Origin of the sequence: Pseudomonas sp. Fl5BN2, from assembly GCF_009908205.1 — a bacterium.
Lineage (GTDB): Bacteria > Pseudomonadota > Gammaproteobacteria > Pseudomonadales > Pseudomonadaceae > Aquipseudomonas.
On the sequence record NZ_JAAARL010000007.1, the window covers coordinates 171,771 to 287,113 of the forward strand.

General features: G+C 63.8%; 84 protein-coding genes and 1 pseudogene (2 of these 85 cut by a window edge). 54 read left to right on the forward strand and 31 right to left on the reverse strand.

Going from position 1 to position 115,343, the window contains the following annotated elements; all coding sequences use genetic code 11:
* The 4 genes from GV819_RS12220 to GV819_RS12235 all read left to right on the forward strand — a co-directional run.
* A protein-coding gene (locus GV819_RS12220) for an aldehyde dehydrogenase family protein (protein WP_161756340.1) crosses the window boundary here: on the forward strand, positions 1-319 show its end. It extends 1,190 nt beyond the left edge of the window; only the last 319 of its 1,509 coding nucleotides appear in the window; its start codon lies beyond the left edge, outside the window; the stop codon is at positions 317-319.
* 93 nt (positions 320-412) lie between these two features.
* Positions 413-1,981: a purine-cytosine permease family protein gene (locus GV819_RS12225; protein WP_161756341.1), complete on the forward strand. Its 1,569-nt coding sequence runs from the start codon at positions 413-415 to the stop codon at positions 1,979-1,981.
* Positions 1,982-1,983: 2 nt separating this feature from the next.
* Positions 1,984-3,672, forward strand: a complete 1,689-nt coding sequence (gene betA, locus GV819_RS12230) for a choline dehydrogenase (protein ID WP_161756342.1) — start codon at positions 1,984-1,986, stop codon at positions 3,670-3,672.
* Between the two features lie 247 nt (positions 3,673-3,919).
* A complete protein-coding gene (locus tag GV819_RS12235) occupies positions 3,920-5,824 on the forward strand; it encodes an acetate--CoA ligase (protein ID WP_161756343.1) in 1,905 nt (634 codons plus the stop codon).
* Between the two features lie 56 nt (positions 5,825-5,880).
* On the opposite strand, the gene GV819_RS12240 is transcribed toward GV819_RS12235, so the two are convergent.
* From GV819_RS12240 to fabG, 3 genes are read right to left on the reverse strand one after another with little or no spacing between them, the layout of a single operon-like run.
* Entirely contained in the window at positions 5,881-7,194 is a 1,314-nt protein-coding gene (locus GV819_RS12240; RefSeq protein ID WP_178125049.1) for an aspartate aminotransferase family protein, read from the reverse strand.
* 11 nt (positions 7,195-7,205) lie between these two features.
* On the reverse strand, positions 7,206-8,756 hold the full coding sequence (locus GV819_RS12245) for an APC family permease (RefSeq protein ID WP_161756344.1): 1,551 nt from the start codon (positions 8,754-8,756) through the stop codon (positions 7,206-7,208).
* Positions 8,757-8,787: 31 nt separating this feature from the next.
* The gene (fabG, locus tag GV819_RS12250) at positions 8,788-9,561 is read right to left on the reverse strand and encodes a 3-oxoacyl-ACP reductase FabG (RefSeq protein ID WP_161756345.1); all 774 of its coding nucleotides are present in this window, start codon (positions 9,559-9,561) and stop codon (positions 8,788-8,790) included.
* Between the two features lie 215 nt (positions 9,562-9,776).
* Here fabG and GV819_RS12255 point away from each other — a divergent pair, with 215 nt between their 5' ends.
* Both GV819_RS12255 and qhpR read left to right on the forward strand, forming a co-directional pair.
* On the forward strand, positions 9,777-10,793 hold the full coding sequence (locus tag GV819_RS12255; protein WP_161756346.1) for a phosphotransferase enzyme family protein: 1,017 nt from the start codon (positions 9,777-9,779) through the stop codon (positions 10,791-10,793).
* A gap of 185 nt (positions 10,794-10,978) precedes the next feature.
* Positions 10,979-12,058, forward strand: coding sequence for an AraC-like transcriptional regulator QhpR (gene qhpR / locus GV819_RS12260; RefSeq protein WP_368668892.1), 1,080 nt, complete (start codon positions 10,979-10,981; stop codon positions 12,056-12,058).
* Between the two features lie 55 nt (positions 12,059-12,113).
* Here qhpR and GV819_RS12265 read toward each other — a convergent pair whose 3' ends face one another.
* Positions 12,114-13,028, reverse strand: a complete 915-nt coding sequence (locus GV819_RS12265) for a LysR substrate-binding domain-containing protein (RefSeq protein ID WP_161756347.1) — start codon at positions 13,026-13,028, stop codon at positions 12,114-12,116.
* A 269-nt stretch (positions 13,029-13,297) separates the two neighbouring features.
* Here GV819_RS12265 and GV819_RS12270 point away from each other — a divergent pair, with 269 nt between their 5' ends.
* Together GV819_RS12270 and pgm are read left to right on the forward strand one after the other, a co-directional pair.
* Positions 13,298-14,320 carry a zinc-dependent alcohol dehydrogenase family protein gene (locus GV819_RS12270; RefSeq protein WP_161756348.1) on the forward strand — a complete coding sequence of 341 codons (1,023 nt, stop codon included), beginning with the start codon at positions 13,298-13,300 and terminating at the stop codon, positions 14,318-14,320.
* A 235-nt stretch (positions 14,321-14,555) separates the two neighbouring features.
* A complete protein-coding gene (gene pgm, locus GV819_RS12275; protein WP_161756349.1) occupies positions 14,556-16,202 on the forward strand; it encodes a phosphoglucomutase (alpha-D-glucose-1,6-bisphosphate-dependent) in 1,647 nt (548 codons plus the stop codon).
* A gap of 102 nt (positions 16,203-16,304) precedes the next feature.
* Here pgm and GV819_RS12280 read toward each other — a convergent pair whose 3' ends face one another.
* Positions 16,305-17,000, reverse strand: coding sequence for a pirin family protein (locus tag GV819_RS12280; RefSeq protein WP_161756350.1), 696 nt, complete (start codon positions 16,998-17,000; stop codon positions 16,305-16,307).
* Positions 17,001-17,274: 274 nt separating this feature from the next.
* On the opposite strand from GV819_RS12280, the gene GV819_RS12285 reads away from it, so the two are divergent.
* A complete protein-coding gene (locus GV819_RS12285) occupies positions 17,275-19,740 on the forward strand; it encodes a UvrD-helicase domain-containing protein (protein ID WP_161756351.1) in 2,466 nt (821 codons plus the stop codon).
* A 62-nt stretch (positions 19,741-19,802) separates the two neighbouring features.
* Here GV819_RS12285 and GV819_RS12290 read toward each other — a convergent pair whose 3' ends face one another.
* Positions 19,803-20,072, reverse strand: a complete 270-nt coding sequence (locus tag GV819_RS12290; RefSeq protein WP_161756352.1) for a DUF1652 domain-containing protein — start codon at positions 20,070-20,072, stop codon at positions 19,803-19,805.
* Positions 20,073-20,338: 266 nt separating this feature from the next.
* Between GV819_RS12290 and GV819_RS12295 the strand changes: the two genes are divergently transcribed.
* The 11 genes from GV819_RS12295 (at position 20,339) to GV819_RS12345 (ending at position 32,615) form a co-directional block, all read left to right on the forward strand.
* A complete protein-coding gene (locus GV819_RS12295; protein ID WP_161756353.1) occupies positions 20,339-21,154 on the forward strand; it encodes a helix-turn-helix domain-containing protein in 816 nt (271 codons plus the stop codon).
* 51 nt (positions 21,155-21,205) lie between these two features.
* A complete protein-coding gene (locus tag GV819_RS12300) occupies positions 21,206-22,612 on the forward strand; it encodes an NAD(P)/FAD-dependent oxidoreductase (RefSeq protein WP_161756354.1) in 1,407 nt (468 codons plus the stop codon).
* Positions 22,613-22,669: 57 nt separating this feature from the next.
* A complete protein-coding gene (locus GV819_RS12305; RefSeq protein WP_161756355.1) occupies positions 22,670-23,011 on the forward strand; it encodes a cupin domain-containing protein in 342 nt (113 codons plus the stop codon).
* Positions 23,012-23,058: 47 nt separating this feature from the next.
* Positions 23,059-24,153: a polyamine ABC transporter substrate-binding protein gene (locus GV819_RS12310; protein ID WP_161756356.1), complete on the forward strand. Its 1,095-nt coding sequence runs from the start codon at positions 23,059-23,061 to the stop codon at positions 24,151-24,153.
* A 549-nt stretch (positions 24,154-24,702) separates the two neighbouring features.
* Positions 24,703-25,842: a transporter substrate-binding protein gene (locus GV819_RS12315; protein ID WP_161756357.1), complete on the forward strand. Its 1,140-nt coding sequence runs from the start codon at positions 24,703-24,705 to the stop codon at positions 25,840-25,842.
* The gene (locus GV819_RS12320) at positions 25,839-26,432 is read left to right on the forward strand and encodes an ANTAR domain-containing response regulator (RefSeq protein WP_161756358.1); all 594 of its coding nucleotides are present in this window, start codon (positions 25,839-25,841) and stop codon (positions 26,430-26,432) included. The genes GV819_RS12315 and GV819_RS12320 overlap by 4 nt, the downstream gene beginning before the upstream one ends.
* Entirely contained in the window at positions 26,429-27,277 is an 849-nt protein-coding gene (locus tag GV819_RS12325) for an ABC transporter permease (RefSeq protein ID WP_161756359.1), read from the forward strand. The genes GV819_RS12320 and GV819_RS12325 overlap by 4 nt, the downstream gene beginning before the upstream one ends.
* Positions 27,278-28,204 carry an ABC transporter permease gene (locus tag GV819_RS12330; RefSeq protein ID WP_161756360.1) on the forward strand — a complete coding sequence of 309 codons (927 nt, stop codon included), beginning with the start codon at positions 27,278-27,280 and terminating at the stop codon, positions 28,202-28,204.
* Between the two features lie 35 nt (positions 28,205-28,239).
* The gene (locus tag GV819_RS12335; RefSeq protein WP_161756361.1) at positions 28,240-29,862 is read left to right on the forward strand and encodes an ABC transporter substrate-binding protein; all 1,623 of its coding nucleotides are present in this window, start codon (positions 28,240-28,242) and stop codon (positions 29,860-29,862) included.
* Between the two features lie 57 nt (positions 29,863-29,919).
* A complete protein-coding gene (locus tag GV819_RS12340; RefSeq protein ID WP_161756362.1) occupies positions 29,920-30,867 on the forward strand; it encodes an acetamidase/formamidase family protein in 948 nt (315 codons plus the stop codon).
* On the forward strand, positions 30,867-32,615 hold the full coding sequence (locus tag GV819_RS12345) for an ABC transporter ATP-binding protein (RefSeq protein ID WP_161756363.1): 1,749 nt from the start codon (positions 30,867-30,869) through the stop codon (positions 32,613-32,615). The genes GV819_RS12340 and GV819_RS12345 overlap by 1 nt, the downstream gene beginning before the upstream one ends.
* A 109-nt stretch (positions 32,616-32,724) precedes the next feature.
* Here GV819_RS12345 and GV819_RS12350 read toward each other — a convergent pair whose 3' ends face one another.
* The 5 genes from GV819_RS12350 to GV819_RS12370 form a co-directional block, all read right to left on the reverse strand.
* Positions 32,725-33,489, reverse strand: coding sequence for an SDR family oxidoreductase (locus GV819_RS12350; RefSeq protein ID WP_161756364.1), 765 nt, complete (start codon positions 33,487-33,489; stop codon positions 32,725-32,727).
* Complete coding sequence (locus GV819_RS12355) at positions 33,486-34,868, reverse strand: aspartate aminotransferase family protein (RefSeq protein WP_161756365.1); 1,383 nt, start codon at positions 34,866-34,868, stop codon at positions 33,486-33,488. Before GV819_RS12355 ends, GV819_RS12350 begins: the two co-directional genes overlap by 4 nt.
* 62 nt (positions 34,869-34,930) lie before the next feature.
* Positions 34,931-35,746, reverse strand: a complete 816-nt coding sequence (locus GV819_RS12360) for a molybdenum cofactor biosynthesis F family protein (RefSeq protein WP_161756366.1) — start codon at positions 35,744-35,746, stop codon at positions 34,931-34,933.
* A gap of 124 nt (positions 35,747-35,870) precedes the next feature.
* On the reverse strand, positions 35,871-36,545 hold the full coding sequence (locus GV819_RS12365; RefSeq protein WP_161756367.1) for a helix-turn-helix transcriptional regulator: 675 nt from the start codon (positions 36,543-36,545) through the stop codon (positions 35,871-35,873).
* A 188-nt stretch (positions 36,546-36,733) separates the two neighbouring features.
* Complete coding sequence (locus GV819_RS12370; RefSeq protein WP_161756368.1) at positions 36,734-38,068, reverse strand: aspartate aminotransferase family protein; 1,335 nt, start codon at positions 38,066-38,068, stop codon at positions 36,734-36,736.
* Between the two features lie 312 nt (positions 38,069-38,380).
* On the opposite strand from GV819_RS12370, the gene GV819_RS12375 reads away from it, so the two are divergent.
* The 4 genes from GV819_RS12375 (at position 38,381) to feaR (ending at position 43,306) form a co-directional block, all read left to right on the forward strand.
* Positions 38,381-39,868 carry an aldehyde dehydrogenase family protein gene (locus tag GV819_RS12375; RefSeq protein ID WP_161756369.1) on the forward strand — a complete coding sequence of 496 codons (1,488 nt, stop codon included), beginning with the start codon at positions 38,381-38,383 and terminating at the stop codon, positions 39,866-39,868.
* A gap of 270 nt (positions 39,869-40,138) precedes the next feature.
* A complete protein-coding gene (locus GV819_RS12380; protein ID WP_161756370.1) occupies positions 40,139-41,659 on the forward strand; it encodes an APC family permease in 1,521 nt (506 codons plus the stop codon).
* Entirely contained in the window at positions 41,625-42,218 is a 594-nt protein-coding gene (locus GV819_RS12385) for a DUF3156 family protein (RefSeq protein WP_161756371.1), read from the forward strand. Before GV819_RS12380 ends, GV819_RS12385 begins: the two co-directional genes overlap by 35 nt.
* A 149-nt stretch (positions 42,219-42,367) precedes the next feature.
* Positions 42,368-43,306, forward strand: a complete 939-nt coding sequence (gene feaR / locus GV819_RS12390) for a transcriptional regulator FeaR (RefSeq protein WP_161756372.1) — start codon at positions 42,368-42,370, stop codon at positions 43,304-43,306.
* A gap of 128 nt (positions 43,307-43,434) precedes the next feature.
* Here the strand turns inward: feaR and GV819_RS12395 are convergent, their stop codons facing one another.
* Positions 43,435-44,238 (reverse strand): helix-turn-helix transcriptional regulator, encoded by an 804-nt coding sequence (locus GV819_RS12395; RefSeq protein WP_161756373.1) that lies wholly within the window; start codon positions 44,236-44,238, stop codon positions 43,435-43,437.
* Positions 44,239-44,443: 205 nt separating this feature from the next.
* On the opposite strand from GV819_RS12395, the gene GV819_RS12400 reads away from it, so the two are divergent.
* From GV819_RS12400 to GV819_RS12455, 12 genes are all read left to right on the forward strand, one after another.
* Positions 44,444-45,808: an APC family permease gene (locus GV819_RS12400; RefSeq protein WP_161756374.1), complete on the forward strand. Its 1,365-nt coding sequence runs from the start codon at positions 44,444-44,446 to the stop codon at positions 45,806-45,808.
* Positions 45,809-45,817: 9 nt separating this feature from the next.
* On the forward strand, positions 45,818-46,918 hold the full coding sequence (locus tag GV819_RS12405; protein ID WP_161756375.1) for a P1 family peptidase: 1,101 nt from the start codon (positions 45,818-45,820) through the stop codon (positions 46,916-46,918).
* A 300-nt stretch (positions 46,919-47,218) separates the two neighbouring features.
* Positions 47,219-48,667, forward strand: a complete 1,449-nt coding sequence (locus GV819_RS12410; RefSeq protein WP_161756376.1) for a serralysin family metalloprotease — start codon at positions 47,219-47,221, stop codon at positions 48,665-48,667.
* Between the two features lie 93 nt (positions 48,668-48,760).
* A complete protein-coding gene (locus GV819_RS12415; protein WP_161756377.1) occupies positions 48,761-49,144 on the forward strand; it encodes an AprI/Inh family metalloprotease inhibitor in 384 nt (127 codons plus the stop codon).
* Positions 49,145-49,354: 210 nt separating this feature from the next.
* Positions 49,355-51,142, forward strand: coding sequence for a type I secretion system permease/ATPase (locus tag GV819_RS12420; RefSeq protein WP_161756378.1), 1,788 nt, complete (start codon positions 49,355-49,357; stop codon positions 51,140-51,142).
* A gap of 14 nt (positions 51,143-51,156) precedes the next feature.
* Entirely contained in the window at positions 51,157-52,473 is a 1,317-nt protein-coding gene (locus tag GV819_RS12425) for an HlyD family type I secretion periplasmic adaptor subunit (protein WP_372242112.1), read from the forward strand.
* A 14-nt stretch (positions 52,474-52,487) separates the two neighbouring features.
* Positions 52,488-53,837 (forward strand): TolC family outer membrane protein, encoded by a 1,350-nt coding sequence (locus tag GV819_RS12430; RefSeq protein ID WP_372242111.1) that lies wholly within the window; start codon positions 52,488-52,490, stop codon positions 53,835-53,837.
* Between the two features lie 48 nt (positions 53,838-53,885).
* Complete coding sequence (locus tag GV819_RS12435) at positions 53,886-55,571, forward strand: polyurethane esterase (RefSeq protein WP_161756381.1); 1,686 nt, start codon at positions 53,886-53,888, stop codon at positions 55,569-55,571.
* Positions 55,572-55,770: 199 nt separating this feature from the next.
* On the forward strand, positions 55,771-58,758 hold the full coding sequence (locus tag GV819_RS12440) for an autotransporter serine protease (protein ID WP_161756382.1): 2,988 nt from the start codon (positions 55,771-55,773) through the stop codon (positions 58,756-58,758).
* A 183-nt stretch (positions 58,759-58,941) separates the two neighbouring features.
* Positions 58,942-61,941 carry an autotransporter domain-containing protein gene (locus tag GV819_RS12445; protein ID WP_161756427.1) on the forward strand — a complete coding sequence of 1,000 codons (3,000 nt, stop codon included), beginning with the start codon at positions 58,942-58,944 and terminating at the stop codon, positions 61,939-61,941.
* 108 nt (positions 61,942-62,049) lie between these two features.
* Positions 62,050-63,903 (forward strand): polyurethane esterase, encoded by a 1,854-nt coding sequence (locus GV819_RS12450; RefSeq protein ID WP_161756383.1) that lies wholly within the window; start codon positions 62,050-62,052, stop codon positions 63,901-63,903.
* 212 nt (positions 63,904-64,115) lie between these two features.
* Complete coding sequence (locus tag GV819_RS12455) at positions 64,116-64,496, forward strand: hypothetical protein (RefSeq protein WP_161756384.1); 381 nt, start codon at positions 64,116-64,118, stop codon at positions 64,494-64,496.
* Between the two features lie 14 nt (positions 64,497-64,510).
* Here GV819_RS12455 and GV819_RS12460 read toward each other — a convergent pair whose 3' ends face one another.
* On the reverse strand, positions 64,511-64,735 hold the full coding sequence (locus GV819_RS12460) for a YgdI/YgdR family lipoprotein (protein WP_161756385.1): 225 nt from the start codon (positions 64,733-64,735) through the stop codon (positions 64,511-64,513).
* A 202-nt stretch (positions 64,736-64,937) separates the two neighbouring features.
* Between GV819_RS12460 and GV819_RS12465 the strand changes: the two genes are divergently transcribed.
* Positions 64,938-66,590 carry a VRR-NUC domain-containing protein gene (locus GV819_RS12465; protein ID WP_161756386.1) on the forward strand — a complete coding sequence of 551 codons (1,653 nt, stop codon included), beginning with the start codon at positions 64,938-64,940 and terminating at the stop codon, positions 66,588-66,590.
* Positions 66,587-68,872, forward strand: a pseudogene (locus GV819_RS12470) (ATP-dependent DNA helicase). Before GV819_RS12465 ends, GV819_RS12470 begins: the two are co-directional and overlap by 4 nt.
* 73 nt (positions 68,873-68,945) lie before the next feature.
* On the opposite strand, the gene GV819_RS12475 reads toward GV819_RS12470, so the two are convergent.
* From GV819_RS12475 to GV819_RS12500, 6 genes are all read right to left on the reverse strand, one after another.
* Entirely contained in the window at positions 68,946-69,359 is a 414-nt protein-coding gene (locus GV819_RS12475; protein WP_161756387.1) for a TIGR03067 domain-containing protein, read from the reverse strand.
* A gap of 26 nt (positions 69,360-69,385) precedes the next feature.
* Positions 69,386-70,033, reverse strand: coding sequence for a response regulator (locus GV819_RS12480; protein WP_161756388.1), 648 nt, complete (start codon positions 70,031-70,033; stop codon positions 69,386-69,388).
* Between the two features lie 75 nt (positions 70,034-70,108).
* Positions 70,109-73,363, reverse strand: coding sequence for a hybrid sensor histidine kinase/response regulator (locus GV819_RS12485; protein WP_161756389.1), 3,255 nt, complete (start codon positions 73,361-73,363; stop codon positions 70,109-70,111).
* Between the two features lie 109 nt (positions 73,364-73,472).
* Entirely contained in the window at positions 73,473-74,663 is a 1,191-nt protein-coding gene (locus GV819_RS12490) for an EAL domain-containing response regulator (RefSeq protein WP_161756390.1), read from the reverse strand.
* On the reverse strand, positions 74,650-77,496 hold the full coding sequence (locus tag GV819_RS12495) for an ATP-binding protein (RefSeq protein WP_161756391.1): 2,847 nt from the start codon (positions 77,494-77,496) through the stop codon (positions 74,650-74,652). Before GV819_RS12495 ends, GV819_RS12490 begins: the two co-directional genes overlap by 14 nt.
* 213 nt (positions 77,497-77,709) lie before the next feature.
* Positions 77,710-78,531 (reverse strand): aldo/keto reductase, encoded by an 822-nt coding sequence (locus GV819_RS12500; RefSeq protein WP_161756392.1) that lies wholly within the window; start codon positions 78,529-78,531, stop codon positions 77,710-77,712.
* Between the two features lie 244 nt (positions 78,532-78,775).
* Between GV819_RS12500 and GV819_RS12505 the strand changes: the two genes are divergently transcribed.
* The 5 genes from GV819_RS12505 to GV819_RS12525 are packed head-to-tail and all read left to right on the forward strand — an operon-like array spanning position 78,776 to position 82,551.
* Entirely contained in the window at positions 78,776-78,991 is a 216-nt protein-coding gene (locus tag GV819_RS12505; protein WP_009049200.1) for a TOBE domain-containing protein, read from the forward strand.
* A gap of 42 nt (positions 78,992-79,033) precedes the next feature.
* Positions 79,034-80,071 carry an isopenicillin N synthase family dioxygenase gene (locus GV819_RS12510; RefSeq protein ID WP_161756393.1) on the forward strand — a complete coding sequence of 346 codons (1,038 nt, stop codon included), beginning with the start codon at positions 79,034-79,036 and terminating at the stop codon, positions 80,069-80,071.
* A 28-nt stretch (positions 80,072-80,099) separates the two neighbouring features.
* The gene (locus tag GV819_RS12515) at positions 80,100-80,909 is read left to right on the forward strand and encodes a MetQ/NlpA family ABC transporter substrate-binding protein (RefSeq protein ID WP_161756394.1); all 810 of its coding nucleotides are present in this window, start codon (positions 80,100-80,102) and stop codon (positions 80,907-80,909) included.
* A complete protein-coding gene (locus tag GV819_RS12520; RefSeq protein WP_161756395.1) occupies positions 80,906-81,883 on the forward strand; it encodes a methionine ABC transporter ATP-binding protein in 978 nt (325 codons plus the stop codon). The genes GV819_RS12515 and GV819_RS12520 overlap by 4 nt, the downstream gene beginning before the upstream one ends.
* A complete protein-coding gene (locus GV819_RS12525; RefSeq protein ID WP_161756396.1) occupies positions 81,880-82,551 on the forward strand; it encodes a methionine ABC transporter permease in 672 nt (223 codons plus the stop codon). Before GV819_RS12520 ends, GV819_RS12525 begins: the two co-directional genes overlap by 4 nt.
* Positions 82,552-82,569: 18 nt before the next feature.
* Here GV819_RS12525 and GV819_RS12530 read toward each other — a convergent pair whose 3' ends face one another.
* Positions 82,570-83,481, reverse strand: coding sequence for an AraC family transcriptional regulator (locus GV819_RS12530; protein WP_161756397.1), 912 nt, complete (start codon positions 83,479-83,481; stop codon positions 82,570-82,572).
* A gap of 104 nt (positions 83,482-83,585) precedes the next feature.
* Here GV819_RS12530 and GV819_RS12535 point away from each other — a divergent pair, with 104 nt between their 5' ends.
* Genes GV819_RS12535 through GV819_RS12555 form a run of 5 tightly spaced genes read left to right on the forward strand, consistent with a single transcriptional unit; the run spans position 83,586 to position 88,017 of the window.
* Positions 83,586-84,146, forward strand: a complete 561-nt coding sequence (locus tag GV819_RS12535) for a carboxymuconolactone decarboxylase family protein (RefSeq protein ID WP_161756398.1) — start codon at positions 83,586-83,588, stop codon at positions 84,144-84,146.
* Positions 84,147-84,181: 35 nt separating this feature from the next.
* The gene (locus tag GV819_RS12540) at positions 84,182-85,252 is read left to right on the forward strand and encodes an acyl-CoA dehydrogenase family protein (protein WP_161756399.1); all 1,071 of its coding nucleotides are present in this window, start codon (positions 84,182-84,184) and stop codon (positions 85,250-85,252) included.
* Complete coding sequence (locus tag GV819_RS12545) at positions 85,249-86,088, forward strand: ABC transporter ATP-binding protein (RefSeq protein ID WP_161756400.1); 840 nt, start codon at positions 85,249-85,251, stop codon at positions 86,086-86,088. The genes GV819_RS12540 and GV819_RS12545 overlap by 4 nt, the downstream gene beginning before the upstream one ends.
* Entirely contained in the window at positions 86,054-87,253 is a 1,200-nt protein-coding gene (locus GV819_RS12550; RefSeq protein ID WP_161756401.1) for an ABC transporter substrate-binding protein, read from the forward strand. The genes GV819_RS12545 and GV819_RS12550 overlap by 35 nt, the downstream gene beginning before the upstream one ends.
* Complete coding sequence (locus tag GV819_RS12555) at positions 87,253-88,017, forward strand: ABC transporter permease (protein WP_161756402.1); 765 nt, start codon at positions 87,253-87,255, stop codon at positions 88,015-88,017. The genes GV819_RS12550 and GV819_RS12555 overlap by 1 nt, the downstream gene beginning before the upstream one ends.
* A 483-nt stretch (positions 88,018-88,500) precedes the next feature.
* Here GV819_RS12555 and GV819_RS12560 read toward each other — a convergent pair whose 3' ends face one another.
* From GV819_RS12560 to GV819_RS12610, 11 genes are all read right to left on the reverse strand, one after another.
* Positions 88,501-89,298 carry an ABC transporter ATP-binding protein gene (locus tag GV819_RS12560; protein WP_161756403.1) on the reverse strand — a complete coding sequence of 266 codons (798 nt, stop codon included), beginning with the start codon at positions 89,296-89,298 and terminating at the stop codon, positions 88,501-88,503.
* A 10-nt stretch (positions 89,299-89,308) separates the two neighbouring features.
* The gene (locus GV819_RS12565) at positions 89,309-90,070 is read right to left on the reverse strand and encodes an ABC transporter permease (RefSeq protein ID WP_161756404.1); all 762 of its coding nucleotides are present in this window, start codon (positions 90,068-90,070) and stop codon (positions 89,309-89,311) included.
* 11 nt (positions 90,071-90,081) lie between these two features.
* Positions 90,082-90,849: an ABC transporter permease gene (locus tag GV819_RS12570; protein WP_161756405.1), complete on the reverse strand. Its 768-nt coding sequence runs from the start codon at positions 90,847-90,849 to the stop codon at positions 90,082-90,084.
* Positions 90,850-91,428: 579 nt separating this feature from the next.
* Positions 91,429-93,900, reverse strand: a complete 2,472-nt coding sequence (locus GV819_RS12575; protein ID WP_161756406.1) for a TonB-dependent receptor plug domain-containing protein — start codon at positions 93,898-93,900, stop codon at positions 91,429-91,431.
* A 763-nt stretch (positions 93,901-94,663) separates the two neighbouring features.
* Positions 94,664-96,934, reverse strand: coding sequence for a TonB-dependent receptor (locus GV819_RS12580; RefSeq protein ID WP_161756407.1), 2,271 nt, complete (start codon positions 96,932-96,934; stop codon positions 94,664-94,666).
* 964 nt (positions 96,935-97,898) lie between these two features.
* Positions 97,899-98,957, reverse strand: a complete 1,059-nt coding sequence (locus tag GV819_RS12585) for an ABC transporter substrate-binding protein (RefSeq protein ID WP_161756408.1) — start codon at positions 98,955-98,957, stop codon at positions 97,899-97,901.
* A gap of 37 nt (positions 98,958-98,994) precedes the next feature.
* Positions 98,995-100,047: an ABC transporter substrate-binding protein gene (locus GV819_RS12590; protein ID WP_161756409.1), complete on the reverse strand. Its 1,053-nt coding sequence runs from the start codon at positions 100,045-100,047 to the stop codon at positions 98,995-98,997.
* 19 nt (positions 100,048-100,066) lie between these two features.
* Positions 100,067-101,224 (reverse strand): LLM class flavin-dependent oxidoreductase, encoded by a 1,158-nt coding sequence (locus GV819_RS12595; RefSeq protein ID WP_161756410.1) that lies wholly within the window; start codon positions 101,222-101,224, stop codon positions 100,067-100,069.
* A 780-nt stretch (positions 101,225-102,004) separates the two neighbouring features.
* On the reverse strand, positions 102,005-103,843 hold the full coding sequence (locus GV819_RS12600) for an ABC transporter ATP-binding protein (RefSeq protein WP_161756411.1): 1,839 nt from the start codon (positions 103,841-103,843) through the stop codon (positions 102,005-102,007).
* On the reverse strand, positions 103,836-105,617 hold the full coding sequence (locus tag GV819_RS12605; RefSeq protein ID WP_161756412.1) for an ABC transporter ATP-binding protein: 1,782 nt from the start codon (positions 105,615-105,617) through the stop codon (positions 103,836-103,838). The genes GV819_RS12600 and GV819_RS12605 overlap by 8 nt, the downstream gene beginning before the upstream one ends.
* 676 nt (positions 105,618-106,293) lie before the next feature.
* Positions 106,294-107,541: an acyl-CoA dehydrogenase family protein gene (locus GV819_RS12610; RefSeq protein ID WP_161756413.1), complete on the reverse strand. Its 1,248-nt coding sequence runs from the start codon at positions 107,539-107,541 to the stop codon at positions 106,294-106,296.
* 970 nt (positions 107,542-108,511) lie between these two features.
* Between GV819_RS12610 and GV819_RS12615 the strand changes: the two genes are divergently transcribed.
* From GV819_RS12615 to GV819_RS12640, 6 genes are all read left to right on the forward strand, one after another.
* On the forward strand, positions 108,512-109,567 hold the full coding sequence (locus tag GV819_RS12615) for an ABC transporter substrate-binding protein (protein ID WP_161756414.1): 1,056 nt from the start codon (positions 108,512-108,514) through the stop codon (positions 109,565-109,567).
* A gap of 15 nt (positions 109,568-109,582) precedes the next feature.
* Entirely contained in the window at positions 109,583-110,314 is a 732-nt protein-coding gene (locus GV819_RS12620; protein ID WP_161756415.1) for a class II aldolase/adducin family protein, read from the forward strand.
* 369 nt (positions 110,315-110,683) lie between these two features.
* Positions 110,684-111,883, forward strand: a complete 1,200-nt coding sequence (locus GV819_RS12625; RefSeq protein WP_161756416.1) for an LLM class flavin-dependent oxidoreductase — start codon at positions 110,684-110,686, stop codon at positions 111,881-111,883.
* A gap of 10 nt (positions 111,884-111,893) precedes the next feature.
* Positions 111,894-113,465 (forward strand): ABC transporter substrate-binding protein, encoded by a 1,572-nt coding sequence (locus tag GV819_RS12630; RefSeq protein ID WP_161756417.1) that lies wholly within the window; start codon positions 111,894-111,896, stop codon positions 113,463-113,465.
* Positions 113,458-114,519, forward strand: coding sequence for an ABC transporter permease (locus GV819_RS12635; protein WP_161756418.1), 1,062 nt, complete (start codon positions 113,458-113,460; stop codon positions 114,517-114,519). The genes GV819_RS12630 and GV819_RS12635 overlap by 8 nt, the downstream gene beginning before the upstream one ends.
* Before the next feature lie 23 nt (positions 114,520-114,542).
* On the forward strand, positions 114,543-115,343 hold the 5' portion of the coding sequence (locus tag GV819_RS12640; protein WP_178125991.1) for an ABC transporter permease. It continues 45 nt past the right edge of the window; 801 of the gene's 846 nt are visible here — the first part of the coding sequence; the start codon lies at positions 114,543-114,545; the stop codon falls past the right edge of the window.

The window sequence follows — 115,343 nt, forward strand, 5'->3', positions numbered from 1 at the left end:
CGACATGCGCATCGTCCAGGAGGAGATCTTCGGCCCGGTGCTGGTCACCGCACCTTTCGACGAGGATGAAGAAGCCCTGGCCCTGGCCAACGACTCGCCGTTCGGGCTTGCCGCCGCGCTCTATTCCAACGACCTGGGGCGTGTCCACAGCCTGATACCGCGGCTGCAGGCCGGTGCGGTGTATGTCAACGCCCACGGCACCATCGACCCGTCGATGCCCTTCGGCGGCTACAAGCAATCCGGGTTCGGCAAGGACCTGGGAGCGGAACAACTGGAGTTTCTGCTGGAGACCAAGGCGGTCTGGATCACGCTGCCCTGAGCCAGGGCCGGGCTTGCGCCCGGTCCCCTCGCGTGCAGCGGCGCTCGGGTGATTATCACTCGCATGGTTTTTACAATAACAAGAGACCTCATCATGCAGACCCAATCCAAAGCCGCCAACAGTGCGAGTGCCCACGGCAGCCATTCGGCCGTCGAAGGGCATTCGATCGACTTCATTCCTGAAAGCGAGCGCACTGACAAACTCCGCAGCCAGGGCCCGTTCTGGTTCCTGGGCAATTTCACGTTCTTCACCATGACCATCGGTTTCGTCGGTCCCAGTGTCGGCCTGACGTCACTCTGGACCACCCTGGCCGGCACCCTGGGCATCATGTTCGGCACCTTGTTCATGGCCTTCCACGGTTCCCAGGGGCCCCACCTGGGGTTGCCGCAGATGATCCAGTCGCGTGCGCAGTTCGGTTATCGCGGGGTGATCCTGGTGCTGCTGGCGACGCTGTTCGTGTTCGCCGGGTTCAACATCGTCAACCTGGTCCTGATGATGCAGGGATTGCACTCGCTGTTCGGTTTCAGTCCCATCGCCATCGCCTTGGCGGTTACGGTACCGGCGGCGGTGCTGGCGATCCTCGGGCATGACTGGATGCACCGCAGCTTCAAGTGGGCGCTGTACCTGTCGCTGCCGCTGTATGGCTTGGTGACCCTGGCCGTGATGATGCGCTGGGTGCCCGATGCGCCGCTGCCGGTACTGGCTGCTGGTGAAGTCGCGCCATTGCCGTTGGGCTTCAACTGGACCGGTTTCATTACCCAGTTCGCGGCGGCGGCCAGCTACAACATTGCCTATGCGCCTTATGTTTCCGACTACTCACGCTACCTGCCGAAGAACACGCCGGGCGGCAAGCTGATCGCCGTGGTGTTCCTCGGCGCTTCGCTGTCCGGTGCCTGGATGATCGCCGTGGGCGGCTGGCTGGCCGAGCACTTGCACACCGCCGACGTCCTGGTGGCCCTCGGGCAGGTGGGGAATACCGTGTCGCCCCTGGTCGGCACGGCGGTCGTGGTGGTGACTATCCTGGCGTTCCTGCCGGTGATCGCGATGAACATCTACAGCGCCAAGCTGACCACCCTGACCTGTGTCGACTCGATCTTTCACATCGAGCCGACTCGCAAGGCGCGGGTCCTGGCGATCATCTTCGTGATCCTGCTGCAATTGGCGGTGTCGCTGAGCATCCAGAGTTCCGGTTCCGGCCTGTCGGTACTGGGGATCTACCTGGTGGTGATGCTGTACTTCCTGGTGCCCTGGACCGCAGTCAACCTCACGGACTACTTCTTCGTGCGCAAGGGGCGCTACGCCATCCCGCACTTCTTCCAACCCCACGGCAGCATCTACGGCAACTGGGGCCTGCGCGGAATCGCGGCGTACGCCATCGGCTTCATCGCGATGATTCCGTTCTTCTACATCTTCGACGGTGTCGAGCAGCGCGAAGTCTATGTTGGCCCATTGGCCAAGGCACTGGGCAACATCGACGTGGCCTGGCTGGTCGGGCTGATCGTTTCGGCCCTGGCGTACTACTGGTTGAGCCGTTCGCTTGATCTCAAGCGCGAAGAAACCGTGATCCAGCAGATCGAGGCCAGCAATCCGCATTACACCACCGGGGACCGGCATGCCCAGCCCTCGCTGCCGCCACTTGGCAACACGACTTTCGGGAGATAACCATGGCGACTCAACAATACGACTACATCATCATCGGCGCGGGCTCCGCCGGGTGTGTACTGGCCAACCGCTTGAGCGAAGACCCGACCACCTCGGTGCTGGTCCTGGAGTTCGGCGGCAGTGATCGCAGTGTGGTGATCCAGATGCCCAGCGCCTTTTCGATCCCGATGAACACCACCAAGTACAACTGGCGCTATGAAACCGACCCCGAGCCCTACCTTGACGGGCGCCAGATCCACTGCCCGCGCGGCAAGGTGCTGGGCGGCTCGTCGTCGATCAACGGCCTGGTGTACATCCGTGGCCACGCCTACGACTTCGATGAATGGGAAGAGCAGGGGGCCAATGGCTGGGGCTACCGTCATTGCCTGCCGTACTTCAAGCGTGCCGAACACTACGAAGCCGGCGGCGATGACTACCGAGGCGCGACCGGCCCGCTGCACACCACCAACGGCAACCACATGCAGAACCCGCTGTACGGGGCGTGGGTGGAAGCGGGTGCCCAGGCGGGCTACATCAAGACCGACGACTGCAACGGGTTCATGCAGGAAGGCTTCGGCGCCATGCACATGACCGTCAAGGACGGCGTGCGCTGCTCGACGGCCAATGCCTACCTGCGCCCAGCCATGGAGCGCCCGAACCTGACGGTGGTGACCAAGGCCATGACCCGCAACATCATCCTCGAGGGCAAGCGTGCGGTGGGCGTGCTCTACGACTGCAAAGGGGTCACCCATGAGGTGCGCTGCAAGCGCGAAGTCCTGGTTTCGGCGGGGCCAATCGGTTCGCCGCACCTGCTGCAGCGCTCGGGCATCGGTCCGGCCGCGGTGCTGGACCAGGCCGGGGTCGAGGTTCGCCACGAACTGCCGGGGGTCGGCGAGAACCTGCAGGATCATGCGGAGATCTACATCCAGTTCGGCTGCAAGGAACCGGTGACGCTGAACAACAAGATGGACCCGCTGAGCAAACTGTTGATCGGCTTGCGCTGGTTGCTGTTCAAGGACGGGCTGGGCGCGACCAACCATTTCGAGGCCGGCGGTTTCATCCGCTCCGAGCAGGGGCTGCGCTGGCCCGACATCCAGTTCCACTTCCTGCCCGCGGCGATGCGCTATGACGGCAACAAGCCGATCAAGGGGCACGGCTTCATGGTCCTCACCGGGCCCAACAAGCCCAAGAGCCGTGGTCATGTACGGATTCGTTCGGCCGACCCCTATACCCACCCGCAGATTCAGTTCAACTACCTGCAGCGCGAAGAGGACCGCGAGGGCTTTCGCCGTTGCGTACGGCTGACCCGGGAGATCATCGGGCAGCCGGCGATGGACCGTTTTCGCGATGGCGAGATTGCCCCAGGGCCGAAGGTCAACAGCGATGCCGAGATTGACGCCTTCGTCCGCGCCAACCTGGAGAGCACCTACCACCCTTGCGGCACCTGCCGCATGGGCGAGGACGAGATGGCGGTGGTCGATTCGCAACTGCGGGTAAGGGGCCTCGAAGGCTTGCGCGTCATTGACTCCTCGGTATTTCCAACCGAGCCCAATGGCAACCTCAACGCACCGACGATCATGCTTGCCGAGCGTGCCAGCGACCTGGTGCGTGGACGCAAGATGCTGCCCCCGTCCGAGGCCGAGGTGGGCCTGGCCAAGGACTGGGAAACCCGTCAGCGGAGCAAACCGCCAGTGCGCAATGTCGCGGTGTGAGGCACTGGCTGCTGTCGCTCCAGGCTTCCTGGACAGCCCGGAGGTGGTCCAGGAAGCATGAGCATCCGGATGCGCGAACGCGCTCGGCGCTCGCCGGGTCGTTGTCCTGGGGCCTGCGCTGTCAAAAAACTGTGGTGCAGGGTCAAGCAGGGAAGAGGCCTTGTCCCCAGCATAAGGGGCAGGCCTGCGCCGACCGCTACACTGCGGTGCGGCCTTCGGACCTCTAACAAGAACAGGACAACGCGCAATGAATGCCTACCTGACCGCCTCCGCCCATGCCCAGGACGACCCCGCAGACTTCTGGCGCCAGCAGGCCCGGCTGCTCGACTGGATGCGCTTTCCCCAGCAGATCTTCGAGCAGCAAAGCCGCGAACACTACCAATGGTTTGCCGATGGGCAATTGAATACCTGCCACCTGGCGCTGGACCGGCATGTCGAGGCCGGGAACGGCGAGCGGCTGGCGCTGATCTACGATTCCCCGGTCACCGGGCAGCAACAGCGCTTCACCTATCGGCAATTGCTCGAGCAGGTGGCTCGCTGCGCCGGCATGCTCCGGACCCTGGGCGTGGAGCAGGGCGACCGGGTGATTCTCTACATGCCGATGATCCCGGAGGCGGTGATCGGCATGCTCGCCTGCGCCCGGCTGGGGGCGGTGCATTCGGTGGTCTTCGGCGGCTTTTCCGCGGCTGAACTGGCCTTGCGCATCGACGATGCCCAGCCCAAGGTGCTGCTGACCGCCAGTTGCGGCATCGAGTACGAACGCGTGGTGGCCTACAAACCGCTGGTGGACAAGGCCCTGGAGTCGGTGGCACAGCCGCCGGCCCATGTGGTGGTCGTGGCCCGGCCGCAAGCCGCCGCCGAGTTGCGTGCCGGGCGCGATGCCGACTGGCAGACGCTGATGGCCTGCGCCGAAGCCGTGCCGGCTGTGGCCTTGGCGTCCGGCGATCCGCTGTATGTGCTGCACACCTCGGGCACCACCGGTAAACCCAAAGGTGTAGTCCGTGACAACGGCGGGCATGCCGTGGCCCTCAACTACAGCATGCAGGCGGTCTACGATGCCCAGCCCGGGGAAGTGTTCTGGGCGGCGTCGGATATCGGTTGGGTGGTGGGGCATTCCTATATCGTCTACGGGCCACTGATTCGCGGCTGCACCACCTTGCTCTATGAGGGCAAGCCGGTGCGCACCCCCGATGCCGGGGCGTTCTGGCGGGTGATCGCCGAGCACCGGGTCAACGTGTTCTTCACCGCGCCGACCGCCTTTCGCGCGATCAAGCGCGAGGATCCCCACGGCGCATTGCGCGAGGGCCACGACCTGTCCTGCCTGAAGGCGGTGTATGTGGCGGGGGAGCGGCTGGACCCTGCCACCTACGATTGGCTGGATCAGTCCCTGGCGTGCCCGGTGATCGATCACTGGTGGCAGACCGAGACCGGCTGGCCGATTGTCAGCACCCCGCACGATGCTTGTCACTGTCCAATCAAGCCGGGGTCCGCCGGTTTACCGGTGCCTGGCTACAACCTGGCGATTGTCGACGACCAGGGTGATCCGCTGCCCTGCGGCGAGCCGGGCAATATCGTCCTGCGCCTGCCATTGCCGCCTGGCGTCCTCACTACCTTGTGGCGCGACCGCCAGCGCTTTGTCGACAGCTACCTGAGCACGTTTCCCGGCTATTACCTGAGCGGTGATGGCGGTTACGTCGACGCCGAGGGGTATGTGTTCGTCATGGGGCGTATCGACGATGTGATCAACGTGGCCGGCCATCGCCTGTCCAGCGGCAGCCTGGAAGAGGCCCTGGGCGAGCACCCGGCGGTGGCCGAATGCGCGGTGGTGGCCCTGGACGATGTGCTCAAGGGTGAAGTGCCGGTGGGTTTTGTGGTCCTCAAGCAGGATGCGCAAATTGACCCTGGGCAGTTGGAGCGGGAGCTGATCGAGCGGGTGCGCGAGCGCGTCGGGGCGTTGGCATCGTTGCGCCAGGTGTTGGTGCTCAAGCGTTTGCCCAAGACCCGTTCCGGGAAGATCCTGCGCAAGACCATTCGAGGCCTGGCCCGCGGTCCGTCGGTGCCGGTGCCGGCAACCATCGAGGATCCGCAGGTGCTGGATGAGCTGCGCGAGCTGTTTGCCCAGCGAGGTTTTTATCCGGACTCGCAGGAATAGGTCGTTACCCCGGAATAAAAACCCGCCTGGCGGCGGGTTTTTTATCGGCCGAACCTTCAGAGCAGAAGCAGTACCCGTGCCATTGCGGCGAGAAACAGTTCGACCTGATCTTCGCTGAAACACAGCGGTGGACGGATCTTCAGGGTGCTATTGGCAGCGCCGGCAACCCCGATCAGCATGCCTTCGTCGCGCAGCAGATTGACCATGTGCCGTGCAGTTTGCGGGTCCATCTCCGCGCTCATGGGCGCCAGCACATCGACGCCGAGGAACAGCCCCGCACCGCGCACCGCGCCGAGCCGTTGATGGTCGGCGGCCAGGCTTTCCAGCCCTTGCTTGAGTAGCAGGCCGACCTTCAGCGCGTTGGCCTGCAACTGTTCTTCTTCGATCACCTGCAACACCGCCAGGCCCACGGCGGCCGACACCGGGTTGCCGCCAAAGGTATTGAAGTAGCTGGCATTGCGGCCAAAACGCTGGAGGATTGACGGGCGCACGGCCAGGCCCGCCAAGGGGTGGCCATTGCCCATTGGCTTGCCCATGGTCACCAGGTCCGGCACCAGGCCGTGGCGCTCGAAGCCCCACATGTGCGTACCGGTGCGGGCAAACCCCGGTTGCACCTCGTCGGCGATGAACAGGCCTCCGGCGTCGCGGATGGCGTTGACCGCTTCGGCGAGAAAACCCGGCGGGTCGGCGAATACGCCGTCGCTGGTGAACAGGGTGTCCACCAGCAACGCTGCCGGCCGTATGCCATGGCGCAGCATGTCGGCGATCGCGGCGCGCACTTCGGCGGCGAATACCTGGCCGACGCGTTCCGGGTGCTGCGGGTCATGCAACGGGGCGTTGACCACCCGGCAGTCCTTGGACAGGGGCACGTAGTCACCTACGGACGGCGACAGCTCGGCGATGGCTAGGGTCATGCCGTGGTAGGCGTAGCGCGTGACGATCACCCCGGTGCCGCCGCTGTAGTCCCGGGCAATGCGCAACGCCAGGTCGTTGGCCTCGCTGCCGGTGCAGGTGAACATCATCTGGCTCAGTTCGCCGGGCAAGGTGGCCAAGAGTTTCTCGGCGTAATCGAGCACCCCCTCATGCAGGTAGCGGGTGTGGGTGTTGAGCTCTGCGGCCTGGCTGGACAGGGCCTGCACCACCCGTGGATGGCAGTGGCCGATCGACGCGACGTTGTTGTACAGGTCCAGGTAGCGGCGTCCGTTGCTGTCGTACAGCCAGGCGCCACTGCCCTTCACCAGATGCAGGGGTTGCTCGTAGAACAATTGATAGGCCGGCCCCAGCAGGCGCTGGCGACGTTCGATCAGCTGCCGCTCGGCCTCGTTGAGGGCAGCAGCGTGCTCGGCTTGGAAGGCGTTGACTTTCAACATGGCGAAGCTCCTCAGCTGTCTTGGCGTTCGTCGTCCATGACGATGCTGCCGATGATGTTGTATTTGCGTCGATCGAACTGCCGGAAGTACAAGGCAATGGCTGCACCCAGCGCGAAGCTGGCAGCGACGATCCACGGGATCAGCTTGAACAGCAGCGATTGCGCGGCGGTGCCGGCGGCGAAGTTCAGGTTGGCGAACAGCAGGTAGACCACATAGAGCATGCCGAGGCCGCCCAGCATCGGCGCCAGGAAGGTCTTGAACCAGTGGCGCTGCTTGATATGGCGGGTGCCGATGTGGAAATAGCAGACCACGGCAAAGGCGCACAGCGCTTGGACGATCAGGATGCCCATGGTGCCGAGGATCGCCAGCAGTGCGTACAAGTCGGCGTAGGGGTCCTTGCCGGCGAACAGGAAGGCCAGGACGATGGCGCTGGCAATCAGCGTCTGTACGCTGGAGGCCACGTGCGGTGAGCCGTGACGTTCGTGGGTGCGGCCCACGGTACGGCCGAGGAACTCGAACAGGTTCTCCCGGCCCAGGGCGTAGATATAGCGCGACGCACAGTTGTGGAACGCCATGCCGCAGGCGAACGAGCCGGTCACCACCAACAGTTTGAACAGGCTCACCGCCCATTCACCGATGTACAGGCGCGTGGGGCCGTAGAACACTTCGGCGGCCTGGGCCGGATCCTGGGCCAGGCGGATCGCTTCGATCGGGCCGGAGCCGGCGATGGCCATCCACGACACGAACACATAGAACACGCCGATGCCGATCACCGCCAGCAAGGTGGCCAGGGGAATGATTTTCTTCGGGTTGCGCGACTCTTCGCCGTACATCGCCGAGGACTCGAACCCGACCCAGGACCAGAAGGCGAAGAACAGGCCGATGCCGGCATTGGCGCCGATCACGCCCTGCGCCGGGCTGAAGGCCTTGAGCGGATTGATCGACTCGGGCACCAGCCCCTGCGGGCCGCCACCGTGCCAGAGCACGGCGAATGCCATCATCGCCAGCATCAGGATTTCGAGGACCAGGCAGACACCGAGAACCTTGGCGGTCAGGGAAATATCGAAGTAGCTGAGGATGCCATTGGCCGCCAACATGGCCAGGGCGAAGACGATCCAGTGCACCTGGATCCCCGTGGTGCTGGTCAGCAGGTCGACGCAGAAGAAGGCGAAGATGCCCACCAGCGCCGCCTCGAAGACGATGTAGGTGAGGGTCACGGCAATGCCCGCCGCCATGCCCACCACGCGCCCGAGGCCATGGGAGATAAAACCGTAGAACGCGCCAGTGGAGGTGATGTACTTGGCCATTTGCGCGTAGCCGATGGCGAACAGCGCGAGAATGATGGTCGCCACCAGATAGCCGGCGGGGGCGTACTGGCCGTTGCCACTGCCGATGGCGATCGGCACGTTGCCGAGCATGGCGGTGATCGGCGCTGCCGTCGCGACCGTCATGAACAACACGCCCATCAGGCCCACGGCGTTCTTGCGCAACCGCTGGACTTCATGGGGCCGGGCCGGGGCAGTGCCCTGCAAGGGCAGCTTGTCGGTGTAGATTTCGCTCATGGGGCGCGCTCCAATAACTGAGATGAGAGCTTCAGGCCAGAGCCTGGAGAGATTCGGGGAGGATCTGCCCGCCGTCGACAATCAGGCTTTGTCCGGTGACGTAGCCAGCTTCGCGGGAGGCGAAGAACAGCGCGGCGTTGGCGATATCATCGACACTGCCCAGGCGCCGCAGCGGGACCGATGCGGCCATGCTGTTCAGGTAGTCCTCGCCCATGTCATGCAGGCCTTCGGTGAGGATGTTGCCCGGCAGCACGGCATTGATGGTGATGCCGTCGCGCGCCAGTTCGATCGCCGCGGTGCGCATGAAGCCCAGTTGCGCGGCCTTGCTCGCGCCGTAATGGGCCCAGCCGGGGAAACCGGTCACCGGCCCGGTGATCGATGAGGTCAGGATCACCCGTCCGTATTCGGCCTGGCGCAGGTAGGGCAGGGCCGCCTGGACGCAGAGGAAGCTGCCTTTGGCGTTGGTGGCGAGCACGCCATCCCAGTCGGCTTCGCTCATCTGTTCCAGGCTCACCGAAGGGAACACGCCGGCGTTGCAGCACAGCACATCCAGGCCGCCCTGGGTGCCGGCGACGTCTGCCAGCAATTGCCGCACCGAAGCGCCCCGGGCCACATCGGCGACGAAGCCATTGACCTGCAAACCCTCATCGCGCATGCGCTGCGCCACTTCTTCGACTTTGTGCCGATGGCGGGCGCTGATCGCCACCTGCGCGCCCTGACGGGCAAATCCGTAGGCGATCCCCAGGCCGATGCCGCTGGTGGCCCCGGTGACCAGAACGCTTTTGCCTTGCAGTGAAGTCAGCATCTTCGAGCCCCTTTCCAGTGATGTTGCCTGGATGTTGCGACCCCAAGGGGCCGGGGCACTTGACCGTGCAGCACAAGTTCTACCCTGAACTATCAAATCGACCAGGGCGCAGGGGCGCCTTGTGCTCTGGGGTCAAGATTTCGCCGTGCCGGGTCAAGCGACGGTCTACGCCAGCCTCGCATTCTGTGCGGGCCTACCGACCCTGGAGCGTGCTGATGATGACTGCCTCGAACCAAGCCTCCTGCCTGGATGCCATTGCCCCCCTGGCCAGTTTGGCCACCTTGTCCTATGCGCCGTCGTTGCGCGGTGAACTGAGTTTGCTGAGCCATTCGGAGAACGCCACCTATCTGCTGCACAACGCTCAGCGACGCTCGGTGATGCGCGTGCATCGCGAGGCGTATCACTCGTATCAGGAGATCGCCAGCGAGCTGCTTTGGCTGGCGGCGCTGCGCGAGGAAGGGCTACAGGTGCCGTGTGCGATTGCCGGCCTGGATGGCGAGTTGATCCAGCAGGTGCACCTGTCCGGGCTGGGCAGTCGCTATGTGGTGCTGTTCGATTGGATAGACGGCCGCGAGCCGGATCAGCACAGCCTCAATACCTCGTTTTGCCGCTTGGGTGCGATCAATGCCCAATTGCATCGACAGGCCCGCCACTGGCGCAAACCCCAGGGCTTTGCGCGCATGACCTGGAATCATTCGAGCATGCTCGGGCCCGAGGGGCATTGGGGACGATGGCAGGCGGCGCCTTACCTGGACAGTGCCGGGCAAAAGCTGATTGGCGAAGTGCTGGTTGTGCTCGCCCGGCAGCTGGCCGGTTATGGCCAGGATGAGCGGCGTTTCGGCCTGATCCATGCCGACCTGCGCCTGGCCAACCTGCTGGTGCAGGGCGAGCAGACCCGAATCATCGACTTCGATGATTGCGGGTTGGGCTGGTACCTGCATGACCTGGCTGCCGGCTTGAGCTTTTTCGAGCATCACCCCGACCTGCCACAGTGGATCGATAACTGGCTGGAGGGTTATAGCCAGCAGTTGAGCCTGGATGCCGAGGATCTGGCCATGGTGCCGACCCTGATCATGCAGCGGCGCCTGCAACTGCTGGCCTGGACCGGCACTCACCGAGGGACGCCGCAGGTCGAGTGCCTGGGCCATGAATGGGTGGAGCAGACCCTGGGGTTGTGTCGTCGCTACTTGGGGGATGGTTTGCAGGGTGCGATGCTGCACCGCGGGCATTGAGGCGGATGTTACAAACCGCTACGCACTGCTCCGGTGCGGCGCTGGCCAGCCTGGACTCGGCCGGTTCTCCGGCAAAGGCGGGCTTGAGCCCGCGAGGGGCGGCGGCGGGGGGCAAACCGGAGATCTGGAATGGAACTTGCGTGAGTCAGTCACCTGTGCAGAGTGACTGCGTAAGGAGGTTCCAGGTGCCCGCCATCACAACGTCCCCGATTCGTCAGGTCGCTCCCCATGAGGGCCAGTTTGGCATCCTGGCTTCGGCGGCCACCGGCCTGACCGATTTCATCCAGCAGCAAGGCGGCAACCCCGAACGGATCCTGGGCATGGCGGGTATCGACCCGGAGCAGTTGTTGCACCCGACCCTGAGCCTGGATCTGAACCAGTATTGCTCGGTGTTCGAGGAGGCCGCGCGGCAGACCGGCAACCACAATTTCGGTTTGCGCTACGGGCAGCAGTTTCGCCCCGATTCACTGGGGCTCCTGGGGTATGTCGGGATGTGTTCGGCGACCCTCGGCGAGGGCCTGCGCAATGTGGTCAGGACGTTTCCGGTGCATCAGCAAGGCAGCCTGCTGCGCCTGGTGGAGGATGGCGAGTGGTGCCAGCTCGACTATCAGGTGCAGTACGGTGCGATCCTGCGCAAGCGTCAGGACGCCGAACTGTCGATGGGCATGTTTACCAACCTGATGCGCCACGCCCTGGGCCAGAACTGGGCACCGGAGCGGGTGCATTTCGAGCATCCGCAGCCGGAAGCCTGGCATGAGCACTGCAAAGTATTCGATGCCCCGGTGTTGTTCGGCCAGCCGTGCAACGCACTGGTATTTCGCCGCAGCGTACTGAACCGGCCGATGCCGGGACACGACCCCAAGTTACTGGCGGTGCTCCTGGAAAGCATGCAGAAACTGTCAGTGGCCGGTGGCGGCCAGGCGCGCCCCGGCATCGTTGCCGAAGTGCGGGCCCAGGTCAGGGACCTGCTCAGCGACGGCTACCCGAGCCTGGAGCAAGTGGCGGAACACTTGCGCATCCCCAGCTGGACCATCCAGCGGCGGTTGAGTGAAAGCGGCCTGACGTTTTCCACGTTGGTGGATACGGTGCGCCAGGAACTGGCGATCTATTACCTGCAACAATCGACCTTGCCCATCTCCGAGCTGGCCCTGTCACTGGGCTACTCGGAAATCAGCGCGTTCTCGCGGGCGTTCCGCCGTTGGTATGACGTCAGCCCGATCCAGTGGCGCCAGGCCCATCGTGGTACGGAGGGCGGTGGTGCATGATCGTCATTTGTCAGTCAGGCATGAGGGGCCGATTGGCGGCGAGTGGCGGTGATGCTCAGAGACTGTCCGGATCGCCGAAAAACATCTGGATCCGCGAACGCAGCCAGCGCTCGCCAGGGTCGTTGTCCTGGGAGCCGCGCCAGGCCATGTGCAATTCAAAACTGCGCACTGGCAATGGCGGGTCTTCCGCACGTACACCGCCGGCCGCGGTCAGTGCTTCGGCGGTGTAGTCGGGCACGGTGGCCAGGATGTCGGTTCCGGCCAGCAGGGTACTCAAGCCGTTGAACTGCGGTACCGCCAGTACTACGTGACGTTTGCGTCCGAGTTTTTCCAACTCTTCATCGATAAAGCCACTGAGGTCCCCGGCAAAGGACACCAGGGCATGGGGGCGGGCGCAGAAGTCGTCCAGGCTCAGGGCGCCGGGCATGCTGTCGGCGCGCAGCAGCTTGGGCAGGCTGCGGCGCAGGACCTTGCGCTTGGCGTTGGCCGGCAGGTCGGCGGTGTAGCTGACGCCGATGGAGATCTCGCCGGAGGCCAGCAGTGCCGGCATCAACAGGTAGTTGGCCCGGCGCACCACCAGCACGATGCCCGGGGCTTCGGCCCGCAGGCGCTTGAGCAGCATCGGCAGCAGGGCGAATTCCACGTCGTCGGAGAGACCGATGCGGAACACCGCGGTGCTGGTGGCAGGGTCGAATTCCGCCGCACGGCTGACCGCCGTGGAAATCGAATCCAGGGCCGGGGACAGCAGGGCGAAGATTTCCGTCGCCCGCGCCGTAGGCTCCATGCTGCGGCCGGTGCGCACGAACAACGGGTCGTCGAACAGGCTGCGCAGGCGCGACAGGGCGGCACTGATGGCCGGCTGGCCGAGAAACAGCTTCTCGGCGGCGCGGGTCACACTGCGTTCGTGCATCAGTGTTTCGAACACGATCAACAGATTCAGGTCGACACGACGCAGGTCATTACGATTCATCTGGAGTCCTGGCAGAGTCAGCGAACTTGACGGGAGCGACCATATCGGAACAATGGCCGGCGTGAATCTTACGGGTAAAGGCTGCTACTCTGCACCGGCTAAATGTTGTTTGTTTGTAGCCAGATACCGCACCGGCACGTTGCTGGCACTGATTTCCAGGGGCACGAAATCAATGACAGACATGTCGACTATTAATAGGCACTGATAGTCTTGCTTTCAAAGCCCGGATAAAGTTCGTGGCATTAGAGGTTAATTTGACGAGGTTTGCGATGTCCCGCACGATTCGTTTTCACAAGTTTGGACCGGCCGAGGTGCTCAAATGCGAAGAGCATGCGGCCTCGTCGCCTGCGCCAGGCGAAGTGCAGGTACGAGTCGAAGCTATCGGTATCAGTTGGTATGACGTGCTCTGGCGGCAGAACCTGGCATCGTCCCATGCTCGCCTGCCGTCTGGCCTCGGCCATGAAATGGCCGGTGTGGTCACCGCGGTGGGCGAGGGTGTCGAGGACCTTGCGGTCGGTGACAAGGTCGCCAGCTTTCCTGCTGAAAGCCCCAACGATTATCCGGTATACGGCGAGCTGATCGTTCTACCGCGTTCGGCCCTGACCCGTTACCCGGATGTGCTCAGCCCGATCGAAGCCGCGGTGCATTACACGCCGCTGTTGATTGCCTATTTCGCCTACGCCGACCTGGCACGGGTCAAGCCCGGGCAGTTCGCCCTGGTCACCGATGCCAGTCACTGTGCCGGTCCGTCCTTCGTGCAGTTGGGCAAAGCCTTGGGCGTGCGGGTGATTGCCGCCACCAAGAGCGCTGAAGAACGTGAGAACCTGCTGTCCCTCGGCGCTGAGAAAGTCATCGTCACCGAAGAGCAGGACCTGCTGATGCAGATCAACAAGCTCACCGACAATCGCGGCGTCGACGTGGTCTTCGATGGCTTGGGCGGCCCGCAGATGTCGATGCTCGGCGATGTCCTGGCGCCCCGTGGCAGCCTGGTGTTGTACGGCCTGCAAGGCGGCAACCAGACACCATTCCCAGCCTGCGCGGCGTTCCAGAAGAACATCCAGTTCTTCGTGCACTGCATCGGCAACTTTACCGGCAAGCCGGAACTGGGGATTCTCCAGGATCAGGTGGCTCTGCAGCGTGCGCTGCGGGACATCAACCAGTTGACCGCGGATCGGGTGCTGCTGCCCTTGAAGACCCGGGTCTTCCCGTTCAGTGAATTTGTCGAGGCGCACCGCTACATGGACGAGTGTCCATGCCGCGAACGGGTCGCGCTGCAGGTCGAACCGGCCTGATTGCAACGCCAGGCTTGGTCACTCGAAGCCTGGCGTCTTCCTCTCCCTCCCTCTGGCTTGAGCGCGGCTTGCCGGCAATCGGGCTGCCGTATCACCCCTCGCTTCATGGTCCATTCGCCGACCAACCGAAAGTAAAAATTGCCTCATGGATACCGGGATAGATTCCGTCGCGTTGCGGTCAAACTGCCAGTAAACTGCGGCCCATTCCCGAACCATCCTTTTCCAGAGGTTTTGCATGACTCTCAGTCCGTTTGCGGGCAAACCGGCACCAACGCAATTGTTGGTCGACATCCCGCGATTGGTTACGGCGTACTACACCGGTCAACCCGATGCATCGGTTCCCACCCAGCGAGTGGCCTTTGGCACCTCCGGGCACCGTGGCAGCTCGTTCGATCTGAGTTTCAATGAATGGCACGTCCTGGCCATCAGCCAGGCCATTTGCCTGTACCGTGAATCCCAGGGCATCAACGGCCCGCTGTTTGTCGGCATCGATACCCACGCGCTATCGACCCCGGCTGGCGCCAGCGCCCTCGAGGTCCTGGCGGCCAACGGCGTGACGGTGATGATCGCCACGGGTGACGAGTACACCCCGACGCCTGCGGTGTCCCATGCGATCCTCTGCTACAACCGCGGACGCACCTCGGGCCTGGCGGACGGGATTGTCATCACCCCGTCGCACAATCCGCCACAAAGCGGCGGCTACAAATACAACCCTACCAACGGCGGCCCGGCCGACACCCACATCACCAAGTGGATCGAAACCAAGGCCAACGAACTGCTGGCGGCGCGGCTGGCCGGGGTCCAGCGCATCAGCTATGAGCAGGCGCTGAAGGCCGAAACCACCCATCGCCACGACTACCTCAACACCTATGTCGCCGACCTGATCAACGTCATCGACCTGGATGCCATCCGCAACGCCAAGCTGCGCCTGGGCGTGGATCCGCTGGGTGGAGCAGGGGTGCGCTACTGGTCGGCCATCGCCGAGCACTACCGGCTGGACCTGGAGGTGGTGAACCAGCAAGTGGATGCCACCTTCCGCTTCATGTCGGTGGACTGGGACGGGCAGATTCGCATGGACCCGTCTTCCAGCTACGCCATGCAAGGGCTGATCGGCCTGAAGGATCGCTTTGACGTGGCCTTCGGTTGTGACCCTGATCATGACCGCCACGGCATTGTCACCCCGAGCGGTGGCTTGCTGGCGCCGAACAACTACCTGGCGGTGTCCATCGACTACCTGTTCCAGAACCGTCCGCAATGGCGCGCCGATGCCGGCGTGGGCAAGACCGTGGTCAGCAGCGGGCTGATCGATCGGGTGGCGGCACGTCTGGGCCGGCGCTTGTATGAAGTACCGGTGGGCTTCAAATGGTTTGCCGATGGCCTGTTCGATGGCTCCCTGGGCTTTGGTGGTGAAGAAAGCGCGGGTGCGTCCTTCCTGCGCAAGGACGGCGGCGTCTGGTGCACCGACAAGGACGGCCTGATCCCGGCCTTGCTGGCAGCGGAAATGACCGCCCGCACCGGACGTGATCCAAGCCAGGCCTATCGCGCCTTGTGCGATGAGTTGGGCGAGCCGTTTTCGATCCGGGTCGACGCCAAGGCCAATCCGCAGCAAAAGGCCTTGCTCAGCAAGCTTTCGCCACAGCAGGTGACCTCCACCCAATTGGCCGGTGAGCCGATCCAGCAGATCCTCAGCCAGGCGCCGGGCAATGATCAGGCGATTGGCGGCCTGAAAGTCATGACCGCGAACGGCTGGTTCGCCGCACGGCCGTCCGGCACCGAGGACATCTACAAGATCTACGCCGAAAGCTTCATCGGCGACGACCACCTCAAGCAATTGGTGCAGGAAGCCCAGACCCTGGTGGACGCAGCGATCAGCGGCAACTGACCGGCAGCCCGCAAGCGCCGGCTGGTCGGCGAACCGGGACATGCCAGACAAAAAAAGGGGCGACCAGTACGGTCGCCCCTTTTTTTCATTGCGCGGATCGTTTCAAGCCAGGTCGACCAGGACGATTTCACTGTCTTGCAGCGCCGTCACTCGCAGCACCTGCTCATCCTGCACCGCGACACCGTCTCGAGCTTCGGCTCGCAAGCCATTGATCTCGATCACCCCGGTAGCCGGCACCAGATACGCCCGGCGTCCGCTGTCCAAGTGATACTCCGCAGTCTCGCCGGCCTTCAGGTTGGCCGCTACCAGGCGTGCGTCGGCACGAATCCGCAAACTCTCTTCATCGCCTGCCTTGCCGCTGGCCAGGGTCACGAAACCCTCGCGCTGGCCCTTGGGAAACGGCTTGGCACCCCAGGACGGCGCGGAGCCCGCCTGATTGGGAATGATCCAGATCTGGAAGATCTTGGTCGGCGTGGCCTCCAGGTTGTATTCGCTGTGGGCGATCCCGGTGCCGGCACTCATCACCTGCACGTCGCCGGCCTCGGTACGGCCCTTGTTACCCAGGTTGTCCTGATGGCTGATAGCACCTTCACGAACGTAGGTGATGATTTCCATGTCCCGGTGCGGATGCTGTGGGAAGCCGGTGCCGGGGGCGATCACGTCGTCGTTCCAGACCCGCAGGTTGCCCCAGTGCATGCGCTTGGGGTCGTGGTACTCGGCAAAGGAAAAGTGGTGATGGGCATCCAGCCAGCCGTGGTGAGCGCCACCCAGGGAGTTGAAAGGTCTGAGTTCAAGCATGATCGTCTCCTCATTAGGGCTCGTCATGGCACGTTACACTCGGGCCAAGAAACGATAACCGTTGGTTGATGAGGTGCATCTTCTATCAGCTATAGATCGAAAAAAAGCGCAAAAAATGCCGTAATCCAATCGTAAAATTAGATAGTTATTTTGTTCGATAGCTGGTGTCAAACCTGCGATTCATCGCTTAAGTTAATGACCTGCAAGCAATTTGCTGGATACCATGAAAAAATCCGCTGACCATAACCGCTCAGCCTCATCCCCTGGAGTCCGCGTGTCGCAACACACCCCCGATCTGCCTCCCGAACTGTTACCGCTGGCCCAGATGCCCCTGTTGAAACGCCTGGCGGCGCGTTTTTTTGGCCATGGCCTGAATCGCCTGCGAGCACAGCATCGAGCGTCCTGGTTGCACGGCCAGGCCGACGGTTTTCGCAGCGGTCACACTGCCGGGGTCGATTATGGCTACCAGGAAGGTCGGCTCGAAGGGCTTGAGGAAGGGCGCCAGGTGCTGCTGATCCGCGACAGCCGCAACACCGAGCACCGGCCACCCGGGGTGGATGAGCGCTTGTTCGATGACTGGCGCCTGCCGTTGACCGCCGAGCTGAAGAAGCGCTTCAAGGCCGATGTCGCCCGCTTGCTGCCGGCCCACTCCCAGCCCAGTAGCGCACAGTGGAAGATGATCTTCAGCGAGACTCCGGCCACCGCGGTGATTGCCGGAGCCGGGGCCGGCAAGTCGACCTCGCTGGTATTGCGCCTGTTGCTGCTCGCCCACTACCTGGGGTTCGAACTGGACTCGATGACCGTGGTGACTTTCACCCGGGAGTCGCGCAAGGACTTCATCAATAAGCTGGTGGAAGTCTTCGCCTTGTGGGGCCGGATGCTCAACCCCAGGGAGGCGCGGGAGCTGGTGCGCACCTTCCATTCGCGGCTCTTGCCCATGGTCCGCAGCCTGCCGGGCTTCGAGCGCCTGCAGGCTTTCGAGAACCTCAGCGAACGACTGCAAGGTGCCGAGGACGAGGTCGACAGCAATCCTTTCGATCTGCGCATCAACGACGTCCAGCGCAACCACCTGAATGCCTGCTATCAGGCGCTCTACCGCAGTGATGAGCGCTTTCGCCTGGCCTTGAAGCCTTTGCTGCGCCATGCGTTGCAACTCAAGGAGTTGGAACGCGATCATCCCGATGTACAAAAGCGCATGGCGGTCACCGAGCTGGCGGCCAAGCGCGATGAAGAACTCTGTGATGCGGTGGAGGACCTGTGGTTTCGTGCGGGCGCCTGGCCGATCAAGGGCATCGAGCCGCAGCGCCAGAGTTTTGAGATCAACGGCTCGCTGTTCCATTGCCACGGCTATGCGCCGGAGCTGGATGCCTGGGTGGTACTGGGTTTCGATCCTCGGGAAAGTCCGCAGATCACCCGGCCAGGAGCCAAGTTGACGGTGCGCGCGGAGTGGGCGGTCAAGCGCACCCTATTTCAAGCTTTCTGCCGTAAGCCATTGATTTGGCTTGATAGTTATGAGCATTCAAAGCGTTCTCTTGGCGCTTTTTCGGCAAGTGTCAGTGCTGGTCCGGGCTTCGATTACCGGGTCAAGGGTGAGCTGAGTTCGGCGCCGTTGCTGGATTGTTTTGTCGCGGCAGCCGCTTTCATCGAGAACCTGGGCCTGGATGTCGGCGCTGCCGTCGGAAACATGAGCTTTGCCCAGGATGACCCGGACCGTTTCTTCTTTGAGGCCCTGAGCCTGTTCTGGCGGGCCCTGGAAGACCACCTGCTGGACCAGTCGCCGCCGATCATGACCTACAACCGGATGTTCGCCCTGTTCAGCGAGCGCTCGCCGGAGAACCTCAAGTTGTTGAGCGACGCCTGCCTGAGGCCGCTGGCGCACCTGATGATCGATGAGTTCCAGGATGTTTCGCCGCAGATCGTCTCCTGGGTCAAGGCCTGCCTCGGGGAGATTCGCAGCCGTGGCGCGGCCCTGCACGTGGGGCGCGGCGCCCAGCATTCCTCCTTGCTGTGTGTCGGCGATGACTGGCAGTCGATCTACGGCTGGCGGGGCAGTTCGCCCAAGTATTTCATCGAGTTCAACCAGCAGTTCCCATCCCCGGGGACCACGCGGGTGATGCTCAGCGAGAACTACCGCAGCCACCAGCATGTGATCGACGCGGCCGAGCACATTGTCCGGGTGGTCCCGGCGATTGCCGGCAAGAAGTCCAAGGCCAGCGGCGAAGCCAGGGAGCTATGGCCGGTGCAGGTGCTGGATCGTGACGATCAGGGGCTGGCCCAGCGCTTGGCGGAGCACTATCGGCAAGGCGATAGCATCTTGATGTTGTTTCGAAAAACTAGCGATAAGTTATTGATTCAAGAGCATATTTCACAAATAGTTAATGTTGATTCTAGCTTGCCTCCAGCCGCTCGCCGCTTGAAGCAACTGACCTATCACAGTGCCAAGGGGTTGCAGGCGGATGCGGTGTTCCTGCTGGGTGACTGTCAGCACCTGAGCAGTTCGCCTTACAAGAATCAGCTGTATCGCATGGCCGGGCTTGGCCAGGACGGCGACGCCGAACCCTACGACACCGCGCAGAAGGACGAGATCCTGCGCCTGGCCTATGTCGGCATCACTCGGGCGGTCAAGCATTGCTACTGGTACGTCGATCGCCAGGAGTCGGCGGCGGGCAATGCGCCCAAGGCTTCGGATCGGGTGCCCCGCGACAAGCCGTACTTCCAGGACCTGCGGCAAGCAACCTGAAAAAGCCCGCTGGCGAGGCGGGCTTGAGGTTATAGGTCAGGGTGTTGTTTAGCGCAGTGTGTTCAGGCCTTGAATGCCAGGGATGGAGAAAAGGCCTCCAGTTCGTCTTCCACTGCCTCGATTATTCGTTCGACATCCGCGGCGCTCATCAGCGTGGCACAGGGGATACCGGCGATGGCGAGCATGGTTTCGCCGCTGGCACGGTCGAAGAGCCTGGCGATCATGCTGCCAGGCGCATCCATGTTGGCCTCGAAACCCATGGGATGAAAATGCCAGCGCATCAGCTGGCAGGCGTTTGGAAAGGTGACTTTACTGGCCCAGACTCTGTTCATCGGCGGCCCACCTTGATTCATTGAGCGCTTCCTTGTGCTCGCGGTAGGAACGACCGGATCGTCAATGACCCGATCGGTTGAGGGTTTAAAAATAGCATCGGCAGGTGACCGCTCGCAGTTTTTTTAACCACCGTCCGGCGGTTGGTTGAGGGTTTCTGCTGCAACTCATGCCATCCGCCGGGCTCCGTCGCCTGCCGCCAGCAGCTGCTCATTGAAGCGCTTGCCGAAGTTCGGCAAGCTGGGTTTTTTGTCTGTTCGAGAAGCTTATGTCTGCCCCTGATGACGGGCCGCTGCAAACCCAGGCCACCGGCGACATCGTGATGCGTTATCACTTGTGCTGGAAGCACCGTGACCTGGATGGCGTGATGGCGCTGTACCACCCGCAAGTGCAGTATCACGACTTCTTCCAGAACCGTACCCTGGGCCTCGATGAGCTGCGTGAATACGTGCGCGTGAGCATGCCGCGCGCGCCCGACGAGGCCCTGGAGCACAGCGATCGCATCCGCCTGGATGGCGACACCGCCTTTATCCAGTATCAGGTGACGTTGCGGGGCGGCCAGGGGTTGGTGTCGTTTCGCTCCAGTGAAGCCATTACCGTGCGTGACGGGCTGATCTGGCGGGTCAATGAATACGCGTCCCTGGTGCGCGAGCCGGTGCCGAGCAAAGCCTCGGACAGCCTGCGTCCGGCGGCCAGTCGCCTGGGGCTGTCGCCGCGCCAGCTGAGTTTCATGGCCGAGGACCTGCAGCAGTACTTCCAACGCCAGCAGCCTTATCTCGACCCGGAACTGGACCTGCAACGGGTGGCCCGTGAATGCGGCTACAGCCGCAACCAGATTTCCTACCTGCTCAATCAGGTGCTCGGGCAAAGCTTCTATCGCTACGTCAACCAGGCGCGCCTGCAGCATCTGCTGGCGGCCCTGGACCAGGCCACGCCACCGCTGCGGATCGACGAGCTGGCCTTTGCCGCTGGCTTCAATTCGCTGTCGGCGTTCTATAGCTGCTTTCGCCAGCACACCGGGCAGTCGCCCAAGGCCTATGCCAAGCAAATTTCTTTGCGTGCACGCGCGCAAGACAGCGCCTGAGGGCAGGCACTAGGATCGCCGCATTCGAAGTTCGGGTTGCGGAGTGCTTGCATGCCAGCGTGGCGCAGTATCAGTTTGTGGATGGACCAGCTCGACGAGCCGCTGTTGTCGCGGCCGTCGCTGGCGCAGGACCTGGATCTGGACGTGGCGATCATCGGTGCCGGTTATACCGGGCTGTGGACTGCCTATTACCTCAAGCGCCATGCGCCCCAGCTCAAGGTCGCGATCATCGAGGCGCAGACCGCCGGTTTTGGCGCCTCGGGTCGCAATGGCGGTTGGCTGATGGGCAATCTGCTGGGGGAAGACCGCCTGCTGGCCGGCTTGTCACCGGAGCAGCGCCGGGCCTCCTTCGACCTGTTGCATGGCATTCCCGATGAAGTGGCCAGGGTGCTCCAGCGCGAGGGCATCGACTGCGACTACCGCAAGGGCGGGGTGCTGTACTGCGCCGCCCGCTACCCCGAGCAGGAAACCAGCCTGCGCCAGTACCTGGATTCACTCTACGCCCAGGGCCTGAACCAGGACGACTACCGCTGGCTCAACCCCGAGCAGTTGGCCCAGCAGATCCGCGTGGCCAAACCGTATGGCGGCATCTATGCGCCGCATTGCGCAACCATCCAGCCGGCGAAGCTGGTGCGCGGCCTGGCCCGGGCGGTGGAGCGCCTGGGGGTGAGCATCTACGAGAACAGCCCAGTGACCCACTGGCAGTCCGGCAGCCTGCAGACCGCCCACGCGGCGGTGCGCAGCCACTGGATAGTGCCCGCGGTGGAAGGCTACTCGGTGACCTTGCCGCCCCTGGGCCGTTATCAGTTGCCGGTGCAAAGCCTGCTGGTGGCCACCGAGCCGTTGGCGGAGTCGATCTGGGATGAGATCGGCCTGAGCCAGGGCCAAGCCTTCAGCGAAAGCAGCCGCCAGGTCACCTACGGCCAGCGCTCGATGGACAACCGCCTGGTGTTTGGTGCCCGCGGTGGTTATCAGTTCGCCGGCAAACTGCGCCACAACTTCGACCTGAGCCAGGATGAGGTGGCGCTGCGCCGTTATCTGTTCGGCGAGCTGTTCCCGCAACTGAAGAATGTGCGCATCACTCACTCCTGGGGCGGCAACCTGGGCATGTCCCGGCACTTCAAGCCGCACATGCTCTGCGACCGGCGCAAGGGCATCGCCTTGTCCGGTGGTTATGGCGGAGAAGGGGTGGGTGCCAGCCACCTTGGCGGGCGGACCCTGGCTGAGCTGATCCTCGAACGGGACAGCCCGCTGGTGCGCCAGCCCTGGGTGTTGCCCGAGAGCGGCCTTGACGCCCTGCGGGCCTGGGAGCCGGAGCCGTGTCGCTGGCTGGGTTACAACGCGATCATTCGCAGCTTTGTCCATGAAGACCAGACCCTGGCCAACCCGGCCTCGGCCCCCTGGCGGCGGCGCTTGGCCAGCCGGCTCGCCGGGTTCATGGAAGGTTTCATGCACTGAACCAGGTTTCTTGCACCGAACGATGTCCGTTCGGGTTTTCCCGCCAAAGGTACAACCATGAGCATTACGCAATTCAAGAACACCGCCACGGTCACCCTGGATGAATCGGCACCGGTGGCCGTGCCCCTGGGTACTCCGATCGCAGTGACTTCGGTGACGGCTGTCGAGCGCAACGACGGGGTCGAGACCGGCATCTGGGAATGCACCCCGGGCCGCTGGCGGCGGCAGATCGTCGCCCAGGAGTTCTGTCACTTCATCCAGGGTCGCTGCACCTTCACCCCCGACCACGGCGAGCCCCTGAACATAGAAGCCGGCGATGCACTGATGTTGCCGGCCAACAGCACCGGAATCTGGGATATCCAGGAAACCGTGCGCAAGACCTACGTATTGATTTTCTGATCCTTTGATTGCCTGCCAATAACAAAACCAGCCACAGGTATCGACTCATGATCCGCAAGACTTGCGCTTTGCTGTTGTTCAGCCCCTTGTTCCTGGCCGCGTCCCTGGCCCAGGCCGCCGATACGGTGAAGATCTACAACTGGTCGGACTACATCGCCCCGGACACCATCAAGGCGTTCCAGAAGGAAACCGGGACAGGTTCCACCTACGACGTCTATGACAGCAACGAGACTCTGGATGGCAAGCTGATGACCGGCAAATCCGGTTATGACGTGGTGTTTCCGTCCAACCACTTCATGGCCCGGCAGATCCAGGGCGGGGCGCTGAAAAAGCTCGACAAGAGCCAGTTGCCCAACTGGAAGAACCTCAATCCGGTGCTGCTCAAGGCGCTGGAGGTCAACGACCCGGGCAACCAGCACGGTTTCCCTTACCTGTGGGGCAGCACCGGGATCGGCTACAACGTGGCCAAGATCAAGGAAGTGCTGGGGGACGATGCACCGCTGGATTCCTGGGACCTGATCTTCAAGCCCGAGTACATGCAGAAATTGCAGAAGTGCGGGGTGGCGATCCTCGACAACGGCCCCGAGCTGATACCCACGGCCTTGAACTACCTGGGGTTGCCGCACCACAGCAAGAGCCCTGCGGACTACAAGAAGGCCGAGGCACTGTTGATGAAGGTTCGGCCGTATGTCAGCTACTTCCACTCGTCGAAGTACACCAGCGACCTGGCCAACGGCAATATCTGCGTAGCGGTGGGCTTCTCCGGGGACATCCTGCAAGCGGAAAGCCGGGCCAAGGAAGCCAAGAACGGCGTGGAGATCGGCTATTCGATTCCCAAGGAAGGTTCGCCGATCTGGTTCGACATGGTGGCCATGCCGGTGGACGCACCGGATGAAAAAGCCGGTTATGCCTTCATGAACTACCTGCTGCGCCCCGAGGTGATGGCCGGCATCAGCAACTACGTGCACTACGCCAACGGCAACCAGCAGGCTGACAGCCTGATCGAGCCGGCGCTCAAGGACGATACCAAGGTCTACCCGACACCGGCGATGATGGACAAGCTGTTTGCCCTGGAAGCCATGCCCCTGGACATCGACCGCATCCGTACCCGCTTGTGGAACAAGGTGCGCAGCGGCAGTTGACAGCCAGGTCGCACCCAGGCGCACTGCGGGCAGGCCTCGAAACAGGTCTGCCCGCAGTTTTTCGCGGGGCACTGGAGAGGGGGCGATGCTGTGGCGAATGCCTGGCGGGTCTCGATTTCAGCCGCGGCACTGCTCGGCCAACTGCAATGCCAGCCCAGCCAGGACATCCTGCCGCAAACAACACCGTCGATTGAGTGCGCAGGTTTCAGGCTGGAGTTGGGTAATAACGTGACAGCGCTTGAACACGCGGGTGTTTCCTCCGCCGGTTGCTGGCCAACCCTGGCTGCCAACATGAGCCCGATCAGGGCTGCACGAAGTTCGTGCGCCCGGCGTGGTTGAGCGCTTCATACCAGGGCGCATTTTAGCCTCGGCCCCGAGCAACCCCGCTGTTTTGGACATGGCACGCTTCTTTCATACATAAGATTGCTAAACACCAAGCCTGGCATCGCGCCATTAAGTCTTGCTGACATCACGCGCCTTGCGCGCCAGGTAACGAAGCCTGATCCACCAGAACCCTGGTGGATCGGGCTTTTTTTTGGAGTGGGGAAAATGCCGCGCACCCTTGAAGTCGGTTTGTTGCTGTCCACCGACTGCACCTACAAGTCCTTTGGCCGCAATGCGCTGGCGGGCGCGCTGCATGCCATCGCCGAGATCAATGCAAGTCCCGGCTATGATTTTTCGTTGCGCGCGACCCACGTCAACCCGCGAGGACAGCTGCATCGCTATGGCGAAGGCGCGGTGCAGATGATGCAGGCGGGGATTCGCCATCTGTTCGGTGCACCGACCTCGGCCAGCCGCAAGGAAATCATCCCGGACCTGGAGCAGAACAGTGGGCTGCTCTGGTATGCCTGCCCGTACGAAGGTTTCGAGAGCAGCGAGAATGTGCTGTACCTCGGGCCATGTCCGAACCAGACCCTGATCCCGCTGCTGCGCTACGCCCTGAGGGCCTTTGGCTGTCGCGCCATGCTGGTGGGTTCGAATTACATCTGGGGCTGGGAAAGCAACCGCCTGGCCCGCGAGGTACTGGCTGCCGCGGGCGGTGAAGTGCTGGGGGAGCGCTACTTTCACTTCGGCACCTGCGTGTTCGGCGAGCTGATCCAGAACCTGCTGGCCCAGCATCCGTCGTTCGTCATGAACAATCTGGTGGGTGAATCCTCCTACGCCTTTCTGCGCCAGCTGGATGCCGCCTGCCAGCAGGCCGGGCTGCGGCTGCCGGTGCTCAGTTGCAACCTGACCGAAGCCGAGCTGGCGGCAGTCGGCCCGGTGGACAGCCTGCGCTTGCTCTCCTGCGGGACCTTTTTTGAAGCGGTCAACCCTACGTTCACCCAGCAGCAGCGCCGCCTGCATGGCCTGCACCCGTATTCGCACTTCTACACCGGCGCCTACCTGTCCATGCACCTGCTGGCCCAGGCATTTGCGCACTGTGGCGACGACGCTCCCCAAGCCATCTGCCAGACCCTTTACCAGCAGCCGCAGCCCAGCGTGCTTGGCCCGCTGGAGGTGTGCGAGCGCAATAACCACTGCAGCCTGCCGTGCCATATCGCCGAACTGCAGCAGGGGCGCTTTGTGCTGCTGCACAGCGAGGCCCGGGCGCTGCCTGCCGACCCTTACCTGACCGCCACCGACCTGAGTGAATTCCACGGCCTGGGCGTCGTGGCGCCAACGCAGCACCTGAGGATCATCAAATGAGCCAGTTCAATCGCCGGAATCCGGGCGCCGGGCCGTTGCTGCTGATTGACTGTGAGCCGCGGGTCCTGGCCAGCCTGGAGAAGAGCCTGCAACGGCTGGGCATTGCCTGCCTGGCGGTGCAGCAAGACGCCCGCGATGAACTGCCGGGCAGCTTGGCCGCGATTGTCGACCTGGAAAACTGCAGCAGCTTCACCCTGTTGCAGCGCCTGAACCGCGAGGGCGTACCGATCGTTGCGCTGACGCCCCACGAGACCCTGTCGCAGATCCAGCGTGCCATCGGCCTCGGTGCCACGGCCTTGCTGAACAAACCCATCACCCAAGGTTCGGTGTACACCACGCTGATGATGGCGATTGCCTTGCGCCAGCGCCTGGACACTGATGCCCGGAGCATCGAGGGCCTGCAGCAGCGCCTGGCGCTGCGACCCTTGCTGGCGACGGTGCTGGCGCGCTTGATGGTCGAGCGCGGTATTGATGAGCAGGAGGCGTATGAGCATTTGCGCGGCCTGTCGATGCAGCTCAACCGTAGCCTCGACGAGCTGTGTGTCGAACTGGCCGCCGCGCCCCGGCAAGAGCGGGGAGTGCGACCATGAGTCTGTTGCGTGCGCTGATCCGCCGGCCGAGTGTGGCGCTGTCGCTGTTCTACATCCTTCTGGTGATGACCCTGGCGCTGTTGGCGCCGTGGCTAACGCCCTACGATCCGGCGGAGCAATTTGTCGAAGGCTTGTCGCTGGAAGGTGCGCCACTGGGGCCGCACACCCCGTACTGGCTGGGCACCGACCTGTTGGGGCGCGATCTGCTGTCGCGGCTGATCTACGGTGCCCGGACGTCATTGTTCATCGGCCTGCTGGCCAATGGCATGGCCGTGCTGATCGGCACCCTGGTCGGCTTGACTGCCGGGTTCATGCGCGGCTGGCTGGGCAGTGTGCTGATGCGCTTTACCGACTTGATGATGGCATTCCCGGCGCTGCTGCTGGCCATTGCCTTGTCGGCGATCTTCCAGCCCAGCGTGTGGATCGTGGCCTTGGTGATCGCCATGGTGAACTGGGTGCAGATCGCCCGGGTGATCTATGCCGAAACCGTGGCCCTGGAGGCCCGGGATTTTGTCGCCGTGGAGCGCACCCTGGGCGCCGGCTCGTTGCGCATCCTGTTCTCGCACCTGTTGCCCCACCTGCTGCCGACCATCCTGGTCTGGGCCACGTTGGGTATTTCCACCACGGTGCTGCTGGAGGCCACGCTGTCCTACCTTGGGGTCGGGGTGCAACCACCCACGCCAAGCTGGGGCAACATCATTTTCGAGAGCCAGACCTATTTCACCTCGGCGCCGTGGCTGGTGTTCTTTCCCGGTATCGCCATCATCCTGCTCTCGCTGGCCTTCAACCTGGTGGGCGATGCCTTGCGCGACGAGCTTGATCCCACCTTGCAAGGGAGAAGCTGAATGTTCGCCTTTATCAGTCGTCGCATCGGTTATTCGCTACTGATCCTGCTGGGGGTGACCTTCATCACCTACCTGTTGCTGTTCATGCTGCCGGCCGATCCGGCCCGGCAGATCGCCGGGCGCAGTGCCACACCAGAGGTGGTCGCCGGGATTCGTGCGCAACTGGGGCTGGACCTGCCGTTCTATCAGCAGTACGCCAGCTACCTGGGCAATTTGCTGCAGGGTGACCTCGGGCGCTCGTACATCCAGCGCAGCGCGGTCACCGAGCTGATCGGTTCACGTTTGCGTCCTTCGCTGGAGCTGATGGCCGCCGGCATTGGTTTCGAGTTGCTGATCGGGATCACCCTGGGGGTGATTGCCGCATTGCGCCGTGACAGTTGGGCGGACAAGGCGCTGATGGCGCTGTCGTTCATTGGCGTCTCGGCCCCGCAGTTCATTGCCGCCATGCTGTTTCTGTACTTCTTCGCAGTGCAACTGGGCTGGTTTCCACTGGGCGGCTACGGCGGGCTCGAGCACTTGCTGCTGCCGGCGCTGACCCTGGGCCTGCTGGGCAGTGGCTGGTACTCGCGGATGGTGCGCTCCTCGATGATCGAGGTGTTGCACCAGGACTTCATTCGCACCGCCCGGGCCAAGGGGCTGAGCCGGGCCAGGGTGGTCCTGCGCCACGTGTTGCCCAACGCGATCATCCCGGTGATCCCGATGATCGGCATCGATATCGGCGTGTTCATGGGCGGCCTGGTGGTGGTCGAGTCGGTGTTCGGCTGGCCGGGCATCGGCCAGTTGACCTGGCAGGCGATCCAGCAGGTGGACATCCCGGTGATCGTCGGCGTGACCACGGTCTCGGCGGTGGCCATTGTCCTGGGCAACCTGCTGGCCGATCTGGTGATTCCCTGGGTCGACCCACGTATCGACGTAAAAAAATCCTAATCCAAGGTCAACCGACCCTAGCAAGAGGCTGGAGCATGAAGCGCACCGCACTATTATCTGCAGGCCTTGTGGCCTCGCTGTTTGCTGGCAACCTGTTGGCGGATGCCATCGATCCCCACGCCAAATCCGGCGGCACAGTGGTGGTGACCTACCAGAACGACGTTGCCACCCTGGACCCGGCCATTGGCTACGACTGGCAGAACTGGTCGATGATCAAAAGCCTGTTCGACACCTTGATGGACTACAAACCCGGCACCACCGAGCTGGAAAAGGACCTGGCCGAGGACTACAGCATCTCCGCCGACGGCAAGGTCTATACCTTCATCCTGAAAAAAGGCGTGAAGTTCCAGAACGGGCGTGAGCTCAAGGCCAGCGACGTCAAGTACTCGCTGGAGCGCACCGTCAATCCGAAAACCCAGAGCCCAGGTGCCGGCTTCTTCAGCGCCATTGTCGGTTATGAGGCGATGATCGCCGGCAAGGCCGAGCACCTGAGCGGTATCGAGGTGGTGGACGACTACCAGGTGCAGATCACCTTGAGCCAGCCCAACGCCACCTTCCTGCACGTGATGGCGATCAACTTTGCCTCGATCGTGCCCCGAGAGGCCGTCGAGCAATGGGGCGCCGACTTTGGCAAGCACCCGGTAGGCAGCGGTGCCTTCAGCCTGGCTGAATGGAAACTGGGCCAGCAGTTGGTGTTCAAGAAAAACCCGGACTACTTCAAGGCCGGCTTGCCGCATGTCGACAGCATCACCTTCGAGGTCGGCCAGGACCCGATGGTCGCCTTGCTGCGCCTGGAGAAGGGCGAGGTGGACATTGCCGGCGACGGCGTGCCACCGGCCAAGTTCCTGCAGTTCAAGAACGACCCGGCGTTCAAGCCTTTGGTGGTCACCGGCAACCAGTTGCAGACCGGCTACGTGACGCTGAAAACCACCTTGGCGCCATTCGACAACCTCAAGGTGCGCCAGGCAGTGAACATGGCCATCAGCAAGGATCGCATCGTGCGCATCATCAACGGCCGTGCGACCCCGGCCAACCAGCCGCTACCGCCGTCGATGCCGGGTTACGACGGTGACTACAAAGGCTATGCCTATGACGTCGAGGCCGCGAAAAAACTCCTGGCCGAGGCCGGCCTGGCCAAGGGTTTCGACACCGAGTTGTACGTGATGAACACCGATCCGCAGCCGCGCATTGCCCAAGCCATCCAGCAGGACCTGGCCAAGGTCAACATCCGGGTGAAGATCAAGTCACTGGCCCAGGCCAACGTGATCGCCGCCGGCAGTGCCCGGGACCAGGCGCCGATGGTCTGGTCCGGGGGCATGGCGTGGATTGCCGATTTCCCTGATCCATCGAACTTTTACGGGCCGATCCTCGGTTGCAGCGGCGCGGTGGAGGGTGGCTGGAACTGGGCCTTGTACTGCAACCAGGCACTGGACGCTGAAGCCGCGCGTGCCGACAGCATGGCCAGGCCCGAGCAGCAGGCCGAACGCACCGCACTGTGGAAGAAGATCTTTACCGAGGTCATGGCCGATGCACCCTGGGTGCCGATCTTCAACGAACAGCGCTTCACCGTGCGCTCCGCGCGCATGGGCGGTGATGACAGCCTGTATGTGGACCCGGTGCATATCCCGGTCAACTACGACCATATCTGGGTCAAGTAAGCCTTGCCTGTTGCCGCGCCTGCGGGCGCGGACTTTCATCTGCCGGAGATCGCACTCATGTGCCAGAACTGCCTGGTCAAGACCATTCACAGCGTCCACAGCCACTTTGGCTGGGATAACAGCCTGACGCCTGCGGCCCACGTGGCGCCCGGCGCGACCCTGGAATTCAAGTGCCTGGATTCGGCCAACGGGTTTTTCACCCCGCGTTCCACCGTGGCCGATGTACTCAAGGTGCCGTTCGAGCAGATCAACCCGGTGACCGGGCCGATCTACATCGAAGGGGCCGAGCCCGGTGATGTGGTCAAGGTCACCCTCGACAGCTTCAAGCCCAGCGGCTTTGGCTGGACCGCCAACATCCCGGGTTTTGGCCTGCTGGCCGATCAGTTCAAGGCGCCGGCGCTAGCGCTCTGGCACTACGACAAGGACACCCTGGCTCCTGCGGCGTTCAGCGATTTTGCCAAGGTCCCGCTCAAGCCGTTTGCCGGCACCATTGGCCTGGCGCCGGCCATGGCCGGCCGGCACTCGGTGGTGCCGCCACGGCGGGTCGGCGGCAACCTGGACATTCGCGACCTGGCGGCGGGCACCACCTTGTACCTGCCGGTGGAAGTTGCTGGCGGCTTGCTGTCGATTGGCGACACCCATGCCGCCCAGGGCGATGGCGAAGTCGGCGGCACAGCCATCGAAAGTGCCATGGACGTGGTGGTCAAGCTCGACCTGATCAAGGCGATGCCCTTGGCGACGCCGCGCTTCAGCACCCCGGGCCCGGTCACCCGGCATCTGGACAGTGCCGGTTACGAAGCCTTCACCGGCATTGGCCCAGACCTGATGCAGGCTGCTCGCCAGGCGCTGAGCCAAACCATCGACTGGCTGTGCCGCGAACACCAGATGCCGGCCGAACAGGCGTACATGCTGTGTTCGGTGTGCGGCGACCTGCGCATCAGTGAAATCGTCGACGCGCCCAACTGGGTGGTGTCGTTCTATTTCCCCAACGTGGTGTTTGCCTGATGAGCGCCAGCCAGGATGCTACGCCACCGCTGCTGTCGGTCCAGCAACTGTGCATCGACATCGGACTGGGTACGGTGGCCCGGCGGGTGGTGCAACAGCTCAGTTTCGACCTGCACGCCGGGCAGACCCTGTGCATTGCCGGCGAGTCGGGCAGCGGCAAGTCGCTGACCTCGCTGGCGATCATGGGCCTGTTGCCCAAGGCGGCGCGGGTCAGCGCGGGGCGCATCGATCTGGCCGGGCGCAATCTGCTGACGCTGGACGAGCCGGCCTTGCAGGGACTGCGGGGCAAGCAGGTCGGGATGATCTTTCAGGAGCCGATGACCTCCCTCAACCCCTTGATGACCGTGGGCCAGCAACTGCAGGAAACCCTGCGTCGCCACGAGCCGCTGCCCCGTCGGGCGTTGCGCCAGCGGGTGCGCGAGATGCTCGAGTCGGTGCGCATGCCTCAGGTGGACAAGCGCCTGGAGCAGTATCCCCATGAGCTGTCCGGCGGCATGCGCCAGCGGGTGATGATTGCCATGGCCATGTTGTGCCGCCCGCAGGTGCTGATTGCCGACGAGCCGACCACGGCGCTGGATGTGACCATCCAGGCGCAGATCCTGGAGTTGATGCGCGAACTGCAACAACAGTACGGCACCAGCCTGCTGCTGATCACCCATGACATGGGCGTCGTGGCGGAAATGGCTGACCGTGTGGTGGTGATGAATCACGGGCGCACTGAAGAGCAGGCGCCCGTGCGGCAACTGTTCACCCGGCCGCAAGCCGAATACACCCGGCGCCTTTTGGCGGCAGTGCCAGTCCTGGGCACCGTGGCCGAACCGCAGGACCTCAGTGGCGAACCGCCGGTGTTGCAGGTGCGCGACCTGTGCGTACGTTTTCCGTTGCAGGCTGGCTGGTTCGAAGAGCGCAAACAGGTACACGCCGTGGAGCAACTGAACTTCGAACTGCGCCGGGGCGAAACCCTGGGGCTGGTCGGGGAAAGCGGTTGCGGCAAGTCCACCACCGGCAAGGCACTGATGAACATGCTCGCCTATCAGGGCAGCGTGAAGTTGCTGGGCAAGGAACTCAACGGTTTGCAGGGGGCGGAGCTGCAGGCGGTGCGCCGGGATATCCAGATGGTGTTCCAGGATCCGTATGCCGCGCTCAATCCGCGCAAGAGTATCTTCGACCTGGTGGGCGAGCCCTTGCTGATCCACGATCGCCTGCCACTGCCGGAGCGGCAGGCGCGGGTGGCGCAATTGCTTGAGCAGGTGGGCATGCCGGCGGATGCCATGCAACGCTATCCGCACCAGTTTTCCGGTGGCCAGCGTCAGCGGATCTGCATCGCCCGGGCCTTGTCGCTCAACCCCAAGGTGATCATCGCCGACGAGTCGGTGTCGGCGCTGGACGTCTCGGTGCAGGCGCAAGTGCTGGAGCTGCTGGAGCGTTTGCGCCAGGAACATCAGCTCAGTTACCTGTTTATTTCCCATGACATGGCGGTGGTCGAGCGCATCTGTCATCGGGTGGCGGTGATGTACGGCGGGCAGATCGTTGAAATCGGCCCCCGCGATCAGGTGCTGCACAACCCGCAGCATGCCTACACCCAGCGCTTGTTGAGCGCCGTGCCATTGCCGGATGTCGACAGGCGCCGCGACTTCAAGAGCCTGCTGCAGGAATACCAGCAGCCCAGTCCGATCAAGCCCCAGGGTTTCGAAATGCCGGTGCAGGCCTTTGCGCAACGGGGCCGGGAGCATTGGGTGGCGGTGTAGCCGGGGAGCTTTGCGAGTCAGCTGGCCCCAGCACGGCCTGCGCTACAGCGGGTTGGCGATGACGCTGCCTGGCAGAACCACCGCCCTCGGATGGCGGTGGTGTTCAGGCTCACATGAACTGCGCGTTCTCCGGCAGCATGGCACCGCCATCGACCACCAGGGTCTGGCCGGTGATGTAGCCGGCCTGTGGCGAGGCGAGGAACAGCATGGCGTGGGCGATATCCTCCGGGGTGCCCAGGCGCTTGAGCGGGATGTTGCGGGCCAGGGCCGGGGAGTCGCCCAGGCTGGCCAGGGCCTGGGTGGCGATCAGCCCGGGCTCGACGCCATTGACGGTGATGCCGTACTCGGCCAGCTCCAGCGCGGCCGAGCGGATAAAACCGTTGACTCCGGCTTTCGACGCGGCGTAGTGGGACAGTCCGGGAATCGCCGTGCGTGGCCCGGTCACCGAAGACGTGATGACAATGCGCGGATGTTCGGCCTGGCGCAGGGCGGCGAGGGCGGCCTGGGTCAGCCAGAAACAGCTCTTGAGGTTCACCGCCAGGGTGCCTTCCAGGGTCTCATCGCTCAGGTCGATGAGGTTTTGCATGGGAAACATCCCGGCGTTGTGGATCAGCAGGTCCAGGCCACCGAAGGTTTCAAGGGTTGCGGCCACCGCCTGGTTGGCTGCAGCCCGGGTGCTCAGGTCGACGGTGAACAGTTCGGCGCTGCCGCCGGCTTCGCGGATCAGGCGCACGGTTTCGGCACCGGAAGCCTGGGTGCGCGTGGCAACCATGACCTTGGCCCCGTGGGCGGCGAAGACTTGCGCCAGGGCGCGACCGATGCCCTGGCCGGAGCCGGTGACCAGCGCGACGCGGCCGGTTGAATCGTGGGTCATGACGGCTCTCCTTGAGTGACCGTGCTCAGGCACTGGTCCAGTAGGTGGTTATGCAGGTCAACGTCCTGGCGGGTGGCCGCCGGACACATCAGGGCCATGTTGTGGAACGGCGTCAGCAGCACGCCACGGTTGAGAAGGTACAGATGCAGGTACGCTTCGATCAAGCCGTGCCGGGCGTGATGGGCTTCGCCGCCGTTGCGCGGGGCGTGATCCATGAACAGGTATTCGACCCGGGCGCCGATGCGCGTGACATGCCAGGGCAGCCGATGCTTTTCAATCAGCGCCTGCACTCCGACGCGCAGGTACTCCGCCAGCTCGATCATGTGGGCATAGTTGGCCTCGGTCATCACCTCGCTGAAAGTGGCCCGCATGGCAGCCATCTGCAGGGCGTTGCCGGCCAGAGTGCCGCCGAAGCCGAAATGGTTGATGGCCTGCCCCGGCTGGAAATGCGGCAGCACCTGCCAGATGCGCTCGGCCATGGCTTGGCTGGCACCCCAGACGGCGGTGGGGATACCACCGGCAATGGACTTGCCGAGGACGAAGAAGTCCGGCTGCAATTGGTGTTCGCCGCAATAACCGCCTGGGCCGCAGGACAGGGTGTGGGTTTCATCGATGATCAGCGGCACGTCAAAGCGCCGGGTCAATGCTCGCAGGCCGTCATGAAAACCCGGGGCCGGCGGCACCATGCCAACGTTGGTCATGAAGGGTTCGGTCAGCACCGCGGCCACGTCGTCATGGGCCAGGGCCGCTTCCAGGGCCGCCAGGTCGTTGAACTCCACCAGCCGGGTGGTGGCCTCGTGCTGCAGGCCGTTGGCGTACACGCCGTCGCGGGCAATCATCTGGCCCTGGGGGTCGAACTCGACCTGGGACTCATCGACACTGCCGTGGTAGTTGCAGTTGAACACCAGGACCTTTTGCCGTCCGGTGATCATCCGGCACAGGCGCAGGACGAAGCGGTTGGCATCGGTGGCCGAGGTGGTGACCTGCCAGTAGGGCAGGCCGAAGCGCCGGCTCAGTTCCCTGCCGACCCACAGGCTGTCGGCGGTGGGCAGCATCAACGTCGAGCCGTGCAGCGCCTGCTCGGCAATGGCCGCCGCCACCGCGGGCTGGGCGTGGCCGAACATGGCGCCGGTGTCGCCCAGGGCAAAGTCCACATACTCATGGCCGTCGCAGTCCGTCAGGGTTGCGCCCCGGGCGTCGGCCACCATGATCGGGTACGTCCCGGGCCATTGCTGCATCCAGTGCAGTGGCGCGCCGTACAGCCAATGCTTGAGATTCTCCTGGTAGAAGGCACCGGAGCGCGGATGGTGCTCGGTGAACAGTTGCAGTTCGGATTGATAGCAGTTGGCGACGCGGTGCAGATCGAGGCCCAGAGTCATGGAAGTGTCCTGTGCAAATGCTTGAGGCTGCCGCGGGCGCCGGCCTGGGGCAGAGGGAGAAGTCAGGAGTAGAGGGTGCGGTTCAGCACCTGGGCCAGGGAGCCCACCGGGAAGTTGGCAACGCTGCTGAAGTCAGCACTCTGGTAGCCGAAGATCTTGCCGTCACTGCGCCCGGCCTTGAGATCGATAAGGACCAGGCCCAGGGTCGGGACAATCTTCTCGCGCCAGACAAACAGGTAGCACTGATCGGCGATCTTGTAGTAGTGGCAGCGATCAGTGTCCGCCAGGCCCTGCTCGACGCCCTTGAGGCACTGCCAGCTGTAGAAGTTGGCATTCAGGTAGACGTGCTCGTACGCCTCGCTGGCGCTGTAGACATACTGGTTGCGCAGGCCGATCAGCTCATCGGTGGGGGCATGTCGCGGGGTGTTCGAGGTGTGCGGTGTGTCGATGCTGCCGTGCAGGAATTGCGCTTTCACCGAAGTCAGTTCACCGCCGGCCAGCGCTCGGCTGAACAGGTCGACAGCGCATTCGGCCTGGCTCGGCATCTGGCCGATGACGGCGGTGAAGCACTGCTGTTCAAGGTCAAGGACCAGGCTCACGGAATGCGTCCGGCCTTCTTCCTGCTTGAGGAAATCCACCAGGTAGAGGCCGGGACGCACGCTGGTGGCGCGATAGGCCAGCTCGGCGCTGGCAGGCTCGCCGACGGCGTTCCAGCAAAGGGTCTTGGCGGCGAAGCGGTGTTCGATCTGCCAGCCGTTATCGAAGTGCAGGGTCAAGGTACGACCGGCCAAGTCATCCACTGCCGCAAGGATGTGGTTGTCATTGGCAAAACCGTGCGCCAGGGCGCCGACGGTGATCCATTCTGGTTGCTGGTTCATGGCAAGGCTCTTGTCTACCGAAGGAGAGCCTCATGTTCAGCCCGTGAGCCGGGGTTGCCCATCAACCGAATGGTTGAGTACCTGGCGGCAGGTAAGCCCTGGCTGCTGATAAAAAATTGGCCATTTATAGAAACAATGCACTGACCAGCTCGGTGCGGTTGCCGACCCCGACTTTGCGAAACAGGTTGATCAGGTGCGTTTTTACCGTTGGCAAGCCCAGGTCCAGATGCCTGGCTATGGTCTTGTTGTCCGCGCCGTCGCGCAGCAGCCAGGCGATCTCGCGTTCCCTGGGGGTCAGGCCGGCCAGGCGCTCATCGACTCGGGAATAGGGGGCCAGTGCGGCGATTTCCAGCAGGCCCTGCAAGGCGTGCAAGGTGCCCAGTTCTTCGACGCTGAAGTGTCCCAGCCGACTGTCCCGCAGCAATGACAGGCCGGCGATGGGGCGCTGCTGGTCACAGGCGAGGATCTCCACCACATCCAGTATTCCGTGGCGCTCCAGGAAGCCCTGGTAGACCGAGGTTTCATGGCGTCCCTGTTGGGCCATGCCCATGTGCAGCGACAGCACCGGGCGTCCGGCGGCGGCGCAGTGGCGCGGTTGCAGCGGGTCGTAGTGTCGATAGCGTTGCAGGTAGGCCTGGTGCATCTGCTCAGGCATGCGGTACAGCGAGAAGTCCTGGGCCTGCAGGTGCGGGTCGATGCGGTAGAAGGCACAGAACGTGGCGGGCACCACCCGGGTAAAGGCGGCAATGCAGCGTTGTCCCAGTTCATGAGCCCCGGGCAAAGAGGCGGGCGCGATCATGGGATGGCTCCTTGACTGCCGATGGGCAGTGGCGCGGATGAATGAGGCCGTCGAGTGGCGCTACTGGACGTTGTTGTCCCGGGCTGGGATACGCCGAGTGAAAACCAGCGTGGGGGTGTCTGGCAAGTGTCTGTGGCAAGAGTAAAGGCTGCGCTCGCTATCCGCTCGAACGCAGCCTGTGGCGATGATTACCTACGGGCCTTGCTCAGGCCCTCGGCCAGCGCATTGACGATGACATCCACCTGGGCCTGCTGGATCACCAGCGGCGGCGAGAGAATGATCTTGGTGCCCACAGGGCGCACCATGACCCCGTTATCCCGGGCGATCTGCGCCACCTGGTTGGCGTAGCCGCTCATCGGGTCGATGGGCTCGCGGGTGGTCTTGTCCGCCACCAGGTCCAGGGCCAGCATCAGGCCCTGGCCCCGCACCTCGCCGACGGTTTCAAAACGTTCGACGAAGGGCTGCAGCTTGCCCAGCATGTAGTCGCCCATTTTCGCGGCGTTGGCCGGCAGATCTTCCTTGACCACGATATCCAGGCAGGCCAGGGCCGCAGCGCAGGCCACCGGGTGCCCGGAGTAGGTGTAGCCGTGCATGATGGCGCCGGTAAAGTTGGCGTTCTTTTCGAAGGCTTCCTCAATCCGTCGGTTGACCACGGTGGCGCCCAGAGGGATGTAGCCCGAGGTGATGCCCTTGGCCAGGCACATGATGTCGGGTTTGACGCCCCACAGGCGGCTGCCGAACATCGAGCCGCTTCGGCCGAAACCGGTGACCACTTCGTCGGCGATCAGCAACACACCGTACTTGTCGCAGACTTCGCGGATCAGCGGCCAGTAGTTGGCTGGAGGCACGATGACCCCACCGGCGCCCTGGATCGGCTCGGCGATGAACGCGGCGACGGTGTCTGGGCTCTGGAACTGGATTTCCCGCTCCAGCAGGTCGGCGCAGATCTTGCCCAGCTCCTCGGGGTCCTGGCTGTAGGGGTTGCGATACAGCCAGGGGGTATCGATGTGGTAGCAGCCGGGCAGCAATGGTTCGTAGTTGCGGCGGAATACTGTATTGCCGTTGACCGAGGCGCCGCCGAAGTGGGTGCCGTGGTAGCCCTGGCGCAGGGAAATGAACTTGGTGCGGTCAGCCTGGCCTTCGAGCTTCCAGTACTGGCGGGCCAGCTTCAGTGCGCTCTCGATCGCGTCCGAGCCGCCGGAGCTGAAAGCCACCCGGCGCATGTCCTCGGGCTCCAGCAAATTCATCACCACCCGCGACAGCTCTTCGGCGCGAGGGTGGCTGACCCCGTCAAACAGCTGGAAATACTCCAGCTCATCGAGCTGCGCAGTGATCGCGGCCTTCACTTCCTTGCGGTTGTGGCCGACGTTGACGTTCCACAGGCCGGCAACGCCATCCACCAGCTGATGGCCCTTGTCGTCATATACATAGCAGCCATCGCCACGGACGATGCGAATCGGCTCGCGTTGCTTCATTTCGTTGGGGTGCAGCATGGGGTGCCAGAAACGGCTTGCTTCGCTCACGTTGAGTCTCCTGAAAACGCACGGACAGCGTGGAGCTATTAGTGCGTCATTTATAGCCGCCTGGCTTGCCTCTGTGTGCCAGGGCACTTGATCCAGGCTGCCAGCCCCTTGTAGTCGGGCTGTTAGCGCGGGCTCATGCACCCCCTCGTCGGCCCGACCCGGCAATGCAGCCCCGGCAGGAACGGGCTTGCCAGCGAAGGTGCTGGTGTGATTGGCAGCCAGGGCCAAGTTTTGCGGCAGCCAGGGTCAAGACGGCATTCGGCTTTGAGCTCAGAGTCTCTCTCGAACAAGGTCTACCTGCGAGGATTCAAGATGAGCGTTGCCATCGACCCACGTGTCGCTGCATTCATAGACAGTCAGCATGGCCTGCTGATTGACGGTCACAGCCAGCCGGCGCTCTCCGGGGCGCGGATGGCGGTGTACAACCCCGCCAGCGGCGAGCAATTGACCCAGGTCGCGGCCGCTGCCCAGGCCGATATCGATCTGGCGGTGGGTGCTGCACGCCGGGCCTTCGAGGGCAGCTGGAAAGCACAGCGGCCTGCGGATCGTGAGCGCCTGCTGTTGAAGCTGGCGGACCTGCTGGAGGCCAATGGCGAGGAGCTGGCCCAGCTGGAAACCCTCAACAACGGCCAGTCGATCCACCTGGCCCGGGCCCTGGAAGTTGGTGCGGCAGCGGAATTCACTCGCTACATGGCCGGCTGGGCCACGAAGATCGAAGGCAAGAGCCTGGACGTATCCATCGCGGCGGTGCCGGGGGCGCAGTACCGGGCCTACACGGTGCCGGAGCCGGTGGGGGTGGTGGGCGCGATCGTGCCGTGGAATTTCCCGCTGTTGATGGCCATCTGGAAAATCGTCCCGGCGCTGGCCTGTGGTTGCACCGTGGTGCTCAAGCCCGCGGACGAGACGCCACTGACGGCCCTGCGCCTGGGTCAGTTGTGCCTGGAGGCAGGCATTGCTCCCGGGGTGGTCAACGTGGTCACCGGCAGCGGTGCCGAGGCCGGTGCCGCACTGGCCGCCCATCCGGGCATCGACAAGCTGGCGTTCACCGGTTCGACCCAGGTCGGCAAGCTGATCGGCCATGCCGCAGTGAACAACATGACCCGTTTCTCCCTGGAGCTGGGAGGCAAGTCGCCAGTGATTGTCCTCGGCGACTGCGATCCGCAAACCGCCGCCGCCGGGGCTGCTGGCGCGATCTTCTTCAACCAGGGACAGGTCTGCACCGCAGGTTCACGGTTGTACATCCAGCGTGGGGTCTATGCCGAAGTGCTGGAACGATTGGTGGGCATCGCCGAATCCCTGAGCATTGGTCCGGGGCTGGACGAGCAGGCACAGATCAACCCGCTGATCTCCGCCAAGCAGCAGAAGCGCGTGCTGCAGATGATCGCACGCGGGGTCGAGGAGGGCGCCAAGGTGCTCTGTGGCGGTGTCGCATATGGCAATCAGGGGTTCTATGTGCGCCCCACTGTGGTGGCTGACGTGCATGCCGACCTGCAGTTGGTGCGGGAGGAAGTCTTCGGCCCGGTGGTGGTCGCCACGCCGTTCGATACCCTGGAGGAAGTGGTGGCCCTGGCCAATGATAACCAGTACGGGCTGGGGGCAAGCATCTGGTCCAACGATTTGGGCCGGGTCATGCAATTGATCCCGCAAATCAAGGCTGGCACGGTCTGGGTCAACACCCACAACATGCTGGATCCATCGATGCCTTTCGGTGGCTACAAGCAATCCGGGATCGGGCGCGAGATGGGCCACGCGGCCATCGAGGCCTACACCGAGAACAAGTCGGTGTGCATTGCCTATTGATGCGTCCCACGGTTTGCAGTGTTGATGAGTAGGAGCCGGCTTGCCGGTGAACAGGCACCTGAGTCGGGAGCGACCCTTGAGGGCGCTTTCCCTGGCAAGCGGAACGCCGTCCGGCCGCTCCTACGGGTTTGCTGGTCAGTGGCTCTTGCAAGAGCTGGTTCATTCGATTTGGAGCTGCAGCGGACAGCCAAGCATTGCGCCCGTTATCAGGCGTGCCCTTGAAATGCCTAGAACAATAATTACCCACCCATGCTTTCGAGGTTTACCACCATGTCGCTCAACGACAGACTCAACCGGCACCTGGATCAGGGCGTAGTCGGTTTTCCCACGGCGCTGGCCAGTGCCGTCGGCCTGATCATGGCCAGCCCGGTGATCCTCACGGCCACCACCGGATTTGGCATCGGTGGCGGTGCCTTTGCCGCGGCGATGGTGATCGCCCTGGTAATGATGCTGGCGCAGTCCACCACGTTCGCCGAGGCCGCCTGCCTGTTGCCCACCAACGGCTCGGTCTACGACTACCTGGCTTGCGGGCTGGGACGTTTCTTCGCCATCACCGGGACCTTGTCCGCCTACCTGATCGTGCACGTGTTTGCCGGTACTGCGGAAACCATTCTCAGCGGCGTCATGGCCCTGGTGAACTTTGAATCCCTCAACACCCTGCTGGAGCAAAGTGGCAGCGCCTGGTTGGTGGGGGTCGGGCTGGTGCTGTTCTTCGGCCTGTTGAACGCCGTGGGGATCACCGCCTTCAGTCGTGCCGAGGTGATCCTGACCTTCGGCATGTGGAGCACGCTGATCATCTTCGGAGTACTTGGGGTGATCAAGGCGCCGGCGGTGGAGCTCGATGGCTGGTTCGGTGCCTCCATGGTAGGCACCGATTGGTCGACCATCCTGTCCCTGGTGGGCATGGCCATGTTCATGTTTGTCGGCTGCGAGTTCGTCACCCCCCTGACCCCGGATGTGCGCAAGGCCGCCAAGACCATTCCCCGGGCCATGGCACTGGGGCTGGTGGGCGTAGCGGTGTGCATGTTCATCTACGGTGCGGCGATGAAGCGGCAAGTGGCGAACATTGCTCTGAGCGAGGATGGCAGCGTGCACTTGCTGGATACGCCGATGGCCATTCCGCATTTCGCCGAGCAGGTCATGGGCCCGTTCGGCCGTATATGGCTGGGTATCGGCCTGCTGTTCGCCGGTGCCGCGACCATCAATACGCTGATGGCCGGATTGCCGCGGATTCTCTACGGCATGGCCCTGGATGGCGCATTGCCCAAGGTCTTCACCTACCTGCATCCACGGTTCAAGACGCCGTTGTTGTGCATTGCCGTGGCCGTGCTGATTCCCTGCCTGCATGCCTGGTGGCTGGGGGGCAGTACCGACAGCATCATGCACCTGGTGCTGGCGGCGGTCTGTGCCTGGAGCACCGCCTACCTGCTGGTCACCCTGTCGGTGGTGATGCTGCGGATTCGCCGCCCCGATCTGCCCCGGGCCTACAAGTCGCCCTGGTTCCCGCTACCGCAGATCCTGTCTTCGGTAGGCATTCTCCTGGGCATGTGGTTCATCACCCCGCCGGGGATGAATCCGCGGGATATCTACGTGCCCTTCGGCAGCATGCTCGGGCTGACAGCCATCTATGCCCTGGCCTGGACCCTGCTGGTGCAGAAGGTCAATCCGTTTCGCCCGGTACCGGTGGAGGAGGTGCTGCAGCAGGCGCTGAACCTTATGCCGGATGAAGCCCCTAGCCCTCGGGAGAACGTGCCTGATGAATCTTTCAAGCTGGCGACAAAGCCTCTTTGAACTGTGGCACCGGGCCCCTTCCGGCTACCGTCCGGGGTGGACCCTGGGGCAAGTACGTCGCGATCTGCAGGGGCTCGACTTCAGCCCCCACAGCACCGTCATGGGGACTTTCCGCTGCCCGCAGAGCGGCCTGGAATTTACTCTGGTGGAGCGTCCCCAGGCGCAGTTCCTGATGCACATCGTGGTGTGTGAATGGTGTTTGCGGGTCCCCAGCGACAGGCCCGGCCAGGCCCGGATTGTCCTGCGTCACACCGGTGCCATTCGCCGTCAGGGTGTTGCGGCAAGGCTGGTGGCTGGGGAGCCGGCAGAGTGGCAACCGCTGTTGCATAGCTTGTGCAATGACCCGCGCCTACTCGGCGAGTTGCTGCCATTGGACTTCAAGCGCCTCGAATTGCGGCGCGACGAGCAGGGTTGGCAGGTGCGACTGGAACACTTCGGCGCCAGTGAGGTGGTCAACCGCCTGCCGGGGTTCAGGCGCTATATCCGCTTGAGCGTTGAACAGCGGGCGGCACTGCTGGGCAGCTTCACCCAGTTGTACGCGCTTCTACGAGAATTCTGACCGACATAACCGTAAGTGCTGGCATACACCCTGCTTAAGCCGTAACAGACTATCCATGCTGTCAGGCACCTTGCCTGGCAAATGGATAACATGTTAATGATATCGCCATAACAACAAAGGCGGTCCAAACCGGCTTCTGGAGGTGCACAGTGCTTGCTTCGCATAGTTTCAGTTCCTGGGTAGGTGCCTTGCAGGGTGTCTGCGGTCGATTTGATGCCCGTCCGGCGCGAAACCCTGCCTTGTTCATCGGTGAAGTGGGGTTGCAGGACTACGCCGGGCTGGAGGTGGCGCAGATCCGCACCAATGCCGGGCTGATTTCCCGGCAGGGCACCAAGGTCGACCAGGAGGACGACCGCCATTGTTTCCTGATCATCCAACGCAGTGGCCATGCACGACTGAGCCAGGGTGGCGAGAGTGTCGAGCTGGCCCCGGGTGACATGGCCCTGCTGGACTCCGCCGGCGCTTGTGAGATCGTGCCTCACGGCCTGATCGAACATGCTTCGTTCCATTTGTGCCGGGAAGAGGTTTATCGCCACCTGCCGGCCCAGCAGCCCAAGTTCGGCAAGCTGTCGCAGAATTGCGCCAGTGGGCGCTTGATGCGTCTGTTGGTAGAGCAGATTTGCGCTGGTGACCTGCAGGGCTGTGCCGCGCAACAGGAAGGGCAAGCGCTGCAGGAAGCGTTGATCGCTCTGCTTGGGCCAACCCTGCGCCAGACCGCCAGCACCCTTGGCGGTTTTGACCAGAGCCTGCACGGCCATTGCCTGCGTGATCAGGCCCGACAGTTGATCAACCAATCCCTCAACGAGCCGGGTCTGACCCCGGTGTCCCTGGCGGGGCAGCTGAATATCTCGGTGCGCCAGCTGTACCGACTGTTTGAAGAGCAGGGGGACAGCGTGTGCCGGTTCATCCAGCGCTCACGGCTCAAGCGCAGTGCCGCGGACCTGAGCAATCCGCAGTTGCGCAACGAGTCGATTACCGACATTGCCTTTAAATGGGGCTTCACCGATTCGGCGCACTTCAGCCGGACCTTCAAGAAACATTTCGAGCAATCACCCCGGGACTTTCGCGCCCGCTCCCTGAGCGCTTAGCAGGCGCCGGCGCTTGTCGGCGAACGGGGAAACAGCGCATTGGCCTTGCTGTCGCCTTCGCTGGCAAGCCAGGGCCTTCAAAAAAACGCCTGGCGCGACACTGTTTGCTGTCTGCGGCAGGGGCGATTTCAGGGGTTTTCCAGGTCATGTCCCAGGGACTGGATGAACAACGAAAACAGCTCTGGCTGGCTGGAGATATCCAGCTTGGCGTAAAGGTGTCGACGGTGCACTTTGATGGTGTCGGGCGAGATCTTCAGGCGTTCGGCCATGGCCTTGGAGGAGAAGCCCCGGAGGATCAATCGGGCAATCTCCAGCTCCCGCTCGGAAAGCACAGCACTGCCAAAATGGCTCAGGGCGTCACGGATCTGGCTGGCCATTTCCTCTGTCGCCGGTCCTTGGGGACGTGTCTGGCTGTGCTGCCAATGTTGCTGCATCAGCGGCAGGACCCAGGCGGCAAAGGTGGTGAGCTGGCCGATTTCCTCGCTGTTGAAGACCCGCTGGCTGCCCAATGACAGGGACAGGGTGCCGGCATCGGGCAGTTGCAGGATGAATTGCACTTCATCTTCCAGGACGTTGTCGTGAAAGTAGCTGAGAAAGTACTCGCTCTGGCGGAAGTGGTCCGGGGCCACTTCTTCCAGGCGGTACAGGCCACTGGGGTAACCCTCGCGACAGGCCTGGAAAAACGGGTCCAGCAGGTACAGGCCGTTCAGGTAGGTGAGCATCGACGCCGGCTTGCTGCTGGGTTCGGCGTCATATTCCTCCAGGGCCTGGGGCGGGGCGCCCTTTGGGTAGTAGATCGCCAGCGCGTTGTCGAACGGCGTGGCCTGGTGCAGTAACAGGATCAGCTGCTTCCAGAATCGCGGGTTGCCAATCAGTGTAAGGGTGCGCCCTAGGCCGGCGTGCATGCCGACTTCCCTGAACAGACTACTCAAAGGCCTTGCTCCACTGGTTCACTGAAAGTGTGAAGGCACGGTTTCGTTGATTTGCTCGCCGTCGTCAAGGGGAGTACTCCAATAGGGGAATTGGTCGACCTGCCGTGACTGCCTAGAGTAGCTCCTATCAAGTGCGCCACAGAGCGCACTCGCCCGATGGATTTCGTTTCTGCCTCAGACCAACAATAAACACGAGGATAACGATATGAGCTCTCCTTCCACGCCAGACGGCGTGCTGAAACCAACCTTGAGTGTGTTCGACGTGGTGGCTATCACCGTGTCCGGTGTGACCCCCGCCAGTTCAGTGTTCGTGATTGCACCCTTTGCCATCCATCAGGCCGGCAGCGGGGTGTTCCTGGCGTTCGTCATTGCCGGTTTGCTGGCGCTGATGTTTGCCTTCTGTTACGCCGAGCTTGGCCGTGCCCACAATAGCGCCGGTGGCGAGTATGTGTATGCCAAGCGGGTGTTTGGCGGCATGGCCGGTTATGCCACTTTCCTTACGGTGCTGGTGATGCTGCTGTTCATTCCGCCGGTGCTGGCCACCGGGGCCGCCACTTACCTGAACAACGCCCTGGGCTCGAATTTCGATTCGCAGACCGTGGCCCTGGTGATCGTGGTCTGCAGTTATCTGCTGGGCATTCTCAATATCAAGCTCAATGCCTGGATCACCGGCACCTGCCTGCTATTGGAAGTGGCGGCATTGCTGGTGATCGTCTGGCTGGGTTTTGGCAACGCCGCACAGCCGCTGAGCATCCTGGTACACCCGCAGATCGTCGAGCATGGCGTGTTGCAGATGGCGCCCTGGGCCTTGGTGATCGGTGCTGTGGGCATTGGCCTGTTTTCCTACAATGGCTACGGGCCGGCGGTGCTGTTGGCTGAAGACATGAAGTGCAAGGGCCGTGGCGTACACAAGGCGGTGCTCTGGTCCCTGGTGCTGGTGGTGATCATCGAGCTGGTGCCGATTACCGCGCTGTTGATCGGCGCGCCGTCCCTGGATGCGATGCTCGCCAGCCCCGATCCCATCGGTTACCTGCTGACCAGCCATGGCAATGAAACCCTGGCCCGGGTGGTCAGCGGCGGGATCTTCCTGTCGGTGTTCAATGCGATTGTCGCCATCGTCATCCAGATTGGCCGAGTGGTGTTCAGCAGCGGTCGCGATGCTCTGTGGACGCCCACCATCAATCGTCTGTTCACCCGGATTCATCCACGCTGGGATTCGCCATGGCTGGCCACACTGTTCCTGGCGGTGCCCTCGGCAATCCTCAGCTTCAGCTCGAACCTGGCGGACCTGACATCCTTCAGCGTGCTGCTGATCATGCTGGTGTACCTGATCGTGGCCCTCAGCGCGCTGATGAGCCGAGTACTGCTGCGCGATCGTGAGCACCCTTATCGCATGCCCCTGTGGCCATTGCCGGCGCTGTTGGCGGTAATCGGCGCGGGGTATTTGCTGATCAATCTGTTCCTCGAGGCTTCCCTGCGGGACATCATGGTGATTATCGGGCTGCTGGCGCTGTCGGTGATCCTCTATGGCACCAACGGCCGGTACAGCCCGGCGTTTCAGAAACTGTAAGGAGTGGTTATGCGAGCACGTCAAATGGGCATCAGCCTGGGTCTGGGGACGCCAGGCCCGTTCAATGCGATTACCGATGTTCCCGGGGTGCGGGTGGGGCACAGCACCCTGAAAACCACCGTGGAGGGCAAACAGGTGCGTACCGGGGTCACGCTGATCCAGCCTCGCGCCGGGCACGCACGGCAGCAGCCCTGTTTCGCGGGCTGCCATGTACTCAACGGCAATGGCGACGCCACGGGCCTGGAGTGGATTCGCGAGGCCGGGACCCTGAGCACACCGTTGGCCATCACCAATACCCACAGTGTCGGGGTGGTGCGCGACAGCTTGATCGCTCTGGAGCGCGAGGCCCTGGCAGACCCGGCGGTGTACTGGTGCATGCCGGTGGTGATGGAAACCTACGACGGCCTGTTGAATGACATCTGGGGCCAGCATGTCGGTCCGCAACAGGTCCGCGAGGCCATGGCCTGCGCCGAATCCGGGCCGGTGGCCGAGGGCGCGGTCGGTGGCGGCACCGGGATGATCTGCCACGAGTTCAAGGGCGGTATCGGTACCGCTTCACGACGGCTGACGCAAGAGCAGGGCGGTTACACCGTTGGCGCCCTGGTCCAGGCCAATCACGGCAAGCGTGAAGAACTTCGGGTCGATGGTTACCCGGTAGGGCGTCGCCTGCGGGATATTCCCTCGCCGTTTGCCGAGCGTGGTACCCCGGGCATGGGCTCGATCGTGGTGATCCTGGCCACCGATGCGCCATTGCTGCCGCATCAGTGCCAGCGCCTGGCACAGCGCGCGTCTATCGGTATTGCCCGGACCGGCGGCGGCACCGAGGATTCCAGTGGCGATATCTTCCTGGCCTTTGCCACGGGAAACCGGGACTTGCCCGCTGCAGACTACGGTCGCAAGGATCTGGCGTTCACTGCGCCCCTGGCCATGCTCAACAACGATCACATTTCACCCTTGTTCAGCGCCGCCGCCGAGGCGGTGGAGGAAGCCATCATCAACGCCATGCTGGCGGCCGAGCCAATGACTTGCGCCGACGGGGTGCAAGTTCCGGCCCTGAGCCCGCAAACACTGGTCGAGGCATTGGAACTAACTGGTTGGACCAGAAGTTGACGGACTAAAAACTGCGATGCAGTTGGCATAACTGGGGTTATGGATATTTAATAATTAAATTGTAGATTGTCGGACAATTACAGTCATTAATCATGGTTGAAAATAATCTTTTGACTGAGTGGTCATTGTTTGCTGGAGTTTTTTGGAACAGTGGAATTTGACGTCAAAATAGTAGTGGACGTTCGATTTCGAATTGTGTCAGCTTTCTTTCGCCTACTTAGGGCGAGTGATAGGACGATCTCGCCAGGGATTGTCGCTATCTGACAAAAACTGTTCCATTGATTACAAGGAAGTTTGTTTATGTCAAAAGTAACAGAGAACGCTATTGCACTTGCTGAACAACAACTGGGGCCAGTGGCAGCAGCAAGTTCGGCGTATGACCAGATCAATAGCTTCAGCCACCTATACGACCGTGGCGGCAATCTCACGGTTAACGGCAAACCCTCGTTCTCGGTCGACCAGGCCGCCACGCAGCTGTTGCGTGACGGTGCTGCCTACAAAGACCTGAACGCTAACGGCAAGATCGACCTGACCTACACCTTCCTGACTTCGGCTTCCTCGAGCACCCTGTACAAGCATGGTATCTCCGGGTTCAGCCAGTTCAGTGCCCAGCAAAAAGCCCAGGCCGTGCTGGCCATGCAATCCTGGGCTGATGTGGCCAACGTCGTGTTCACCGAGAAAGCCACGGGCGGTGACGGCCACATGACTTTCGGCAACTACAGTGGTGGCCAGGACGGCGCTGCGGCATTTGCCTACCTGCCGGGCACCGGTGCCGGTTATGACGGCACGTCGTGGTACTTGACCAACAGCAGCTACACCAAGAACAAGACTCCCGAGCTGAACAACTATGGCCGTCAGACCCTGACCCATGAGATCGGCCACACCCTGGGCCTGGCTCACCCCGGCGACTACAACGCCGGTGAAGGCAACCCGACCTACAAGGATGCTACCTACGGCCAGGACACCCGTGGCTACAGCGTCATGAGCTACTGGAGTGAAAGCAATACCAACCAGAACTTCAGCAAGGGCGGGGTCGAAGCCTATTCGTCCGGCCCGCTGATGGATGATATTGCCGCCATCCAGAAGCTCTACGGCGCCAACTACGCTACCCGTGCCGATGACACCACCTACGGCTTCAACTCCAATACCGGGCGCGATTTCTACAGCGCCAGTTCGGCCTCGGACAAGTTGGTGTTCTCGGTGTGGGACGGTGGTGGCAACGACACCCTGGACTTCTCCGGCTTTACCCAAAACCAGAAGATCAACCTCAATGCCGGTTCGTTCTCCGACGTTGGCGGCATGGTAGGTAACGTCTCCATTGCCCAGGGCGTCAGCGTGGAGAACGCCATCGGCGGTTCGGGTAACGACCTGTTGATCGGCAACGATCTGGCCAACGTGCTCAAAGGTGGTGCCGGTAACGACATCATCTACGGCGGCGGTGGTGCGGATCAGCTGTGGGGCGGTTCGGGTGCCGATACCTTCGTGTTCGGTGCCAGTACCGACTCCAAGCCGGGCGCAGCCGACCAGATCATGGATTTTGTCAGCGGCCTGGACAAGATCGATCTGACCGGGATCACCAAGGGCGCAGGCCTGCACTTCGTCAACGCCTTCACCGGCGCGGCAGGTGATGCGATCCTCAGCACTTCCGGGGGCATCAGCACCTTGTCGGTGGACTTCTCCGGGCACGGCGTGGCGGACTTCCTGGTCACCACCGTTGGCCAGGCAGCAGTCGGCGACATCGTCGCCTAAGTGAGGTAGACGCGGGGCGGCGCCGATGCGCGGCCCTGCGTTCTTGCATTGGCCAAGGGGCTGAGCGAGTCTACCGGCCGGACGGAGCATTCTATGACCCCACAAACCTTGAGTTGCAGGGCGGCCGCTTGGCTGCTGGCGACGCTGATGATGTTTTATGGAGCAATAACCATGGCAAGCAGCCTGCTATTGGCGGACCCCTCGGAACTGGTTGGACACTGGCAGTTGCAACAGGCAGCACAGCCTGGCAACAGCTGTTCTCTGGACTTGCTGCAGAACGCGGCCTTGGGCGACGGTGCCGAATGCCTGTCGAAGTGGATCGGTGAAGCCGCGGTAGGCTGGTTTCCAGAGCCCGACGGCATCGCCATCACCGGGCGTGAAGGTTCAAGAGTCATCTTTTTCAGCCGACAAAAAGAAGGCCTGTATGAGGCACGGCTGAAGACTGACGAATTGATTGTTTTACAACGCGCTCGCTAATTAAGTGCAGAGGCTGTTCGTTTAATATTGAATGGCCATTGTTTCGTGACTCTTGTACGGGCGGGTTTATAACCGGGCTGCTGTTTTCGACAGCTGTCCGGTTTGGACGTGTCCGCACGTCTTTTAGACTAAGGGAGCGCGTTGTTAGTTGTGTCGTATATGGGTTCCTCGCGTTAGGCGTGGATGGTCAGCTCAGGGAAAATGTTGAAGATGGTGAAGATTACTCATCCTGCACCACTGTTTAAGGCACTGGGCGAATATAAAAGCATCCTTATCAGTGTCGGTTGTTTCACTGCGTTGATTAACGTGCTGATGCTGGTGCCGTCCATTTACATGTTGCAAGTCTACGACCGGGTACTGTCGTCGCAGAATGAAACCACCCTGGTGATGCTGTCGCTGATGGTGGTGGGATTCTTCCTGTTTATCGGTCTTTTGGAAGTGGTGCGCAGCTTTATCGTCATTCGCATCGGCAGTCAGTTGGAGCGGCGTTTCAACCTGCGGGTCTATCAGGCGGCGTTCGAGCGTAATCTGTCCCGGGGCGAAGGCCATGCCGGGCAATCCCTGGGCGACCTGACCCATATCCGCCAGTTCCTCACCGGGCCGGCGCTGTTCGCCTTCTTCGATGCACCGTGGTTTCCCATCTATCTGTTGGTGATCTATGCCTTCAACGTCTGGCTTGGGGTGTTTGCCACGGTCGGCGCGCTGCTGCTGATTGCCCTGGCATTTCTCAATGAGGCAATGACCAAGAAGCCCCTGGGGGAGGCCAGCGGTTATTCGCAAAAGTCCACGCAACTGGCCACCAGCCACCTGCACAACGCCGAAACCATCCAGGCGATGGGCATGCTCGGGGCGTTGCGCAAACGCTGGTTCGCGGTGCATTCGCGCTTCCTGGGCTTGCAGAACCAGGCCAGTGACACCGGGTCGGTGATCAGCTCCTTGAGCAAGACCCTGCGCCTGTGCCTGCAATCGTTGGTGCTGGGCCTCGGCGCATTGTTGGTGATCAAGGGTGACATGACCGCAGGGATGATGATTGCCGGGTCGATCCTCATGGGCCGGGTGCTGAGCCCCATCGACCAGTTGATCGCGGTATGGAAGCAGTGGAGCTCGGCCAAGCTGGCCTATGGGCGCCTGGACGCGCTGTTGCGCGAATTCCCGCCCAGCGACACCGCCATGTCGTTGCCGCCGCCCAAGGGCCAAGTGAGTTTCGAGCAGGTCAGCGCCGGGCCACCCGGGCGTCGCCAGGCGACCTTGCAGCAGGTGAGCTTCAGCCTCAATGCCGGTGAAGTGCTCGGGGTGCTCGGCGCTTCCGGTTCCGGCAAGTCGACCCTGGCCCGGGTGCTGGTGGGCGTCTGGCCGACTCTGGCGGGCACCGTGCGCCTGGACGGCGCCGACATTCATCGTTGGAACCGTGACGAACTGGGTCCCTACATCGGCTATTTGCCCCAGGACATCGAGCTCTTCACCGGCAGCATCGCCGAGAACATCGCGCGCTTTCGCCAGGCCGACCCGGAACAGGTGGTCCAGGCCGCACAATTGGCCGGGGTGCATGAGCTGATCCTGCGCCTGCCCCAGGGTTACGACACAGTGCTGGGGGATGACGGCAGCGGCTTGTCCGGTGGCCAGAAACAGCGAGTGGCCCTGGCCCGGGCGCTGTATGGCAACCCGAGCCTGGTGGTGCTCGACGAACCCAACTCCAACCTCGATACCGTGGGCGAAAGCGCCCTGGCAGCGGCCATTGCCCAGCTCAAGGCCAAGGGCACCAGCGTGGTCCTGGTGACCCATCGCTCGTCGGTGCTGGCCCTGGCCGACAAGCTGCTGGTGCTCAATGAAGGCCGCTTGCAGGCGTTCGGTCCCAGCCAGGAGGTGCTCAAGGCCTTGTCCGGTGCACAGCAGTCACAGGCCCAGGAGGCGGCCAAACCCGCGGCAGCGGCAGCAGCACCCGGCGGCTTGAGCATGAGCCGCCAGTATCAGGCCCCGACACGGAATTCAGGCGCATGAGCAAGGACCGCAACATGATCATCGAAGAAGATTACGCGCCGGAGCGGGTTGAGCGAGACGCGGGTTTTTTCGCCCGCATGGGCTGGGTCCTGGCCCTGGTGGGGGCCGGCAGTTTCTTCATCTGGGCGGCGCTGGCGCCCCTGGACCAGGGGATTCCCGTGCAAGGCACGGTGGTGGTGTCGGGCAAGCGCAAGGCGGTGCAAGCCATGAGCAGCGGAGTGGTCAGCCGGATCCTGGTGCGTGAAGGCGAAAGCGTGAAGCAGGGCCAGCCGCTGTTCCGCCTGGACCAGACCCAGGTCGCGGCGGACGTGCAGTCCTTGCAGGCCCAGTACCGCATGGCCTGGGCCAGCCTGGCGCGCTGGCGCAGTGAGCGCGACAACCTCAAGCAGGTGGATTTTCCAGCACAACTGAGCAGCAGCGATGACCCGCGCCTGGCCCTGGTGCTGGAGGGCCAGCGCCAGCTGTTCAGCAGCCGTCGCGAGGCTTTCTCACGTGAGCAGGCGGGCATTCGCGCGAACATTGAAGGCGCCACCTCGCAACTGGCAGGCATGCGCCGGGCGCGCACCGACCTTGGCAACCAGGCCGAATCCCTGCGCCAGCAACTGAGCAATCTGCAACCCCTGGCGGACAACGGCTACATCCCGCGCAATCGTTTGCTGGAATACCAGCGGCAGCTGTCCCAGGTGCAACAGGAACTGGCGCAGAACACCGGTGAAAGCGGGCGGGTCGAGCAGGGCATCCTCGAATCCCGGCTCAAGCTGCAACAACACAGTGAGGAATATCAGAAAGAGGTGCGCAGCCAGTTGGCCGAGGCCCAGCTCAAGACCCAGACCCTGGAGCAGCAACTGACCTCCGCCGGTTTCGATTTGCAAAACAGCGAAATCATCGCCACCGCCGATGGCATCGCGGTCAATCTTGGGGTGCACACCGAAGGCGCCGTGGTGCGCCAGGGCGAGACTCTGTTGGAGATCGTGCCGCAGGGCACCCATCTGGAAGTGGAAGGGCGGCTGCCGGTGAACCTGGTGGACAAGGTCGGCCCCCATCTGCCGGTGGATATTCTCTTCACCGCCTTCAACCAGAGCCGTACCCCGCGGGTGCCCGGCGAAGTCAGCCTGATTTCCGCGGACCAGATGATCGACGAGAAAACCGGGATGCCGTACTACGTGCTACGCAGCAGCGTCAGCGACCAGGCCATGGAAAAACTCAACGGGCTGGTGATCAAGCCCGGGATGCCGGCGGAGATGTTCGTACGTACCGGCGAACGCTCGCTGCTCAATTACCTGTTCAAGCCACTGCTCGACCGGGCCGGCTCAGCACTGACTGAAGAATAAGGATGTTGCGTCGTATGAGTAAGCTTTCCATTCTCGCGGCAGCCTTGTCCCTGCTGGTGTGCCAGGGGGCCCAGGCAATGGGCCCGTTCCAGATCTACGAGCAGGCCCTGCGCAACGACCCGGTGTTCCTCGGTGCGCTCAAGGAGCGCGATGCCGGACTTGAAAACCGCGCCATCGGCCGCGCCGGGTTGTTGCCCAAGCTGGGCTACAGCTACAACAAGGGGCATAACAACTCCAAGGTCACCTACCTGGACACGGTGCGCGGCACCGTGACTGACAAGCGCAACTACGACAGTTATGGCTCGTCGCTGAACCTGCAGCAGCCGCTGATCGACTACGAGGCCTACGCCAACTATCGCAAGGGCGTGGCCCAGGCGCTGTTCGCCGACGAGAACTTTCGCAGCAAGAGCCAAGAGCTGCTGGTACGGGTCTTGAGCTACTACACCAGGGCGCTGTTCGCCCAGGACCAGATCGACATCGCCCAAGCCAAGAAGAAGGCCTTCGAGCAGCAGTTCCAACAGAACCAGCACATGTTCCAGCAGGGGGAGGGCACTCGCACCGACATTCTCGAAGCCGAGTCGCGCTACGAGCTGGCCACCGCCGAAGAGATCGAGGCCCGGGACGAGCAGGACGCCGCGTTGCGTGAGCTGGGGGCCTTGATCGGGGTGCCGACGGTCGATGTACGTGACCTTGATCCGTTGCAGGAGCATTTCCAGTCGTTCTCCCTGAGCCCGGCCAACTACGACACCTGGCATGAACTGGCCCTGAGCAACAACCCGGTTCTGGCGTCCCAGCGCCAGCGCGTGGAAGTGGCGCGCTTCGATGTGGAGCGCAACCGCGCCGGGCACCTGCCCAAGCTCAGTGCCTACGCCACGGTGCGCCAGAACGAGTCGGAAAGTGGCAACACTTACAACCAGCGTTACGACACCAACACCATTGGCATCGAAGTCAGCATGCCGCTGTACGCCGGGGGCGGGGTTTCGGCCTCGACGCGCCAGGCCAGTCGCAACATGGAACAGGCCGAATACGAACTCGATGGCAAGACCCGGGAGACGCTGATTGAACTGCGCCGTCAATTCAGTGCCTGTCTATCAGGGGTGAACAAGTTGCGCGCCTACCAGAAGGCCCTGACCTCGGCCGAGGCCCTGGTGATTTCGACCAAGCAGAGCATCCTCGGCGGCGAGCGGGTCAACCTGGATGCCTTGAATGCCGAACAACAGCTTTACACTACCCGGCGTGACCTGGCCCAGGCCCGCTATGACTATCTGATGGCCTGGACCAAGTTGCACTATTACGCAGGAACCTTGCGGGAAGAAGATCTGGCCAGGGTCGATGAGGCCTTCGGCCAACGCACAGCGCCCTAGGTTCGGCTCACGCGAACCTCGGGCCACAGGGATAAAGGAGTTACAAACATGAGCATCTTTGACTACAAGAATGCCCTTGGCAGTGCCGGCAAAGCCCAGTACAGCGAGGCCATCACCTTGGCCTTGTATGCCTCGACGCCTACGGGCGAAGCGTTGCCGGGCACCTCGTGGCGGCCGATCAGCGCAACACAGCTGGGTTACCAGGGCAACGTCAGCGCCCAGGGCACTATTTCCGGCGAGCAGGCGAGCGTCAGAGATGCCCAGGTCGAAGTGCTGGGCAAATACGATGCGAGCGGGCAGTTGTTGTCCATCGGCATCAGCTTTCGCGGCACCGACAGCCTGGCGGACGGGGTGAATGACTTGCAGGCGGCCTTTGTCCCGGGGTTTGCCGACAACTACAGCCGGCTGGCCTTCGACAACCTGCTGGGCAAGGTGGCGGCCTTCGCCGCTGCCCAGGGCTTGGCGGGTAACGATGTGCTGGTCACCGGGCACAGCCTCGGCGGGCTGGCGGTCAACAGCCTGGCGGCGATGAGCCAGGATCACTGGGGCGGTTTCTTCAAGGACGCGAGCTATGTGGCCTTCGCCTCGCCGACCCAGAGCGCCGACAGCCAGCAGGTGCTGAACATCGGCTATGAAAACGACCCAGTGTTCCGCGTGCTGGACGGCACCCATTTCAACGGCTCCTCCCTGGGTACCCATGACCAGCCCCAGGCCTCGGCGACCAACAACATCGTCAGCTTCACCGATCACTATTCGTCGCTGCTCGGCAAGCTGGTGCCCCAGAGCATCCTCAACCCCTGGTCCTGGTCGGCCCACAGTGCGGTGGACTACGCCGCGGGCCTCAACCGCCTGATCGGCTCGGATTTCTACGACCTGACCAGCCGCGATTCGACGGTGGTGATCTCCAACCTGTCGGAGGGCAAGCGCGATCAGGTCTGGGTCAAGGACCTCAACCTCTACAGCGAACAGCACCAGGGCAGCACCTTCATCATCGGCACCCAGGGCAACGACCTGCTGCACGGCGGCAAGGGCAACGACTACCTGGACGGCGGTGCCGGCGATGACCGCTTTCGCGATGACGGCGGCTACAACATCATCCTCGGCGGCAAGGGCCATAACGTCCTGGAGTTGCAGCAGCCGCTGAAGAACTTCTCCATCGCCAATGATGGCGACGGCACCCTGTACATCCGCGATGCCTACGGCGGCATCAGCATGACCCGGGACATCGGCGCCCTGGTCAGTCACGAGGCCGGGAGCTTCTGGCAGCTGTTCGGCAAGGACGTGAGCTACAGCGTCACCGACAACGGTCTGCTCAACGGCAACCAGTGGACGGCCTACAACCACTCGCTCAACGGCGATGCCTACGGTAACGCGCTGGTGGCCAGCGTCGACGGCGACTGGCTGTTCGGCCATGGCGGCGACGACCTGTTGAGCAGCGACAAGGCCAACGTGACCTTCGTTGGCGGTACCGGCAACGACGTCATGCACTCCAGCGGCGGCGGGGCCAATACCTTCCTGTTCAGTGGCAACTTCGGCTTCGACCTGATCCACGGTTATCAGAACACCGACAAGCTGGTGTTCATGGGCGTGCCCGGGATCGATGCCCACTACGACTACAGCCAGCACCTGTCGCAGAACGGCAACGATACCTTGCTCAGTGTCGGCGAGTTTTCGGTGACTCTGGTGGGGGTCGGCATGGATGGTCTGAACGGTTCGGGCATCGTCTTCGCCTGATCAATGCACTACCGCAGCGCGGTGTCTTCAGAGGCCGCCGCATAGCCGCGCAGTCCAGGGAGTGAGGCTTCACTCCCTGTCGGTTGCCGAGGCTGGGAACGAGGAGGATTTGGGGGCTGGTCCCCTGCAGTAACAGGCAACAAGCTGGTCTGTCCCGGATGGACGATCCAACAAAAACAAAAACAGAGAAGTCATCGACATGGATGTTAAGCGTGATCAGCTCAAGGCGCTGACGGGCACCCTGTGCCTGGCGTTTGCCAGTGGTCTGCCGTTGCCGGCATTGGCCACCTATCAGGAAAGTGCGCGCCTGGGCGACCCGGGCAGTTGGCGCACGGCCGAATACCTTCAAGACTGGGGCCTGCAGCGCATGCAGGCGGACCAGGCCTATGCTGCGGGTATCACCGGCGCCGGGATCAGGATCGGCGCCCTGGATTCGGGTTTCGATGCCCGTCATCCCGAGGCCAGCCCGGAGCGCTTTCACCCGGTCACCGCGACTGGCGAGTTCGTCGATGGCACGCCCTTCAGCGTCTCCGGTGTGCTCAATGCGGCCAACGACAACCACGGCACCCACGTTACCGGGACCATGGGCGCGGCCCGCGATGGCATGGGCATGCACGGGGTGGCCTTCAATGCCCAGGTGTATGTGGGCAACACCAATCACAACGACAGTTTCCTGTTCGGCCCAAGCCCCGACCCCAAGTATTTCCAGGCGGTGTACGGCGTGTTGGCCGATGCGGGCGTGCGGGTCATCAACAACAGTTGGGGCAGCCAGCCCAAGGACGTCCGCTACCAGACCCTGGGCGACCTGCGGGCCGCCTATGCCCAGCATTTCCAGCAGGGCACCTGGCTCGATGCCGCCGCCGAGGTCTCGCGCCGCGGGGTGATCAATGTGTTCAGCGCCGGCAACAGCGGTTATGCCAACGCCAGCGTGCGCTCGGCCTTGCCGTACTTTCAGCCGGAGCTGGAAGGCCACTGGTTGGCGGTGTCGGGGCTGGACAAGAACAACCAGCAGAAATACAACCAGTGCGGGATCGCCAAATACTGGTGCCTGGCCACTCCGGGCGCGGCCATCACCAGCACCATCGCCGGTGGCGGTTATGCCACCTACAACGGCACCTCGATGGCCGCGCCCCATGCCACCGGCGCCCTGGCCCTGGTGATGGAGCGCTATCCCTACCTGAACAACCAGCAGGCCCTGCAAGTGTTGTTGACCACTGCCCGGCAGCTTGATGGCGCGCAGACTCAGGGGCCTACTTCCCTGGTTGGCTGGGGCGTGCCGGACCTGGGGCGGGCGCTGCACGGGCCGGGGCAATTGCTCGGTGAGTTCAAGGTCAACCTGGGTGCCGGACAAGGGGATATCTGGAGCAATGGCATCTCGGACCAGGCCCTGGTGCAGCGCCAGGCCGAGGATGCTGCCGAGCACCAGGCCTGGCAACAGACCTTGAGGGACCGGGGCTGGACGCAGGGATTGGGCCCCGGGGCCAGCCAGCAGGAACAAACCGATTACGCCCTGGGCATGGCCCGCGACGCGGCTGCCGCGCAGCGTGATTACCAGGGCCGCCTGATCAAGTCCGGCCCCGGCTGGTTGGTGCTCAGCGGCGACAGCAACTACCGCGGGCCGACCACGGTCAACGGCGGCTTGCTGGCGGTCAATGGCCAGTTGGCGTCTGCGGTGACGGTGAATGGCGGTGGCACCCTGGGCGGCTCCGGACAAATTGCCGGGCTCACTGCCACGGCCGGCGCCCGAGTGGCACCGGGCAATTCCATCGGCACTTTGAATGTGGCGGGGAATGTTGATTTCCAGCCGGGCTCGACCTATGTGGTGGAGCTTTCCCCCAGTGCCAGCGACCGTATCGTTGCCACCGGCCAGGCCAGTCTCAATGGCGCCAATGTCAGTTTGCTGCCGCAAGAGCGTCCGCAGCTGCTGAGTACGCAGCCGGTGCCGAGCCTGATCGGTCGCCAGTACGACATCCTGCAAGCTGCCGGTGGGGTTGTCGGGCATTTTTCCAGCGTCCAGCCCGGCTCGCTGTTTCTCGGCCCGGTCCTCGATTATTCAGGCACCGGCGTGCAACTGAATGTGCTGCGTAGCGCCACGACCTTTGCCAGTGTCGGTGGCACTGCCAACCAGCGCTCGGCCGGTGCGGCGGTCGAGCAGTTGGCGGCGGGCAACTCGGTGTATGAAAGCCTGCTGCTGTTGCCTTCGACGGTGCAGGCCCAAGGCGCGCTGGAGCAATTGTCCGGGGAGATCTACCCGGCCCTGAGTGCGATGCTGGCCAGCCAGGGGGCGGTCGTGCGCGATGCCCTGGGCGAGCGCCTGCAACGTTCCGGCTTGAAGGCCTCGGGCCCTGAGCGCGAGGCGGTGAATGTCTGGCTCAAGGGCTTGGGGGCCTGGGGTCGGGTCGAAGGCGTGCGTGGGACAACGGCCCATGACACCTCCCTTGGCGGGATGCTGGCGGGCATCGACCGGGACCTTGACGAGCAGACCCGCGTCGGCCTGGCGGGTGGCTACAGCGACAGTTCCTTGAACATGGGCGGCGGTACCCGGGCCAAGGCGCGGGTCGACAGCTATCACTTGGGTGTCTATGCCCGGCACGACCTCGACGACCTGCGCCTGAGCCTGGGGGGAAGCTACAGCTGGCATCACGCCGAGGTCCGGCGTGACCTGGCCTACGGCGGTGTATCCGGCCGGGAGAAAGCCCGGATCGATGCCCGCAGCACCCAGCTGTTTGCCGAGGCGGCGCATGCCGTGCCGCTGCCAGCGCTGGTGCTGGAGCCTTTCGCCAACCTGGCCTACCAGCGCCTGGAGCGCGAGGCCTTTCACGAGCAGGGCGACGCCGCAGCCCTGCAAGGGGGCAACGACTCGCGCGATGCCTGGCTCGGCACCCTTGGCCTGCGCGGTCGCCAGCACTTGCGGCTGGCCTCGGGGCAAGCCCTGGAGCTGTCGGCGAGCCTGGGCTGGCAGCACCGCCTGAGCGCTACCCAGGCCAGCGAGGCATTGTCCTTTGCCGGTACTGACTCGGGTTTTGTGGTGAGCAGCACGCCGCCCTTGCGTGATGCCGCGCTGGTGTCCGGGCAGGCGCGTCTGGAGCTGGCCCGGGATGTGGAGCTGAGCCTGAGTTACCAGGGGCAACTGGCCAGTCGCCAACAACAGCATGGAGCAGGGCTCAACCTCGAGTGGCGCTTCTGAGGCGGGATTCGAATCAACGGCGGCGCAAGGAACTCGCCCCAGGGAATTTCGCCAACGCAACTTTTGTCAACGCAGCTAAGGAAGGTCGTAGTGAAGCAAGTCAAACGCAAGGATCGCGGTGTGGCTGGGCAGGGCAGGGTGCTGACCCCGCTTGGCCAGGCATTGCTGGGCTGGGTGGCGCTGATGGGCTCGGCCCAGGCACAACCCTATGTGGAAACCGGCCGCTCGGGTGATGCTGGCAGTTGGCGCAGCGCCGAGTTCAAGGCCGATTGGGGGCTGGGGGCGATTCATGCCGACAGCGCCTATGCCGCCGGGTACAGCGGCAAGGGCATCAAGCTGGGGATCTTCGACCAGCCGGTGTATGCGCGGCATCCAGAGTTCTCCGGCGCGGACAAGGTGGTGACTCTGATCACCAGCGGCATTCGCCAGTACACCGATCCCTATATCCGGGTGAATGCCGGCGATGCCTTTCGCTATGACGGCAGCCCGTCGCTGGGCTCGGACCACAAGCTCGGCTCCCATGGCACCCATGTGGGCGGGATCGCCGCCGGCAGCCGCGATGGCGGGGCAATGCACGGCGTGGCCTACGATGCGCAGATCATCAGCGCCGACAACGGTGACCCGGGCCCGGAGGATGGCATCGTCCTGGGCAATGATGGCGCGGTATACAAGGCGGGTTGGGACGGCCTGGTGGCCAGCGGCGCGCGAATCATCAACAACAGCTGGGGCATCGGCATTACTGACCGTTTCAGCCGGGACGGCCATAACCTGGCGCTCGCGCACTTCACCCTGGATGACGCGCGCGCCCAGTTTACCCAGATCCAGCCCTTGCTCGGGACCTTGCCGGGGGGCGCCTACGACGGCGCCATCGCCGCCGCCCGCGGCGGTGTGATGACGATTTTCGCTGCCGGCAACGACTACAACCTGAACAACCCGGACGCCATCGCCGGCCTGGCCTATTTCGTCCCGGACATCGCGCCCAGCTGGTTGACCGTGGCCGCCTTGCAACAGAATCCTGATAGCGCCAGTGCCGATCCCTACGTCATCAGCAGCTTTTCCTCACGCTGTGGCTACACCGCCAGCTTCTGCGTCTCGGCCCCCGGCACGCGGATCTACAGCTCGGTGATTGGCGGTACCAGCCTTGAGAACATGACCCTGGGTTATGCCAACAAGAACGGTACCTCGATGGCCGCGCCCCACGCCGCCGGCGCCGCCGCGGTGTTGATGCAGCGCTTTCCCTACATGAACAGCGCACAGATCGCCAGCGTGCTGCGCACCACCGCCACCGACCTCGGCGCCCCCGGCATCGACTCGCTGTACGGCTGGGGCATGATCAACCTGGACAAGGGCATCCATGGCCCGGGGATGCTGGTCACCGAGCAGGATATTCCCGAGGCGTTGCGGGTTGCGGGCGCTTATGGCACGACCCAGTTCGTCGCCGAGCTACCGGGGGTCGGCGCCCTGGTGGATGCGGGCAAGCCGACCGAGCGCCGCTGCAACGACATCAGTTGCGGCCTGGACTTCTGGAACAACGACATCAGTGGCCACGGCGGCCTGACCAAGCAGGGCATCGGCACCCTGGTGCTTGGCGGCAGCAACAGCTATTCCGGCCCGACCCTGGTCAACCAGGGGCGCTTGGCGGTCAACGGTTCGCTGGTGTCGGCGGTGACGGTCAACGCCGGCGGGATTCTCGGTGGTACCGGGCGGGTCGGCGGACTCACCGTCAACGCGGGTGCGACCGTGGCCCCGGGCAACTCGATCGGCACCCTGTACGTCAGTTCGGACGTGACCTTCCTGCCGGGTTCGACCTACGCGGTCGAACTGTCACCGAGCGCCAGCGACCGCCTGGTCACCGATGGCCAGGCGCAGCTCGGCGGGGCCACGCTGTCCCTGGTGCTGGAGAGTGGCCCCGGCCTGCTGAGTCAGCAACGGGTGCCGAGCCTGTTGGGGCATCAGTTCGAGATCATTGATGCTGTCGGTGGCATCCAGGGCAGTTTTGGCGTGGTCCAGGCCAACTCGCTGTTCCTTGGCGGCAACCTGGACTACACGGCCGCCGGCGTGCAACTGGCGGTGGTGCGCAACGCCACCTCCTTCAGCAGCCTCGGCCTGACGCCGAACCAGCGTTCAGTGGCCGCCGCTACCGAGCAACTGGGGGCCGGCAACCCGGTGTATGAAAGCCTGCTGCTGGTGGACTCGGCCACCAGTGCCCAGCAAGCCTTCCAGCAGTTGTCTGGAGAAATTCACCCAGCCATTGGCAGCCTGCTGCTCAACGACAGCCGCTACTTGCGCGATGCCGTGGGTGAGCGCCTGCGACAGCAGCCCGTGGCACTCACACGTGGCGCGCAAGGCCAGGATAACGGCGTCTGGCTCAAGACCCTGGGGGCCTGGGGCAAGGCTGATGGCGACGCCGCTCACGCGCGCTACAGCACCTCGATTGGCGGTTTGCTGGTCGGGGTCGATGGCGCCCTGGACGACGACACGCGCCTGGGGCTGTTCAGCGGCTACAGTGACAGTTCGCTGAACATGGGCGATGGCACTCATTCCTCGGCCAAGGTCGACAGCTATCACCTGGGGGCTTACCTGGGCCAGCAACTCGATGCGTTGCGCTTGGGCCTGGGCGGCAGCTACAGCTGGCACCGGATCGAGAGCAAGCGTGAGTTGCAGTACGACACAGTCGCCGATCGGCAGAAGGCCAAGCGCGATGCTCGCAGCGCCCAGTTGTTCGGTGAGGCAGCGTGGCAGTGGCAACTGGCCCCGGTGCTGTTGGAGCCCTTTGCCAATCTGGCCTATGTGCATGTCAGCAGTGACAGTTTCAAGGAACGCGGCGGCGCCACGGCGCTCAAAGGCTCTGACGATCAACGTGAGGCCTGGCTTTCGACCCTGGGGATGCGCGCCGGCCAGCGCCTGCCGCTGGCGAACGGGCAAGCGCTGGAGCTGTCCGCAACCCTGGGCTGGCAGCACAACCTGAGTGCCACCGGGTCCGATCAGCACTTGGCCTTTGCCGCTGGAGGAGGGGAATACAACGTACAGAGTCTGTCCCTGGAGCGTGACGCCGCAGTGATCGGTGCACGAGCAGGGGTTGCCCTGGGTCGCGGGGCCCGGGTCAATCTGGATTACAACGGCGTGTTGGGCAGCAAGGACAAGAGCCATGGGGTCGGGTTGACCCTGGACTGGGCGTTCTGAATCCAGCGCAACCGCTGAAAGGTGTTGTACCGCGTCACCCACGCTCGGCAACGGACGTGGGTGGCCGGAGCTATCTCTGACAATTCCAACAAATAGAGAGGCAATACCATGGGTGTGTTTGACTACAAGAACTTCACTGCAGATGACTCCAAGGCGCTGTTTTCCGACGCCATGGCAATCACCCTGTACTCCTACCACAACCTCGACAACGGCTTTGCCGAGGGCTACCAGCACAATGGCTTCGGCCTTGGCTTGCCGGCAACCCTGGTCACTGCACTGATCGGCAGCACCAGCTCCCAGGGGGTGATTCCAGGTATTCCCTGGAATCCCGACTCGGAGAAGGCCGCCCAGGACGCCCTGCATCAGGCTGGCTGGTCGACCCTCAGTGCCCAGCAACTGGGCTACACCGGCAAGGTGGATGCCCGGGGCACTTTTTTCGGCGAGCAGGCCGGTTACGGCACGGCCCAGGTGGAGATCCTCGGCAAGTACGATGCCCAGGGCCACCTGAGCTCCATTGGCATCGCCTTTCGTGGCACCAGCGGGCCGCGGGAATCGCTGATCAGCGACTCCATCGGTGATGTGATCAACGACCTGCTGGCAGCCCTGGGACCCAAGGACTACGCGAAGAACTATGCCGGTGAGGCTTTCGGCAAGCTGCTCGGGGATGTTGCCGCCTTTGCCCAGGCCAATGGCCTGTCCGGCAAGGACATCCTGGTCAGCGGCCACAGCCTGGGCGGGATCGCAGTCAACAGCCTGGCGGACCTGAGCACTGAGCGCTGGTCCGGGTTCTACAAGGACTCCAACTACATCGCCTACGCTTCGCCGACCCAGAGCGCCAGCGACAAGGTGCTGAATATCGGTTATGAAAATGACCCGGTGTTCCGCGCCCTCGACGGCTCCACCTTCAACCTGTCGTCGCTGCTGGTCCACGATGCCCATCAGGACTCGGCGACCAATAACATCGTCAACTTCAACGACCATTACGCCTCGACGTTGTGGAACGTGCTGCCCTTTTCGATCCTCAACATCCCTACCTGGATTTCCCACCTGCCCACCGGCTACGGCGACGGCCTGACTCGGGTGTTGGAGTCGAAGTTCTACGACTTCACCAGCAAGGATTCGACCATCGTCGTCGCTAACCTGTCAGATCCGGCCCGGGCCAGTACCTGGGTCCAGGACCTGAACCGCAATGCCGACCCTCACAAGGGCAGCACCTTCATCATTGGCAGCGACGGCAATGACTTGATCCAGGGCGGACGCGGCAATGACTACCTGGAGGGCCGTGACGGCAATGACACCTTCCGCGACGACGGCGGCTACAACATCATCCTTGGCGGCAAGGGCAGCAATACCCTGGACCTGCAGCAGTCAGTGAAGAACTACAGCTTTGCCAGCGATGGCGCCGGGACCCTGTATGTACGCGACGCCAACGGCGGGATCAGCATTACCCGCGACATCGGGGCGATCCAGAGCAAGGAACCGGGGTTCCTCTGGGGCCTGTTCAAGGACGATGTACTGCATCAAGTCACTGACCAGGGGTTGAAGGTTGGCAACCAACTGACCCAGTACGCCTCTTCGGTGAAAGGCGATGGCGGCGACAATGTGCTCAGGGCCCATGCCGGCGGTGACTGGCTATTTGGCCTGGACGGCAACGATCACCTGATTGGTGGCAAGGGCAATGATGTGTTTGTCGGCGGCGCCGGCAATGACCTGATGGAGTCAGGAGGTGGCAACGATACCTTCCTGTTCAACGGGCATTTTGGCCAGGACCGGATCCTCGGCTACCAGAGCGGTGACAAGCTGGTGTTCATGGGCGTGACCGGTGTCCTGCCAGGCCAGGACTACCGGGCCCATGCCAGCAGCAGTGGCAATGACACGGTCCTGACCTTCGGTCAGGATTCGGTAACCCTGGTGGGCGTCAGCCTCGAGCATCTCAACGGCTCGGGCATCATCCTCGCCTGATGCACCCGTGGCGTGGGGCTCGCAATGGGCCTCGCGTCATCCATCGGGAAAAAAAGTGACCATTTGGTCAATTAAGGACTCCAATCCCCGTAAAGCTGAAGCCGGTCAGCGCGTTACTACAGGTACGCAAGATTCTGTAGCCGCTGCCTGCGGCAGTGGCGACAAGGATTCAGTAACAGTCGATTCAAAGTAATGGCAGGAGAGTATTGACAGTGAGTAATAGCAAGAGGTGTGCGAGCGGTCTGATGCTGGCCCTGTGGGCATTCATGGCATCCGCCGATGAGCTGCCTCACAGCTCGATTTTGAAACGTTATGGGATCACCGCGGATCAGTTACCGCAGGGCTTGCCCGCGCCAGCCATTACCGAGGAGCCGGCCCCCAGTCGTTTCCAGGTGGGGCCGGAACAACCCTGGGCGCAGTTTCGCCTGAAGGACGGCGAGGCGCCGGACCTCACTGGCAACATCAGCATCGACAACGCCAATGCTCGCGAGCGCCAGCGCTGCCACCAGGTGCGTGACGAGCTGTCAAAGCGTGGCCAGTTGCAGGGCTTTTTCTGTGAACCAGGGCAGGGGGCCTCTTCCTGGATGCACTGAAGCGCGTTGTTCAGTCATTTTCCCGGGCGGACGGTAGCCACATCGTCCGCCTTGACCCGGATGGTCTTGCCGGAGATGTCCTGGAATTCATAGAAACCATCCGCACTCTTGGTCTTGGGCTGGTCCCGGGTCAGGTACTGAGTACCGTTCTGCAGGGTCACCACGGTCGGTGAGGCACAGCCGGCCAAGGCCAGGGCGCTGAGCGTGGCCAGGAGCAATCCCAGGTTCTTCACATTCATACAGACCTCTTGTCGGTGGGGGTATCCGCGTTAGCCGGACACTATAGTCATGGCCCCTTGGTGTAGTGAAGACGACGAAAGTTCGCCAGGTCATTGGAAAAATCTTCTCCCCGCCATTTATCCAATAGTGTTTGCCAGGGCGGGTGCCGGCTGTTATCTGTACGCATAACCAGTATTGATCCAGCCGTGGCGTCTTCGTTCAGTGACTTCCAACCCTCTCGAAAATCCCCTCTATTACCTGCACAACTTCCAGCAAGTGCTGAACTGGCTGAAGCAGCGCTATGCCGATGTATTGAGCGCCGAAGAGCAGAGCTTTATCGACGAATTCGCGCTTCTGCCCCAGCCGTCCCAGGCATTGCTGGTGCGCATGGTGATGCGCAAGGGACGGCATTTTCGCCTGGGCAAGCTCAGCTACCCGGAGATCGGCGACAGCGCCCAGGCGCTGCAACCGCTGCTGCAACTGGGCTGGGTCGACGAGCAGGCGCCACTGACCCTGGAGGAGTTGTTCGGCCTGCTGCAGAAAGCCGAGATCCTCCAGAGCTTCAAGGCCGCAGGACTCCAGGCCAAGGCCAAGAAGAACCAGTGGCTGGAGTCGCTGCAGGCGCTGTATCCGATGCCGCAGGCTTTCTCCCAATGGTGCCCCGAGCTTGCAGACCGGCTCCTGAGCCTGACGCTGATGCCGTTGTGTGATCGCCTGCGGCTGATGTTTTTCGGCAACCTCTACCAGGACTGGTCGGAGTTCGTGCTGGCGGACCTGGGGATCTACAGCTACGAAACCGTCGAGATCAGCGCCGACGCCCGGGGCCTGCGCAGTCGGGACGACGTTGAAGGCTTCTGCTACTTGCATGAGTGCCAGGAAGCGTTCGAGGCCGGTACTGAACTGCCCCGAGTGCTGGAGCGCATCGCAGCGTTCAGGAGCGCCAACCCCTGGCTGGAAAAACGCCGTGGCAAGCTGCTGTTCCTGCTGGGCCAGCATTGCGAGCGCCTGGCGGACTGGGCACTGGCCCGAGAGATCTATCAGCAATGCGCGTACCCCGGCGCACGCCAGCGACTGATCCGGGTGCTGGAGCGCAGCGCCGAGTACCAGGCGGCCCTGGCGTTGGCGGAGCAGGCAGCGGCCGCGCCGCAGAGCGCCGCCGAGGCCCAGCAGCTGTTGCGCATGCTGCCCCGGCTGCGCCGCAAGCTGGGCGGGCCGCCCTTGCCCCGAGTGGTCAGTCGTGAAGTGGCGCGGCTGGATCTGTGCTTGCCCCGTGACGAGCAGGAGCGGGCGGTAGAGCTGCATGTCCAGGCCCATCTGCACCAGCCCCGGGTGCCGGTGCACTACGTGGAGAACAGCCTGATCAACTCGCTGTTCGGGCTGCTTTGCTGGCCGGCAATTTTCGCGCCTTTGCCGGGGGCCTTCTTCCACCCGTTTCAACGCGGGCCGGTGGACCTGTTGAGCGAAGACTTCCATGAGCGGCGCAGCGAACTGTTCCAGGCTTGCCTGCAGGAGCTGGATGATGGCCGTTATCGGGACAGTATCCGCCAGCGTTTTATCGCCAAGTGGGGCCTGCAATCGCCCTTCGTGTTCTGGGGCGCCTTGAGCGAGGCGTTGCTGGAGCAGGCCCTCTATTGTCTGCCGGCCGAGCATCTGAAGCTCTGGTTCCAGCGTTTGTTGCTGGACATCAAGGCCAATCGCGCCGGCATGCCGGACCTGATCCAGTTCTGGCCCGAGGAAAAGACCTACCGCATGATCGAGGTCAAGGGCCCGGGGGATCGCTTGCAGGATAACCAACTGCGCTGGCTGGACTTTTGCGAGGAGCACCAGATGCCGGTGGCGGTGTGTTATGTGCAATGGCAGGACCCTGCGACGTGAGCTACCGCATCGCGGTGCGCGCCTTGTGCGAGTTCAGCGCCAAGACCGGCGACCTTGACCTGCGTTTTACCCCGTCGCCGACCGCCCAGGAGGGAATCGCCGGGCATCGCACCGTGGCGGCCCGACGCAATCCCGGTTACTAGAGCGAGGTGGCCCTGGAGGGCCAATACGCTGAGCTGCTGGTCAAGGGCCGGGCGGACGGTTACGACCCGGCGCAGAACCTGCTGGAGGAGATCAAGACCTACCGCGGCGACCTGGCCCGCATGCCCGACAACCACCGGCAGTTGCACTGGGCCCAGGCCAGGGTCTATGGCTGGTTGCTGTGCCAGAGCCTGCAACTGCCGAGCATCCGGGTGTCGCTGGTGTATTTCGACATTCTCAGCGAACAGGAAACCGCGCTGGTCGAGGAGTGCAGCGCCCAGGCGCTGGAGGCCTTTTTCAATCACCACTGCGCAGTGTTCCTGCAGTGGGCACAGCAGGAGATGCGGCATCGTGCCGCCAGGGATCAGGCCACCCGCAGCTTGAGCTTTCCTCACGCCGAATTTCGACGAGGGCAAAGGCCCCTGGCCGAATCGGTGTACAAGGCGGTCAGCACCGGCCGCTGCCTGTTGGCCCAGGCACCCACCGGGATCGGCAAGACCCTGGGGACGATCTTTCCGATGCTCAAGGCCATGGCCCCACAGCAACTGGACAAGCTGCTGTTCCTCACCGCCAAGACTCCGGGGCGGCAACTGGCCCTGGATGCGGCCCGAGTACTGTTCGCCGGGCAGTCCGAGTTGCCATTGCGAGTGCTGGAGTTGGTGGCTCGGGACAAGGCCTGTGAGCACCTGGACAAAGCCTGTCACGGTGAGTCCTGCCCGCTGGCAAAGGGCTTCTACCTGCGCCTGCCAGCGGCACGCCAGGCCGCCAGCCAGGTGCCGATGCTGGATCGCCAGGCCTTGCGGCAAGTCGCCCTGGAGCATCAGGTCTGCCCTTACTACCTGAGCCAGGAAATGGCCCGTTGGAGCGACCTGCTGGTGGCCGACTACAACTACTATTTTGACTTCAGCGCCTTGCTGTTCAGTCTGGCCCAGGCCAATCAATGGCAGGTCGCGGTGCTGGTGGACGAGGCGCATAACCTGGTGGAGCGCGGTCGTGGCATGTACAGCGCCAGCCTCGATCAGCAGCAACTCGACAGCGTGCGCAAGAGTGCGCCCCAGGCGCTGAAAAGCTCGCTGCAACGGCTCAACCGGGAATGGAATGCCCTGCACAAGGAGCAGCTCGCGGCGTATCAGGCCTACGACCAGCTACCCACGGCACTGCTCAAGGCCCTGGGGCTCTGTGTGGCAGCCCTGGGGGATTACTTCAACGAACAGCCGCAGGGCCTGGACAGTGGGTTGCAGGGGTTGTATTTCGAACTGCTGCAGTTTGCCCGGGTGGCCGAGTTGTTCGACGAGCAGCAATTCATCTTCGATATCAGCAAGCGCTCGCTGGGTGCCAAACGCAGCCTGTCGCGCCTGAGCCTGCGCAACGTGGTGCCGGCGGCGTTGATCGGGCCACGCTTGACGGCGGCCCGCAGTACCGTGCTGTTTTCCGCCACCCTCAATCCCCGGCATTACTACGCGGACCTCTTGGGGCTGCCGGAGACAACGGTGTGGCTGGACGTCGAATCGCCGTTCGCCGCCGAGCAGCTGGAGGTGCATATCGTCAGCCGCATCTCCACTCGCTACGTCCACCGGCAGGCGTCGCTGGCACCCATTGTCCAGCTGATGGCCCGTCAGTTCGCGGCGCGGCCGGGTAACTACCTGGCATTCTTCAGCAGCTTCGACTACCTGCAGCAGGTGGCCGAGTTGCTGGCCCGCGAGCACCCAGGAATTGCCTTGTGGCTGCAATCGCGGGGCATGGATGAAGCGTCGCGCCAGGGGTTTCTCGAACAGTTTCGCGCCGATGGGCAAGGCATCGGTTTCGCCGTGCTTGGCGGGGCCTTTGGCGAAGGTATCGACTTGCCGGGGTCGAAGCTGATTGGCGCCTTCGTCGCCACGCTCGGCCTGCCGCAGCTCAACCCGTTGAATGAGCAGATGAAGCAGCGCATGGCTGCGCTGTTCGGTTCGGGTTATGACTACACCTACCTGTACCCCGGGTTGCAGAAGGTCGTGCAGGCGGCAGGCCGGGTCATTCGCAGCCAGGCGGATCGCGGGGTGGTGCTGTTGATCGACGACCGTTTCGCCGAGCCCAGGGTGCGTCAGCTCTTGCCGAGCTGGTGGGCAGTCGATTCCCTCCGCGTGCCGTTGGCCTCCAGCTAGAGACCTGAGCACGCGGGTGCTGGAACGAGGTGGCAAAGGAGGGTTGCAGCGGGCTTGAGGCCGAGTGCGAAGTTCAGCGGCCCTGAGGGGCTCGGACAAAGCGGCGCAGGGTCTGGCCCGGGCCGGTGCTGAATCGGGTCGGCCGTGGCTGGCCCTCATCGGCGGCGATGAACACGAAGTCATCGCCCGTCAGTTGGTAGCTGGCCGGCAACGGCTTGCCCGCATCGGCCCCGATGGCGTCGATCCAGGTGATCGACTTGGGTGTGGTGCTGCTGTCGAGGGTGAAACACCCGGCCAGCAGCAACTCACCCTCAACCGTTACCACGCGAAACTGATTGCCCTCGATCAGGGTCAGGGCCCCTGGAGCACTATGCTCGTCCGGTGGGTTGCTGACGCCGCTGTCTTCCATGCCGGTCTGCTCCCAGGCACCTTGCAGGCGCTCGAGGTCCAAAAGGTCGTTGGTCTTGCGTGATGACGAAATATCCATTTTCGATGGGTTTCCAAAGGGGCAGTTCAGTTGAAGATGTTGCGGCCAATGCAGTAGGTCAGCAGATCCTGGTCACTCTGCACTTCCAGTTTACGCATGGCGGAGATTTTTTGTGCGCTGATGGTTTTCGAACTGCGGTTCTGGCTCCGGGCGATATCGCTGACGCTTTTTCCGGACACGAACAGGCGGAGGATCTCGAACTCCTTGGGTGACAGGGTGGAAATACGTTCGTCGATCGCTACATTCGATTCCATGACCGAGTTGGAGGCGGGCTCCAGGCTGCGGTAGACGCCGTTCTGGGCAATGGCCTTGAGGGCGACCTGGATTTCTTCATGCAGCTGGCTCTTTTGGATCACTCCCACCACCCCCAGCTCGTGCAGGCGAGTGAGGATCAGTTGATTGGAAATCATGGTCAGGATCAGGATCTGCAAGCTGGGGAAGTTGCGCTTGATATATTCCACCAACTTCAGACCGTCGCCGTAAGGTGAGTCTCCAGGCATGTTGTAGTCGGTGATGACGATGTCGACCGGTTGCGCCTCCAGCAACTGGATCAGGCCTTCGGAACACATGGCTTCACCGACTATCTCGAAGCGATCGTTGCGCTCCATCAGCTCGCGAACTCCGAGAAGCACAATGGGGTGATCGTCAGCAATGACTACTTTCAGTTTTTCCATGGCAAACACACCCGTGTAATACGCTAATTAGTTAAGAAAACGTGAGGCTGCCGGTACATTAAACCCTGGCGGCCATTATTCAAGGGGCAACAGAAGTCCGGACAAGCGCAGCATCAGTTGCCTGACTTGCCCCTCCAGGGCCGGAGTCAACGGGGATTCCAGCAATTGACACTCCAGTTTGGCGCAGGTCTTGGCCAGCGTAGCGGCCTGTACTGCGCCCATGGCTCCGGCAATGCTGTGCAGGCGCTCGGCGGCGGTCTTGGCGGCGCCGCTTTCCAGGGCATCATTCAGCCGCTGCAGATCTTCGTGCATGGTGCTCAGGAACAGCGGCCGCATCCTCTCTGAAACCTGAATATTATCGTCTGCGGGGCCTGCTGCCACAGGCTTGATCTGGGCCACAGGTGGTTTTTTTACCAGCGGCGCGGCCTTGATAGGCGCTGGATTGCGCCGGGTGGGGGGATCGCAGAGTTTCGACAGCTGTCCGCGCAGGGTCTGCAGGTTCATCGGTTTGACGATCCAGGTGTTCATCCCCGCGGCCAGGCAGCGGCTGCCTTCCTCGCGCAGAGCATTGGCGGTGACCCCGATAATCGGCAGCCGGGGATCGCGTCTGCGCAGTTCCCTGGCCAGGTCGTAGCCGTTCATGATCGGCATATTGACGTCGGTCACGGCGATGTCGAACCGCTGTGGTTGCCACAGCTCCAGGGCATGTTCGCCATTGTCCGCCAGGGTCACCTGGCACCCCAGGGCTTCCAGTTGCTCCTTGATGATCGCTTGGTTGATCGGGTTGTCTTCCGCCACCAGGATGCGCAGGTCCAATTGTTGCAACGTGCCGTTCTCCCGGCGGTTCATGTGCAGGGGGTGCCCCTGGCGAGCCAGGGATGCAGCCAGGGCGATGGCGCGGATATCGTGGGCGTCGACGGCCCATTCTGTTGCTTGATCATTGTGTTTGTAGTGTCCAGTGGAGTCTGCATTGACGCAGGGGCCGGGCCAGCGGGGCATGGTGTCCCGGGGCAGCATGTCGATGAGCAGCCGGTCCTGCGGTTTGTCTTCCCAGTTGACCGGTGCCGGAAACGCCTGGATACCCAGGCGATTGAGCCAGTCGCAGGTGCTTTTCATCAGCTCTGGCACGGGGGCCCGCACATACACCGGCGGCCCATCGGGCAAGGGCTGGGTGCCGGGCAGGGGGCCTGGCAGGTATTGCAGGCCCAGGCGCAGAGAAAAGCTACTGCCCAGTCCCGGTTCGCTGACCACCTGCATCTGCCCATTCATCATTTCGCAGAGGCGCTGACAAATTGCCAGCCCTAGTCCAGCCCCGGCCTCGGTAGACGCGTCGCGGACCTGATAGAAGGGATCGAACAGTTGCGGTTGCTGCAAGGATGAGATGCCGATGCCCGTGTCGGTGACTTGCCATTCGATCTGGGCTTGCTGTTCTTTGAGTTCCAGCACCCGGACGCGCAACACCACCCGGCCGCTGTCGGTGAACTTGATCGCATTGCTCAGCAGGTTGTTGAGAATCTGGCGGATCCGCGTGGCGTCGCCCAGCATCAGGTTCGGCAGGTTTGGATCGATACAGGCATAGAGCATCAGCCCGCAACGCTCGGCAAAGGCCGCGTAGGTGTGCAGGGCATCCTCCACCATGTCCAGCGGGCAGAACTCCAGCGGCTCGATGCTCATCTGGCCGGCCTCGATCTTGGACACATCGAGAACATCACTGATCAGCTGGAACAAGGTGCTGGAGGAGCGCTGAATGGTTTGCAGGTAATCGCTCTGGCGTGGGTCCAACTGGGTCAGGCCGAGCAGTTCCAGGGTGCCGAGCACGCCGTATAGTGGCGTGCGGATCTCGTGGCTCATGGTGGCCAGGAACAGCGTCTTGGCTTCGTTGGCGGCATCCGCCGAGCGCCTTGCCTGTTCCAGCGCCTGGACGTCCTCAACGTGATGGGTGACATCATTGAAGGCACAGAGCAGAACATCCTGGCCCTGGTAGCGGGTCGAGACCAAGCCTACCTGCAGGTGTCGCCCGCTGACGTCCAGGGCGGTTTCGCTGCTGTCGATCATGCTCGGGTCTTGCTCCAGCAATGACAACAGCTCGGCCGTACCTTGCCATTGTCGGGCCTGATGGTTTTCCAGCAACACCTTGAAGTTGTCGCGGCGCATCACGCACAAGCCTGCGGGGGCAGTATCGATAACTACCCGGCTGAAAGCTTCGCTCTCGGCGATGGTCTGGTGGGCCAGTTGCGCCGGCGCCACTACCTTGTCGCGGTACCAGCGGCTGGCGGCCCAGCCGCAGGCCACAGCGCCCACCGCCAGGACCAGCAGACTCAGCAGGGCCCACAAGGCGTAGTCGAAATAGCTCTTGTAGCTGATGGTGTAGAGCCCGGTCCAAAGGGCTGGCGTGTGGCTGGTTACCTTGAGGATCATCCCGTGCAAGCCGAAGTTCAGGCCCTCATGCAAGACCTTGGCCGGGTCCTGGGAGCCGGTGAGGACGATGCCGGAAGGCTCGATAAGGGTGAACTCATCGTAGATCGACCATTCCAGGAGGCGTTCGATGTTGTTGACTTCGTCCAGGTTGAGCAGCGACGCCACCACCATCCAATTGTTCGCCCCACGGATCTGCAACTGGTTCGGTGCCAGGTGCAGGTTGATGTACGCCAAGAGCTTGGGAGCGACATCCGTCGAGGAGGGCAGGTGGTATTTTTCCCAGTAGACCTGGTTGTCCGGGAAGCCATTGTTCTTCACCGCCAGATGCCGCAGCACCCGTTCCACTACGCTGTTGTAGCGGGCATCGCTTCTCCAGGGATTACCGCGCATATGCCGCGCCGCGGGCACGCTGATGTCGAAATTGCCGAAGGTATTGAACACAAAGGTACGGGGCGCGGGATAGTGCGAGGTCGACCAGAAGGCGCTGTAGAAGGTCGACAGGTGCATGCCCAGGGTAAAGACCTTGGGCAGTTCGCTGGCGGCCAGTTGCTGGTGATTGAAGTTGAGGCTGAAGGGAATCGAATACGGGTACTCCTGGCCTTCATAGCTATCGTGTCCTTCACCGGGCAGCGGCTGTTGCAGGTACAACGGACGCTGATCGCCAGCCATCAGCGAATTGATTGAACTGCTTGCTGCCACTCGCCGGAGAAACAACTCCTGCTCCTGGATGTTTTCCATCAGCCGGGCGAAGTGAAACCGTACCGTGCTGTTCTGCTCTTCGACCAGCCGTTGGGTGGCCCAATAGAGTGTCGCGAGCAGTAACAACGCCAGGCCCAATAGAATCAGCAGCCCCCTGTTCAGCCGGATCGAGCTTCGAGTCAGGTTCTCCAGGAAGCTGTTGCTGTATGTCATCACTGATTTCCCAAACACATATAAGGGTCTCGAACCGGAGAGTCCTACCTCTGGAACAAGACCTGTCAGCGATGAGCGACTGTTGCGCGGGCGGGCAATAGTTCATCGATCAATACACTGTCGCTGGTCCGTCTTGGACCAGCAGTTGCTGAAACTGGTACGAGGATACGGCGTGAGAAATCAGGAACCCCTGAACCTGGGTGCAGTCGATTTTCCTCAGCAAGGCCAACTCCTGTGCGCTTTCCACACCTTCGGCGACCACCGTCATGCCCAGTTGCCGACCCAACGCAATGATGCTCGTCAACGCCTGGGCTATTTCCTCATTGTTGTGGCAGCCCTGGACCAGGGCGCGGTCGATCTTCAATTCGGTGAACGGCGTTGACACCAGATTCATATAGGAGCTGTAGCCCTTGCCGAAATCGTCCTGGGACAGGCCGAAACCCTTGATGCGCAGGCGGCAGGCCCCGGCGTAGAAGTTGCTGATGTGTTCGGGGGTGGAGCATTCCATGAGCTCGAAGCAGATCTTGCCCGGGATGCCGTTGCGCTGGACCACGAAGTCATACAGGCGGTCAGCCAGGTCGGCGCTGTTGAGCAAGTGGGTCGGCAGGTTGATCGACACCGGGATGTCGTAACCGTCCTCGCGCCAGCATGCCTGGGCGGTGAGGGCCTGTTCCAGAATCAGCCACAACAGCTCCTCCTCAAGACCTGCCTCGTTGAGCTCCGGCAGGAAATCGCAGGGAAGCAGCATGCCGTGTTGCGGATGCATCCAACGCACCAGCGCCTCGGCGGCAACGATCCGACCGTTGTTGAGGGCCTTCTTGGGCTGGAACCAGGCCTGAATCTGCGCGTTGCCCAAGGCTTGCTGCAGGGTTTCCCGGCTGCACTCCACCCAGATTGCCGGGGCTGAAGCGCTCGCGGCCAGGTCTGGCAACTGTGCGGTCAGGTTACGCAGTGCGGCGAGGTTTACCGGTTTGGAAATCAGGCCGATGACCCGCAGGCCCAGGTTGCGGGCCACCAGGCTTGCGCCCATCAACATCCGTCGGGAAGAGGCACTCATGATCGCCAGCGCCGGGCGGGCGCGCTGGGAGGCCAGGCCCTGGATGAACTGCACGCCATCCATGCCGGGCATCAGCAGATCTGTCAGTACCAGGTCGAAATGGCGTTGCTTGAGACGTTCGAGAGCTTCGATGCCATTGCTCGCGACTTCCAGATGATAAGGGCCCAACTCGCTGAACAAATGTTGCAGGTACATGTACTGAAACGGCTGATCTTCAACAATCAATATGCTACAGGACTTCATGAGAGGCTCTTTCATAAGGCGCCAGGTAGTTGAACAACGCTCTTAATGCAAAGGGCTTCACCAGACAGTGGTTCATCCCGGCTGCAAGACAGAGCTCTTCTTCTCCGCGCATTGCATTGGCCGTCGCCCCGATGATCGGGATCGAACAGCCTTGACGTCGAAGCCTCTTGGCCAGTTCATAGCCGTTGAGCTTCGGCATGTTCACATCGGTCAACACCACGTCGAAGTGACCTGCTCTCCAGATAGACAGGGCTTCTTCTCCGTTTGAAGCCAATTCCACGCTGCAGCCCAGTTCCTCCAACTGATCCTTGAGGATCAACTGATTGATCACGTTGTCTTCGGCTACCAGCACATGCAGGCTGAGCTTTTTCAGCTCGCGGCTGTCGGGGCGCTCTTCGCTCTGGGCCACCCAGACGCCTTGTGCCTGGCTGACGGCCTGGTGAATCGCCCGCAGGTTGTTGGTATTGACCTGCCAGCTGCCGCCGTGAATCCGCGGCTCGTTGTGACCGTCGCCACTGGCCAGTATCAGTGGCCCCTGCCAGTCGGGTTCCAGGCGTTGCTCTATCGCGCCAGGGTGCAGCTCGATCAGCACATTGCCACGGCTCCGATCCGTTTGGGTGGGCAGGCTGAACTGGGCTCGAGCGCCCCAGCGGCGTAACCAGCCCGCTACCGATTCGGCCACTTCGCGCACCGGTGACACCACGTAGATCATTTCCGGCAGCAGCGGGCTGATGACCGGAGCGTTGGTCAGCGTGGATGAGGCCTCGAGGGGCAGGGTGAGGGTAAAGCTGCTGCCCAGCCCGAGCTCGCTGACCATGCGCAGATTGCCGTTCATCAACTGCGTCAGGCGCTGGCAGATCGGCAAGCCCAGACCGGTACCGGCGATGACGTTGGTGTTGCCCTCGGTCTGGTAGAAGGGTTCGAAGATCAGTGTCTGGTCGTCCTGGGCGATGCCTCGGCCAGTGTCGGATACCTGCCAGAGGATGTTGCTGCGCTCGCCATCGCGGCTGTCCACCCGGACCCGCAGGACGATGCGCCCGGAGTCGGTGAATTTGACCGAGTTGTTCAACAGGTTGCTGAGGATCTGGCGGATCCGCGTGACGTCGCCCAGAAGAATTTCCGGCAACTGTGGATCCACGCAGGCATAGAACTGCAGGCCCTTGGCCTGGGCCGCCGCGGCATAGCCATGGATGATTTCATGCACCAGGTCCAGGGAGCAGAACTCGCTGAGTTCCAGGGCCAACTGGCCGGCTTCGATCTTGGACACATCGAGCACGTCGCAGATCAGTTGCAGCAGGGTGCCGGAGGAACCCTCGATCGCCCGTAAATAGTCCTGCTGCTGGTTGTCCAGATGGGTGCGCGAGAGCAACTCCAGGGTGCCGAGGACACCGTACAGCGGCGTGCGAATCTCATGGCTCATGGTGGCCAGGAATAGCGTCTTGGCTTCGTTGGCGGTGTCAGCCAGGCGCTTGGCTTCCTCCAGTGCGGCCTCGATCTGCTTGCGTGTGCTGATATCGCTGAAGGCACAGAACAGCACGTCTTCACCGTTGTATCGGGTGGGCGCCGAACTGAGGTAGAGATGGCGCCCATCTGCGGTTTCAAAGTAGTCAGAGCTGTTGGGGCGGTTGGGGTCGAAGGCCTGTTCGATCCATCCCGCGCACAGTTGATCGCGCTCGCTGCCATCGCCCAGCCATTGCTGGGACAGGGTGTTCTCCAGCACTACCTGACCATCGCTGCGCCGCAGCACGCACAAGGCCACCGGGGCAATCTGGATCACGTCGCGACTGAAGGCTTCGCTTTCGATCAGGGCCTGGATCCGGTGCAGCGCTGGAGCGATCAGGCGTACTTCGATCCAGTGAGTCAGGAAGCCGATCAAGGCGATGCCGAACAGGCTGATGAGCAAGGCGCTGAGCAACTGCGGCAAGAGGCTCTTGAGCAGCGTGTGCAGCTCGAAGGAGTACACCAGTTGCCAGTCCGATGACCCCAGTTGCTTGCGGATCACCAGATGGTCGGGCCACCAGCGGCCGCCAAGAAAGCCGAAGAAACTGCCGCCCTGGACCTGTTGCACCGCTGCGCTCAATTGAGCGCTGGGGGTGCTGCTGAAGATCAGCCCGCCTTGGGAATTGAACATCATGAAGTCCCCGGCGCTCTTGTCGCTGAGGGCTGCGGAAACACTCTTGCCATCCATCTCCAGGCCGAGCCAGCCGGAGTTGCTGAAGCGCTCGTCCAGGCGGGTAAAAATATACAACCGGGCGGCGCTGGAGGAGTGATCCATCAGCCACACTTCTTCACCGACCGGAATCGCGGTGAGCTTCAGGCTGGCCAACTGGGAAAGCAACAATTCGGGAAGCTGTGCCGTTTCGGGCTGGGTGCTGAACAGGCGTTGCACCTGAGGTGTTTCCTCGCCGTGCACATACAGCAGGTTCAATTGCTTGCTTTTGAGGTAGTCACGCATGCGTTGGGTGAGCCAGACCCCCCATTGATTTTCCCCTTGCATGCCCAACAGCAGGTGAATTTCCTCACCGGGATCGCCGGTGGGCTTGCCGTTGCCGTTGCCGCTTTCACTCAGCCGGGACTTATGCACGGCGGACAGGCTCAGGCTCTCCAGCAAGGCTTCGCGGCTGGTGAAGAAGGTCTGGGCTTCGGCGATGGCGCTGCTCATGTAGCTGCGCCGTTGTGACAGTTCATTGTTGATGCTTGAGCGCAGGAAGTTGTAGACAGCGCCCAGCAGGCCGATCAAAAGGATCAGCGCCACGAAACGAAGCAGCCGACGGGCTGCTTCAGGACTGGAAAAAAGGGGATTGATCTGATGCAGGTAGCTTTTTAATCTCATGCGCCAACTGTAATTGGGGGCATGCCAAGCAGGGATCAGACAATTCTTAAATAACCGAAGATAAGTGGCTTTATATCCTCGCTACTCTATTGCTTATTTCGAATAGTGCTGAAACAGCAACTTGTAACTGATAACTAGTTGTTTTAATTGATAATTAATAACGTTCTCCCAGGTTGAGAATTGCTCTTTATCCTCGTTCCAGCGGTTGCGGTTTCAGACTATTTCCAGGCGTTGTTTGCGTCGTGGTGGAGTAAAAAACTGATCGATGGCTTGCAGGTCTTCCGCTGCCAATTGCAGCTCGCAGGCCTTGGCATTGAGTCGCACATGAGCCGGACGCACGGCTTTGGGGATGACCACTACCTGGTCCTGGCGCAACAACCAGGCCAGGGCCACCTGGGCCGTGCTGACCTCGTGCCGCTGGGCGATTTGCTGCAGGGTCGGCTGCGCCAGCAAGGCGCCACCCTGGCCGAGCGGGCAATAGGCCATGAGCGGCATCCGCTGTTGCTGGCAGGCGGGCAACAGGTCGAACTCGATGCCCCGCGACTCCAGGTTGTACAGCACCTGATTGGTGGCGCAGGCGGGTGCGTCGAGTTCATCCAGGTCTGCCAGATCAAAATTGGAGACACCCCAGCGGCGGATCTTGCCGGCCTCACGCAGGCGCTCGAAGGCTTCGATGGTTTCCGCCAGCGGGTACTGGCCGCGCCAGTGCAGCAGGTATAGGTCGATGACTTCGCAGCCCAAGCGTTTCAGGCTGCGCTCGCAGGCCAGGGGCAGGCCTTTGCAGCTGGCGTTGTGGGGGTACGCCTTGCTCACCAGGAACACCTCGTCACGGCGCCCCGCAATGGCCTTGCCGACCACTTCCTCGGCGCCGCCTTCACCATACATTTCCGCGGTGTCGATCAGGCTCATGCCCAGTTCGATACCGGTACGCAAGGCGGCGATTTCCTGGTTCCGTTGCTGGCGGTCCTCGCCCATCCGCCAAGTCCCCTGGCCAATGACCGGAACCTGCCGATCCGCGAGCTTGAGCGTGCGCATGCCGATCTCCTGGTATCTGTCGAGCGTTGTCTGTGGAGGGCACAGGGAAACAAAGCTGCCGGTAGCGGTCAAGAGCGCGGGAGTGAGGGCCACAACGGCAAAGCCGCTGAGCAGGTGAAAAACTCATATTCCTTAATGGTATAAAATACTAATTATTTATTCCTTTAAAGGTGTTTTCCAAAGGCGCATGTTAATCACCAGCCGCTCAATTCGTGAGTCCGGTGCCAGCAAAGGATTTTCCAGCATGACCATTAAAGCGATCAACGTGCGCAACCAGTTCAAAGGTGTGATCAAGGAGATTCATGAAGGTCAGGTGGTCTCGGAAATCGACGTACAGACTGCCTCGGGCATCGTCACCTCGGTGATCACCACCCGCTCAGTGCGCGACCTGGAGCTCAAGGTCGGCAGCGAAGTGATCGCCTTCGTCAAATCCACCGAAGTGTCCATCGCCAAGCTCTGAGCCGCGCAGTCTCGGACGTGGTCATTCACAGGGGAGTGAAGCATGCCGCATTCGCTGGAGATCACAGCATTACCTGTTCTCGACCTGGCCCAGCTGGATGGCACTGCGGCCCAGCGCCAGGCCTTTCTCGAGGGCTTGCGCCAGGCCGCCCGGGACGTCGGTTTCTTCTACCTCAGCGGTCACGGCATCGATCACCGGCTGCTGCGCCGGGTGCAACAACAGGCCCGGGAGTTGTTTGCCTTGCCCGAGGCTGACAAGGCCGCGGTGGGGATGATCCATTCGCCACATTTTCGCGGCTACACCCGTGCGGCTTCGGAAATCACCCGGAACCAACCGGACCTGCGTGAGCAGTTCGACCTCGGGGCAGAGCGCGAGGCCTTGCCCCTGGATGCGCAAAGCCCGCCCTGGGCCCGTCTGCAGGGCCCCAACCAGTGGCCGTCGCAGCTGCCAGCACTGAAACCGCTGTTGCTCGAGTGGCAGCAGGCAATGACCCGCATGTCCCTGCGCCTGTTGCGCGGTTTTGCCCAGGCCTTGTCGCTGCCGGAACAGGCCTTCGACCCGCTGTACGGCGAGCGGCCCAATGAGCACATCAAGCTGATCCGCTATCCCGGTCACGTGCCGGGGCAAAGCAACCAGGGTGTCGGCGCTCACAAGGACTCCGGTTTCCTGAGCTTTGTATTGCAGGACCAGCAGGCCGGCCTGCAGGTGGAAGTGGAGGAGGGCCGCTGGATCGACGCGCCGCCTCGGGAGCACACCCTGGTGGTGAACATCGGCGAGTTGCTGGAGTTGGCCACCCACGGCTACCTGCGGGCCACGGTGCACCGCGTGCTGTCGCCGCCAGCGGGTCGCGAGCGTTTGTCCATCGCCTTTTTCCTCGGCGCGCAGCTGGACGCCCGGGTGCCGTTGTACCCGTTACCCGCAACGCTGCTGCAAGCCGCCCGGGGCCCGGCCAGTGATCCCGACAACCCGTTGTTTCGCGAGGTCGGCTGGAACTACCTCAAGGGGCGGCTGCGTTCGCACCCGGACGTGGCCCGGCGTTTCTACCCCGACGCCCTGGTCCCCAAGGCCCTGGGTGCCTGACCTTCATTCGCTGAGCAAGGAGACTGCCATGTTGAAGAAAAACCTGTTCACCCTGGCGCTGCTGGCCAGCCTGGCTCATGCCCTGCCGGCCAGCGCGGCGCAGCCGGTGCGGGTCGCCGCCGACCCGGTGCCCCACGCGCAGATCCTCGCCTATGTGCAGAAGCTTGATCCGCAGCTGGCGCTGAAGATCATCGAGATTCCCAATGGCGTGAACTCCAACGAACTGCTGGCCCACGGCGATGTGGATGCCAACTACTTCCAGCACCTGCCGTACCTCAAATCCCAGGAACAGGCCCTGGGCCAACCCTTCGCGGTGGCTGCCAGTGTGCACATCGAACCGCTGGGCATCTATTCGCAACGGCACCAGGGCTTCGACCAGGTGCCCCAGGGCGGTACGGTGGCGGTGCCCAACAATGTCACCAACCTCAGCCGTGCCCTGTACCTGCTGCAGGATTACCAACTGATCCGCCTCAAGCCCGGTTTCACCGATCCGGCTCGCGACCAGGCCACCCCCAAGGACATCGCCGATAACCCCAGGCAGTTGAAGATCCTCGAAATCGAATCGCCGCAGATTCCCCGGGCCCTGGAAGACGTGGACCTGGCCGTAATCAACGGCAACTACGCCCTGGAAGCGGGGCTGCTGCCGGCCAAGGATGCCCTGGGGCTGGAGAAGGCCGAGCACAACCCTTACGCCAACATCCTGGTGACCACGCCCAAGCTTGAGGGCGATCCACGCATCCGCCAACTGGCCAAGGACCTCAATTCCCCTGAAGTGGCCAAGTTCATCACCGAGACCTATTCGGGTTCGGTGATTCCGGTGGCGGACCGTCAGCCATGATCCAGGTCGAGCAAGTCAGCAAGGTCTATGGCGATGGCCAGCCGCCGGCACTGCAGCAGGTTTCGCTGAGCATTCCGGATGGCGCGGTGTACGGCATTCTCGGGCGCAGTGGCGCCGGCAAGTCGACCCTGCTGCGCTGCCTGAACCTGCTGGAGCGTCCCAGTGCCGGGCGCATCCTGATCGACGGCCAGGACCTCGGTGCGTTGTCCGCGGGTCAGCTGCGCAAGCAGCGTCAACGCATCGGCATGATTTTCCAGGGCTTCAACCTGCTGCATTCGCGCACGGTGTTCGACAATGTCGCGGTGCCCCTGGAGATAGCCGGCCAGGCCAAGGAGCAACGCCGGGCCCGGGTCCTGGAGCTGCTGGAACTGGTGGGGCTGAGTGACAAGGCCCAGGCCTTTCCCTCGCAATTGTCCGGCGGCCAGAAGCAACGGGTGGGCATTGCCCGAGCCCTGGCCGCCGGTCCCCGGTACCTGCTGTCGGATGAAGCCACCAGCGCCCTGGACCCGCAAACCACGGCGTCGATCCTGCAGCTGCTGGCGCGGATCAACCGCGAGTTGGGGCTGACCATTGTGCTGATCACCCATGAACTGGAGGTGGTCAAGTCGATCTGTTCCCACGCCGCTTCCCTGGCCCAGGGCCGACTGGTGGAATGCGGTCCGATCGCGCAACTGCTGGCGGACCCACAGTCGGAACTCGGCCGCGCGTTGCTGCCGGGCTACAACCTGCCGTTCAGCGGCGGCCAGCTCCAGGCCGAACTGACCTTCTTCGACAACCAGCGCGCGGCGCCGCTGCTTGCGCAACTGAGCCGCCAGCAGGCGCTGGAGCTCAAGGTGCTGGCCGGTGGTGTCGAGTCCGTGGCTGGCCAGCGGGTAGGGCGCCTGCGCATTGCTGCCGCTCCGGGCGAGGCCGTGAAGTTCCATCAACTGCTGGCCTCCCTGGCCCAGCGGGGCATCCGCAGTGAGCGCCTGTGAACCGCAGTGTTGATTGGCAGGAACTGGCGCAACTGCTGTTGATCGCCACTGGCGAAACGCTGTACATGGTGTTCCTGGCGTCGCTGTTGACCCTGTTGATCGGCCTGCCGCTGGGGGTGTTGCTGTTCGTCAGCCGCAAAGGCGGGCTGTGCCCGATGCCACGCCTTAATCGCCTGTTGGGCGGGCTGGTCAATCTCGGTCGCTCATTGCCCTTCGTGGTGCTGTTGATTGCCCTGATTCCCCTGACCCGGCTGGTGGTGGGCACCACCCTGGGCAGCACCGCCGCGGTGGTGCCCATCACCATCGGCGCCTTTCCGTTCTTTGCGCGAATTGTCGAGAACGCCCTGGATGAAGTGGACAAGGGGCGAATCGAGGCGATCCTGGCCATGGGTGGACACATCGGCCATGTGATCTTCAAGGCCTTGCTGCCCGAAGCCTTACCGGCGCTATTGGCAGGGTTGACCCTGACCCTGGTGATGCTGATCGGCTTCTCTTCCATGGCTGGAGTCATTGGCGGAGGTGGGCTGGGGGACCTGGCGATCCGCTATGGCTATCAGCGCTTCAACAACCAGATCATGTTGGCCACGGTGCTGGTCCTGGTGCTGCTGGTCCAGGGCGTACAGAGCTGTGGCGACCGGCTGGTGCGGGCCCTGGCTCACCGGCGCTGAGCCTGGTGCCGGTGTGGCTCAGCGTCCTTCATGCTGCTTGCGATAGGCCCCCGGTTGCAGCCCCACCGCCTTGGTGAAGGCCCGGGTAAAGGCGGCAATCGACTGATAGCCCACGGCGGCCCCGACTTGCTCCACGGTCTGGTTGGCCTTGAGCCGTTGGCAGGCATGGCGCATGCGCAGGGCCAGCAGGACCTGTCCCGGGGACTGTCCGGCAAGTTCATTGAAGCGTTTGAAAAACGCCGACCGCGAGAGCCCGGTGAGGGCCGCCATGCTTTCCAGGGGCCAGGGCTCGCCGGGCCGCTGGATCAGTTGCTCCAGCAACGGCGCAAACGCCGGATGCCGGGCCAGGGCCACCAGCCCGCCGAGGTCCTGGTTATCGCTGACCTGCTGGCGCAACACATACAGAAACAGCAGGTGACTGAGACGTTCGAGCAACGCCTGGGACGGTGCCGGGAGCCGTTGGCATTCGTCGAGAATCAGCTGGAACAGCGCCCGCGCGGCACTCAGCGAGGGGTCACCGGCCTGCAGGATGATCCAGCCCGGCAGACCGTCGATGATCAGCGAGGACAGCCCGGACTTGAAATGGAAAAAGCCGCAGACCAGCCCGACGCCGTCCTGGGCAGTCGGGTCCAGCGGGCCCATGGCCAGGCGTGGCAACTGCTGGGCAACTTCTGCCTGCTGCGCGCTGGACAGCCGATAACCCAGGTCCTGCAGCAGGAAAACCGCATCCCCGGCATTTAGACACTGGGCCTCGGGCACGCCATCGATATGCAACCAGCAATGACCCTGCACAACCAGGTGGAAGCTGGCCCGGGCCAGGCCCTGGGTGCTGGCGTGCCAGCCGCCGCAGTAGCGACCGATGTGAAACAGGCTGGCATCGAGTTCCAGTCCTTCTAATAACCAATCAACCAGCGGGTTTGACGAAATCATCTAAGGGAAACACTCAGGAGCAAGTAATTGCTACTTTAGAATATGGATCGAAATTCTTATAACCAACAGACTTGACGCACACCCACACAGCAGGAGTCCACTCCATGTCCCGCGTCACTCTACACACCTTGCACAGCGCCCCAGAAGCGGCTCGGCCATTTCTTGAAAATGCCTTGAAGAACTCCGGGTTCATTCCCAATCTGCTGGGTATCCTGGCCAACGCCCCGGCGGCCCTGGAAACCTACGTCACGGTCTCGGCGCTCAACGGCAAGGCCGAGCTGAGCCTGGCGGAGCGCGAAGTGGTGCAGTTGATCGCCGCCACCACCCATGGCTGCGACTTCTGTGTCGCAGGTCATACCTCGGTGGCCCTGAACAAGGCCAAACTCCCGGACCCGGTGGTCAGCGCCCTGCGTGAGCAGAGCACCTTGCCCGAGGCCCGGCTGGAAGCCCTGGCGGCGTTCGCCCGTGAAGTGATCGCCACCCGGGGCAAGGTCAGCGACCCGGGCTATGCCCAGTTCAAGGCCGCAGGATACAGCGAAGGCAACGCCCTGGAAGTGATCCTGGGCATCAGCCTGGCGACCTTGTGCAACTTTGCCAACGTGTTCGCCGGCACCGAACTGAACCCCGAGCTGGCCAAGTATCGCTGGTCCGCGCAAGGTCAATGAGTCAGGGCGACAACGCCCTTCAAGGAGTAAACGACATGCTCAATCCGCTATTGAGTGAGTGGCTGGACGCCCAGGCCCAGGCACTCGACCAGGGCCAGTGCGACCCGCAGCAGGTTCTCGCCCGGCTGGCGGGCGCCCAGGTGCTGCGGGTCGGCATCGACCCGGCCCAGGGCGGCAGCGGCGGTGACCTGACCGATGCCCTGGAAGTCATGGCCACGGTGGCCAGCCATTCCCTGGCGGCGGCCTTTGTCTGCTGGGGCCAGCGGGCCTTTATCGAATACCTGCTGCACAGCCCCAACAGCGGCTTGCGCCAGCGCCTGCTGCCGTCGCTGCTCAGCGGCGAACTGGCCGGGGCCACCGGGCTGTCCAATGCCATGAAATTCCTCTCGGGGATCGAGGCCTTGCAGGTCAAGGCACAGGCGCAGGACCACGGTTGGAGCCTCAATGGCCGCCTGCACTGGGTTACCAACCTGCGTAAAAGCGGGTTCGTGGTGGCGGCGGCCATCGAGCGCGAGGAGGGCGGTGCCCCCTTTATCCTGGCGATCCCGGATGCCTTGCCCGGGTTGCAGCGTTCTGACGACCTGCAACTGATGGGGCTGCAATCGAGCAACACCGCGGCCCTGGAACTGAACCAGGTGGCGGTGGCCCGTGACTGGCTGCTGCACGACGATGCCCGGGTGTTCCTGCCGGCGGTGCGCCCGGCCTTTCTCGGCCTGCAATGCGCCCTGGCCATCGGCCTGGCGCGCCGGGCCCTGAGCGAGGTGGAAAAACACCTCGAGGGTTCCCGTTCGATCCTTCAAGAGCCCTTGCTGGAGCAGCGCCAGCACCTGGAACAGACTGTCGGCGAGCTCAAGAGCGGCCTGCTCGACGGGCGCTTCCTGAGCCAGCCCGGGGCGCTGTTCCGGGTCCGCATCGCCTTGGCCGAAGCCACCGCCAACGCCGTGCAGCTGGAGTTGCAGGCCAGCGGCGGCAAGGCTTACCTCAGCGAGTTCGGCAGCGGTTTCGCCCGGCGCTGGCGCGAGTCGGCGTTCGTGCCCATCGTCACCCCGAGCCTGGTGCAACTGCGCGCCGAACTGCAACGCCAGGCGCGGAACGCGGCAGCATGAGTGGCCTGTTGAACGCACAGGCAATCAGCCTCGGCTACCCGGCAGCAGACGGCTGGCACAGCGTGCTGGAGGACTTCGACCTGCAGCTGCAGGCCGGCGAAGTGGTGTCCATCCTTGGCCCCAGCGGGGTCGGCAAGTCCAGCCTGCTGCGGGTCCTGGCCGGCCTGCAGAAGCCCCATGCCGGGCAGGTCAGCCTGCTGGGGGAAACCCTCGACGGGCCTCATCCGCGGGTCGCCGTGGCGTTCCAGGACCCCAGCCTGCTGCCCTGGCTGAACCTGGAGCACAACGTCGCCTTCGGCCTGGATTTCGCCCGCCAGCCGCACCTGAGCCCACAGCAGCGCAAGGAACGCATCGACCAGGCGATTGCCGCGGTGGGTCTGGAACATGCCCGCCAGCGCTACCCGGCACAGCTCTCCGGCGGCATGGCCCAGCGCACGGCGCTGGCCCGCTGCCTGGCTCGCCAACCGCAGGTGCTGCTGCTGGACGAACCCTTCGGCGCGCTGGACGAAGTGACTCGCGCCGACATGCAGCAACTGCTGCTCGAGGTGATCGGCCAGCACCAGACCGCAGCGCTGCTGATCACCCACGACATTGACGAAGCCCTGCTGCTGTCGGATCGGGTGCTGCTACTGGGTAACAGCCCGGCGCAGACCCTCGGCCAGTGGCACATCGATTTACCGGCGCCACGTGCCGAGCGGATCGAGGAGCTGGGCGCCCTGCGTATCGAGATTCTCAAAACCCTTCGGCGGGCGAGCCGCAATCCGCTTAATTCCCCTTTGCCTGCACCGTCGGAGATTGACCATGTGCCTGGACGACTTCACTCACACGCGTCGTGACTTTCTTAAACTCAGCGCACTGCTGACAGCTGGCGGCGCCTTGCCGCTGCTCAACAGCCTGCAGGCCCGCGCTGCCCAGGAACCGGATGCGCCGGTGCGCATCGGCTACCTGCCGATCACCGACGCCACGCCGTTGCTGGTGGCCCACAACAATGGCCTGTTCGAGGCCGAAGGGATCAAGGCCGAGCGCCCGGTGCTGTTGCGCAGCTGGGCCCAGGTAATCGAGGCGTTCATTTCCGGGCAGGTCAACGTCATCCACCTGCTGTCGCCGATGACCGTCTGGGCTCGGTATGGCAGCCAGGTGCCGGCCAAGGTAGTGGCCTGGAATCATGTCGGCGGTTCCGGCCTGACCGTGGCCCCGGGCATTACCGAGGTCAAGCAACTGGCGGGGCAGTCGGTGGCGATTCCGTTCTGGTATTCGATCCATAACGTGGTGGTGCAGCAGCTGTTCCGCGACCACGGCCTGGTGCCGGTGAGCAAGGCCGCTGGCAGTGCCCTGGGGGCCAACGAGGTCAACCTGCTGGTGCTGCCGCCTTCGGACATGCCGCCAGCCCTGGCCAGCCAGCGGATTGCCGGCTACATCGTCGCCGAGCCGTTCAACGCCCTGGCCGAGGAACTCAAGGTCGGACGGGTGCAGCGCTTTACCGGGGATGTCTGGCGCAACCACGCCTGCTGCGTGGTGTTCATGCACGAGCATGACCTGAACAACCGTCCCGAGTGGTCGCAGAAGGTGGTCAACGCCATCGTCAAGGCCCAGCTGTGGACCCGTGATCACCGCGCCGAAGCGGCCCAGTTGCTGTCCAAGGACGGCGCCAACCGCTACACCCCCCATGCGCCCCAGGTGCTGAAACGGGTGCTGGCCCCGGCGGCCGAGGATCGCCAAGCCTACCTGGCCAGTGGGGCGATCCAGCACAGCCACTGGGACGAGCAGCGCATCGACTTCCAGCCATATCCGTTCCCCAGCTACACCGAGGAGCTGGTCAAGCGCCTCAAGGACACCTTGATCGAGGGCGACAAGGGCTTCCTGGCTGGCCTTGACCCGGCGCACACCGCCAAGGACCTGGTGGATGATCGCTTCGTGCGCAACGCCATCGCTTCGGTGGGCGGGCTCAAGGCCTTCGGCCTGGCGGACAGTTTCGAACGCAGCGAGGAGTTCGGTCTTTGATGGGCAAGCAACCTTCCTCCCTGAACCATTGGGTCCTGGGCCTGGCCGGTCTATTGAGCCTGCTGCTGGGCTGGTGGCTGGGGGTGCACCTGCTGGGCGGCGGCTATGGCCTGGCGGCGCGTTTCTCCCCCGAGGCGACCTTCGCCAGCCTGGTGGAGCTTCTGGGGCGCGGCGAGCTGTATGAGCATGTGCTGGTGAGCCTCAAGCGCATCCTGGTGGGGCTGTTGCTGGCCCTGCTGATCGGCGTGCCCCTGGGCCTGCTGGTGGGCAGCTACCGGCACCTGGAGGCGGCCACCACCCCGGCGTTCCAGTTCCTGCGGATGATCTCGCCGCTGTCCTGGATGCCGGTGGTGGTGATGCTGATGGGGGTAGGAGACCAGCCGATCTACTTCCTCCTGGCGTTCGCCGCGCTGTGGCCGATCCTGCTCAACACCGCGGCTGGCGTACGCCAGCTCGACCCACGCTGGCTGCAACTGAGCCGCAGCCTCAGCGCCACCCGCTGGGAAACCCTGCGCAAGGTGATCCTGCCCGGCGTGGTGGGGCATGTACTGACCGGGGTGCGGCTGTCCATCGGCATCTTGTGGATCGTCCTGGTGCCTTGCGAAATGCTTGGTGTCAGCGCTGGCCTGGGCTACTTCATTCTTGATACCCGGGACCGCCTGGCCTATTCGGAACTGATGGCCATGGTCCTGCTGATCGGCGTATTGGGTTTCGCCCTCGACGCCCTGGCCCGCGGCCTGCACCGGCGCTGGTCCCACGCCTGAGCCCCCGTATTGCCGGCGCAACACCGGCTCCCCTTGTAGGAGCCGGCTTGCCGGCGAAGAGGCCCGCAAGCCTTGCACCGCCCCGACCGGCGCCTTCGCTGGCAAGCCAGCTCCTACAGCGCCCACGTAATCGCAACGCCACCTGTGTAGGAGCCGGCTTGCCGGCGAAGAGGCCCGCAAGCCTTGCACCGCCCCGGCCGGCGCCTTCGCTGGCAAGCCAGCTCCTACAGCGCCCACGTAATCGCAACGCCACCTGTGTAGGAGCCGGCTTGCCGGCGAAGAGGCCTGCAAGCCTTGCACCGCCCCGGCCGACGCCTTCGCTGGCAAGCCAGCTCCTACAGCCCCAGCGCAATCGCAACGCCACCTGTGTAGGAGCCGGCTTGCCGGCGAAGAGGCCCGCAAGCCTTGCACCGCCTCGGCCGGCGCCTTCGCTGGCAAGCCAGCTCCTACAGCGCCCACGTATTCGCGGCGCCACCCCGACCATCAATACCCGACCAATTCCTCCAGCAACTGCTCCTTGTAGCCCTGCAGCACCGGGGAGCTGCGGTCCCGCGGATGGGGCAGGTCGACACGAATCTCATGCTTGATCCGCCCCGGATGGGCTTCCATGACAATCACCCGGTCCCCCAGGTACAGCGCTTCTTCAATGTCATGGGTGACCATGATCACCGTGCAGCGCTGCTGCACCCAGATCCGTTGCAGTTCGTGCTGCAGGCGCACCCGGGTCAGGGCATCCAGTGCCCCCAGGGGTTCATCCAGCAACAGCACCTTGGGCTGGTTGATCAGCGCCCGGGCAATCGCCCCCCGTTGGGCCATGCCGCCGGACAGTTGATGGGGGTAGGCCTGCTCGAAGCCTTGCAGGTTGACCAGGGCAATGTGCTCGGCCACCCGGCGCTGTTTCTCGGCGGCGGACAAGGGGTGGTTCTTCAAGGCCAGGGCGATGTTCTGGGCCAGGGTCATCCAGGGAAACAGCCGGTGGTCCTGGAACACGATGCCCCGTTCCAGACTGGTGCCGGTCACCGGCTTGTCGTCCAGCAGCATCTGCCCCTGATAGTCGCCCTCCAGGCCGACGATCAGCCGCAGCAGGGTGGATTTGCCGCAGCCGCTGGCGCCGACGATGCTGACGAATTCACCAGGCTGGACGTCCAGGTCGATGCCTTGCAGCACCGGCAGGGCCTGGCCCTGGATCCGGTAGCTCTTGTTCAGGGCGCGGATCTGCAGGGCCCCGGGCGGTGTGTGGTGGTGGCTGTAAAGCGGGGCGTGTTGGGCGATTGCATTCATGGAGGGGGCCTTAACGGGTAGGGCGCCAGCGCAGCAGGCGGCGGCTCAGAAGGGTCAACAGCAGGGTCATCAGGTAGCCGCACAGGCCGATGCAAAGCACGCAGAGCACGATGATCTCCATGCGCGAGCCGGCCTCGGCGTTCATCATCAGGTTGCCCAGGCCGGCACCGGAGGACAGGAACAGCTCGCTGCCCACCGCCGTCACCCAGGCAAAGGCCAGAGCCTGCAACAGGCCGGTGGCAATGCTCGGCAGGGCCGCCGGCAACAGGATGTGCCGCAGCCGCTGCACCGGGCCGAGCACCAGCACCTGGCCGACCTCGCGGTAGCGCCGTTCCACCTGGCAAAAGCCCTGGTAGGTGTTGAGCACCATGGGGTAGAAGGCCGCGAGGCTGACGATCAGCATCTTGGAAAACTCACCGTTGCCGAACCACATGGCGATCAGCGGAATCCAGCCGAGCATCGGTACTTGGCGGATTGAATGGAACAGCGGGCCTATCAGGCGGTTGGCCAGGGCCGACAGGGCCATCAGGCCCCCCAGCAGCACCCCGGCCAGGGTGCCCAGCAGCAGGCCGCCGCTGGCCCGGCCCAGGCTGGCCAGCAGGTTGACCGACAATTCGCCGTTGCCCAGCAGTTCCAGCAAGGCGCTGCCAATGGTGGACAGCGGCACGAAGGCATAGGCCCCGGCGGCGTCCTGGCGCGACAGGTATTCCCAGCCGCCGATCAGCAGCAGGGGCAGCAATAGACCGCGAAACTTGGTCAGTAGGGTGGTCATGCAGGGGGCTCCTAGCGGGTTTGCCAGCGCAGCACGCGCTGTTCCAGGCGGCGGAAGGAAAAGTCCAGGGCAAAGCCGATGACGCCGGTGACCACTATCCCCACCATCACCACATCGATGCGCAGCATCTGCCGGGCCATCTCGATCATCTGCCCCAGGCCGCTGTCGGCGGCCAGCAACTCGGTGGCCACCAGCACCACCCAGCACCGGGTCAGGCCGATGCGCAGCCCGGTGATGATCGGCGGCGCGGCGGCGGGCAGGGCGATTTCCCGGACCAGGGTTGGCCAGCGCAGGCGGTAGACGTCGGCCACCTCGAAGTAACTGCGGGGAATGGCCTTGACCCCCTCACTGGCGGCCAGGGCCACGGGGAAGAACGCGGTCTTGGCGACGATGACGATCTTGAAGGTTTCATCGATGCCCAACAGCAGCACGAACAGCGGGATCAGGGCGATGCTGGGGATCTGCCGCAGGGTATGGAACAGCGGCGCGCAGTACGCCTCGACGGTTTTCGACAGGGCCATCAGCACCCCGAACACCAGGCCGCCGAGGGCCCCCAGGGCAAAGCCCAGGCCCAGGCGCGACAGGCTGTTATGCAAGTGCTCCAGCAGCTCGCCGCTGGCCAGCAGGGTTTCGAAGGTGTGCAGCACCTGGGCCGGCGGCACCAGCAGATTGCGCGGAAAGATCCCGGCCTGGGCCACCAGGGTCCAGAGCAGCAACAGCGCCAGGGGCGAGATCAGCCAGGTCAGGGAAGTGAGGATGCAGCGCAAGGAATGAGCCATGGCGGTTCTTATATCGGCGAAGTACCCGATGCCTATCGCAAGACCTGTGCCATCCCCCGTCGTAGGAGCTGGCTTGCCAGCGAAGGCGTCTGCCGGGGCGGCGCAAGGCTTGCGGGCCTCTTCGCCGGCAAGCCGGCTCCTACGGGGGGCTGCACGGTTTATCTGACTGCTGTAGGAGCTGGCTTGCCAGCGAAGGCGTCGGCCGGTGCGGTGCAAGGCTTGCGGGCCTCTTCGCCGGCAAGCCGGCTCCTACGGGAACTGCACGGTTTATCTGACTGCTGTAGGAGCTGGCTTGCCAGCGAAGGCGTCGGTGAGGGCGGTGCAAGACTTGCGGACCTGTTCGCCGGCAAGCCGGCTCCTACGGGGAGCTGCACGGTTTATCTGACTGCTGTAGGAGCTGGCTTGCCAGCGAAGGCGTCGGCCGGTGCGGTGCAGGGCTTGCGGGCCTCTTCGCCGGCAAGCCGGCTCCTACGCAAGGAGCGGCGTTGTGCGTGGGTTGTGGGCGCTGGCTTGTCGGCGAAACTGATGCCTGGGCAGCAGTCACTGCTGCCAGGGCAACACCCCGGCAGCAGTCGGGCCTCAGAAGTCGTAGCTGAGGCTGGTGTAGTAGAACGCGCCCTGGGCGCCCTCGGGGCTGGTGATGGAGTATTTGGGCACGCCATAGAGTTGCGCGCCCGCAGCTTTGTCCGGGTGGGTGTCGAACAGGTTGATGGCGCCCACGGACAGCTTCAGCGATTTGTCGAAGCGGTAGGCGATGTCCAGGTCGGTCACCCATTGCGCGCTGAAGGTCTGGTCCAGGGTCGGGTTGCTGGCGTTGAGGCTTTTCCATTGCCCGTAACGGCGCTGGGCCAGGGTCACGCCCCAGCTGTCGTACAGCCAGTTGGCGCTCAGGATCAGCTTGTTTTTCGGCGTGCCGTCCTCGATCAGGCCCTGGGTGGTGCGGCCGACGATCTGCGAGCCGGCGATGCCGCCCACATCCCGCAGGGCGGTGATCCGGGTGTCGTTCTGGCTGTAGCCGCTGGACAGGTTCAGGCGCCCCCATCGCTGCAGGTCCAGTTGGTAGTTGCCGGTCAGCTCGACGCCATCGGTGCGGGTGTCGGCGACATTGGTGTAGAACGCCGCGCTCTGGATGTTGGCGTACGGGGTGCCGGCGAAGATCGGCGTGACAACCGCGGCCGGCAATTGGTCGGACAGGGTGATGCGATTGTCGATGTTGATCCGGTACGCATCCAGGGTCACCGAGGCGTTGGCCAGCGGGCGCCAGACCAGGCCCAGGGAGTAGTTGGTGGATTCCTCCGGCTTGAGTGCCTTGCCACCCAGCAGCCTGGCTTCCGCGCTGTCGGCCCTCAGGGTGCGTTGCTGCACTTCGACGTAGTTGCCGCTGCCCGGTGGCTGCTCCACCACTTGCACGCTGAACGACGACAGCCCGCTCTGCACCAGGGACGGCGCCCGGTAGCCGGTGCTGGCGGTGGCCCGGGCGGCGAGTTGCGGGGTGAAGTCGTAACGCAGCGACAGCTTGCCGTTGGTGGTGTCGCCAAAATCCGAATAGTGCTCGGTACGCACCGCGACTCCGGCCTGGAACTTCTCGGTGATCTGCCCTTCGACGTCGATGTAGGCGCCCCAGACCTTGCGCTCCAGAGAGGCCGCGTCGACCTGGGTGATGCCCGAGTAGTAGCCGGGAATGCGCCGGCCGGTGACCGGGTCGGCGGTATTGAACAGCGGCCCGTTCTGCCAGCCCGCAGCCTCGCCGGCACTGAGCTCGTAGTTCTCCTGGCGCCAGGCCAGGCCCGCCGACAGGGTCAGGGGCTTGAACAACAGGTCGGTGGGAAAGTCCCGCACCCAGTCCAGGGTCAGGTTGGTCTGGTCGGCCTCGCGCTTGCCGGTGTAGATCTTCGCCGGGCTGGCGTCGCCCCAGCTGGGGTTGATGGCGTTGCGGTCGGTGGACTTGAGGCTGTTGTCGCCGTGGTTCAGGGCCAGGTCGAACTTGCCCAGGCGCTCGTCCTCATAGCGCAGGCCGCCGGTCAGGGCGTAGTCCTCCAGCGCGTAGCGGGTGATCGGCAGGCGGCCGTCGGGGTAGCGTTGCAGGGCGTCGCTGCCGTAGTTGTTGCGCAAGGTGGTGGGCGGGTCGAAGAAGCCTTCGGCCTCGGTGTTCTTGTGGGAGTAGGTGGCAAAGCCGTAGGCGGTCAGCCCTTCGCTCAGGCCGAACTCGCTGTTGGCGGCGAAGTTGTACTGGTCCGAGACATTGCCCGAACCCCAGCGCCAGGTGCGGTAGCGGTTGTTCTGTTCCCTGGGGGTGCTGGTGTTGGTGGAGCCGGGATAGAAGATCCGCTTGTCGGGATTGGTGTCGCTGGCTGGGTCCTGGCTGCCGGCGTCGAAACTCAGGGTCAGGAAGCCGTCGTTGGGCAGGCTGAAACCCTTCCAGCCGCTGAGCTTGCGCTGCAGGCCATCGCCCTTGTCATAGCCGCCGAAGCGGTAGCCGAGGTTGCCGCCGTCGTCCTTTTCCTTGAGCACGATATTGATCACCCCGGCGATGGCGTCGGAGCCGTACTGGGCCGCGGCGCCGTCGCGCAGGATTTCCACCCGCTCGATGGCGCTCAGGGGGATCAGGCTCAGGTCCACTGCGGCGGCGCCACGGCCGTTGACCAGGCTTTGGCGAGTGACGTTGGCACTGGTGTGGCGGCGTTTGCCGTTGACCAGCACCAGCACCTGGTCCGATGCCAGGCCACGCAGGGAAGCGCCCTGGGCGATGGAACCGGCGAAGGCGCCCTGGGGCGATTGCGGGTAGCTGAACGAAGGCGAGAGGGCGGTGAGGGCGCCGGACAGGTCACTGGCGCCGGTCTGCTGCAACTGCGCGGCGGACAGCACGTCCACCGGCGCGGCGCTTTCCAGGGCGGTGACATCACTGCGCCGAGTGCCCAGCACCACCACGGTGTCCAGGTGATCGGCGCTGGCGCCGGGGGCATTGCTTGAGGCTTGGGCAGCGAACGCGGGCACGGCAAGGCTGCCGACGACCAGCGCCACGGCGCCGGCCAACGGATGGCGATGGAACATGGTTGGATTCCTTCTGAAATGGATGACCCGGCCACCCGGGTAGGAGCTGGCTTGCCAGCGAAGGCGTCCTCGTGGACGACGCAGGGCTCAAGGGCCTATTCGCCGGCAAGCCGGCTCCTACAGGTGGCTGTGGGTGATTGGGGATACCGGCGGCCCGGAAATCAGTGTTCGGGTTTTCACCCCGTAGGAGCTGGCTTGCCAGCGAAGGCGTCCTCGTGGACAACGCAGGGCTCGAGGGCCTCTTCGCCGGCAAGCCGGCTCCTACAGGGTGGCTGTGGGTGGTTGGGGATACCGGCGGCCCGGAAATCAGGGTTCGGGTTTCACCCCGTAGGAGCTGGCTTGCCAGCGAAGGCGTCCTCGTGGACGACGCAGGGCTCGAGGGCCTCTTCGCCGGCAAGCCGGCTCCTACAAATGGCTGTGGGTGATTGGCGATACCGGCGGCCCGGAAATCAGGGTTCGGGGTTTCACCCCGTAGGAGCTGGCTTGCCAGCGAAGGCGTCCTCGTGGACAACGCAGGGCTCGAGGGCCTCTTCGCCGGCAAGCCGGCTCCTACAAATGGCTGTGGGTGATTGGGGATACCGGCGGCCCGGAAATCAGGGTTCGGGTTTCACCCCGTAGGAGCTGGCTTGCCAGCGAAGGCGTCCTCGTGGACAACGCAGGGCTCAAGGGCCTCTTCGCCGGCAAGCCGGCTCCTACAGGTGGCGGTGGGTGGTTGGGGATACCGGCGGCCCGGAAATCAGGGTTCGGGTTGTCGCCGCGGGCGTCAGAAGCGGCTGGTGACGCTCAGACCTACGGTGCGCGGGTCGCCGTAGGTGATGACGTATTGCCCCAGGCCACCGTTGGGCCGGCCATGGACCTGGTAGCGGCGGTCGGTGAGGTTGTTGACGAAACCGGTGACGCTGAGCTTTTCATCCGCGCTGAACCAGGTCAGGCGAGTGTTGGCCAGGGTGTAGTGGGGCTGGCTCAGGGTCTTGTCGGCGCTGCTCTGGCGGTCGGCGAGGAAGTATTCCTTGTCGCGGAAACTCACGTCGCCACCGGCCACCAGCTTGCCGCCGATCTCCAGGGGAATGGTGTAGTCGCCCCCCAGGGACACCACGTTGCGCGGCGAGCGCACGAAGCTGTTGCCGCTGTAGTCGCCGGTGATCGCGCCGGTGTTGGGGTTGGTGTTCTTGAAGTCGGTGTACTCGGTATCCAGGAACGAGATCGCCGCTCGCAGGTGCAGGTAGTCAGTGGGCTGGCCTTCCAGCTCCAGCTCGGCGCCCTTGACCTTGCCCTTGGCGCCGTTGGTCAGGGCGGTGGTGAGCACGCCGTTGTTGACCGTCAGCAGGTTCACCTGGATGTCCGAGTAGTCGTAGTAGAAGACGTTGGCGTTGGCCGTCAGGCGGTGGTTAAACCATTCCGACTTGAGGCCGATCTCGTAGGCGTCCAGCTGTTCCGGGTCCACCGTGGTCAACTGCGCCAGGCTGGTGGACAGCCCGGTATTGAAGCCCCCGGAGCGGAAGCCGTGGGCATAGCGGAAGAACACCCGGACGTTGTCGTTGATCCGGTATTCCGGGGTCAGGTCGTAGGTCCAGGCTTCCCAGGTCTTGCTCTCGTCGCGGCTGCCATTGCTGCCGGCGGCGCCCAGGGGAATCAGCGGGCCGTTGGCGGTGGCGCGGGTGAGCTGGGTCAGGTCCAGGTCGATGTCTTTCTTTTCCTGGGTCCAGCGCAGGCCGCCGGTAACGGTGAAGTTGTCGGTGAAGTCGTAGGTCAGGTTGCCGAACAGCGCGTAGCTGTCGGTGGTGTGCTGGTAGTTGAGGTCGCGAAAGTCGGTGGCGCCGCCGGTCTGGTTGGAACCGCTGCCGTTGGGCGTGGGGCCCGGGGTGATGAGGCGCTTGGCCGAGCTGTCCAGGTCCTCATGGAAGTAGTGCACCCCCGCCAGCCAGCGCAGGGTCTCCTGCTGCGGCGAGGCCAGGCGCAGTTCCTGGGAGTACTGGTTGTAGCGGTTGTCGCTGATGGCCGCGCCGTTGACCTCGTAGGGGGTGTAGTCGGCGTCGCTGGTGGACTGCCCGCGAATGTAGTCGTAGGCGCTGATGGAGGTCAGGGTGTAGTCCCCCAGGCGCCAGTTCAGGGTCAGCGAGGTGCCGTCGTGATCGAGCTTGGCGTCCTCGTTGACGTTGAGGGCGATATTGCGCCCGTCGGGCCGCTGGTAGCCGACGTTGTAGTAGCGCCCCACCGGCAGCGAGCCGTTGCTGCCGTCGCCCTTGTATTCCCGGGCGTGGATCTTCAGCAGGGCGTCCAGGTCCGGGTTGAGCTTGGCCAGGAACTGCAGGCGCACGGCTTTCTTGTCGACGTCGCCGTAGGTGTGGTCGTCGGTGAGGTTCTTCTGGAAGCCGTCGCGTTCTTCCGAATACAGCGACAGCCGCGCCGCCAGCTTGTCATCCACCAGGGCTCCACCGATGGCGCCATTGAGGATGCGCTCGTTCTTGCTGCCGATGCCCAGGGTGCCGTAGCCGTCAGTGTCGAAGCCGGGCTTCTTGGAAATCACATTGACCGCACCGGCAGTGGTGTTCTTGCCGTACAGGGTGCCCTGGGGGCCACGCAGGATTTCGATGCGCTCCAGATCGAACAACGGCCCGCCGCCGGCGATGGGCGCGTTGAGGTAGACGTCATCGGCGTAGATGCCCACCGGGAACACCGTGGCGGCCCCGGTATCGCCGGTGCCCAGGCCACGGATATACCAGCGCGGCCGGCCGTCGCCATCGGGGTTCTTGGCCGAGGCGTTGGGGATGAAGGTGGTGATATCGCCCATGTTGCGCACCCCGTCGGTCACCAGGCTGGTGCCCTGGACCGCCGACACCGCCACCGGAACCTCTTGCAGGGTTTCCTCCCGGTGCTGGGCGGTGACGGTCACGGTCTTCAAGGCTGGCTCGGTGCTGTTCCTGGTGGTGTCGGCCTCGGTGGTTTCAGCGGCCAGCGAAGCCTGGCTGAATGAGCCCCCGGCGAGGGCCAGTGCCAGCCATAGACTCTTGGTGATCGGATTAAGCTTATGCATGTGAATCTCCCCCATTTAAAGTTTCGCTAAAGGGGCAGGAGCAGAGATCGTGCCAAGAGTTTTTCCTGGCTGTTTTGATTTGCTAGGTGATTGAAAATAAAGGGTTAATTCCAAAGGCTTGGGCCGTGAAAACTGCAGCTTGCGTTGAGGCGAACAGGCGCATTTGAGAGGGGGTAAAACACCTGCGGTGGATTCAGCAGAAGTTGCTGGGTGGCTGCTGCTGGAGCAGCACCGCGTACCCCGCGAAATGCTGCCCCACCAACACAAGCGCAAGAGCCGGCTTGCCGGCGAATGGGCCTTCGAGCCTTGCGCCGAACTGGCGGACGCCTTCGCTGGCAAGCCAGCTCCTACAGGTCCCATGTGATTGCGGCGTTCCCACCCCGTAGGAGCCGGCTTCCCGGCGAAGAGGCCTTTGAACCTTGCACCGAACTGGCGGACGCCTTCGCTGGCAAGCCAGCTCCTACAGGTCCCATGTGATTGCGGCGTTCCCACCCCGTAGGAGCCGGCTTGCCGGCGAAGAGGCCTTTGAACCTTGTGCCGAACTGGCGGACGCCTTCGCTGGCAAGCCAGCTCCTACAGGTCCCAGGTGCTTGCGGTGTTCCCCCCGTAGGAGCCGGCTTGCCGGCGAAGAGGCCTTTGAACCTTGTGCCGAACTGGAGGACGCCTTCGCTGGCAAGCCAGCTCCTACAGGTCCCACGCGATTACGGCGTTCCCACCCCGTAGGAGCCGGCTTGCCGGCGAAGGGGCCTTTGAACCTTGCACCGAACTGGCGGACGCCTTCGCTGGCAAGCCAGCTCCTACAGGTCCCAGGTGCTTGCGGCGCTCCCTCCGTAGGAGCCGGCTTGCCGGCGAAGGGGCCTTTGAACCTTGTGCCGAACTGGAGGACGCCTTCGCTGGCAAGCCAGCTCCTACAGGTCCCAGGTGATTGCGGTGTTCCCTGCGCAGGAGTCGGTTGGCCGGCGAGTCAGACGGCGACTCGGGAGGTGGAGCCGATGACGGTCTCCAGTACGCTGAAGTCGATCCATTCCCGTACGTCGAAACGCCGGGGAATGAATTGCCAGCGATGGAGGAAATCGGTGAAGTCCTGCAGGGCTTCGATGGACCGCGCATCCAGGGTGGTGCGCAGGCGCCGGTGGGCATCCTCGCCATAGGCGGCTGCCACCCAGTATTCGCTGGTGTTCAGCTCTCGGGCCAGAAAGCGCCGGGTTTCCTCGGGATTGGCCCAGGCCCATTGCTCGGTGCGCAGCACGGTGTCGACGATCTTCACGCTGGCGTCGAAGTGCTCGCGCAGCAGGTGGGTGTCCACGGTCAGGGTGCGCGGGGTGCCGTTGTTGGAGCGGATCAGCGGGTCGGGGTGGGAGCCGGTGTCCACCACCACCTGCAGGCCGAACTCGTTGGCCAGGTGCACGGCGTGGGCGCCCTTGAGGAAGATCGCGTCGATGTCGCCCCGCAGCAGGCCGATCAGTTCGTTGTTGCGGCGGCTGAAGCGGGTCACCCCCAGGCTGACTTCGGAACCGTACAGGTGCTGTTTCTGTTCGTCGCTGTAGGTGCCGCCGTAGGGGTAGTCCACCAGCTCGACGTCACTGACCTCCAGGCCTTCCAGCTTGAGGGCGTTTTCCAGGCCGCGCAGGGCTTGGGCGCGGGTGAAGTCGATCTGCACGTTGGCCCATTTGGGCAGGCCGAAACGCCGGTTCTTCAGGTCGCGGATGCTCTTCACGCCGCTTTCCGCGGTGGTCAGGATCAGCTGCACCTCGTCGCTCCAGGACAGGCCCAGGACCCGGGTCTGCACACCGCTGGAATAGGCCCAGATGGCCGGGATATTGCCGCCATGGCGCACCGAGTTCTGCAGGTGGTGGTCGTAGTGGGCCTCGCGCACTTCGCGTTCGCTGGATTCGCGCAGGGACTGGATGTTGGTGCCGAACGGCAGGAAAGCCTCGGCCAGGCGTCCGGACTGTACCGCGATGCCAAGCCCGGTGGGCACCGGGCTGTGGGTGTACCAGAGGGTATCGAGTGGTTTGCTCATAAGGGTCTTCAGTTCGAATCCATGAAACCTGGCGCGGTCAGCCGGCCAGAGCGGTAGGGGTGGCCAGCAGCGCATCCAGCGGCCGGCGGTCGATCCATTGGCGCACGTCCACCGGCTGCGCAATGAAGCGCCAGCGCTGCAGGAAGGCGCTGAAATCCTCCAGCGCGTCGATGGCCCGCTCATCCAGGCCGGTGCGCAGGCGCAGGTGGGCATCTTCGCCATAGGCGGCGCTGATCCAGTACTCGCTGCTGTTGGTTTCCCGGGCCAGGTAGCGGCGGGTGTCCTCCGGGTGGCGGTGGGCCCAGTGTTCGGCCCGCAGCACGGCGCCGAGAATCCCGGTGGCGACCTCGAAGTGCTGCTCCAGCAGGTTCAGGTCGACGGTCAGGGTGCGCGGGGTGCCGTTGTTGCAGCGGATCAGCGGGTCGGGATGGGCACCCGTGTCGATCAGGGTGCGCAGGCCGAATTCATGGGCATGGCGGGCGGCGCTGGCGCCCTTGAGGAAGATCGCGTCGACCTCGCCCCGCAGCAGGCCTTGCAGCTCCAGGTTGCGGCCGGCGGTGGGCTGGGCGCTGACCGGGGTATCGGCCAGGGTCTGCACCTGGGGGTCGCTGAAGGTGCCGCCGTAGCGGTAGTTCACCAGTTGCAGGTCGCCCACCTGCAGGCCGTCCAGGTTCAGGGCATTTTCCAGGCCGCGCAGGGCCTGGGCGCGGGTGAAGTCGATCTGCGCGCCGGCCCAGTCCGGCAGGCCGAAGCGCCGGCCCTTGAGGTCCTGGATGCGCTGGATGCCGCTGTCGGCGCGGGTCAGGATCAGTTGCACCTCATCGGCCCAGGACAGGCCGATCAGCCGGGTTTCCCGACCCTGGGCCCGAGCCCAGAGGGCCGGGATGCTGCCGCCGTGGCGCACCGAGTTGCGCAGGCTGTGGTCAAAATGCGACTCGCGCACGGCCTGGTCGCTGGACTCGCGCAGGGACTGCACCTGGGTGCCGAGGGCGCCAAGGCTGTCTTGCAGCCAGCCTTTCTGCACGGCAATGCCCAGGCCCGTGGGAACCGGGCAGCGGGTGTACCAGAGGGTATCCAGAGGATGGGACATGAACGGGCTCCTTATGGGCTCAGGCGCGTGCCTGCTGGGGCGCCGCCTGGGCGACGGGGCGTTGCTGCACCAGGGGCAGGACTTCCTGGCCGATGCGCAGGGCTTCCTCCAGGTGCGGGTTGCCCGCCAGGATGAAGGTGGAGAAACCGGCGTCGCGGTATTCCGCCAGGCGCTCGGCAACGTTCTGGTGGCTGCCCACCAGGCCCACGGTGGGTCCCGGCTTGGCCTTGGCGAAGCCGGCCCAGAGGTTGGGGCCGAGGATCAGGTCATCGAAGCGGTCGACGTTCTGGTGGTAGGCGGTCTGCCGCGCAGCGCCCACCGAATCCGAGCCGCTGGTGAAGTTCTTGGCGATCAGGCTGCCTTTGCCTTCGAGCTTGTCGAACTGGCGGCGCAGGTCGGCCCAGGCCTGCTCTTCGGTTTCCCGGGCGAACAGATCGACCCGCAGGCCGAAGCGCACCGTGCGCCCCTGTTTGTCCGCCAGCTCGCGGACCCGCTCGATATGCGGCTTGAGCTGGTCGATGGGTTCGGCCCAGTTGAGGTAGACGTCGGCGTGCCGCGCGGCCACGTCCAGGGCGGCGTCGGAGAAACCGGAGAAATACACCCCCGGCTTGCGTTCCTGCTGCAGGCCCGGGGGCAGGGCGCCGTTCTCCAGCTGGTAGATATCGCCGTCATAGGAGAAGCGCTCGTTCTGCCACAGGCCCTGGATGACGTCGAGGAACTCGCCGGTGCGCTGGTAGCGCCGGTCATGGTCCAGGTAGTCGCCATGGGCCCGCTGGCTGATCGGATTGCCACCGGTGATGATGTTCCAGTCCAGGCGTCCGTGGCTGAGGTTCTGCAGGATCGCCGCCTGCTGGGCGGCATAGGCGGGTAGGGTCCAGGTGGCCTGGAAGGCAATCAAAAAACGGATGCGCCGGGTTTCCCGGGCCAGGGCCGCGGCGACCACCCACGGCTCGGGGCCGGTGGGCAGCAGGGCGCCTTCGAAGCCGGCCAGCTCGGCCGCCTTGGCCACCTGGGCGATGTAGTCGATGTAGGTGAAACCGTCGGGCTCGCCGGTGGCCAGGCGGCCAGGGGCGATATGCCCCGGGCGGGGTTGGGGATTGCCGCGATTGTGCTTGTCGGTGCTCAACTGCGGACCGTCGGTGCCCAGCGGCAGGCGCCAGAAAAATTCAGTGCTCATGGGTGCTCCTGATTCAGTAACGCGTTGCGCCGCGCGGGTGCGAAGACGCCTGACGGAGGCGATTGCAACGGCCATGCCATGGCTGGCACAGCCTGCAGGCATGGGCCTTGAGCGGCTATTCGGGATGCGCTGGCGACAGCGAATGCTGCTGTAGCAGCACCCCGTCAGCAGCGGTTGCTGGGCGCGCAACAGATTTGCCGCCCCCCATATCAACGCTGCCCGTGTAGGAGCCGGCTTGCCGGCGAAGAGGCCGGCAAGACATGCGCCGCGCTTGAAGACGCTTTCGCTGGCAAGCCAGCTCCTATGGTTGGCGCAATATCGGCGTTGCCCGTGTAGGAGCCGGCTTGCCGGCGAACAGGCCCGCAAGACATGCGCCACGCTTGAAGACGCCTTCGCTGGCAAGCCAGCTCCTACGGTTGGCGCAATATCGGCGCCGTCCTTGTAGGAGCCGGCTTGCCGGCGAAGAGGCCGGCAAGACATGCGCCGCGCTTGAAGACGCCTTCGCTGTCAAGCCAGCTCCTACGGTTGGCGCAATATCGGCGCCGTCTTTGTAGGAGCCGGCTTGCCGGCGAAGAGGCCGGCAAGACATGCGCCACGCTTGAAGACGCCTTCGCTGGCAAGCCAGCTCCTACGGTTGGCGCAATATCGGCGCTGCCCTTGTAGGAGCCGGCTTGCCGGCGAACAGGCCGGCAAGACATGCGCCGCGCTTGAAGATGCTTTCGCTGGCAAGCCAGCTCCTACGGTTGGCGCAATATCGGCGCTGCCCTTATGGGCGGGTGGTCAGGCCGGGGCGGTCTCGGCGCTGCGCAGGTAGGCCTGGTACAGCGCTGCATAGGCGCCGTCGCGTTGCATCAGTTGCGGGTGCGTGCCCTGTTCCACCAGCCGGCCATGACGGATCACGGCGATCCGGTCGGCGTCGCGGATGGTCGCCAGGCGGTGGGCGATGATGATCGCGGTGCGCCCCTGGCACAGCCGGCGCAGGGCGCGCTGGATGCGCCGCTCGGTGTGGATGTCCACCGCCGAGGTGGCTTCGTCCAGCACCAGCACCGCCGGGTTGGCCAGGTAGGCTCGCACCAGGCACACCAGTTGCCGCTGGCCGTGGCTCAGGTGTCCACCCAGGGGGCCGACCTCGCTGTGGTACTGATGGGGCAGGCGTTCCAGCACTTCGTCCGCTCCCAGGTCCCGGGCCGCGGCAATCAGCGTCCCATCATCGGCGCCGGGGGCCGCCAGGCGCAGGTTGTCGAGGATGCTGCCGCTGAACAGCACGTTGTCTTGCAGTACCACGCCCACGGCCCGACGCAGGTCGTGCTGGGCCAGGTGGCGGATGTCCACGCCGTCGAGCGTCACGGCGCCGCCCTGAACGTCGTAGAAACGGGTCAGTAACTGCACCAGGGTGCTTTTGCCATGGCCCGAGGGGCCGACAATCGCCAGCACTTCGCCGGCCTTGATCTGCAGGTCCAGGTCCTGGATCACCGCATTGTCGCTCTTGGGGTCGTAGGCGAACCGTACCTGCTCGAAGCCGACCTCGCCGCGGGCCCGTTGCACGCGCCGTGGGTGGGCTGGGTCGAGGACCTGGGGCCGGGTGTCCAGCAGCAGGAAGATCCGCTGCGCCGAGGCCGAACCGGTGGCGTAGCGTTCGAACAGGTCGGAGAGCTCCTGCAACGGGCCAAGAAACAGAAACACGTAGAACAGGCTTTCCGCCATCTGGCCAACGCTGATCTGGTTGCCGGCCAGCCCATAGCCGCCCACCAGCAACAGCGCGGCCATGCCGGCGGCACTGAGCAGGGCGGTGAACGGGGCGAACCAGCTGGAGCGCAGGCTGCCGCGAATCAGCGCCTGGTTGAAGTCATCCAGCAGGCCGCGATAGCGCTGCAGGTTGGGTTCCTGCTGCCCGCATTGCTGGAGCATGCGCGCGCCGCTGACGCTTTCCACCAGGTGCGCGGTGAAGCGGCTGCGGTTCTCCGCGACCCTGGCCCAGTTGCGCTGGGAGATGCGCTTGAAGCCCCAGGTCGCCAGCACCAGCAGCGGCACCGTGGCCGCCAGGCTGAGGAAGAACCGCGGGTCGATGCGCCACAGCATCAGCGCCGCCAGGCCACAGCGTAACAGGGCCCCCAGCAGCTCTGGCGGGCCCTGGATCAGCAGCGGTTCCAGGCTGTCGACGTCGCGGTCGGCGCGGGAAATGATGCGCCCGGCGCGGGTCTGGTCGAAGTAGCTGACGCTCAGGGCCTGGATATGGGCAAAGACCTTGACCCGCAGGTCGTTGAGCACCCGGATCGCTGCGCTGCCGGCGACGAACTGCGACAGCCCGGCCAGGACGAAGCGCCCCAGCCAACTGGCCGCCAGCCCCAGGCCCAGCCACAGCACCAGGGATTCATCCAGCAGCCAGTGGCCCTGGTCCGGGACCAGCCCGTGGTCCAGCAGTTCGCGCACGAACCAGGGCCGCAGGAAGACGGTGAACACCAGCAGCAGCTCGATGCCGATCACCGTCAGGATCGCGCCGCGGATCGGCCGCAGCAGAGGCAGCAGGCGGGACAGCATGCTGCGGTCCAGCGCCTGGCGGGCGAGCATTTCCTCGATTTCGATATCGCTCAGGGCCTTGCCGGCGATTGGATTAGCCATGATCGATTCCCAGCAGGTCGCGGTAGTGCGCGTTGGTTTCCACAAGGTCGGCGTGAGCGCCGTTGGCACTGATGCGCCCGTCCTGCAGCAGCAACACCCGGTCCGCCAGGAGAATGGTCGAGAGCTTGCTGGAGATCACCAGCAGGGTGGTGGCCCGGCCCTGGTCTCGACGCAATTGGCGGATGTTGTCCAGCACCTGGCGTTCACTGATGGCGTCCAGGGCGCTGGTGGCGTCGTCGAGGCAGAGAATGTCCGGTTCTCCCAGCAGTGCCCGGGCCAGGCTCAGGCGCTGGCGCTGGCCACCGGAAAGGGTGAGCCCACGGTCGCCGAGGCGGCTGTCCAGGCCTTGGGGCAAGCGTTCCAGTACATCTTCCGCGGCGGCCAGGGCCAGGCCCTGGCGCAGTTGCCGGTGGCTGGCGTCGGGGGCCGTGAGGCGCAGGTTGGCCGCCAGGGTGTCGGAAAACAGGAAGCTTTCCTGGGGCACCACATGCACCCGGCGCCGTAGCTGTTGCAGATCCAGCTCGCGCACGTCTTGCCAGCCGCTGTGCTCGGAGCCCAGCAGCACCCGGCCGGCACCGGCCTCGGTGAGGCGCGGCAGGAGGCTGGCCAGCAGGCTCTTGCCGGTGCCGGTGGCGCCCACCAGGGCCACCACCTCGCCAGGTTCAAGGCTCAGGGAGCAGTCATCGAGAATCTTCCGGCCCCCGCCGGGGGCGCTGACGCTGACCCCCTCCAGGCGCAACCCCAGGGGCGCCTGGGGCAGCCGGGCGTTGCCACTGCGAATGTGCAGTGGCTCGTCCAGCAACTGCCAGATGCGCTCGGCGCTGGAGCGGGCGTCGGCAAACGTCTGCATCACCCGGCCGATGCCTTCGATGCGAAACACCAGGGTGGTGACGATCAGCAGGGCGCTGACCAGCTCGCCGATCCCCAGTTGCCCGGCCGCCACCCGATGAGCGCCGTAGACCAGGACCCAAACATGGCTGAGGGCGACCACGGCCTGGGGCAGGGGGATTCGCGAACTGGAGTAGGCCAGGGCCCGGCGTGCGTGCTCGGCGAACAGCCCGACCTGGGCGGCAAAACCCTGGATGCGGCCGTGCTCCAGGGCGAAGGACTTGATCACCCGCACCCCGCCGATGCCTTCGCTGAGGTCCTGGTTGACCCGGTCGTAGGCGGCGCCCACTGCGCGATCGAGGCTGACCAGGTGCTCGGTCTGGCGCACGAAGATCCACAAGCCGCAGGCGGTGAGCAGCAGCGGCACCACTGCCAGCCAGGGGTTGTACCAGGCCAGCAGGCCCACCGTGGCCAGCACCACCAGGGGCGTTTCCACCACCTGGCGCCAGAAGCTGATGAGGGCGTCGCGGACCTTGTCTGCATCGCGGGTGGTGCGGGTGATCATCTCGCCCATGCCGTGCTGCCAGTGGTAGCCCAGGTGCAGGCCCTGGACCTGCTGCAGGATGCGCTCGCGCAGGCGGGTCAGCAGCTCCTGGCTGAGCACCAGGGACAGCACGGTGGCGGCGTACTGCAACACGCCCCGGCCCAGGGCCACCGCCAGCAGCAGCCACAGCCAGTACCAGCCCAGGCTGGCATCCAGGCTGCCGTCGGCCAGGCGTCTTACCGCCTGCCCACTGCTGACAGCGTTGACCGCATGACCGATCAGCCACTGCTGCCAGACCAGCCCGAGGTTGACGGCGACATAGAGCAGCGCCACCAGGGCGAAGCGCCAGGGCACTTCCCGGTAGATCGCCAGCGCGCGCAAGAGAGGGTGTTTTTCGATCATGCAGGGCTCATTCAGGGAAATATTGGCCATTGATCGTAGGAGCCGGCTTGCCGGCGAATGGGCCCTTGAGCCTTGTGCCGGGTTCGAGGACGCCTTCGCTGGCAAGCCAGCTCCTACGGTGTGGGGTGATACGGTGCTTCTTCGTAGGAGCCGGCTCGCCGGCGAAGAGGCCCTCAAGCCTTGTGCCAGTCTTGCGAACGCCTTCGCTGGCAAGCCAGCCCCTACGGTGCGGGGTAATACGGTGCTTCTTCGTAGGAGCCGGCTCGCCGGCGAAGAGGCCCTCAAGCCTTGTGCCAGTCTTGCGAACGCCTTCGCTGGCAAGCCAGCTCCTACGGTGCGGGGTGATACGGTGCTTCTTCGTAGGAGCCGGCTTGCCGGCGAAGAGGCCCCCAAGCCTTGTGCCAGTCTTGCGAACGCCTTCGCTGGCAAGCCAGCTCCTACGGTGCGGGGTGACACGGTGCTTCTTCGTAGGAGCCGGCTTGCCGGCGAAGAGGCCCCCAAGCCTTGTGCCGGTCTTGCGAACGCCTTCGCTGGCAAGCCAGCTCCTACGGTGCGGGGTGACACGATGCTTCTTTGTAGGAGCCGGCTTGCCGGCGAAGAGGCCCTCAAGCCTTGTGCCTGTCTTGCGGGCGCCTTCGCTGGCAAGCCAGCTCCTACAGGCGGCGGTGGTTGGCCGTCAGGGCGCCGGGCGGGTCGCGCCCTGTTGCTCCTTGGCATTGAGGATCGCGGTGTATTCGCCCGGGTCGATGCCATTGAGGTAGTAGTTGCCCACGTGGTGCAGGCGCCAGCGGATCGGGTCGTGGGTGGTGTGCACCCGGGCGTTGCGCCAGAAGCGGTCGAGGTTCCATTTGCTCAAGGAGGAACTGGCCCCCAGCAGCGAGAAGATGTCGCTGGAAATCTTCAGCGCGGCGCTATCGGAATGGGCCCGGGCAGTGGCCACGCTGAGGATCAACTGGTCCTGCAGTTCCTTGTTGTCCGGGTCCTGCTCGTGTTCGTCGAACACCCGCGCGGCATCGCGCAGCAACGACTCGGCGGCGCGCAGGGCCACGGCGTATTCGCCGATCTGTTTGATGATGTGCGGCTCTTCGCTGGCGTGGTCGACGCCGCTTTCCACCCAGGGCCGGGCGTGCTGCTTGAGGTAGTCCACCGCCGCTCCCAGGGCGCCGGCGGCGATCCCGGTGTCGATGGCCGCATGCAGGATCTGCGGGAAGGTCAGGCCGGTGCGTTTCATCGGGCCCTTGCGCGGCGAGACGAAGTCTTCGTCCAGTTCGATGTTGTCGAAGATCACCGTGCCGCTGACCGAGTTCTGCTGGCCGAAGGCGTGCCAGTCGTCCACCAGGGTCAGGCCCGGGGTGTTGCGGTTGAGCAGCACTCCGGCACCGCCGTCCTCACTGGCGGCGGTCAGGGAAATCCACTCGGCCAGGTAAGCGCCAGTGGAGTAGAACTTGCTGCCATTGAGGATCAGCTTGCCGTCGGCGCGACGTTCGATGCGGGTCTTGAGGGCGAACTTGTTCTTGCCGCCGACTTCCGCCAGGGCGTTGCCCAGGCGCTTGCCGGCCAGCACATCGCTCACCAGACGGTCGCGCACGGCCTCCGGGTAGCCGCTGAAGATGCCCCGCAGCATCACGTTGTGGATCTGCAGCAACTGGCCGACGCCGCCGTCGGCCACGGAGATCAGGCGCACCGTTTCGACGATGGTAGCCACCGAGGCCCCCAGGCCACCGAAGGCCTTGGGCACGCCGATGGCGGTCAGGCCGCTGGTGGACAGCAGCTCGGCCTGGCGCCGGGGCAACTGGCCGTTGGCCTGGGGATCGGCGGCGATTGCAGCGATTTGCGTGGCGATCTCCCGCGCGGTGGCGATGGCTTCGGCCTCGCTGCGCAGGACGCGTACCGGCGCGATGCTAAGGGTTTGTACGCTACTCATGTGTCTACCTCTATCAAAGGAATCGATCCACTGCAGGAGCCGGCTTGCCGGCGCAGGGGCCCTTGAGCCTTGCGCCAGTCCTGGCGACGTCTTCGCTGGCAAGCCAGCTCCTACAGGGGCGTGTGTATCGGCCTGATCCGTAGGAGCCGGCTTGCCGGCGAAGGGGCCCTTGAGCCTTGCGCCAGTCCTGGCGACGCCTTCGCTGGCAAGCCAACTCCTACAGGGGCGTGTGTATCGGCCTGGTCCGTAGGAGCCGGCTTGCCGGCGAAGGGGCCCTTGAGCCCTGCGCCAGTCCTGGCAGCGCCTTCGCTGGCAAGCCAGCTCCTACAGGGGGCGTGTGTATCGGCCTGATCCGTAGGAGCCGGCTTGCCGGCGAAGAGGCCCTTGAGCCTTGCATCAGTCCTGGCGACGTCTTCGCTGGCAAGCCAGCTCCTACAGGGGCGTGTGTATCGGCCTGGTCCGTAGGAGCCGGCTTGCCGGCGAAGGGGCCCTTGAGCCTTGCACCAGTCCTGGCAGCGTCTTCGCTGGCAAGCCAGCTCCTACAGGGGCGTGTGTATCGGCCTGGTCTGTAGGAGCCGGCTTGCCGGCGAAGAGGCCCTTGAGCCTTGCACCAGTCCTGGCAGCGCCTTCGCTGGCCAGCCAACCCTTGCAGCAGGTGTTGAGAGGGGCTTGAGCAAGTTCTGCGCCAGGGCCTTTTCAGCTGGCGAAAAATCCGTTGCAGGCCTTGTGCAACAAGGCCTTCGGGCGGGTGATCAGGCGCAGCCAAAGCATGTATTGCTGCTCCAGCAGCAATGCCCGTCGGCCCGTTGCTCCAACAGCAGCAGTCGCCGCGCAATGCTGCTGGCCGGGCAGCAGTCGGCCTCGCGTCGATTTCGCCAGCAGCGGCGCAGGCCCCGTAATCCGGGGCCTTGTCCAGTTGGCACGGGCGCTGCAATGGCCCTGGCAACAGCCATTGCCCAGGAGCTCATTGATGACCCTTGCCGCCACATTGCCCCTATCCGCTGCCCAGCCCGAGCTGGAGCAGATCTGGTTCACCCGTTGCCCGGTGCCCACCGCGTCCGGAATCGCCTACAAGCTGGGCTGGCTCAGCGAGGAGTTCGCCGCCGACGGCCTGCCGGTGGCGACCCTGCAGGAAGCCCGGCAACTGGGCCATCACCACTACGATCACCAACTGCCCGGGCTGTTTCGCGAGGGCGGCAACGTCCCGGCCCTGGCCGCCCGCGCCGCCGGTTCGCCGAGCCGGTTGATCGGCCTGACCTGGATCGAGGAATGGCAGACCCTGCTGGTACGCCCGGACTCCGGCATCCGCCGCCCCGAGGACCTCAAGGGCAAGCGCCTGGCCCTGCCGGCCTGGGGCGAAAATCGTCCGGGGAGCATTGCCCGGGCCATGAGCCTGCACGGCTACAAGGGCGCCCTGAGCCTGGCGGGCCTGAGCTTCGATGATGTCGAACTGGTGGAAGTGGCGCTGCAGGACCAGGAGCGGGCGGCCAACCCCCAGGAAGGTTTGCAGCGCCTGTGGTCCGGCCTGGACTACCTGGTGCGCGGCGAGGTGGACGCGGTCTACGTCAAGGGCGCGGCTGCCGCCGATGCCGCCCGGCGCCTGGGACTGGTGGTGGGCATCGACCTGGACCTGATCGCCGAGCCGCGCTACCGCATCAACAACGGCACCCCGCGGCCGATCACCGTGCACCAGAGCCTGCTGGACAACCACTTCGACCTGGTGGTGCGCTTTCTTGCCCAGACCCTGCGCGCCGCCGATTGGGCAGCGCACAACCGCCCGGCGCTGAACGCCATTCTTGAAGAGGAAACCCGTGCCGGCAGTGCCGGCGTGAATGAGGCCTACCGCGGCGATTTCCATACCACCCTGGCGCCGGACCTGTCGCCCCAGCGCCTGGAGTTTCTCGATATCCAGAAAAACTTCCTCTACCGGCACGGCTTCCTGGAACGGGATTTCGCCATTGCCGATTGGGTCGATCCACGCCCATTGCTCGCCGCCCACGAACTGCTGGCCAAGCGCCGCGCCTGAACCCGGAGAATCGCCATGACCGTATTGATCAACGAAACACCCATTACCCAGGAACTGCAGGCCTTCATCGACCAGGTGCTGCTGGAGGCCGAACAGGCGTTCACCGTGTTCCGCGAAACCCGGACCATTACCGCCAACGGCACCGTGGGCTTCATCGAGCGGGTGCCGGGCCAGGAACTGCTGGTGTCGGTGAACTATGGCGGCCCGTGGAACTACCACAAGCCGTTGCAGGCCACGGTCACCGACTTTGCCGGCAAGGTCATCCTCGGCCAGGGCAAGGGCGGCCTGGGGCGCTACACCAAGCTGTTCCAGCAACACCCCGACATCACCACCGTGTCCCACGTGCATTCGCCGTACCTGGGGGCCTGGGCCCAGACCCACCGGAGCCTGCCGTTCCACTACGTGCCGGTGCAGCGTTACCAGCTGGCCCGGGAGCTGCCGGTGTACATCGACCGGCGCCAGCCCGAGGTGGATTTCATCCTCGACAGCATCGCGCAGAACCCCTTCAACCTGGCGATTCTCGAAGCCAATGGCGGCTCCACCGTATGGGGCAAGCAAGGCTTGCGGGCCACGGCGGAATTCATCCTGCTGCTGGAGGAGGGCGCGCAACTGCAACTGCTGGCCGACGCCTTGGGCGGTTCGCGGCCTTATGGCCCAGGCGTACTGACCCAGCAATGGAAAATGAGCGGCCTGTACGAGCGCGCCACTGAACTGGGCCTGGTGCCCGCCATCGACCGACGCAATTGACCTGGCGCCCCACGGGATCGCGCCGCGCCGGGCCCCTACGGGATTTATCCGACTGCTGTAGGAGCTGGCTTGCCAGCGAAGGCGCCCACAAGAGCGATGCAAGGCCTGAGGGCCTCTTCGCCGGCAAGCCGGCTCCTACAGGGACTGGGGGATCTATCTGGCGGCTGTAGGAGCTGGCTTGCCAGCGAAGGCGTCCGCCAGGGCGATGCAAGGCCTGAGGGCCTCTTCGCCGGCAAGCCGGCTCCTACGGGGACTGCGGGATTTATCTGGCGGCTGTAGGAGCTGGCTTGCCAGCGAAGGCGTCCGCCAGGGCAACGCAAGGGCAATGCTCAGGCGCTAAAGGCGTTCAATCATTCAAGGAACAGGCACATGGCCGTCAAGATTCTCTGGTACCTCACCACCCCCGATGGCCCCTATCCTTGGGAGCCGGAAGGGCGCTGGAACACTGATTTTCAACACCTCAAGCAGCTGGCGGTGGCCAGTGATCGCCTGGGTTACTACGGCTCGCTGCTGGGGTCGAGCCCCAATGAAAGCCTGGCGGTCTCGGCGGCGCTGATCGATGCCACCCAGCGCCTGCGCTTTCTGGTGGCCCAGCATCCGGGGGAGTTGTCACCGGCGGTGCTGGCCAAGTGGGCGCTGACCTTCGATCAGTTCTCCAACGGCCGTCTGCTGTTCAATGTGGTCAACGGCAGTGACGCCGGGCTGGCCACCCTCGGGGTGCACTATCCCCACGATGAACGTTATGACTTCAGCCTGGAGTACTGGCGGGCCTTTCAGGGCTTCTACGCCGGCGATACCACCGGCTATGACGGTCGCTACGTCAGGCTGGCGCCGCGCTCGCCGGCTGCGGCCAGCCATCCCCTGGGCGGCTGGCATGCGCCGCGGCAGCGCCCCGGCATCCCGCTGTGGGGCGCCGGCACTTCCGGCCCGGGAGTGGCGCATTCGGTGCAGTTGCTGGATGTGTACCTGAGCTTTGCCAACACCCCACCGAAGCTTGGCGAGAAGTTTCGCAAGGTGGCCGCCGAAGCGGCGAAGATCGGCCGCGAGCTGAGCTTTGGCACGCGCCTGCAGATCATCGTCCGGGAAACCGAGGAGGAGGCCTGGGCCCACGCCGAGAAGCTGCTGCAGCGCACCTCGTTGCAGACCGCCCGGGCCTCCATCGAGCGCCAGTTGCCGCCCGGAGAAACCCTGGACAGCTTCCACAGCGACGATCCGCAGATCCAGCGCAATGTCGAGGCCATCCGTGCCGGGCGCCTGCCCAGGGCCCGGGACCTGGAGATCTACCCCAATGTCTGGCTTGGCCCGAGCCTGTTCGGCTTCAACATCCTCGGTCCGGCTGCAGGCACCTACCTGGTGGGCAGTGCCGAGCAGGTGGCCGAACGTATTCGCGAATACGAAGAGCAGGGCACTTCGGCCTTCATTCTTTCGGGCTTTCCGCTGATCGACGAAGCCCATCGGGTGGCAGACCTGCTGTTCCCGCTGCTGGACCTGGATCACGGTTTCGAGGTGCCGCGCCTGGGGGCCGCTGCGCCGGTCCGAGAACCGGCGGTTGCCAGCGAGCAGGCCTGAGGAGCGAGCCATGAGCGAGGTGTTTTCCCGTCGGGAGTTTCTCGGCAATTCCCTGGCCGTGGGTGGCGGCCTGTTGCTGGGCACCAGCCTGCTCGGCGGCTGCGACAGTGGCGCGGCGTTGAGCGCTGCGGCGCTGGCGTCCAGCACGCCGGTGCGCGGCGGACGCCTGCGGGTAGGGATCATCGATGGCGACCAGTCCGGCAACCTCGATGCCCATAAACCCGTGGGCGGCGGGATCATTCGTGGCTGGGCGCTGTACAGCAAGTTCTGGGAGTGGAACCCGGACGTCAGCACCCGCCTGGCCCTGGCGGAGTTCGCTGAACCCAATGCCGATGCCAGCGCCTGGACCATCCGCATCAAGCCGGGGCTGGAGTTTCACCACGGCAAGAGCATCGGCGCCGACGACATGCTGTTTTCCATCCTGCGCCTGACCGATCCGCAGCTGGCGTCACCCTTCGCCGGGCTGGTGGGGGCCATTGACCGCCAGGCCTTGCGCAAGCTGGACGAGCGCACCATCGAGATCCGTTTCAAGCAGGGCCAGAGCTTCTTTCCCCTGGACGAGACCCTGATCAGCTTCGGCGGCATCGTGCCCACCGACTACCACCCGCAGACCAACCCGGTGGGCGCCGGCCCTTACCGGCTCAAGCGCTTCATTCCCGGCCAGCGTTCGCTGTACAGCCGTTTCGAGAACTACTACAAGCCGGGGCAGCCCTATGCCGACGAGCTGGAAATCATCGAGTTCAAGGACCAGGTCTCCCGGGCCGCTGCCCTGCGAGCCGGGCAGATCGATGTGGCCAGTGGGGTCCAGGCCGAGCACAGCGCGCTGTTCAAGGCCGATCCGCGGCTCAGGTTCTATGCCTCGCCGAGCACCTCGTTCACCGGCTTCAACCTCAACCTGGCCAAGGCACCGTTCCAGGACGAGCGGGTACGCCAGGCGTTTCGCCTGCTGGCCGACCGCCAGGAACTGGTGGATCGCGGCCTCAACGGTTTCGGGCGGATCGCCAATGACCTGTATTCGCCCCACGACCCGACCTACAACCACGGCATTGCCCAGCGCCCCTATGACCTGGAGCAGGCCCGCTCGCTGTTGCGCCAGGCCGGGCAGAGCGACTTGCGGGTAGAGCTGACCAGCACCCCGGGTGCTGGTGTCAATGCGGCCCTGGTGTTCGCCCAGCAGGCGAAGAAAGCCGGGGTGCAGATCAAGGTGACCCAGGTCGACGGCTCGGTGTTCAACGGGCCCCAGCGGGAAAACTGGCTGCTGTCGCCCGGGTCGACCCCGGCCCGGGGCTTTCTTGCCTCGGCGTTGCACAACGACGCGCCCCAGGCCATCTACAACCGTAGTAATTTCCATGATCCGCGTTTCACCGAGCTCTACCGACAGGCCCTGGCCCAGCCCGACCTGGAATTGCGCAAACCCCTGGTGCATCAGGCCCAGGCCATCCAGCACCAACGTGGCGGGCTGTTGATCTGGGGCTTCAACGATGTGCTGGACGCCGCCTCGGTACGGGTCGGCGGCCTGACGCCGGAACAGACCACCTTCGCCTCCTGGCGCTTCGACGAGTTGTGGTTGAACCATGTCTGAACCCTGCGCAAAAGCCTCCAGAACTCCAGCCTGGCTGTCCTGGTTCATCGGTCGCCTGGGCTATGGCCTGCTCACCGCCTGGGTCATCAGCCTGGTGGTGTTCGTCGCCACCCAGGCACTGCCCTCGGACCCGGCGCGGGTGATCCTCGGCCCGGATGCGCCCCTGGACAGCATCCTCACCCTGCAACGCCAACTGGGGCTGGACCGGCCGCTGCTGGAGCAATACCGGCGCTGGCTGGGGCAGACCCTGGCCGGTGACCTGGGCCAGTCCCTGGATTCCAATGCCCCCGTGGCCGAGGTGCTCTTTGCCCGGCTGGGCTACACCCTGGCGCTGCTGGCCGGGGTCATGGCCCTGGTGGTGCCCGTGGCCCTGGGCCTGGGGGTGGCCCTGGCCCTGCGCCGGGACAGCCGCCTGGATCGCTGGAGCCTGTCGCTGCTGATCTTTCTCAAGGCGACGCCGGGGTTTCTCCTGGCCATTGGCCTGGTGCTGCTGTTCTCCATGCCCCACATGGACCTGCTGCCGGCGGTGTCGATCCTCGACCCGCAGTTGCCGCTGTGGCGGCAGTTGCAGTTCCTGGTGCTGCCGGCGCTGGCCCTGGCGCTGTCAGCCTTGCCCTACCTGACGCGCATGCTGCGTGCGGCGATGATCGAGGCCCTGGAGTCCGACTATGTGATTGCCGCGCGGCTACGGGGCATCCCGCAGTGGCGCATCGTCTGGCGCCACACCTTGCCCAATGCCCTGGTGCCGGCCATCCAGGGCCTGGCCCTGACCCTGCGCACGCTGATTGGCGGGGCCCTGCTGGCGGAAGTGGTGTTCAGCTACCCGGGCATCGGCACCTCGCTGAACTCGGCGATCCAGATGCGCGATTTGCCGATGATCCAGGCCATCGTGCTGGTGATCACCCTGGGGGTGGTGCTGATCAACCTGCTGGCGGACCTGGCCACGGTATTGCTCACCCCGAAACTGCGCACCGCGAGACGGGTCGGCCTGATCCGCCGCAACCGGCGCGGCATCCAGCCCTGGTGGCGCCGCTCGGCGCCCAAGGCCCCCTGAACCTGCGGCATGAGAACCGATCCATGAGTGATTTTCGTACGTCCCGCTGGCGCCTGTGGCTGGCCGAACCGCAAACCCGCAAGGGCGCCCTGATCACCTTGCTGGTGGTGCTGCTGGCGTTGTTCGGCCCCTGGCTCGCGCCCCGGGGCAGCACCGAGATGCTCGGCCCGGTCTACGGTGCGCCCGCTGCCGGCGCCTGGCTCGGCTATGACTTTCTCGGCCATGACGTGCTGTCGCGCCTGCTCAGCGGTGGCCTGTCGGTGCTGTGGATGTCCCTGGCGGCGGCGTCCATCGCCTTGCTGGTGGGGGGCACCCTGGGGTTGCTGGCAGGCCTGTCGCGGCGCCGCCTGGACCAGTTGATCAGCTGGCTGGCGGATGTGTCCCTGGCCTTTCCCGACCTGATCCTGGTGCTGCTGATCGTCTCCATGCTCGGGCGTGCGCCCTGGTTGATCGTGCTCACCGTGGCCATCGCCTTCACCCCCGGGGTGGTGCGCCTGGCCCGGGGCAGCGCGGTGGCGGTGGCCGGCCAGGAGTTCGTCGAGGCGGCGCAGATGATGGGGTATTCGCAGTGGCGGATTGTGTCCCGGGAGATCCTGCCCAACATCCTCACGCCCTTGCTGGTGCATTTCGGCAACATGCTGACCTGGGGCGTGGGCATGCTCTCGGGCCTGAGCTTCCTGGGGTATGGCGTGGCGCCGCCGGCCGCCGACTGGGGGCTGATGATCAATGAAAACCAGGCCGGGCTGCTGGTCCAACCCTGGGCGGTACTGGCCCCGGCGCTGCTGATCGGGATCTTCGCCTATGGCACCAACATCCTTGCTGAG

Bases quoted from the DNA above. Each gene is read 5' to 3' on its own strand.
- GV819_RS12225 (WP_161756341.1), top strand. From the start codon at position 413: ATGCAGACCCAATCCAAAGCCGCCAACAGTGCGAGTGCCCACGGCAGC.
- betA (WP_161756342.1), top strand. From the start codon at position 1,984: ATGGCGACTCAACAATACGACTACATCATCATCGGCGCGGGCTCCGCC.
- GV819_RS12235 (WP_161756343.1), top strand. From the start codon at position 3,920: ATGAATGCCTACCTGACCGCCTCCGCCCATGCCCAGGACGACCCCGCA.
- GV819_RS12240 (WP_178125049.1), bottom strand. From the start codon at position 7,194: ATGTTGAAAGTCAACGCCTTCCAAGCCGAGCACGCTGCTGCCCTCAAC.
- GV819_RS12245 (WP_161756344.1), bottom strand. From the start codon at position 8,756: ATGAGCGAAATCTACACCGACAAGCTGCCCTTGCAGGGCACTGCCCCG.
- fabG (WP_161756345.1), bottom strand. From the start codon at position 9,561: ATGCTGACTTCACTGCAAGGCAAAAGCGTTCTGGTCACCGGGGCCACC.
- GV819_RS12255 (WP_161756346.1), top strand. From the start codon at position 9,777: ATGATGACTGCCTCGAACCAAGCCTCCTGCCTGGATGCCATTGCCCCC.
- GV819_RS12265 (WP_161756347.1), bottom strand. From the start codon at position 13,028: ATGAATCGTAATGACCTGCGTCGTGTCGACCTGAATCTGTTGATCGTG.
- GV819_RS12270 (WP_161756348.1), top strand. From the start codon at position 13,298: ATGTCCCGCACGATTCGTTTTCACAAGTTTGGACCGGCCGAGGTGCTC.
- pgm (WP_161756349.1), top strand. From the start codon at position 14,556: ATGACTCTCAGTCCGTTTGCGGGCAAACCGGCACCAACGCAATTGTTG.
- GV819_RS12280 (WP_161756350.1), bottom strand. From the start codon at position 17,000: ATGCTTGAACTCAGACCTTTCAACTCCCTGGGTGGCGCTCACCACGGC.
- GV819_RS12290 (WP_161756352.1), bottom strand. From the start codon at position 20,072: ATGAACAGAGTCTGGGCCAGTAAAGTCACCTTTCCAAACGCCTGCCAG.
- GV819_RS12295 (WP_161756353.1), top strand. From the start codon at position 20,339: ATGTCTGCCCCTGATGACGGGCCGCTGCAAACCCAGGCCACCGGCGAC.
- GV819_RS12300 (WP_161756354.1), top strand. From the start codon at position 21,206: ATGCCAGCGTGGCGCAGTATCAGTTTGTGGATGGACCAGCTCGACGAG.
- GV819_RS12305 (WP_161756355.1), top strand. From the start codon at position 22,670: ATGAGCATTACGCAATTCAAGAACACCGCCACGGTCACCCTGGATGAA.
- GV819_RS12310 (WP_161756356.1), top strand. From the start codon at position 23,059: ATGATCCGCAAGACTTGCGCTTTGCTGTTGTTCAGCCCCTTGTTCCTG.
- GV819_RS12315 (WP_161756357.1), top strand. From the start codon at position 24,703: ATGCCGCGCACCCTTGAAGTCGGTTTGTTGCTGTCCACCGACTGCACC.
- GV819_RS12320 (WP_161756358.1), top strand. From the start codon at position 25,839: ATGAGCCAGTTCAATCGCCGGAATCCGGGCGCCGGGCCGTTGCTGCTG.
- GV819_RS12325 (WP_161756359.1), top strand. From the start codon at position 26,429: ATGAGTCTGTTGCGTGCGCTGATCCGCCGGCCGAGTGTGGCGCTGTCG.
- GV819_RS12330 (WP_161756360.1), top strand. From the start codon at position 27,278: ATGTTCGCCTTTATCAGTCGTCGCATCGGTTATTCGCTACTGATCCTG.
- GV819_RS12335 (WP_161756361.1), top strand. From the start codon at position 28,240: ATGAAGCGCACCGCACTATTATCTGCAGGCCTTGTGGCCTCGCTGTTT.
- GV819_RS12340 (WP_161756362.1), top strand. From the start codon at position 29,920: ATGTGCCAGAACTGCCTGGTCAAGACCATTCACAGCGTCCACAGCCAC.
- GV819_RS12345 (WP_161756363.1), top strand. From the start codon at position 30,867: ATGAGCGCCAGCCAGGATGCTACGCCACCGCTGCTGTCGGTCCAGCAA.
- GV819_RS12350 (WP_161756364.1), bottom strand. From the start codon at position 33,489: ATGACCCACGATTCAACCGGCCGCGTCGCGCTGGTCACCGGCTCCGGC.
- GV819_RS12355 (WP_161756365.1), bottom strand. From the start codon at position 34,868: ATGACTCTGGGCCTCGATCTGCACCGCGTCGCCAACTGCTATCAATCC.
- GV819_RS12360 (WP_161756366.1), bottom strand. From the start codon at position 35,746: ATGAACCAGCAACCAGAATGGATCACCGTCGGCGCCCTGGCGCACGGT.
- GV819_RS12365 (WP_161756367.1), bottom strand. From the start codon at position 36,545: ATGATCGCGCCCGCCTCTTTGCCCGGGGCTCATGAACTGGGACAACGC.
- GV819_RS12375 (WP_161756369.1), top strand. From the start codon at position 38,381: ATGAGCGTTGCCATCGACCCACGTGTCGCTGCATTCATAGACAGTCAG.
- GV819_RS12380 (WP_161756370.1), top strand. From the start codon at position 40,139: ATGTCGCTCAACGACAGACTCAACCGGCACCTGGATCAGGGCGTAGTC.
- GV819_RS12385 (WP_161756371.1), top strand. From the start codon at position 41,625: ATGAATCTTTCAAGCTGGCGACAAAGCCTCTTTGAACTGTGGCACCGG.
- GV819_RS12400 (WP_161756374.1), top strand. From the start codon at position 44,444: ATGAGCTCTCCTTCCACGCCAGACGGCGTGCTGAAACCAACCTTGAGT.
- GV819_RS12405 (WP_161756375.1), top strand. From the start codon at position 45,818: ATGCGAGCACGTCAAATGGGCATCAGCCTGGGTCTGGGGACGCCAGGC.
- GV819_RS12410 (WP_161756376.1), top strand. From the start codon at position 47,219: ATGTCAAAAGTAACAGAGAACGCTATTGCACTTGCTGAACAACAACTG.
- GV819_RS12415 (WP_161756377.1), top strand. From the start codon at position 48,761: ATGACCCCACAAACCTTGAGTTGCAGGGCGGCCGCTTGGCTGCTGGCG.
- GV819_RS12420 (WP_161756378.1), top strand. From the start codon at position 49,355: ATGGTGAAGATTACTCATCCTGCACCACTGTTTAAGGCACTGGGCGAA.
- GV819_RS12425 (WP_372242112.1), top strand. From the start codon at position 51,157: ATGATCATCGAAGAAGATTACGCGCCGGAGCGGGTTGAGCGAGACGCG.
- GV819_RS12430 (WP_372242111.1), top strand. From the start codon at position 52,488: ATGAGTAAGCTTTCCATTCTCGCGGCAGCCTTGTCCCTGCTGGTGTGC.
- GV819_RS12435 (WP_161756381.1), top strand. From the start codon at position 53,886: ATGAGCATCTTTGACTACAAGAATGCCCTTGGCAGTGCCGGCAAAGCC.
- GV819_RS12440 (WP_161756382.1), top strand. From the start codon at position 55,771: ATGGATGTTAAGCGTGATCAGCTCAAGGCGCTGACGGGCACCCTGTGC.
- GV819_RS12445 (WP_161756427.1), top strand. From the start codon at position 58,942: ATGGGCTCGGCCCAGGCACAACCCTATGTGGAAACCGGCCGCTCGGGT.
- GV819_RS12450 (WP_161756383.1), top strand. From the start codon at position 62,050: ATGGGTGTGTTTGACTACAAGAACTTCACTGCAGATGACTCCAAGGCG.
- GV819_RS12460 (WP_161756385.1), bottom strand. From the start codon at position 64,735: ATGAATGTGAAGAACCTGGGATTGCTCCTGGCCACGCTCAGCGCCCTG.
- GV819_RS12475 (WP_161756387.1), bottom strand. From the start codon at position 69,359: ATGGATATTTCGTCATCACGCAAGACCAACGACCTTTTGGACCTCGAG.
- GV819_RS12480 (WP_161756388.1), bottom strand. From the start codon at position 70,033: ATGGAAAAACTGAAAGTAGTCATTGCTGACGATCACCCCATTGTGCTT.
- GV819_RS12485 (WP_161756389.1), bottom strand. From the start codon at position 73,363: ATGACATACAGCAACAGCTTCCTGGAGAACCTGACTCGAAGCTCGATC.
- GV819_RS12490 (WP_161756390.1), bottom strand. From the start codon at position 74,663: ATGAAGTCCTGTAGCATATTGATTGTTGAAGATCAGCCGTTTCAGTAC.
- GV819_RS12495 (WP_161756391.1), bottom strand. From the start codon at position 77,496: ATGAGATTAAAAAGCTACCTGCATCAGATCAATCCCCTTTTTTCCAGT.
- GV819_RS12500 (WP_161756392.1), bottom strand. From the start codon at position 78,531: ATGCGCACGCTCAAGCTCGCGGATCGGCAGGTTCCGGTCATTGGCCAG.
- GV819_RS12505 (WP_009049200.1), top strand. From the start codon at position 78,776: ATGACCATTAAAGCGATCAACGTGCGCAACCAGTTCAAAGGTGTGATC.
- GV819_RS12510 (WP_161756393.1), top strand. From the start codon at position 79,034: ATGCCGCATTCGCTGGAGATCACAGCATTACCTGTTCTCGACCTGGCC.
- GV819_RS12515 (WP_161756394.1), top strand. From the start codon at position 80,100: ATGTTGAAGAAAAACCTGTTCACCCTGGCGCTGCTGGCCAGCCTGGCT.
- GV819_RS12520 (WP_161756395.1), top strand. From the start codon at position 80,906: ATGATCCAGGTCGAGCAAGTCAGCAAGGTCTATGGCGATGGCCAGCCG.
- GV819_RS12530 (WP_161756397.1), bottom strand. From the start codon at position 83,481: ATGATTTCGTCAAACCCGCTGGTTGATTGGTTATTAGAAGGACTGGAA.
- GV819_RS12535 (WP_161756398.1), top strand. From the start codon at position 83,586: ATGTCCCGCGTCACTCTACACACCTTGCACAGCGCCCCAGAAGCGGCT.
- GV819_RS12540 (WP_161756399.1), top strand. From the start codon at position 84,182: ATGCTCAATCCGCTATTGAGTGAGTGGCTGGACGCCCAGGCCCAGGCA.
- GV819_RS12545 (WP_161756400.1), top strand. From the start codon at position 85,249: ATGAGTGGCCTGTTGAACGCACAGGCAATCAGCCTCGGCTACCCGGCA.
- GV819_RS12550 (WP_161756401.1), top strand. From the start codon at position 86,054: ATGTGCCTGGACGACTTCACTCACACGCGTCGTGACTTTCTTAAACTC.
- GV819_RS12555 (WP_161756402.1), top strand. From the start codon at position 87,253: ATGGGCAAGCAACCTTCCTCCCTGAACCATTGGGTCCTGGGCCTGGCC.
- GV819_RS12560 (WP_161756403.1), bottom strand. From the start codon at position 89,298: ATGAATGCAATCGCCCAACACGCCCCGCTTTACAGCCACCACCACACA.
- GV819_RS12565 (WP_161756404.1), bottom strand. From the start codon at position 90,070: ATGACCACCCTACTGACCAAGTTTCGCGGTCTATTGCTGCCCCTGCTG.
- GV819_RS12570 (WP_161756405.1), bottom strand. From the start codon at position 90,849: ATGGCTCATTCCTTGCGCTGCATCCTCACTTCCCTGACCTGGCTGATC.
- GV819_RS12575 (WP_161756406.1), bottom strand. From the start codon at position 93,900: ATGTTCCATCGCCATCCGTTGGCCGGCGCCGTGGCGCTGGTCGTCGGC.
- GV819_RS12580 (WP_161756407.1), bottom strand. From the start codon at position 96,934: ATGCATAAGCTTAATCCGATCACCAAGAGTCTATGGCTGGCACTGGCC.
- GV819_RS12585 (WP_161756408.1), bottom strand. From the start codon at position 98,957: ATGAGCAAACCACTCGATACCCTCTGGTACACCCACAGCCCGGTGCCC.
- GV819_RS12590 (WP_161756409.1), bottom strand. From the start codon at position 100,047: ATGTCCCATCCTCTGGATACCCTCTGGTACACCCGCTGCCCGGTTCCC.
- GV819_RS12595 (WP_161756410.1), bottom strand. From the start codon at position 101,224: ATGAGCACTGAATTTTTCTGGCGCCTGCCGCTGGGCACCGACGGTCCG.
- GV819_RS12600 (WP_161756411.1), bottom strand. From the start codon at position 103,843: ATGGCTAATCCAATCGCCGGCAAGGCCCTGAGCGATATCGAAATCGAG.
- GV819_RS12605 (WP_161756412.1), bottom strand. From the start codon at position 105,617: ATGATCGAAAAACACCCTCTCTTGCGCGCGCTGGCGATCTACCGGGAA.
- GV819_RS12610 (WP_161756413.1), bottom strand. From the start codon at position 107,541: ATGAGTAGCGTACAAACCCTTAGCATCGCGCCGGTACGCGTCCTGCGC.
- GV819_RS12615 (WP_161756414.1), top strand. From the start codon at position 108,512: ATGACCCTTGCCGCCACATTGCCCCTATCCGCTGCCCAGCCCGAGCTG.
- GV819_RS12620 (WP_161756415.1), top strand. From the start codon at position 109,583: ATGACCGTATTGATCAACGAAACACCCATTACCCAGGAACTGCAGGCC.
- GV819_RS12625 (WP_161756416.1), top strand. From the start codon at position 110,684: ATGGCCGTCAAGATTCTCTGGTACCTCACCACCCCCGATGGCCCCTAT.
- GV819_RS12630 (WP_161756417.1), top strand. From the start codon at position 111,894: ATGAGCGAGGTGTTTTCCCGTCGGGAGTTTCTCGGCAATTCCCTGGCC.
- GV819_RS12635 (WP_161756418.1), top strand. From the start codon at position 113,458: ATGTCTGAACCCTGCGCAAAAGCCTCCAGAACTCCAGCCTGGCTGTCC.